The organism is Sinorhizobium sp. 8-89 (assembly GCF_030124325.1).
Taxonomy (GTDB): Bacteria; Pseudomonadota; Alphaproteobacteria; order Rhizobiales; family Rhizobiaceae; genus Sinorhizobium.
In genome coordinates this window covers 328,765-436,517 of record NZ_JASKLR010000002.1, presented here as the reverse complement: position 1 = coordinate 436,517, position 107,753 = coordinate 328,765, and the positions used below count along the sequence as shown (strand labels likewise).

At 62.2% G+C, this 107,753-nt stretch carries 115 protein-coding genes and 2 pseudogenes (1 of these 117 running past the window's edge); 78 read left to right on the top strand and 39 right to left on the bottom strand.

Going from position 1 to position 107,753, the window contains the following annotated elements:
* The 5 genes from QN219_RS06600 to QN219_RS06580 form a co-directional block, all read left to right on the top strand.
* A partial coding sequence (locus tag QN219_RS06600) for a DMT family transporter (RefSeq protein WP_283998782.1) occupies positions 1-284 on the top strand: 284 nt, incomplete at its 5' end.
* Positions 285-454: 170 nt separating this feature from the next.
* On the top strand, positions 455-1,450 hold the full coding sequence (locus QN219_RS06595) for an NAD-dependent epimerase/dehydratase family protein (protein ID WP_283998781.1): 996 nt from the start codon (positions 455-457) through the stop codon (positions 1,448-1,450).
* Between the two features lie 168 nt (positions 1,451-1,618).
* Positions 1,619-2,149 carry a DUF1801 domain-containing protein gene (locus tag QN219_RS06590; RefSeq protein ID WP_283998780.1) on the top strand — a complete coding sequence of 177 codons (531 nt, stop codon included), beginning with the start codon at positions 1,619-1,621 and terminating at the stop codon, positions 2,147-2,149.
* Between the two features lie 252 nt (positions 2,150-2,401).
* The gene (locus tag QN219_RS06585) at positions 2,402-2,851 is read left to right on the top strand and encodes a DUF1801 domain-containing protein (RefSeq protein WP_283998779.1); all 450 of its coding nucleotides are present in this window, start codon (positions 2,402-2,404) and stop codon (positions 2,849-2,851) included.
* 366 nt (positions 2,852-3,217) lie between these two features.
* Positions 3,218-3,604, top strand: coding sequence for a cytochrome P460 family protein (locus QN219_RS06580; protein WP_309486552.1), 387 nt, complete (start codon positions 3,218-3,220; stop codon positions 3,602-3,604).
* A 289-nt stretch (positions 3,605-3,893) separates the two neighbouring features.
* Here QN219_RS06580 and QN219_RS06575 read toward each other — a convergent pair whose 3' ends face one another.
* Positions 3,894-4,388, bottom strand: a complete 495-nt coding sequence (locus QN219_RS06575; protein WP_283998778.1) for a transcriptional regulator, SarA/Rot family — start codon at positions 4,386-4,388, stop codon at positions 3,894-3,896.
* A 142-nt stretch (positions 4,389-4,530) separates the two neighbouring features.
* Here QN219_RS06575 and QN219_RS06570 point away from each other — a divergent pair, with 142 nt between their 5' ends.
* A complete protein-coding gene (locus tag QN219_RS06570) occupies positions 4,531-4,926 on the top strand; it encodes an Ohr family peroxiredoxin (protein WP_283998777.1) in 396 nt (131 codons plus the stop codon).
* A 233-nt stretch (positions 4,927-5,159) separates the two neighbouring features.
* On the opposite strand, the gene QN219_RS06565 is transcribed toward QN219_RS06570, so the two are convergent.
* The 6 genes and pseudogenes from QN219_RS06565 to QN219_RS33940 form a co-directional block, all read right to left on the bottom strand.
* On the bottom strand, positions 5,160-5,486 hold the full coding sequence (locus QN219_RS06565; protein WP_283998776.1) for a hypothetical protein: 327 nt from the start codon (positions 5,484-5,486) through the stop codon (positions 5,160-5,162).
* 62 nt (positions 5,487-5,548) lie between these two features.
* On the bottom strand, positions 5,549-6,427 hold the full coding sequence (locus QN219_RS06560) for an alpha/beta hydrolase (protein ID WP_283998775.1): 879 nt from the start codon (positions 6,425-6,427) through the stop codon (positions 5,549-5,551).
* A 241-nt stretch (positions 6,428-6,668) separates the two neighbouring features.
* Entirely contained in the window at positions 6,669-7,925 is a 1,257-nt protein-coding gene (locus QN219_RS06555; protein WP_309486559.1) for an NAD(P)/FAD-dependent oxidoreductase, read from the bottom strand.
* A gap of 187 nt (positions 7,926-8,112) precedes the next feature.
* Positions 8,113-8,292, bottom strand: coding sequence for a hypothetical protein (locus tag QN219_RS06550; RefSeq protein WP_283998774.1), 180 nt, complete (start codon positions 8,290-8,292; stop codon positions 8,113-8,115).
* 572 nt (positions 8,293-8,864) lie between these two features.
* Entirely contained in the window at positions 8,865-9,641 is a 777-nt protein-coding gene (locus tag QN219_RS06545) for a M10 family metallopeptidase C-terminal domain-containing protein (protein WP_283998773.1), read from the bottom strand.
* Between the two features lie 33 nt (positions 9,642-9,674).
* A pseudogene (locus QN219_RS33940) lies at positions 9,675-9,785 on the bottom strand (hypothetical protein); the annotation flags it as partial.
* A gap of 181 nt (positions 9,786-9,966) precedes the next feature.
* On the opposite strand from QN219_RS33940, the gene QN219_RS06535 reads away from it, so the two are divergent.
* Positions 9,967-10,227 (top strand): hypothetical protein, encoded by a 261-nt coding sequence (locus QN219_RS06535; RefSeq protein WP_283998772.1) that lies wholly within the window; start codon positions 9,967-9,969, stop codon positions 10,225-10,227.
* Between the two features lie 338 nt (positions 10,228-10,565).
* Here QN219_RS06535 and QN219_RS06530 read toward each other — a convergent pair whose 3' ends face one another.
* Complete coding sequence (locus QN219_RS06530; RefSeq protein WP_283998771.1) at positions 10,566-10,760, bottom strand: hypothetical protein; 195 nt, start codon at positions 10,758-10,760, stop codon at positions 10,566-10,568.
* 1,055 nt (positions 10,761-11,815) lie between these two features.
* Positions 11,816-12,235 carry a hypothetical protein gene (locus QN219_RS06525; protein WP_283998770.1) on the bottom strand — a complete coding sequence of 140 codons (420 nt, stop codon included), beginning with the start codon at positions 12,233-12,235 and terminating at the stop codon, positions 11,816-11,818.
* Positions 12,236-12,410: 175 nt separating this feature from the next.
* Between QN219_RS06525 and QN219_RS06520 the strand changes: the two genes are divergently transcribed.
* Complete coding sequence (locus QN219_RS06520) at positions 12,411-12,818, top strand: hypothetical protein (RefSeq protein WP_283998769.1); 408 nt, start codon at positions 12,411-12,413, stop codon at positions 12,816-12,818.
* A gap of 103 nt (positions 12,819-12,921) precedes the next feature.
* On the opposite strand, the gene QN219_RS06515 is transcribed toward QN219_RS06520, so the two are convergent.
* Positions 12,922-13,326, bottom strand: coding sequence for a hypothetical protein (locus QN219_RS06515; RefSeq protein WP_283998768.1), 405 nt, complete (start codon positions 13,324-13,326; stop codon positions 12,922-12,924).
* A 318-nt stretch (positions 13,327-13,644) separates the two neighbouring features.
* On the opposite strand from QN219_RS06515, the gene QN219_RS06510 reads away from it, so the two are divergent.
* Positions 13,645-13,800, top strand: coding sequence for a DUF3309 family protein (locus tag QN219_RS06510; RefSeq protein ID WP_283998767.1), 156 nt, complete (start codon positions 13,645-13,647; stop codon positions 13,798-13,800).
* Positions 13,801-13,836: 36 nt separating this feature from the next.
* Here the strand turns inward: QN219_RS06510 and QN219_RS06505 are convergent, their stop codons facing one another.
* On the bottom strand, positions 13,837-14,178 hold the full coding sequence (locus tag QN219_RS06505; RefSeq protein ID WP_283998766.1) for a GFA family protein: 342 nt from the start codon (positions 14,176-14,178) through the stop codon (positions 13,837-13,839).
* A gap of 274 nt (positions 14,179-14,452) precedes the next feature.
* Positions 14,453-14,599 carry a hypothetical protein gene (locus QN219_RS06500; RefSeq protein WP_283998765.1) on the bottom strand — a complete coding sequence of 49 codons (147 nt, stop codon included), beginning with the start codon at positions 14,597-14,599 and terminating at the stop codon, positions 14,453-14,455.
* 639 nt (positions 14,600-15,238) lie between these two features.
* Between QN219_RS06500 and QN219_RS06495 the strand changes: the two genes are divergently transcribed.
* A complete protein-coding gene (locus QN219_RS06495; RefSeq protein WP_283998927.1) occupies positions 15,239-16,597 on the top strand; it encodes a terminase large subunit domain-containing protein in 1,359 nt (452 codons plus the stop codon).
* 414 nt (positions 16,598-17,011) lie between these two features.
* On the opposite strand, the gene QN219_RS06490 is transcribed toward QN219_RS06495, so the two are convergent.
* From QN219_RS06490 to QN219_RS06480, 3 genes are all read right to left on the bottom strand, one after another.
* Positions 17,012-17,191: a hypothetical protein gene (locus QN219_RS06490; protein ID WP_283998764.1), complete on the bottom strand. Its 180-nt coding sequence runs from the start codon at positions 17,189-17,191 to the stop codon at positions 17,012-17,014.
* 255 nt (positions 17,192-17,446) lie between these two features.
* A complete protein-coding gene (locus QN219_RS06485; protein ID WP_283998763.1) occupies positions 17,447-17,596 on the bottom strand; it encodes a hypothetical protein in 150 nt (49 codons plus the stop codon).
* Positions 17,597-17,806: 210 nt separating this feature from the next.
* Positions 17,807-18,040: a hypothetical protein gene (locus tag QN219_RS06480; protein ID WP_283998762.1), complete on the bottom strand. Its 234-nt coding sequence runs from the start codon at positions 18,038-18,040 to the stop codon at positions 17,807-17,809.
* A gap of 341 nt (positions 18,041-18,381) precedes the next feature.
* On the opposite strand from QN219_RS06480, the gene QN219_RS06475 reads away from it, so the two are divergent.
* The 27 genes from QN219_RS06475 to QN219_RS06345 all read left to right on the top strand — a co-directional run bounded on the left by QN219_RS06475 (position 18,382) and on the right by QN219_RS06345 (position 43,592).
* The gene (locus QN219_RS06475; RefSeq protein WP_283998761.1) at positions 18,382-20,436 is read left to right on the top strand and encodes a phage portal protein; all 2,055 of its coding nucleotides are present in this window, start codon (positions 18,382-18,384) and stop codon (positions 20,434-20,436) included.
* Complete coding sequence (locus tag QN219_RS06470) at positions 20,433-21,017, top strand: hypothetical protein (RefSeq protein ID WP_283998760.1); 585 nt, start codon at positions 20,433-20,435, stop codon at positions 21,015-21,017. The genes QN219_RS06475 and QN219_RS06470 overlap by 4 nt, the downstream gene beginning before the upstream one ends.
* 75 nt (positions 21,018-21,092) lie before the next feature.
* The gene (locus QN219_RS06465; protein ID WP_283998759.1) at positions 21,093-21,434 is read left to right on the top strand and encodes a hypothetical protein; all 342 of its coding nucleotides are present in this window, start codon (positions 21,093-21,095) and stop codon (positions 21,432-21,434) included.
* A gap of 491 nt (positions 21,435-21,925) precedes the next feature.
* A complete protein-coding gene (locus tag QN219_RS06460) occupies positions 21,926-23,080 on the top strand; it encodes an amidohydrolase (RefSeq protein WP_283998758.1) in 1,155 nt (384 codons plus the stop codon).
* A 41-nt stretch (positions 23,081-23,121) separates the two neighbouring features.
* On the top strand, positions 23,122-23,394 hold the full coding sequence (locus QN219_RS06455; protein ID WP_283998757.1) for a hypothetical protein: 273 nt from the start codon (positions 23,122-23,124) through the stop codon (positions 23,392-23,394).
* Positions 23,395-23,548: 154 nt separating this feature from the next.
* Positions 23,549-24,118, top strand: a complete 570-nt coding sequence (locus tag QN219_RS06450) for a hypothetical protein (RefSeq protein ID WP_283998756.1) — start codon at positions 23,549-23,551, stop codon at positions 24,116-24,118.
* A 585-nt stretch (positions 24,119-24,703) separates the two neighbouring features.
* Positions 24,704-24,940, top strand: a complete 237-nt coding sequence (locus QN219_RS06445; protein ID WP_283998755.1) for a hypothetical protein — start codon at positions 24,704-24,706, stop codon at positions 24,938-24,940.
* Between the two features lie 195 nt (positions 24,941-25,135).
* Positions 25,136-26,086 (top strand): hypothetical protein, encoded by a 951-nt coding sequence (locus QN219_RS06440; RefSeq protein ID WP_283998754.1) that lies wholly within the window; start codon positions 25,136-25,138, stop codon positions 26,084-26,086.
* A gap of 224 nt (positions 26,087-26,310) precedes the next feature.
* Positions 26,311-27,306, top strand: a complete 996-nt coding sequence (locus QN219_RS06435; RefSeq protein WP_283998753.1) for a DUF5309 domain-containing protein — start codon at positions 26,311-26,313, stop codon at positions 27,304-27,306.
* A 1,007-nt stretch (positions 27,307-28,313) separates the two neighbouring features.
* On the top strand, positions 28,314-29,048 hold the full coding sequence (locus QN219_RS06430) for a hypothetical protein (RefSeq protein ID WP_283998752.1): 735 nt from the start codon (positions 28,314-28,316) through the stop codon (positions 29,046-29,048).
* A gap of 46 nt (positions 29,049-29,094) precedes the next feature.
* Positions 29,095-30,558, top strand: a complete 1,464-nt coding sequence (locus QN219_RS06425) for a hypothetical protein (protein ID WP_283998751.1) — start codon at positions 29,095-29,097, stop codon at positions 30,556-30,558.
* A gap of 375 nt (positions 30,559-30,933) precedes the next feature.
* A complete protein-coding gene (locus tag QN219_RS06420) occupies positions 30,934-31,731 on the top strand; it encodes a phage tail tip lysozyme (protein WP_283998750.1) in 798 nt (265 codons plus the stop codon).
* A gap of 66 nt (positions 31,732-31,797) precedes the next feature.
* The gene (locus QN219_RS06415; RefSeq protein ID WP_283998749.1) at positions 31,798-31,965 is read left to right on the top strand and encodes a hypothetical protein; all 168 of its coding nucleotides are present in this window, start codon (positions 31,798-31,800) and stop codon (positions 31,963-31,965) included.
* 2 nt (positions 31,966-31,967) lie between these two features.
* Entirely contained in the window at positions 31,968-32,291 is a 324-nt protein-coding gene (locus QN219_RS06410) for a hypothetical protein (protein WP_283998748.1), read from the top strand.
* Entirely contained in the window at positions 32,288-32,881 is a 594-nt protein-coding gene (locus QN219_RS06405; RefSeq protein ID WP_283998747.1) for a hypothetical protein, read from the top strand. The genes QN219_RS06410 and QN219_RS06405 overlap by 4 nt, the downstream gene beginning before the upstream one ends.
* Entirely contained in the window at positions 32,878-33,480 is a 603-nt protein-coding gene (locus QN219_RS06400) for a hypothetical protein (RefSeq protein ID WP_283998746.1), read from the top strand. Before QN219_RS06405 ends, QN219_RS06400 begins: the two co-directional genes overlap by 4 nt.
* Positions 33,481-33,494: 14 nt before the next feature.
* Complete coding sequence (locus tag QN219_RS06395) at positions 33,495-35,105, top strand: hypothetical protein (RefSeq protein ID WP_283998926.1); 1,611 nt, start codon at positions 33,495-33,497, stop codon at positions 35,103-35,105.
* A complete protein-coding gene (locus tag QN219_RS06390; protein WP_283998745.1) occupies positions 35,102-35,548 on the top strand; it encodes a GNAT family N-acetyltransferase in 447 nt (148 codons plus the stop codon). The genes QN219_RS06395 and QN219_RS06390 overlap by 4 nt, the downstream gene beginning before the upstream one ends.
* Before the next feature lie 7 nt (positions 35,549-35,555).
* Positions 35,556-36,905, top strand: a complete 1,350-nt coding sequence (locus QN219_RS06385) for a tail fiber domain-containing protein (protein ID WP_283998744.1) — start codon at positions 35,556-35,558, stop codon at positions 36,903-36,905.
* A 157-nt stretch (positions 36,906-37,062) separates the two neighbouring features.
* Positions 37,063-37,899: a hypothetical protein gene (locus QN219_RS06380; protein WP_283998743.1), complete on the top strand. Its 837-nt coding sequence runs from the start codon at positions 37,063-37,065 to the stop codon at positions 37,897-37,899.
* A 1,148-nt stretch (positions 37,900-39,047) separates the two neighbouring features.
* The gene (locus tag QN219_RS06375) at positions 39,048-40,154 is read left to right on the top strand and encodes a hypothetical protein (protein ID WP_283998742.1); all 1,107 of its coding nucleotides are present in this window, start codon (positions 39,048-39,050) and stop codon (positions 40,152-40,154) included.
* On the top strand, positions 40,155-40,646 hold the full coding sequence (locus tag QN219_RS06370; RefSeq protein ID WP_283998741.1) for a hypothetical protein: 492 nt from the start codon (positions 40,155-40,157) through the stop codon (positions 40,644-40,646).
* Between the two features lie 67 nt (positions 40,647-40,713).
* Positions 40,714-41,472 carry a TylF/MycF/NovP-related O-methyltransferase gene (locus QN219_RS06365; protein WP_283998740.1) on the top strand — a complete coding sequence of 253 codons (759 nt, stop codon included), beginning with the start codon at positions 40,714-40,716 and terminating at the stop codon, positions 41,470-41,472.
* A gap of 73 nt (positions 41,473-41,545) precedes the next feature.
* Entirely contained in the window at positions 41,546-42,382 is an 837-nt protein-coding gene (locus tag QN219_RS06360; RefSeq protein WP_283998739.1) for a hypothetical protein, read from the top strand.
* Between the two features lie 120 nt (positions 42,383-42,502).
* Entirely contained in the window at positions 42,503-42,754 is a 252-nt protein-coding gene (locus QN219_RS06355) for a hypothetical protein (RefSeq protein ID WP_283998738.1), read from the top strand.
* Entirely contained in the window at positions 42,747-43,085 is a 339-nt protein-coding gene (locus QN219_RS06350) for a DUF1515 family protein (RefSeq protein ID WP_283998737.1), read from the top strand. The genes QN219_RS06355 and QN219_RS06350 overlap by 8 nt, the downstream gene beginning before the upstream one ends.
* Positions 43,086-43,343: 258 nt before the next feature.
* Entirely contained in the window at positions 43,344-43,592 is a 249-nt protein-coding gene (locus tag QN219_RS06345) for a hypothetical protein (protein WP_283998736.1), read from the top strand.
* A 206-nt stretch (positions 43,593-43,798) separates the two neighbouring features.
* Here QN219_RS06345 and QN219_RS06340 read toward each other — a convergent pair whose 3' ends face one another.
* The 4 genes from QN219_RS06340 to QN219_RS06325 form a co-directional block, all read right to left on the bottom strand.
* Positions 43,799-44,110 (bottom strand): hypothetical protein, encoded by a 312-nt coding sequence (locus QN219_RS06340; protein WP_283998735.1) that lies wholly within the window; start codon positions 44,108-44,110, stop codon positions 43,799-43,801.
* Positions 44,111-44,539: 429 nt separating this feature from the next.
* Positions 44,540-44,893: a VOC family protein gene (locus tag QN219_RS06335; protein ID WP_283998734.1), complete on the bottom strand. Its 354-nt coding sequence runs from the start codon at positions 44,891-44,893 to the stop codon at positions 44,540-44,542.
* Between the two features lie 27 nt (positions 44,894-44,920).
* Positions 44,921-45,325, bottom strand: coding sequence for an SRPBCC family protein (locus tag QN219_RS06330; protein ID WP_283998733.1), 405 nt, complete (start codon positions 45,323-45,325; stop codon positions 44,921-44,923).
* Positions 45,326-45,443: 118 nt separating this feature from the next.
* Positions 45,444-46,286, bottom strand: a complete 843-nt coding sequence (locus QN219_RS06325) for a helix-turn-helix domain-containing protein (protein WP_283998732.1) — start codon at positions 46,284-46,286, stop codon at positions 45,444-45,446.
* A gap of 213 nt (positions 46,287-46,499) precedes the next feature.
* On the opposite strand from QN219_RS06325, the gene ccoG reads away from it, so the two are divergent.
* The 6 genes from ccoG (at position 46,500) to QN219_RS06295 (ending at position 53,022) form a co-directional block, all read left to right on the top strand.
* Entirely contained in the window at positions 46,500-48,074 is a 1,575-nt protein-coding gene (gene ccoG / locus QN219_RS06320; protein WP_283998731.1) for a cytochrome c oxidase accessory protein CcoG, read from the top strand.
* Positions 48,071-48,565: a FixH family protein gene (locus QN219_RS06315; protein WP_283998730.1), complete on the top strand. Its 495-nt coding sequence runs from the start codon at positions 48,071-48,073 to the stop codon at positions 48,563-48,565. Before ccoG ends, QN219_RS06315 begins: the two co-directional genes overlap by 4 nt.
* Complete coding sequence (locus QN219_RS06310) at positions 48,562-50,847, top strand: cation-translocating P-type ATPase (protein WP_283998729.1); 2,286 nt, start codon at positions 48,562-48,564, stop codon at positions 50,845-50,847. Before QN219_RS06315 ends, QN219_RS06310 begins: the two co-directional genes overlap by 4 nt.
* Positions 50,844-51,002, top strand: a complete 159-nt coding sequence (ccoS, locus tag QN219_RS06305; RefSeq protein WP_283998728.1) for a cbb3-type cytochrome oxidase assembly protein CcoS — start codon at positions 50,844-50,846, stop codon at positions 51,000-51,002. Before QN219_RS06310 ends, ccoS begins: the two co-directional genes overlap by 4 nt.
* Before the next feature lie 178 nt (positions 51,003-51,180).
* On the top strand, positions 51,181-52,611 hold the full coding sequence (gene gndA / locus QN219_RS06300) for an NADP-dependent phosphogluconate dehydrogenase (protein ID WP_283998727.1): 1,431 nt from the start codon (positions 51,181-51,183) through the stop codon (positions 52,609-52,611).
* Positions 52,612-52,752: 141 nt separating this feature from the next.
* Positions 52,753-53,022: a hypothetical protein gene (locus QN219_RS06295; protein ID WP_283998726.1), complete on the top strand. Its 270-nt coding sequence runs from the start codon at positions 52,753-52,755 to the stop codon at positions 53,020-53,022.
* A 165-nt stretch (positions 53,023-53,187) separates the two neighbouring features.
* Here the strand turns inward: QN219_RS06295 and QN219_RS06290 are convergent, their stop codons facing one another.
* Both QN219_RS06290 and QN219_RS06285 read right to left on the bottom strand, forming a co-directional pair.
* Positions 53,188-53,493: an antibiotic biosynthesis monooxygenase gene (locus QN219_RS06290; protein WP_283998725.1), complete on the bottom strand. Its 306-nt coding sequence runs from the start codon at positions 53,491-53,493 to the stop codon at positions 53,188-53,190.
* Positions 53,494-53,705: 212 nt separating this feature from the next.
* Positions 53,706-54,767, bottom strand: coding sequence for a LacI family transcriptional regulator (locus QN219_RS06285; RefSeq protein WP_283998724.1), 1,062 nt, complete (start codon positions 54,765-54,767; stop codon positions 53,706-53,708).
* Positions 54,768-55,291: 524 nt separating this feature from the next.
* Between QN219_RS06285 and QN219_RS06280 the strand changes: the two genes are divergently transcribed.
* The 10 genes from QN219_RS06280 (at position 55,292) to QN219_RS06235 (ending at position 67,625) form a co-directional block, all read left to right on the top strand.
* A complete protein-coding gene (locus QN219_RS06280) occupies positions 55,292-56,527 on the top strand; it encodes an ABC transporter substrate-binding protein (RefSeq protein ID WP_283998723.1) in 1,236 nt (411 codons plus the stop codon).
* A 282-nt stretch (positions 56,528-56,809) separates the two neighbouring features.
* Positions 56,810-57,718: a sugar ABC transporter permease gene (locus QN219_RS06275; RefSeq protein ID WP_283998722.1), complete on the top strand. Its 909-nt coding sequence runs from the start codon at positions 56,810-56,812 to the stop codon at positions 57,716-57,718.
* Between the two features lie 52 nt (positions 57,719-57,770).
* Positions 57,771-58,655: a carbohydrate ABC transporter permease gene (locus QN219_RS06270; RefSeq protein WP_283998925.1), complete on the top strand. Its 885-nt coding sequence runs from the start codon at positions 57,771-57,773 to the stop codon at positions 58,653-58,655.
* 6 nt (positions 58,656-58,661) lie between these two features.
* The gene (locus QN219_RS06265) at positions 58,662-59,747 is read left to right on the top strand and encodes an ABC transporter ATP-binding protein (protein ID WP_283998721.1); all 1,086 of its coding nucleotides are present in this window, start codon (positions 58,662-58,664) and stop codon (positions 59,745-59,747) included.
* A gap of 97 nt (positions 59,748-59,844) precedes the next feature.
* On the top strand, positions 59,845-62,319 hold the full coding sequence (locus tag QN219_RS06260) for a glycoside hydrolase family 2 protein (protein ID WP_283998720.1): 2,475 nt from the start codon (positions 59,845-59,847) through the stop codon (positions 62,317-62,319).
* A 5-nt stretch (positions 62,320-62,324) separates the two neighbouring features.
* Positions 62,325-63,023: a D-lyxose/D-mannose family sugar isomerase gene (locus QN219_RS06255; protein WP_283998719.1), complete on the top strand. Its 699-nt coding sequence runs from the start codon at positions 62,325-62,327 to the stop codon at positions 63,021-63,023.
* A gap of 57 nt (positions 63,024-63,080) precedes the next feature.
* The gene (locus QN219_RS06250; RefSeq protein ID WP_283998718.1) at positions 63,081-63,842 is read left to right on the top strand and encodes a sugar phosphate isomerase/epimerase; all 762 of its coding nucleotides are present in this window, start codon (positions 63,081-63,083) and stop codon (positions 63,840-63,842) included.
* A 14-nt stretch (positions 63,843-63,856) separates the two neighbouring features.
* A complete protein-coding gene (locus QN219_RS06245) occupies positions 63,857-64,993 on the top strand; it encodes a Gfo/Idh/MocA family oxidoreductase (protein WP_283998717.1) in 1,137 nt (378 codons plus the stop codon).
* Between the two features lie 212 nt (positions 64,994-65,205).
* Entirely contained in the window at positions 65,206-66,234 is a 1,029-nt protein-coding gene (gene mgrA, locus QN219_RS06240) for an L-glyceraldehyde 3-phosphate reductase (protein ID WP_283998716.1), read from the top strand.
* A gap of 284 nt (positions 66,235-66,518) precedes the next feature.
* Complete coding sequence (locus QN219_RS06235; RefSeq protein ID WP_283998715.1) at positions 66,519-67,625, top strand: TRAP transporter substrate-binding protein; 1,107 nt, start codon at positions 66,519-66,521, stop codon at positions 67,623-67,625.
* Between the two features lie 141 nt (positions 67,626-67,766).
* Here QN219_RS06235 and QN219_RS06230 read toward each other — a convergent pair whose 3' ends face one another.
* Positions 67,767-69,581: a TRAP transporter large permease subunit gene (locus QN219_RS06230; protein ID WP_283998714.1), complete on the bottom strand. Its 1,815-nt coding sequence runs from the start codon at positions 69,579-69,581 to the stop codon at positions 67,767-67,769.
* Entirely contained in the window at positions 69,578-70,153 is a 576-nt protein-coding gene (locus QN219_RS06225; RefSeq protein ID WP_283998713.1) for a TRAP transporter small permease subunit, read from the bottom strand. Before QN219_RS06225 ends, QN219_RS06230 begins: the two co-directional genes overlap by 4 nt.
* Before the next feature lie 359 nt (positions 70,154-70,512).
* On the opposite strand from QN219_RS06225, the gene QN219_RS06220 reads away from it, so the two are divergent.
* Both QN219_RS06220 and QN219_RS06215 read left to right on the top strand, forming a co-directional pair.
* On the top strand, positions 70,513-72,135 hold the full coding sequence (locus tag QN219_RS06220) for a glycoside hydrolase family 43 protein (protein WP_283998712.1): 1,623 nt from the start codon (positions 70,513-70,515) through the stop codon (positions 72,133-72,135).
* A gap of 130 nt (positions 72,136-72,265) precedes the next feature.
* Positions 72,266-72,634: an RcnB family protein gene (locus tag QN219_RS06215; RefSeq protein WP_283998711.1), complete on the top strand. Its 369-nt coding sequence runs from the start codon at positions 72,266-72,268 to the stop codon at positions 72,632-72,634.
* Positions 72,635-72,696: 62 nt separating this feature from the next.
* Here the strand turns inward: QN219_RS06215 and znuA are convergent, their stop codons facing one another.
* Positions 72,697-73,701 carry a zinc ABC transporter substrate-binding protein ZnuA gene (gene znuA / locus QN219_RS06210; RefSeq protein WP_283998710.1) on the bottom strand — a complete coding sequence of 335 codons (1,005 nt, stop codon included), beginning with the start codon at positions 73,699-73,701 and terminating at the stop codon, positions 72,697-72,699.
* A gap of 150 nt (positions 73,702-73,851) precedes the next feature.
* On the opposite strand from znuA, the gene QN219_RS06205 reads away from it, so the two are divergent.
* The 3 genes from QN219_RS06205 to QN219_RS06195 are packed head-to-tail and all read left to right on the top strand — an operon-like array spanning position 73,852 to position 75,975.
* Entirely contained in the window at positions 73,852-74,760 is a 909-nt protein-coding gene (locus QN219_RS06205; RefSeq protein WP_283998709.1) for a metal ABC transporter ATP-binding protein, read from the top strand.
* Positions 74,753-75,580 carry a zinc ABC transporter permease subunit ZnuB gene (gene znuB / locus QN219_RS06200; protein WP_283998708.1) on the top strand — a complete coding sequence of 276 codons (828 nt, stop codon included), beginning with the start codon at positions 74,753-74,755 and terminating at the stop codon, positions 75,578-75,580. Before QN219_RS06205 ends, znuB begins: the two co-directional genes overlap by 8 nt.
* Positions 75,580-75,975: a Fur family transcriptional regulator gene (locus QN219_RS06195; protein ID WP_283998707.1), complete on the top strand. Its 396-nt coding sequence runs from the start codon at positions 75,580-75,582 to the stop codon at positions 75,973-75,975. The genes znuB and QN219_RS06195 overlap by 1 nt, the downstream gene beginning before the upstream one ends.
* Before the next feature lie 36 nt (positions 75,976-76,011).
* Here QN219_RS06195 and QN219_RS06190 read toward each other — a convergent pair whose 3' ends face one another.
* From QN219_RS06190 to QN219_RS06175, 4 genes are all read right to left on the bottom strand, one after another.
* The gene (locus QN219_RS06190; protein WP_283998706.1) at positions 76,012-76,542 is read right to left on the bottom strand and encodes a gamma carbonic anhydrase family protein; all 531 of its coding nucleotides are present in this window, start codon (positions 76,540-76,542) and stop codon (positions 76,012-76,014) included.
* Positions 76,543-76,669: 127 nt separating this feature from the next.
* Positions 76,670-77,356 carry a fumarylacetoacetate hydrolase family protein gene (locus QN219_RS06185; RefSeq protein ID WP_283998705.1) on the bottom strand — a complete coding sequence of 229 codons (687 nt, stop codon included), beginning with the start codon at positions 77,354-77,356 and terminating at the stop codon, positions 76,670-76,672.
* A gap of 269 nt (positions 77,357-77,625) precedes the next feature.
* Complete coding sequence (locus QN219_RS06180; protein WP_173513137.1) at positions 77,626-77,832, bottom strand: hypothetical protein; 207 nt, start codon at positions 77,830-77,832, stop codon at positions 77,626-77,628.
* A gap of 309 nt (positions 77,833-78,141) precedes the next feature.
* Positions 78,142-78,381 (bottom strand): DUF982 domain-containing protein, encoded by a 240-nt coding sequence (locus tag QN219_RS06175; RefSeq protein WP_283998704.1) that lies wholly within the window; start codon positions 78,379-78,381, stop codon positions 78,142-78,144.
* 388 nt (positions 78,382-78,769) lie between these two features.
* On the opposite strand from QN219_RS06175, the gene QN219_RS06170 reads away from it, so the two are divergent.
* A complete protein-coding gene (locus tag QN219_RS06170; protein ID WP_283998703.1) occupies positions 78,770-79,201 on the top strand; it encodes a DUF4174 domain-containing protein in 432 nt (143 codons plus the stop codon).
* A gap of 22 nt (positions 79,202-79,223) precedes the next feature.
* Here QN219_RS06170 and QN219_RS06165 read toward each other — a convergent pair whose 3' ends face one another.
* Positions 79,224-79,652, bottom strand: a complete 429-nt coding sequence (locus QN219_RS06165) for a hypothetical protein (protein ID WP_283998702.1) — start codon at positions 79,650-79,652, stop codon at positions 79,224-79,226.
* A gap of 156 nt (positions 79,653-79,808) precedes the next feature.
* On the opposite strand from QN219_RS06165, the gene dusA reads away from it, so the two are divergent.
* Positions 79,809-80,948, top strand: coding sequence for a tRNA dihydrouridine(20/20a) synthase DusA (dusA, locus tag QN219_RS06160; RefSeq protein ID WP_283998701.1), 1,140 nt, complete (start codon positions 79,809-79,811; stop codon positions 80,946-80,948).
* A gap of 557 nt (positions 80,949-81,505) precedes the next feature.
* Here dusA and QN219_RS06155 read toward each other — a convergent pair.
* Positions 81,506-81,718: a cold-shock protein gene (locus QN219_RS06155; protein WP_173513142.1), complete on the bottom strand. Its 213-nt coding sequence runs from the start codon at positions 81,716-81,718 to the stop codon at positions 81,506-81,508.
* Between the two features lie 514 nt (positions 81,719-82,232).
* On the opposite strand from QN219_RS06155, the gene QN219_RS06150 reads away from it, so the two are divergent.
* The 3 genes and pseudogenes from QN219_RS06150 to QN219_RS06140 all read left to right on the top strand — a co-directional run.
* A complete protein-coding gene (locus QN219_RS06150) occupies positions 82,233-82,814 on the top strand; it encodes a J domain-containing protein (protein ID WP_405052088.1) in 582 nt (193 codons plus the stop codon).
* A gap of 280 nt (positions 82,815-83,094) precedes the next feature.
* Positions 83,095-83,589, top strand: coding sequence for a hypothetical protein (locus QN219_RS34135; RefSeq protein WP_405052087.1), 495 nt, complete (start codon positions 83,095-83,097; stop codon positions 83,587-83,589).
* A gap of 581 nt (positions 83,590-84,170) precedes the next feature.
* Positions 84,171-84,415 (top strand): annotated as a pseudogene (locus QN219_RS06140) (molecular chaperone DnaJ); the annotation flags it as partial.
* A gap of 57 nt (positions 84,416-84,472) precedes the next feature.
* Here QN219_RS06140 and uvrB read toward each other — a convergent pair.
* Positions 84,473-87,505, bottom strand: a complete 3,033-nt coding sequence (gene uvrB, locus QN219_RS06135; protein ID WP_283998699.1) for an excinuclease ABC subunit UvrB — start codon at positions 87,503-87,505, stop codon at positions 84,473-84,475.
* A gap of 167 nt (positions 87,506-87,672) precedes the next feature.
* Here uvrB and QN219_RS06130 point away from each other — a divergent pair, with 167 nt between their 5' ends.
* The gene (locus QN219_RS06130) at positions 87,673-88,671 is read left to right on the top strand and encodes a hypothetical protein (RefSeq protein ID WP_283998698.1); all 999 of its coding nucleotides are present in this window, start codon (positions 87,673-87,675) and stop codon (positions 88,669-88,671) included.
* Between the two features lie 77 nt (positions 88,672-88,748).
* Positions 88,749-89,102 carry a DMT family protein gene (locus QN219_RS06125; protein WP_283998697.1) on the top strand — a complete coding sequence of 118 codons (354 nt, stop codon included), beginning with the start codon at positions 88,749-88,751 and terminating at the stop codon, positions 89,100-89,102.
* A gap of 36 nt (positions 89,103-89,138) precedes the next feature.
* Here the strand turns inward: QN219_RS06125 and QN219_RS06120 are convergent, their stop codons facing one another.
* On the bottom strand, positions 89,139-89,729 hold the full coding sequence (locus QN219_RS06120) for a hypothetical protein (protein ID WP_283998696.1): 591 nt from the start codon (positions 89,727-89,729) through the stop codon (positions 89,139-89,141).
* An 8-nt stretch (positions 89,730-89,737) separates the two neighbouring features.
* The gene (locus tag QN219_RS06115) at positions 89,738-90,124 is read right to left on the bottom strand and encodes an acyl-CoA thioesterase (protein WP_283998695.1); all 387 of its coding nucleotides are present in this window, start codon (positions 90,122-90,124) and stop codon (positions 89,738-89,740) included.
* Positions 90,125-90,334: 210 nt separating this feature from the next.
* Between QN219_RS06115 and QN219_RS06110 the strand changes: the two genes are divergently transcribed.
* From QN219_RS06110 to QN219_RS06075, 8 genes are all read left to right on the top strand, one after another.
* Positions 90,335-92,146: a methyl-accepting chemotaxis protein gene (locus QN219_RS06110; RefSeq protein ID WP_283998694.1), complete on the top strand. Its 1,812-nt coding sequence runs from the start codon at positions 90,335-90,337 to the stop codon at positions 92,144-92,146.
* Between the two features lie 315 nt (positions 92,147-92,461).
* Positions 92,462-92,959, top strand: coding sequence for a Kazal-type serine protease inhibitor domain-containing protein (locus tag QN219_RS06105; RefSeq protein ID WP_289624075.1), 498 nt, complete (start codon positions 92,462-92,464; stop codon positions 92,957-92,959).
* 260 nt (positions 92,960-93,219) lie between these two features.
* A complete protein-coding gene (locus QN219_RS06100; RefSeq protein WP_283998692.1) occupies positions 93,220-94,461 on the top strand; it encodes an extensin family protein in 1,242 nt (413 codons plus the stop codon).
* Positions 94,462-94,710: 249 nt separating this feature from the next.
* Positions 94,711-95,532 carry a sulfite exporter TauE/SafE family protein gene (locus QN219_RS06095; protein WP_283998691.1) on the top strand — a complete coding sequence of 274 codons (822 nt, stop codon included), beginning with the start codon at positions 94,711-94,713 and terminating at the stop codon, positions 95,530-95,532.
* 133 nt (positions 95,533-95,665) lie between these two features.
* Positions 95,666-96,556, top strand: a complete 891-nt coding sequence (locus QN219_RS06090; RefSeq protein WP_283998690.1) for an MBL fold metallo-hydrolase — start codon at positions 95,666-95,668, stop codon at positions 96,554-96,556.
* 13 nt (positions 96,557-96,569) lie between these two features.
* Positions 96,570-96,902, top strand: coding sequence for a sulfite-sensing transcriptional repressor BigR (bigR, locus tag QN219_RS06085; protein WP_283998689.1), 333 nt, complete (start codon positions 96,570-96,572; stop codon positions 96,900-96,902).
* 328 nt (positions 96,903-97,230) lie between these two features.
* Positions 97,231-98,157: an ABC transporter ATP-binding protein gene (locus tag QN219_RS06080; RefSeq protein WP_283998688.1), complete on the top strand. Its 927-nt coding sequence runs from the start codon at positions 97,231-97,233 to the stop codon at positions 98,155-98,157.
* Positions 98,154-98,915 (top strand): ABC transporter permease, encoded by a 762-nt coding sequence (locus tag QN219_RS06075; protein WP_269283244.1) that lies wholly within the window; start codon positions 98,154-98,156, stop codon positions 98,913-98,915. The genes QN219_RS06080 and QN219_RS06075 overlap by 4 nt, the downstream gene beginning before the upstream one ends.
* 8 nt (positions 98,916-98,923) lie before the next feature.
* Here QN219_RS06075 and QN219_RS06070 read toward each other — a convergent pair whose 3' ends face one another.
* From QN219_RS06070 to QN219_RS06060, 3 genes are all read right to left on the bottom strand, one after another.
* A complete protein-coding gene (locus QN219_RS06070; RefSeq protein ID WP_283998687.1) occupies positions 98,924-99,625 on the bottom strand; it encodes a TIGR02281 family clan AA aspartic protease in 702 nt (233 codons plus the stop codon).
* Entirely contained in the window at positions 99,622-99,843 is a 222-nt protein-coding gene (locus QN219_RS06065) for a DUF1289 domain-containing protein (RefSeq protein WP_283998686.1), read from the bottom strand. The genes QN219_RS06070 and QN219_RS06065 overlap by 4 nt, the downstream gene beginning before the upstream one ends.
* A 173-nt stretch (positions 99,844-100,016) precedes the next feature.
* Positions 100,017-100,805 carry an adenosylcobinamide-GDP ribazoletransferase gene (locus QN219_RS06060; RefSeq protein ID WP_283998685.1) on the bottom strand — a complete coding sequence of 263 codons (789 nt, stop codon included), beginning with the start codon at positions 100,803-100,805 and terminating at the stop codon, positions 100,017-100,019.
* Between the two features lie 244 nt (positions 100,806-101,049).
* On the opposite strand from QN219_RS06060, the gene cobT reads away from it, so the two are divergent.
* Together cobT and QN219_RS06050 are read left to right on the top strand one after the other, a co-directional pair.
* Positions 101,050-102,066 (top strand): nicotinate-nucleotide--dimethylbenzimidazole phosphoribosyltransferase, encoded by a 1,017-nt coding sequence (gene cobT / locus QN219_RS06055; RefSeq protein ID WP_283998684.1) that lies wholly within the window; start codon positions 101,050-101,052, stop codon positions 102,064-102,066.
* A 275-nt stretch (positions 102,067-102,341) separates the two neighbouring features.
* The gene (locus QN219_RS06050; protein ID WP_283998683.1) at positions 102,342-102,755 is read left to right on the top strand and encodes a diacylglycerol kinase; all 414 of its coding nucleotides are present in this window, start codon (positions 102,342-102,344) and stop codon (positions 102,753-102,755) included.
* 24 nt (positions 102,756-102,779) lie between these two features.
* On the opposite strand, the gene QN219_RS06045 is transcribed toward QN219_RS06050, so the two are convergent.
* A complete protein-coding gene (locus tag QN219_RS06045) occupies positions 102,780-104,315 on the bottom strand; it encodes a HAMP domain-containing sensor histidine kinase (RefSeq protein WP_283998682.1) in 1,536 nt (511 codons plus the stop codon).
* A gap of 154 nt (positions 104,316-104,469) precedes the next feature.
* Between QN219_RS06045 and QN219_RS06040 the strand changes: the two genes are divergently transcribed.
* The 3 genes from QN219_RS06040 to QN219_RS06030 all read left to right on the top strand — a co-directional run bounded on the left by QN219_RS06040 (position 104,470) and on the right by QN219_RS06030 (position 106,373).
* A complete protein-coding gene (locus tag QN219_RS06040; RefSeq protein ID WP_283998681.1) occupies positions 104,470-105,192 on the top strand; it encodes a thermonuclease family protein in 723 nt (240 codons plus the stop codon).
* On the top strand, positions 105,182-105,820 hold the full coding sequence (locus tag QN219_RS06035; RefSeq protein ID WP_283998680.1) for a uracil-DNA glycosylase family protein: 639 nt from the start codon (positions 105,182-105,184) through the stop codon (positions 105,818-105,820). Before QN219_RS06040 ends, QN219_RS06035 begins: the two co-directional genes overlap by 11 nt.
* A 64-nt stretch (positions 105,821-105,884) precedes the next feature.
* Complete coding sequence (locus QN219_RS06030) at positions 105,885-106,373, top strand: Lrp/AsnC family transcriptional regulator (RefSeq protein ID WP_153441023.1); 489 nt, start codon at positions 105,885-105,887, stop codon at positions 106,371-106,373.
* Positions 106,374-106,383: 10 nt separating this feature from the next.
* Here QN219_RS06030 and QN219_RS06025 read toward each other — a convergent pair whose 3' ends face one another.
* Both QN219_RS06025 and QN219_RS06020 read right to left on the bottom strand, forming a co-directional pair.
* The gene (locus QN219_RS06025) at positions 106,384-107,082 is read right to left on the bottom strand and encodes a DNA alkylation repair protein (RefSeq protein WP_283998679.1); all 699 of its coding nucleotides are present in this window, start codon (positions 107,080-107,082) and stop codon (positions 106,384-106,386) included.
* Positions 107,079-107,753, bottom strand: the 3' portion of a protein-coding gene (locus QN219_RS06020; RefSeq protein WP_283998678.1) for an NAD(P)-dependent oxidoreductase. The gene runs 195 nt beyond the window's last position; the window shows 675 of its 870 coding nt (coding positions 196-870); its start codon lies beyond the right edge, outside the window; the stop codon is at positions 107,079-107,081. The genes QN219_RS06025 and QN219_RS06020 overlap by 4 nt, the downstream gene beginning before the upstream one ends.

Below are 107,753 nucleotides of genomic sequence, written 5' to 3'. Positions count from 1 at the left end.
AGGGAGGCGTTCTCCCGGTGCTAGACACGGGCTTTATCGGCGGCATTCTCTGGCTCGTCTTCGTGGCGACGTTCGGGGCGTGGAGCCTCTACTACATCGCGCTTCGCAAATCCTCTCCGGCGCGCGTTACGGCGATCCTCTATCTGAGCCCGCCGGTGACGATGATCTGGGCCTGGGTGATGTTCGGCGAACCATTGTCCTTTGCGATGGCAGCGGGGCTGGTCGTTTCACTGCTCGGCATCATCATCGTCGCGAGATCGCGGAAGCCGGACGATGCGGTTTAGCCGCACGGCTCTTGCAGTACGGCGCTTGGCGCGGCGTGGCAACAAAGAGGTTGGCGCGGCGTGTTCGGCGGCTCTGTGCGTCCGATCGGACGTGCGGACTCCGGTATCTTGAACTGCTGCATACATCCGAACGCATTGACAGCCACGACCTGGGCGGAACACTCTGGGACATGGCTTCTGCTTTCATCATCGGCGGTACCGGTCAGATAGGCATCGCGGTCGCCAGACGGCTGGCGGAGGAGGGCTGGGCGGTGCGGCTCGGTTCGCGCACGCCGCCTCCAGTTGACGGCCCATGGCAGCACGTTCCCTTCGACCGCAGCGACCCTGACGCGCTGAAGACCGCGATCGGCGAGGGTGCGGATCTGCTGATGGACTGCATAGCGTTCGACGAAGCGGATGCGGACGGACTCCTCTCTGCGCAGGCGTCCGTCGGTCATATCATTGCGGTGTCCAGCGCGAGCGTCTATCGCGACGAGCAAGGCCGCACCCTGGATGAAGCCGGTGAGCGCGGCTTCCCGCGTCTTCCTGTTCCAATCCGCGAGGATCAGCCGACGGTTGACCCGGGCCCCGGCACCTATTCCACCAGGAAGGCAGCAATGGAGAGGCGGCTCCTCGATCGCGCGCAATGCCGCGCCACCATCCTTCGTCCTGCGGCGATCCACGGGCCCTACAGCAAGCACGCGCGGGAGTGGTGGTTTGTGCGCCGGCTGCTCGATGGCCGGCAGCGCATTCCGTTGGCCTATGGAGGGCGAAGCCGGTTTCAAACGACCTCGGTTGCCGCAATCGCCGAGGCGGTGGTGTGGACGGTTGCAGAAGACAGGCCGTCGATCCTCAACGTCGCCGACGCCAACGCGCCGACGGCTGCTGAAATCGGCGGCGCCATCATGGCCGCGATGGAGCGCAGTGCCGAGATCGTCGGGCTTTCCGACGAGCCCTATCCGCCATCCGCCGGAATGAGCCCGTGGTCGGTCGCAGGTCCGTTCGTCTGCTCGAGCCTCGCGCCGAACGCCGGTACCTATGCGCAGACCGTGCGCGATGCGGTCATCTGGCTTATCGAGGCGACACGCGGGCGAGATTGGCGAAGCATCCTCCCGCAGCTCGCTGCCTATCCCTGGGACCTGTTCGACTATGAAGGCGAGGACCGCGTTCTGAGTGCGGCGCGATGACCGGCGCGGGCGTTTCAGGCGGCTTCCGCTCGGCCAATTGAGTCTACACTTTTAAGATCAGGTATTCCTGATCATCGATTTAAGGATAAAACATGCAGCAATTCAAAGTGCTACAGCATCCTTTGCGCGCTTCACAAGACGCGCGGCGCTTCAGGTGGAGTGAACGCAATGGCTGATAAGTCATCCGTCAAATCAACCAAGGCCGCAAAGAAGGCCGCCGCCACGCCGGCGGCTGCGAAGGCGGCCAAGACCACGGGAGCCAAGACCACGGCAGCCAAGGACGCCGCGATGGGCGCGAAGCCGACGCTTCTCTCAGGCGGCAATCCTCAGATTGCCAAGGCCGATGGCGATGCGCCCGTGCAGGCCTATATCGCGGCGATGCCGGGCTGGAAAAGCGGCGTCGGGCGCCGCCTCGACGCGCTCATCGTGCGAACGGTCCCCGGCGTGCTGAAGGCGGTCAAATGGAACTCGCCGTTTTACGGCGTCGAGGGCCAGGGATGGTTCCTGAGCTTTCATTGCTTCACGAAGTACATCAAGGTGACCTTCTTCCGCGGTGCGTCGCTCAGTCCCGTTCCGCCCGTCGAGTCCAAGGACAAGAACGTGCGCTACTTCCACATCCACGAGGATGAAGAGATCGACGAGGAGCTGGTGGCGCGCTGGATCCGGCAGGCATCGGAGCTGCCCGGATGGGTGCCGTAGCGCAAGCGGCCCAGGCTTGCCGCGTGGATGACCGGAAACGAGATGCTCTGGTGCCAGATTCCGGCGAGGGCCGCATGCTCTGCCCCGAAACCGGCTCCGATCCAAGGATAGATGCAGTATCGATGCCGGGCCGTTCACCGTTTCCTTGAAACAGTGAAATGGTCTAACTCTTTGCAACTGCGCAATTCCGGACGGAAAACCGCTACACACTTTTTCTGGAATTGCTCTGAAGCGACGGGGAGCGACAACAAGATGAAGAAAGCGACACCCATGGAGAATGGAAAGAGCGGCCTGACTGAAGGAGACGCTTCTCCCTCCGAGTTGATAGACGCGAGAATCGAGGAGCTGAGTGATTGGCGGGGCGAGACGCTCGCGCGGATCAGGATGCTGATCAGAGAGGCCGATCCCGAAGTGGTCGAGGAGTGGAAGTGGAGAGGGGTTCCGGTTTGGTCGCATGCCGGAATAATCTGCACCGGCGAGACCTACAAGGCCGTGGTGAAGATGACGTTCGCCAAGGGCGCCTCGCTGGAGGACCCGTCGGGCCTCTTCAACTCCAGCCTCGAAGGCAACACCAGGCGAGCCATCGATTTCCATGAGGGCGAGCAGATCGACGAAGAGGCCTTGAAGGCGCTCATTCGCGCCGCCGTGGCGCTGAACACGTCGGTGCAGGCTGCGCGCTCCAAGAGACCGAAAAGCGCCTGAGGAGCGATAACCCGACCCTTCGAGGTGCCTCCCTCACGTTTCCTCCTGGTCCGCCTTGCGATCAGCCAGTGAGCATGATGACGGTGTGTTCGACCGCTGATTCTCCGCAGCAAACAAAGGCGTTACACGCATTCGTTTCAGTTTGACGCCTCCAGTGGCCGGGAGCATTCTTCTCGGGACGGAGCGCGTCGCCGGGGCGACGACACGATCTGCCGCTTCAGTTCTGACATCCCGCAGGAGGAGATTACCGAACGCTTTCGAATCCGAAGCTCGCGGATCGATCATGCCGCTTGCTCTGCGCTAAGTTCGGTTTGGGGTACCCGAGGCAAAGTCCGGTTGCGACCGCAAACGACGCGTTCGACCCCCGTGGCAGTGGGGGTGACACTCCTGTTTGTGGCGTTTTCGCGTGCGAGGCTGCCGAAACAGCATCCGGAGGCTCCCTTTGCCGTGAAGGCGCCGGACACGCTTTCGAGCATCGGCTGCATGGTGAAGGACAGCGTGAGATTCCCGGACACCGGCGGATGGGGATACGCCCAGTTTGACTATGACCCCGCGTCCGACACGCTCAAGCCCAATACATCCGTGCAGGCTAACGATGCCAAGTGCGGGTACGCCTGCCACGAGCTGCGAAGGCGAAGGACTACGTTTTCACCGAGTATGGAAAGAGGTGAGCGGGCCGAGGACGACGCGAGACGGCTACTGCATGTTTCGCTAACCAGCCGATTTAAAGTGCCTACAGCGCTGCACGTCTGACCGGCCGCGCGGCGCTGCCGCGCGCCCTGCCGCCGGCATTCCTGTGCTTGTCACGGGAAGGACCGAAAATTGGTACAAACTTTTTCCCGGAACTAATTCGTTTTAGCTAATAGACATTGCAATTTTGATTATGCAAATTGATTCGGCTACAACTTTGTAGCGCCAGACCATTACCCAATCCTTTTCAGTAGCAATTTAGAGCAGAGCCCCTGATAGAAGACTGGGGGCTCTGCTTGCTCGCGCGCGGGTGAGAACTGCCGAAGAGCTTATTGTCCGTCGAAAGGAGCAGTCACGGCTTTTCCGGGTCGCCCTGCGTGGCGCGCAGGAGATTGTCGCGCAGCCTCGCGACGTTCCTCTGCACGTCCTCAAGCTCGTCTCCGAGCCCGGTGGCGTCGATCAGCGATGCGGCGGCATCGGTTTCAAGAAGCTGGCGGCCGGCTGGTGTCAGGGTCACGCGCACCTGCCGTTCGTCGTCGGGATCGCGGCGGCGCCGGATGTAGCCGATCGACTCGAGCTTCTTCAGGATCGGCGTCAGCGTGTTGGATTCCAGGAACAGCTTTTCGCCAAGCTCCCGGACGGTCTGGTCATCTTCCTCGGAGAGCGCCTGCAGGGCGATGTACTGGGTGTAGGTCAGGCCGAGCCCATCCAGGATCGGCTTGTACGCGCGACCAAAGGCGAGGTTCGCCGAATAGATCGCGAAGCACAGGAAATTCGAAAGCTTCGGGCCTTTGCCGCCGCCCTGGGGGGATTGCGGCGGGGCGCTCGTCTTCTTGAAAGTGGGCATGTTCACGGTCCTTGTTGTTCGCCCCATATATATATCGGATCCGATTAAATTGGAAGCGCTTGACATCGGATTCCGTTTCGCTTATTTAGCTCGCATCCGAATGAATCGGATCCGATCAAAACTGAACAGAAAGGATTTCGCCATGACCGAGAAGCTTCTTTTCACAGGTAAGACCCACAACACCGGCGGCCGTAACGGCGGCACCCGCAGCAGCGACGGCAAGCTCGACCTCAGGCTGTCGCAACCGCATCCGGCTGCAGAAAACCTCTTTGGCGCCGCCTGGTCGGCCTGTTACATCGGGGCGCTGGAGGTCGCTGCCTCCCAGAGAAACATCAAGCTTCCAGCGGGTGCCGCGGTCGATGCCGAGATCGATCTCAACGTCGACGACGGCTCCTATTTCCTGCGGGCGCGCCTCAATGTCAGCGTGCCGGGCATCGAGCGCGAGCTTGCGCATGAGCTGATCGAGGCGGCGCACGGGATCTGCCCTTACTCCAAGGCGACCCGCGGCAACATCGACGTCGCCACCAGCCTGGTCTGACGGGGCAGGGCCGCCGGAGTTCAACGCGTTCCAGCGCCGTGCGCCTGAAAGGACGCACGGTGCTGCAACCGGCGCTGTCCGGCACGCGATGCGTGACACAACGCTGTTCGACCCTGACGCCTCCCGCCCCGGGGAAGAGACGTGGGAGCTGGTGGCCGGCCTCAGCGACGACGAGCGGCACCTGCTTTTCCCTCGGGTGGGGGCATTCTACTCTCCTTGGATGGGCGGACGGGTCAGCGAAGACTCTGTTCGTCGACGAGAATTTTATGGATCTCGATGCGCTCGGGCAGCGCAATGAGGAATTCGGGGTCGCGGTCGAGGTGGTGGACCTCGGTCGGCGCGCCCTTGGTGAACGAGGTCATGGCCTCCATGTCGGCCCAATAGGAGATCGTGGTGAACCAGATCTCCTCGTCGCGATCCTCGCGGAAGAGCTGAACGCCAAGCGCGGTCTTCTCGAGCGGCGGGATGCCCTCGGCGCGGATGTAACGCTCATATTCGTCGGCGACGTCCGGGCGGGTCCGGCCGCGCCAGATGCGGGCGATGGTCGGCTTGGTCGGCATGGCATTCTCCTTCGTGCAGGCAGGGGCCATACCGCCCGGCGCCGGCCGGGACGGCGCGGCAGTCAGGCGTGGTGACGGGTGAGAAAGTCGCGAACGAGCGGCAGCGCCGCGTCGAAATGGGTTTCCAGGAGCCAGTGGCCGGCCCCCTGAATCAGGTGCAGTTCGGCATCCGGCAGGTCGCGGAGATAGGCCCGGGCGGATTCGGCGGGCATGTAGCCGTCCTCCGGCCCCCAGACGATCAGCGTCGGCGGACGATGATCGCGAAGATACGCCTGATAGCGCGGGAACCAGCCAAGGTTCGCCTCCAGCTTCTCCATCAACCCGACCGCCACCTGCCGGCGCACGGCGCTGTCCATCAGGGGCCAGTGCAGCTTCCACAGGTCGGGCGGGACTCGTGCGGCTACCTCGTCGGACGCCTCGCCGACGAACTCGGCGCGGAAGCCTTCCTCGCTCACCGCCTCCTCGAGCGGGCGGTGCTTCTCATCGCTCTTGTCCGCCCACCAGGCCTTGATGGTCTTGTACTTCGGGCCAAGCACATCCTCGTAGATGTCGCCGTTCTGGATAATGAGTGCGGCGATGCGCTCGGGATGGGTGATCGCGTGACGCAGGCCGATCTGCGAGCCGTAATCGTGGAGCCACAGCGCATAGCGATCGAGGCCAAGATGGTTGGCAACCGCCGTCAGCACGCTTTCGTAGGCGTCGAAGTCGTAGCCGAACGAGCCCGGGTCGGGCGTATCGCTGTAACCGAAGCCGGGCCAATCGTATGCGACGGTCCGCCAACGATCGGCGAGCGCCGGCATGAGGCGGCGGAACTGGTAGGACGAGCAGGGATAGCCGTGCGGCAGGAGCAGCACCGGCGCGTCGGCCGGGCCGGCCTCGCGTAGGAACAGGCGGTGTTGGCCGATTGTCTCATGGCGGTGTTCGACGAAGCAGTTCTGCATCAGGCTTCTCCGCTGGGTGCACCGGCCAAACGCATCTAGCCGGTCCCGGTTCCGAGCGGTTCGCTGGGCATACGGAGGAAATCGTTATCAGGTTCCAGGAGCCGAGCGTCGCGAAGCCACCCACCCCGCCGTTGCAAGGGTGCCATGTCGCACTGAAGCTTTGCCGCCATTTATCCGGAATTCAGTAGCAAATGCCACCAGTCGCGAGCACTCTGTTACGACCGCTTCGCGCCAAAAGCGATCACGAATGCCCTACGATGTGTTCGACAAGGCGAGGTGCTTCCTCGACGATCGACAATATTATGCCTGACTTGCGCGTGGAGGCGAAATCCAACCCGGCGAAGTAGAGGCCCGGCAGGGCGGCCACGCCATCGTCGTGAACAGGCTGCCCCACACTGTCGAGCGCACCGGAAAGTCTTATCCAACTGAAATCTCCCTTGAAGCCTGTGCACCACACCACGGTCGTTATGCCGGACCCCGAGAGATCAAGAGAACCGGTCGTCAGGTTCGGCTGACGCATCGCGACCGTCTCCGCCGGGTCGGGCGTCGAAACGGGTGCATCGATTCCAGCACGGCTGATATATTCGTCGATATGGCGTTTGATGTTGTCCGAGGCTTCATCTGCAAAGCGAACATTCGCTTCGAGATCGTCGGCGAACGAGAGGCGGACGCCATTCTCGACGCCAGTCAGTCGCCCAAGAAGCACGACACCTTGGGCGCTGAGCGATTGAAGGCTTATCGTGTGCATCGGCCCAACCACACCACGAGGCGGGATGCGTCCCGCAAGTCGAATGACCTCCTCTCGTCGCACGTCGAGAAACCCACATTCGAGGAGCCAGACCATGATGTCGCGGCCACGGTAGCGCCGTGGGAACCGTCCGACACGGCTGGTGGCAAGGAAGACTGTCCGGCCCGCTTCTGCCAACTCCTCCGCAATCTGGGCACCCGATTGGCCACTTCCGACCACCAGCACCGCGCCATCGGGGAGATCCGCAGCGCTGCGGTAACCGGAAGCGTCAATCTGGTTGAGGACGGTTGGTAACGCAGCGGCCCAAACTGGGCGCACCGGACAATTCAGGCTGCCGCTTGCGACTATCACGTTCCTCGCCAAAAGCGTTCCGCGTGAGGTGGTTAGCCGATACGCACCATTCTCGCGCGTGAGTTCGTTCACCGCAGTATCCGGTTCGATCGGAAGCGCGTTACGCCTGGCGAAATCCTCAAGGAGAGCGACGAACTGGTCGCGCGTCAGGGCACCAAACGGATCCGGACCGTCATAGCGGTCGCCCGGCATGACGGTCTGCACGTTGGGGGTATTCATCCGAAAAGAATCCCATCGCTGCGTCCGCCAAATCTCTCCTACGCGTCCTCGCTCCAATACGCTATGACGCAGGCCTCGTCGCGCCAGCCAATAGCTGACACCCAGGCCGGCCCAGCCGGCCCCGATCACGACCGCATCAAGAACATTAACGTTACCAGTGATTTGCTGTGGTGATCTCATAATCGACATCCCAGCAATCGCGCCATCCCCGTGCAGGATTAAGCCTCGTTCACGGCAATTAGTCCAGCGTGGCGGATCTTCGTCCAACTGGCAGAGTGGACTACAGTTCGGCAGCCCCAGTTACCGCATGAAATTGCGCTACGGGATGCGGGCGGAAAAACCGCTACGCGCTCATCCCGCTTGGGGATCAGCCGCGCCTCTCGAGGAGTTTCTTCGCCGCATGGGCGGCGGCCTGCGCCTGGAGCGGGGAGGCAAATTGACCCTCGGCCGGATAGGTCACGCCGCGATAGGTGAGCACGAAGGCCCAGCGGCCGTTTGCTCGCTTCTCGACCTTGATCGTGGCGTCGGGCGTGTTGTCGGAGTTCAAAGCAGTTTCCTCGAAAATTCTCGTCGCGTCGGGCAGGGCCCATTCGCGCGTAACTTGCCCATTCGCGGGCGAAAGGCAAGACGGGAAGGGCGGCATGGCGCCTTCATCAATGCTCCAGCAGTACCCACGCGCCGGGGGCGGTTTTTCTTCGCCCGATTTTCCATTTCTTAAGAAGAACCCATCAAGTTACTGCATGATTTCTGAGGTCGCGGACGATTTAAGGAATCGCACAGTGATTCAAAGCTTTAGAGCCACCTCTGCGCCTCGGGAGAGACGCGCGGGGCTGTAAGGCGACTTGAGTGTTCGGAGCACATGATGGGCTACGATTGGACCGGCGAAAAAACCCGCCGCATGAAAATGTTGCGCGCCTGCGCCTATGCGGTGCTCTGCGGCGCCGTTGCCGCCTTTATCGTTACGGCGGTTGTCCGATGACCGGGGATCGACCGATGCGGTGCGGGGCGCCTTTCGGATGCAGCAGGCAATGAAAAACCCCGCCGGAGCGGGGTTCTGTCTGGCTCGATGACGCAACTCCGGACGGAAAACCTACCACTTTCGGGAGTTACCGCCTCAGCTCACAGGATGAAGTAATCCTTCGTCAGCGTGACGGCGTCGTCGAGATGGATCTTGAGGTCGGCAACCTTGTCGCCGTTCACGTCGGCATAGATGTAGGTGTCGGATGAGAGTTTCTCGTAACGTAGCTCTCCCGCGACACCCTTGAAGGCCGCTGTGCCGACGAAGCTGAACGTCTGATTGCCCGTCAATTTGCTGCTGGCGTCGATGGCCGAAAGATCGATCCTGTCCTGCTCGCTCGTGAGAAAGTCGTAGATCGAATCATAGGACGTTCCGGCGGATTCGGTCGTGGCCTTGAAGACGAACCGGTCGGCGCCGGTGCCGCCGTAAAGCAGGTCGCGACCGGCGCCGCCGTAAAGCAGGTCGTTGCCGGCATAGCCCGCCAGCAGGTCGTTGCCGGCGCCGCCGGTCAGGCCGTTGGCGATGGCATTGCCGTAGAGCTTGTCCGCATAGCTCGTGCCGATGAGGCTTTCCACCTCGGAATAGATGTCGCCCCTGGCGTCATTGGTGTTTGCCGCAGCGCTCGTAAGATTGGCGACCACGCCGGCCGTGGCGCCTGCATAGGAGACGGTGTCGGTGCCGCCGCGGCCATAGAGCCTGTCCGCACCGGCGCCGCCGACCAGCGTGTCGTTGCCGAGCCCGCCGTCAAGCGTGTTGGCGCCGGCATTGCCGGTGAGCACGTCGTTGTAGCTCGACCCGGTGAGGTTCTCGATCGAGGAGTAGGCGTCGCCCCTGGCATCGTTGGTGTTTGCCGCAGCAGCGGCGAGATTCGCGACCACGCCGAGCGAGGCGCCGGCGTAGGAGGCAGTGTCCGTGCCGGTGCCGCCGATCAGCGTGTCGTTGCCGTCGTCGCCGACGAGCGTGTCATACCCGGAAGCGCGGTGCCCGGAGGCGCTGTGAGACGCCGGCTTACAGGCAGTCAGATCTCCGCCGTAGCGAGTGCATTCAGCTACTTTCTGGAACTTTTTCCTAGTACCGCCAGTTAACCCACTCTACGTCGTCATCGGACGCGTAAGGGATGCTGTAACGCTTTGAATTGCTGCATGCTTTTATCCTTAACCAGGGAAACATGCAGTAGCTCGTCGAAAGAATGCGAGCGTTGGCATGGATTTGCAAAAGGCAGGGATGGCCAGGCTGCTCTTGGCAGCCCCTGAATTGCGCGACAGCCCTTGGATGATGCAGGACCTCGTGTTCCTGCATCTATGCGAGGTATTTGAGCATGCGTGCCTGCGGCGCGATGCCCTGCGATGCTCTCCCGAGAAAGACGATGAGACCTTGCTCCGGTTCGAGGAGGAGTGCAGGGCGCTACAGGCTGCGGCAGTCGCTTACATCCGCGAGCAGCGGAAATTTTCCGGCATTGTCTGAACGGCGACGTCGATCAGGGGAGCAGCGTCGCGATCATTAACGCGGCGACGAGAGCGAATGCGGCAACCACTGCGATCCACTCGATCATCCGGGCACGCCCGACAGGAATCATTGCCAGTCCTCCGTACTTTTGGGCGCATGCGCTGTTGCAGGCTGCAAGGAAACGTTCGGCGAGCAAAAATGTTCATGTCACCGCTGTTCGACGCCGGCAACGCGGCGATGAAATCTTCCACGCTCCGCTGCGACAGACGCCGCCACAACACGATCGGCCGGAAGCGCCAGCGTGCTTTCCGGCCGATTGCGATGCGGATTCAATTCAAGGACTGGCTGCGCGGCGGCTATTCCACCGAGCGCGCGGGGCCGAAGCGTTCCATGACGAACGAGGCCTGGACGGCAGGGCCCTGGACGCGGTCTGTCTTTTCGAGTTTTACCGTCGACATCTCGGCTGGCGGCGTGCGCTGCCAGGAAGTGGCGAGAAACAGGCCGGCGCCGGCAACAAATCCTAAAGCAACATAGATCCAGTGATTACGCATGACTGAAACTCCTTCTGTCGGAAGGCAAATGCGTGGAGGGCTTGTCTGGTTCCCCCGGTATCGGTCCGGGAGCCATGGGGTTATCAAAGTCTAAAAATATGTGCCGCACCGTCATTTCTTGGCATTACAAGTATAAATATCTATCGGCCTGCCGGTTTTTCTAGCCTCGCTCACGCGTTTTTTACCGGCAGGTCAGGCAATGGGTTCCATGGGCACGCGCATCGGCTCGCTATCGGCCTCAAAGGCGCGATCGCTCTTTCCGTCGCTCTGCTTGCGGAGATTTCCACCAGTATAATCATGCCCAAGCCCCTTGAGCATCGACCCGTTTTCGATTGAAGCAGAGCGCTTTGTCTTATGCAAGAAAATTATAATATACGTTCGTACAACAACGGCTTGAGCCGGATTTGCGTGCTCGCGGCGTGAGGCAATTCCAGCGCGGCCAAGGCCAGGGGCGGTGCCGGCTGCGGGGTCCGGGCGGGCAGGGCATGAGCGGCGCCGGGCAAAATTGCTGTCGCTAAATGGGCGATCGCACGCTTTGTCCTTTGCCGGCCCTTGCAAGGGCGAAGTGAATCGGATTATTCCGTAAATCAAGGATAGGAATTTTGTCCTGATGCAACGGCTGCTTCGGCAGCCGTTTTCTATTCCGGCGGCTGATTGTCGGATGAGCTTGTCGAACCATCGTCAAACAACGGATTACGGCAGCCGCCGCGCGTCTCACGATGCGGCGCGGCGCCGTATGCGGCCGGTGATGCGCCTTACTGCAACAGCGACCTTGAGGCGTCCGAGAGGATGCGCGGCGCTGCGGCCTTGGCAGCATCACCGGCCGCCCCCGCAGCCGCCCGGCCGATCGCAAGGCGCAAGACGCTTGAACGACGTTGACGCAGAGGCGCAACGCGACGGCCGGGCGGGTGCGATGAGCGGAAGAGAGTCTGCGAGGCACCGTATAAAAGCGAAGCTCAACTGAAGGTGAAGAGGGATGGCCTTGGGATAATCTAAACCGCATGCGTCCCCATCTCTTTGCGAGAGGCATTTTCCAAATGGGTCGAATGATCCGGCTACCGCAAATCCTCCAGTGCGATGAAGAGCGTGCCGAATTCCACGCGGCCTTTGTCCGCAAGCGTGTCGGGGAGCCGAAAATAGAGCTTCTCGGCGTGCGGCGATCCTCCGCCGACGAAAACCTCTTCCGACCTGTCGGCGAAAACGCAGCAGGCGGCGGGGTCGTCAGCCGCGGCGCGCACACTCAAGCGGTAGCTTTCGCCCGACAGGAAGAAGCGGATGCGGATATCGTGCTCGCCGACTTTGAGTGTGCAGGGGTCGCCACTGCCGCACCAGCCTGTCGCGTGTACGAAACTCGTGTCGTATTTCTGAATCCACGCCTTGACGAGGTAGCGCGGATCGCCGGTCTGCCCCTCTGCCAAGGCCGGGGAGCCGCATAGGGCGGCGGCTAGAGTGGCCGTGGCAAGACCCTTCAGCATGTTGCTGCTCCGTGACATTGCTGCGCGCCGCGCCCGGTATCCAGGGTGTTGCGGATGGTCGCGATTCAATCTGAGTCGCGATTCTGGCGCAATTGTGGGTAGCGAAGCGGAATTGTTGCACGTTCGACCGCGGGAACTCCCTGGGATAGAGACGGATGCAAAAGAGGCGGTGCAGATGATCGACGACGATTTCTCGAGCATGCCTTCGGGCGAAGCAATCAACGACGTTGTCGACGAGCCTAACGTCGGTCCGGCGGGTGTCGCGAAAGGCTCGCGGACCCGGCTCGGCGGGGCCTTCCTCGAGGCGGTGCAGGCGGATTTCGAAACGCATGGCGTAGACGTGATCGCGCGGCTGCGCGAGGAGAAGCCGGAATCCTATCTGAAGCTCCTGGCCTCGATCCTGCCCAAGGATCTTTCGGCGAATGCCAATGCGCTGGACGAACTGACGGATGAAGAGCTTGTGCAGCGCATCCGGATGCTCGATGCGACGATCCGGCCGCTGATCGAAGCGCCGGCGAAGGGCAGGGCGGCGGGAAAACCCGCACGGACGCGGCGCCCCGGATCGGAGTCGGCCCGGGGTTGAATCCTGCGGCAACTCAAAGTGCTGCAGAGAGGTTTAATGTCCGGCGGACGTGTGTCGCTGCAGATGGGCAAGGATGAGGTGGAGCCACCTCATCCCGATTGCATCAGCGCACCGGTGAGGCGCCGACGGGAATCTTGGCCTCGCTGCTCGAGAAGATGATGACCGCAAACATCAGGACGCCGGCGAAGGCGATGAGCGAGGAGATGGCGACGATCGGCTCCATCGCGGCGTTTCCGGAAAGCATCAGGTAAAGCGACGGGATCAGCACGGCGACGCCGAAGGTGTAGACTACGTACTGGATCATCGCCAGGCGCTTCTCGGCCTTGCGCGGATTAAGTGCGTGATAGACGCCGAAGAGCGCCATGGTGACCCAACCGAGCAGGTTGGCGTGGGCGTGGGCGCCGGTTGGCGCGTGATTACCCGAAATCGACATGTGAAGGCCGATCGAGATGCCGGCAATCAGGAAAATGATGGCGGTTTTGAAAAAAAGATTTGCAATACGTGGCATTGGTTCTCCCCCCTCTTTTTGCCGAAGGAACTTTAGCACGTTCTCAAGGGACTGAGAACGAACCGATAAAAGGCTCTTTGGCGCGCCGGCGCTGTTACCGATGTTACATCCGAAATAATGTCGCGCGGCGAGGCGGGCGAGCGGGAGTTACTCGACTGCCGGGTGTACGGTTCGCCGGAACTTATTGCTGCGGTAGGCATTCGTTAGGAATGACAACCATCCGCTGCGGCGGCGCGTCCGCGCCAATAATCGCCGCGGCACGTTGCATTGCTGCAGGAATTCGTCCGCGGGTCGAATCATGCAGCGGAGGACCGCGACATGCTTGGAACCGTACTTCTTGTTATTCTGATCCTGCTTTTGATCGGCGCCATCCCCGCATGGCCGTATTCGACCGGCTGGGGCTATGGCCCCTCCGGTATTCTCGGCGTTCTGGTGATCGTGCTGATCGTCCTCCTGTTGATGGGCAGGATCTGAGCGGGGGAGAACAGGCCAAGGCGCAAGGCGTGCCGGCTACCAGCTTGCGCCGTCGATCAGCCGGTGGGGGATTTCCTCCCAGACCGAACGGTCGAACATCCGCATGTTGACGCCCATGCGGGAGCCGTCGCGCCCGCGCGGCGACCAATGGGTCGTGCAGCCGCAGCGGCCGCAATGGTGCATGGTCAGGCTCGCGTCGCCCTGGACATAGCCAACGAGCGTTTTGTGCTCGTCGCTGACCGTGACGTCATTCACAGGATAATAGCCCCAAAGCGCGCCGAGTCGGCTGCAGAGCGAACAGTTGCAATCGCCGAGCGTCTCGGGGCGGCTGGGAACGGTAAGGCGCACCGACCTGCAATGGCAATGACCTTCGATCATGGGAATGCCTCCTTCCGTGACCCGGCTCGCCCAAGCATTGGCCAGTGCCAGCGGAAGCGCAAGGGGCTTCGAAGATTTGGCGAAGCGAGACCGGACATGGAACCGAGGCCGGAGCCCGGACGTTTTCAGGGCAAGTACGAAGGCCCAGCGCGGCTACAGCGCCGCGTGCCCTGGCAGGCGCGCAAAGGTCGCTGAAAACATGTGAATTGCTGCATGCAGCAGGCCGCGCCAGCGCCCCGTCCAGCCGGGCCTTCCCGGACGGGGTCTGTTCACATCATCGCGGGATCGACGAGGTGATTTCGCCGGAGACGGCGGGGAGAGCGCCTGTGCGGTATTGGGACAGCGCGAAATGGAGAACGCCGGCGACGACCAGCGAGAAGGTGAGAGCGGCTACCGAAGCGCCAAGACCTGTTTTGACCATGCCATACCCCCTCAAGAGCCTCGTTATCGGCCCGTTGTCTTTCAGATCGTGACATGGAGTTATTCTTGTGGCGCCGATCGCGCTGTTCCCGAGTAGTGCGAAACATGGTTAACGGGTGGTTTAACATCAATTCGGCCGGCGCATGAAATGCGCGGCGCGCGAGCGCAGCGCCGTCCTTTGCGCGTCCGACGCGCGGCGTCCTAGGACCCGTGGCTTACTTTGTGGTGACGCCGTGGTCGGGAGCGCCTGCGCTCGACCAGCAGGAGCAGGGTTCGCCGGCCGGACCGGTGCCGTAGTAGCACTGCGTCTGGCGGGTCGTGCATTGCCGCGGGGAACTATCCACGACGGCGGCGGCCACCTTGGAGCGGCGCGTGGGCGCGGGGGCGTCGGCGATCTCGGTGCACGAGGACGCCAGCGCCGAGAGGCAGAGCGTAATCAATAAGGTACGGCTGATTCTCATTCCGATGGAATTTCCACGCCTGATCGCTAAAGGCAAGAGCCAATAATGGAACAATGCGCGAACCGGTGGGGAAAAACGTGCCAGACCGATCCTGCGACCTCCTGACCGCAACGCCCGAAGCCTTCTCGCGCCCCGAGCCCTCCGATCTGCACGCGCTGCTGAAGGAGCAGGCGGTGCTGATGGCGGAGCTCGACCGGCGGCGGCGCACCAATATTCTCGCTGGCTACCGGCCCTACGCCAGGCAGCGCGATTTCCATGCGGCGGGTGCGGTCATTCGCGAACGCCTGTTCATGGCCGGAAACCAGCTCGGCAAGACGCTGGCCGGCGCGGCGGAAGCGGCGATGCACCTGACGGGGCGCTACCCGGACTGGTGGGTGGGCCGGCGGTTCGACAAGCCGATCGTGATGCTGGCGGGCTCGGAATCCTACGAGCTGACGCGCGACGGCGTGCAGCGCTTGCTCGTCGGCCCGCCGCTCAACGAGGAGGACTGGGGCACCGGCTTCATCCCGAAGGCGGCGATCCAGGCGACCACGCGGCGTTCCGGCGCCTCCGGCGCGCTCGACAGCGTGACGGTGCGCCATGTCACGGGAAGCACCTCGACGCTGCTCTTCAAGGCTTATGAGCAGGGGCGCGGCAAATGGCAGGCGAACACGGTCGACTATGTCTGGTTCGACGAGGAGCCGCCGGAGGATGTCTATTTCGAGGGGATCACGCGCACCAATGCGACGCGCGGGTCGGTCGCCGTCACCTTCACGCCGCTCAAGGGCTTGAGCAGCGTGGTGGCGCGGTATCTCATGGAAAAGTCGCCGGATCGCGAGGTCATCACCATGACGATCGAGGATGCCGAGCACTATACGGCGGAGGAGCGGCAGCGCATCATCGACAGCTATCCGGCGCATGAGCGCGAGGCGCGCACGAAAGGCGTGCCGGCGCTCGGTTCGGGGCGCGTCTTTCCGGTGGCGGAGGAGGCGATCCGCATCGATCCCTTCGAGATCCCGAAGCACTGGGTGCAGATCGGCGGCCTCGACTTCGGCTGGGACCACCCCTTCGCGGCCACGGCCTGCGCCTGGGACCGGGACGCCGACGTCTTCTATGTGACCAGAACCTATCGCGAGCGCGAGGCGACGCCGATCATCCATGCGGCGGCGCTGAAACCCTGGGGGCCGTGGCTGCCCTTTGCCTGGCCGCATGACGGCTTGCAGCATGACAAGGGCAGCGGCGAACAGCTTGCGGCGCAATATCGCGGGCAGGGGCTGGCGCTGCTTCCCGACCGGGCGACCTTCGACGACGGCACCAACGGCGTGGAGGCGGGGCTTTCCGACATGCTGCAGCGGATGCAGACCGGGCGGTGGAAGGTGTTTTCCACCGCGACCGACTGGTTCGAGGAATTCCGCCTTTATCACCGCAAGGACGGCCGGATTGTCAAGGAACGCGACGACCTCATCTCCGCCTCGCGCTACGCGCTGATGATGAAGCGGTTCGCGAGGGTGAAGGCCGATGCGGCTGCGTGGAAGTTCACGGATCGGAAGGTGGTTTGACGGGCGTGGTGTCGAGGGAGCGGCTGACGAGGACTTAGCCAGCAGGTAGTAGAAATCCACGCTTCGTTCGCGAAGCGTTCCTCTGGCGTTCATAATTATTTGAGCCGAGGTTTGTGTAAGCGGCGGGCAACGGATTAACTCATTGAAACACGCAATTCCGGACGGAAAGCCGTTACATACTTTCCTGGAATTGCTTCTAGTTGCTCGGAATAACTGTCGGCGTGGTGCTGGGCGGCGGTGGCGCTTCAGGTTTGAACGCGAGGATACTCACCACGAGAGCGACGAGGATGAGTATGAGCGCCAGAAACGCGATGCCTGCTTTGTCCATTTCCCATCATGGGGAGCCGAATGTGAGCAAATCTAGGCATTACCGGCTCGCGCGACGCAAAAGCCTTTTTTTCCGGATCCAGCCTGTCATTGCGCCTGGGTCTGGGCAGCCGGCAAGTAAACCTTGGCGGCGGCGTGCTCCTCGCTGGTCAATGATCCTGCGAGTAAAAGATAGCCTGATATGGCCAGCGCAGAGAGTAGCAGAATGCTCACGGGCAGGCCCGTCGAAGCGTGATATTCCGGTCCTCGGTAGTCTTTTCCAGCCATGATAACGAACTCCACTCTTGCACATACGAGAACGTGCCATCTGCGCGGCTGGTTCCGGCACGATGGTTGGTTGTGGATAACAAAGGTCGAGGCTTTGTAACGTACTGGCATTATATCATGCCGGTCAGCCTACGGCCGGAGATTACGGGTGACATGCAGTCATCTGCCGCCGCAAGTTCACTATCTGTTCGTAGCTATTCTTGGCAACGCTACGAAACCAGGAAACATGCCGTGGGGTGGTCGCCTCTACCGACATCACTGCGTCAAGCGATCGGACTGGTTGATTTGATCTGCCGTCGGCGGCGTTTTGTAGCCGGTAAAGATGGTAGGCTCCGGTCGGAAAGCCCAAACCACCATGATGCTTATCGTGACGAGGATCACAGAGAAAACGAGACGATAGGACATGGCGCTTACCTCCTGGAATGGAGCGCTCTGAATGCAGGTTTCAGCATTCGTCGCCGTTGTCAGGTCAGGCATCTCTGGCAAGGAAACGCGCGAGCGGCTTCTTAAGTCCTCGCGGGCCGTGCGGCCAGGAATGGTCGCCGCATGGCAACACGAGTGGGGAGCGTAGCATGTTCCTTGCTTGCCGTCCCTGACCGTGGTTGCGCGGCAGCGTCAAATTATCAATTGGACGATATGGGAGAAGGGCGTCATCGCCCACTTGCCGCTATCGTCCTTCGCCGTCTTGTAGATGATGAAGTCCCGGCCGACGGTGAACGTTCCGTGCATGGTGATCTCATTGCCGGTCGAGAGAATTGCTCGAAGTTCGTTCGTGTGGCGTTGCTCGATTTGGGCACTGATCAGATCGGCGAGGACCTGATCCAGAGTATCCGGTTTCGTATCGGTCATTGGAAACCCCAGAGCGTGTTGCGACAGGCAGGCTGTGATGGCGCCATAAATCGAGGCGGTAGGCAAGGGCTACGCGGTCTCTCGCGCGGAGTAAAGCAGCCGGTAGCTTGCGGGGGCATGGACCATGTCATTGTTTCGTTGAAGCAGCGGATCCTGACTCCGCAGTAATCCGCCATGCTTCAGTTCTTAGGCATGGCCAGGGCCGTGGGCATGGGTTTAGCCGGCGATCCGATCAAAAAACGCGACGACCTCCTCCACGCCTCGCGCGCCGAGACGAAGCGCCTCACGCGGGCGCACCATCACAATACAAATTGAAATCCCACCGCCCGAAAGGTTCTCCGATGGCTGCAATGACCGATGAACGCCTGGCCGCACTGGTCGGCCAACTGGTGAAGGACTGCGAAGACTATCGCGACACGCTTGCGGTCGATCGCATCAAGGCGATGGAATATTACGACGGCACGATGAGGGATGTGCCGGCGGATGCCAACCGCTCGAAAGTGGTTTCGCGTGATTGCCGCGCGGCGATCAAGAAGGTGCTGCCGTCGCTGATCCGCACCATTCTCGGCAACGACAAGGTGGTGGAATACGCGCCCGTCAACGAGGGCGACGAGGCGGCGGCGAGCCAGGCGACCGACTACATCAACTACATTGTCTTTCCCGAAAGCGACGGCTACGACGCCGTGCAGGACGCGGCGCACGACGCCTTGAAGCTCCGCAACGGCGTCATCCGCTGGTGGTACGAGAACAAGGTGTCGGTCGCGGTCTCCACCCATACGGGGCTCGACGAGGCGGCCTTGGTGCAGCTCGTCGGCGACGACGCGGTGGAGGTGCTGGAGCAGTCGCAGACGATCGAGAAGATCCAGACACTTGAGGGTGTGATCGAGCAGCCGAGCTACAGCCTGAAGATCCGCCGCAAGCTGGAGCGCGGCTCGCCGCGGCTGGCGGCGGTGCCGCTGGAAGAATTCCTGATCCATCCGGATGCGGTATCGATCGAGGAGAGCCCGATCACCGGCATTGCCACGCGCATGCGCCGCTCGGATCTCATCGCGATGGGGCATGACCGCGAGGTTATCGAGAACCTGCCGGCCTCGACCGGCGACGGCGGCCGCGACGACGAGGAATTCGCCCGGAGGCGGGATTCCTTCGCGGCGCATGATGCGGTGCCGAAGGCGCTGGAGGAGGTGGATTATTACGAGCTCTACGTGAAGCTGGACGCGGACGACGACGGCATTGCGGAACTGCGACGGCTCGTCTTTGCCGGCGGCACCGGCGCGGAGAACCTGCTTTCGAACGACGAATGGGACGAGGTGCCGTTTGCAGATTTGATCGTCGAGCGGCGCCCGCACCAGCGTGAGGGCGGCTCGGTCACCGACGACATGGCGGAAATCCAGCGGGTGAAGACCGTGCTGATGCGCCAGACGCTCGACAATCTCTACTGGCAGAACAACCAGCAGCCGATCGTCCAGGAAGGGGCGATTGCCAATCCGGAAGCCGTGCTCAACCCGAAATTCGGTCAGCCGATCCGCGTCAGCCAGGGCATCGATGCCCGTGCGGCGCTCGGCTACACCATGGTGCCCTTCGTCGCGAAAGAGTCCTTCGCGATGCTCTCCTATCTCGACCAGGAGGCGACGGACCGCACCGGCATTTCCGATGCGTCGAGCGGGCTTGCGCCGGACGCGCTTCAGAACATGACGGCGCGGGCAACGGCGCTGATAGAGCAGGCAGGGATCGGCCAGACGGAGCTGATGGTACGCACCTTTGCGCAAGGTTTGCGGCGCGTGTTCAAGGGGCTCTTACGGCTCGTCATCAAGCATCAGGACCGGCCGCGAACCGTGCGGCTGCGTGGGCAGTGGGTGAGCTTCGACCCGCGCCACTGGAACGCTGAGATGGACGCGACGGTCAATACCGGGCTCGGCGCCGGCACGCGCGAGCGCGACATGATGATGATCCAGATGATCCAGCAGCTTCAGGAGAAGCTCTTGATGACGCTGGGCCCGGACAATCCTTACGTCTCACCGGACAACCTCTACAACGGCATCGCCAAATCGGTGGAGGCGGCGGGACTGAAATCGCCGGATCTCTACTTCACCAAGCCTTCACCGGAGGAGATCCAGCGGCGGATGCAGGCGAGCGCCGGCCAGCCGAACCCGGAGATGCAGAAGCTACAAATGCGAGCACAGGCCGATGCCGAGAGGGCGCGGCTTTCGGCGGAAAACGAGCGGCGGAAGCTGGAGATCGAGCGCGAACTGAAGCTTGCCGAGATCCAGCAGAAGGGGGTCCTGAAACGCTACCAGATCGACGCCGAACTGAACCTGAAACGACAGCAGAATGCTGCGGAGATAGTTGGCGGCGAGCCGCTGGCGGCGGCGCACATTGGAGGGATGCCGGGATGATGAAGAAGACCAAGGGACTGGCTTACCATCCGGGCGGGGCGATATCATCCTGGTCGCCGGGGCGGGCGGCGGCAACGCCGCTTGAGCTCAGGGATTTTCGTGAAGAGCAGGTGCCTTCCGCGGTATGGACGACCTATCATCCAACGTGGCGCGACACCGCGACAGACTGGGCCCTTGGCTTCTTTGGCGAAAAGCCATCACTCGCCACCCGAACACGTGTCGAGCGGCTCATGGGCAATGCCACTCCTGCTACCAGCGACTTCGTCTCTCCTGTCGATTTCACGCCGGCGGGCGCGGTCTTCAGCGCCGAGGAGGCTTACCGGAACTACAAACTCGGCAACTATAGCGGCGCAGCATGGGATGCTGTGGGAGCCGTTCCCGGCGGTGCGGTTTCAGCGCTCGGCAAGGGCGCCAAAACACTTAAAAGAGCCGTTCAGCGAACGGGCGACATCTCGGCAGGGCGGCGCGGCCTCTCCGACTTTCCGTTTGATGGTTCGGCACAGGTTTTTGCCTTAGAATCAACAGGATACGCGCAGAAACAGTCAGGCCGGTTGCTTGCAAGCCGAACGGCAAATCTTTAGGATCCGCAGGATAAGCCGCTTCGGCCGTTTGAGGCGGATTATCCGAATGGAGCCTCTGCGGATGAAACAGGTAGATTGTTGTTCGATATCGAGGGACGGCCACTTAGAGCGCGATTTATCGCAGGGCGAAACATGGTGGGACATGGCGAAAAAGCCCTCTCGACAACGGAACTTAACGCCATCACAGCGGCAACAACTGGCAGCAGTGCTACGGCAGTTGCGCCGAGAATACTACGAGGCGATGCAGGAACGAGCTTCAACAGATACACCGGCGAGCCAACCGAAATATTGATTGCAAATGATCTTTCGGAGGCGCAAGCGGGCAAGATTCCCGGTCATGAAGTTGGTCATGTCATTGACCAGCTTGCAGGTGAAATTCCGGCCGAGGGTCTGCTTCGTCCGCCTGTCGCGGCGTGATTATTATCCACTTTGAGTAGGCGGCTGTCGTACCGACCGCAACCTCCGCTTTGGAGCTGCGCGGCTTCGGCCAGGAGCGGGCAGTTTCTCGCCGAACGTAGCGAGGCCGCGCCCGCGCAAACGCGACAACGGCACGCAGGTGGTCGCGACGTACGTGGTTTCCAACACGAACGCGACGGGTCTGCCTTTACTCAGTGACAATACCCATGGCGGCCTTTGCATCATTCTCGATAACGGTGATCCAGAAGGACGGTTTCTCTATGACCCGGCCGCGAGCTCTATGAACCGGAAGATGGGAAGCGGGCGGGTGCTCACTGGTCTGGGGGTGTCGCCAGAGGACTACTTGCGGTATCAAACACGCGATCGCAATGTTTACGCTGTGTAACTTCGGCGAGGAGGCGAGGGCGGAGTGGCTGTAGCCCATGCAGCTGTGGCGGCATTTCGGCGGAGGCCTTCGTCATTGGCGGTGGGTGCATTCGAGGAGTTGAAGCATGTTTCTGAGCGACGGCGAGATGGATAAGATCACGGCGTTCCGGCGCTTGCTGCATCGCCGGCCCGAGCTTTCGGGCCAGGAAGCGGAGACGGCGAGGGTCGTCGAACTGGCGCTGAAGGAAACCGGCGCAGACGAGATCGTCATCGGGCTTGGCGGGCATGGCGTGGCGGCGATCTACCGCGGGTCCGGCGAGGGGCCGACGGTGATGATCCGCGCCGAACTCGACGGGCTGCCGATCGAGGAGGTTTCCGACCTGCCGCACCGCTCGGAGGTTATCGGCAAGGGGCACCTCTGCGGGCATGACGGGCATATGGCGATCCTGATGGCGTTGGCGAAGGGGCTCGACCGCTTGCGGCCGGCGCGCGGACGGGCGATCCTCTTGTTCCAGCCGGCCGAGGAAAACGGGGCAGGAGCGGCGGCGGTGCTCGCCGACCCGAAGTTTTCTGCGCTGAGACCCGACTTCGTGTTCTCGCTGCACAATTTTCCCGGCCTGCCGCTTGGCCATGTGGCGCTCAACGAGGGGCCGGTCAACTGCGCCTCGCGCGGCATGAAGATCGCGCTTTCCGGCAGGACGGCGCACGCCTCGTCGCCCGAAGACGGGATCGCACCGACCTTTGCGCTCGCAAGACTCCTCAGTGGCTTGACCGGGCTTGGTGCTGGCGGGGCGCTCGGCGAGAATTTCACGCTGGTGACCGTGACACATGCCAAGCTTGGCGAGGAGGCCTTCGGCATCAGCCCCGGCTACGCCGAGATCTGGGCGACGCTGCGCACGCTGACGGACGAGAGGATGGCGGCGCTGGTGTCGGCCGCTGAGGTTCTCGTCCGCAAGGAGGCCGAGGCGGCGAAGCTCAAGGCGGCGATCGGTTACGAGGACGTATTCCACCAGTGCAGCAATGCGGCGCCGGCGGTCGGCGAACTCAGGCGGGCGCTCGACGAGGAAGGCGTCAGCCATGATCGGGGCGCGGGCGCGCTGCCGATGAAGGCATCGGAGGATTTCGGCCTCTTCGGCCGCGTGGCGCCCTCGGCGATGTTTTTCCTCGGCGCCGGCGAAAACCATCCGCGGCTGCACAATCCGGATTATGATTTTCCCGACGCTCTGATCGGCATCGGCGCCCGCGTCTTCATGCGGGCGATCCGCAATCTGTTGGGTTGACTGCGGGCGGCAAGATCGTCGGCGCCGCGAAAGGGGATGCAATGAGACATGCCGTCCGTAAGTTCGCCCTTTCATTTGCGTTTGCCGTTGCCAGTGCCGCGGCCGCGCTTTCGGCCGAGATCGGGACGACGACAGGAACGACGCAAACGCAGGACGACAGCCTGAAGGATTTCATGGCGGCCAATCCGGATTGCCTGGAGTTCAACGACCAATGTTCTTTCTGTGCGGTGGTGAACGGCGCGGCCGAATGCTCGACGCCGCAGATCGCCTGCGTGAAGCAAAAGGTCCAGTGCAGCAAGCGGGCGGGCAAATAGGCGGATGATGGTGCCGGCGTCGGCTGCCGTCTTGACCGCCGTCCAAACCGGGCGTGAATATAGCGGTGCATTTCATCGGAAAAATGGACCGACGGTTCAGCTACCCCTTGGGTTCCTTGGAGACGGCTCATCTCATCCGCTCGGTCACCGAGGTATGGCAATGGCAGGGAAGACGGAAATCGATGGCGGACGGCGCGGGCGCTTCTGGAGGATGACGCCCTGGGCAATCGCAGTGCTCCTGTTGCTGCTGCCTTTGTTGGCAATGCAGTTCACCGATGAAGTGACCTGGGATGTGACCGATTTCACTGTCTTCGGCACGATGCTGTTCGGTGCTTGCGCGGCCTGGGAGTTGGCGGCGAAAATGACGAGCAACAGGGAGTACCGGGCTGCCGTCGGCATAGCGCTCGCGGCAGCATTCCTTCTCATATGGATAAACCTTGCCGTCGGCATCATCGGAACCGAGGATAACCCTGCCAATCTGATGTATGGCGGAGTGCTTGCCGTCGGGCTCATCGGCGCCGTCGTCGCGCGTTTTCAGCCACGTGGGATGGTGCGCGCGTTGATCGCGATGGCGCTCACTCAGGCTTCGGTCGCCGTCATCGCGCTGATCGGCGGATTAGGCTCCACGGGAGCGAGCATCGTTCTGGCCGGGTTCTTCGCCGCGCTGTGGCTCCTGTCGGCCTTGCTGTTTGGCAAAGCGGCGCGGGCACAAACTTCCGCCTAGGTTCGCACGGGAGAGGGCCGCATTTGGGATAAGCTGTTTCCCGGCAGCGTTTCCCTGCGCGACGCCCAACGCAAATGGAATGATCGAATGTAGGCCATGCGGCCGACACTGTGTTGCCGAGATTAGGCCCCGCGCGTGAAGCTCAGATAGGCGACAAGGCAAAGCAGCCAGAAGACCGCTCCCGCAAACATGCTCATCGTGGAATTGAGAAGGAAGCGACCGGGTGGAAGACGCTTCAGGCCTAGCCAGCTGAAACCAGTGTCTGCCGAATAGATCTTCTCGACGTCGACTCTGCCGAAACTGACCAGCGGCACGATGATGCGCGCTGTCCGATGCAGGATAAAATCGCAGCTGAGAAGGTCGAGAATGTTAAGGATGGAACTGATGATAACGTCGAATGCGAGGCCGGATTTTTTTCATGTTCCAAACACACTTCTTTCCATTTCTCGGAACTCGCGACGAGGGTGGACTTGATGTGTTGCGGCTGCAGGGCTTCGCCTCACGTGATGATGCGCTGCCTTAGTGGCGATTTTTTCACGCAACGGCCCGGATGGCCGTTTAGTACTCCAAGGGAGACAAGGTGACATGAAACCAGAGGAAAGGACGGCCGCGGCGCGCGCGCTCATAGACAATCCGCTGTTCGACCGATTGATGGACGAACTGGAAGCGGCGGCGATCAACGGCTGCATCAATGCGAAGAGTACAGACCATGAGACGCGCGCGGCCTTTGCGGCGGAGGGGCGGGCGATCCGGAATTTCCGCGGCAAGCTCAGGTTCCTGGCGGAGCAGGCCGGCGCCGAAGGAACGAGCGCGCCGGCCTGACGCGGGCGCCCGAGACGAGCCTTCCTTCGCCGGGCGGTTTCGTTGTCGGTTTGATTGAGGAAGCCGATGTATCTGTTTGAATCATATGAAGATTTTTGCTAAGTCACGTCTGCCGTTTCGCCGAAAGTCTCTCTCTTTGCCGCATCTTCCTGGGCGAATCCCACTTCGCCTGAAAATGCTTTGAAAGGTCATTCCATGATGAACGATAGTGCCAACCTGCCTTTCGGCGGGAGCAAAACCGTTGACGGCTCGCTCGAGCCCGCAAGTTTCGACGACCTCGATTTCCGGGAGCTGCACGAGGCCAATCCGGACGACGAGGGTGAAGAGGCGTGGGGCGCAACGACCACGGAATACGCCGATGAGGATGACGATCCTGACACCCAGGGCGACGAGCCGGACCTCGATGACGAGGAGCCGGCCAACGAAGCCGAGGATCTGATCGTGACGCTCAAGGGCGGCGAGCAGGTTCCGCTCGAGGAACTGAAGCTCGGCTACATGCGCGACCGCGACTACCGCCACAAGACCCAGGACCTCGCCAACGGGCGCCGGGCGCTGGAAACGATGAGCAGCCGCGTCGCGGCCACCGCCAACGCCGTTGCCGAACTCATCGCCGGCCAGATCCCGGACGAGCCGCCGGAGGACCTGAGGCTCTACGATCCGCAAGCCTATCAGCGGCAATGGGCGCTGCACCAGGCGGGGCTGGAACAGCTCTCCCAGGTGATGGCGCTTGGCGATGAGCCGGCAAGCGTCACGGCCGAACTTCAGGCCGCGGCGAACGAGGAGAGGCTGGAGGCGGAAAACGCCAGGCTTCTCGAAGCCTTCCCGGAGACGGGACACGACGAGGGGCGGCAGGCCTTCTTCGCCGATGCCTTCGAGACGGCGCGCGAGCTCGGATTCTCCGACGAGGAGGTGCGCGAGGCTGTCGACCATCGGCTTTTCAAGCTGGCGCACTACGCGCGGCTTGGCCTCATCGCCGAACGCTCGCGGACGAAGGCCTTGCAGAAGGTGGCCGCGGCACCCGCCGCGGCGCCGCGCATAAAGGCGAGAAACCAGGCGCAGCGCCACCAGCGCCAAAGCCGCGAGGCGATGCGGCGGCTGGCAAGGAGCGGCTCGATCCGCGACGCCATGGCGGTCGATTTCGAGTAGCGCCGCCCGCGGGTGTTTTGCACACCCCTCATCCGGCCTGCCGGCCACCTTCTCCCCGCTTGCGTGGCGAAGGAGATGCGTGGCGGTGCCCCGCCCAAATTCTCCCCGCGTGCAGGGAGAGGGGGCAAGTCGGACCGAATCCGATCATTTCAACAACATCGAGGTCTTCCCGCGTGAACTCCGCGCGCGGGCGGCCGATCTCATTTTCACAGAAGGACCAGAAAATGGCAGTTCTCACCAATACCTTCCAGACCACCCAGGCCGTCGGCAACCGCGAGGAGCTTTCCGACGTCGTGTCGCGCATCACGCCGGAAGATACGCCGATCTACTCGCTGATCGAAAAGGGCAAGTGCACCACCTATCACCCGGAATGGGAGACGGACGAACTGGCCGCGCCGGGCGCCAACATTCGCGAGGAAGGCGAGGAATACGCCTTCGGCGCGATCACCCCGCCGACGCGGCTTGGCAACTACACCCAGATCATGCGCAAGGACTGGATCATCTCCGCCACGCAGGAGGTGACGGCGGAGGCCGGCAATGTGCAGAAGCGCAAGTACCAGAAGCTGAAGAAGGGCGTCGAGATCCGCAAGGACCTGGAATTCGCGATCGCCGATACCAATGCGTCCGTCAGCGGCGCCACCCGCGAGTTCGGCTCGCTCAGCACCTGGCTCACCTCCAACGTCTCGCGCGGCGCCGGCGGCGCCAATGGCGGGTTCAATGCAGCCACCGGCCTGACGGTGGCGCCGACCGACGGCACGCAGCGCTCGTTCACCAAGGCGATCCTCGATACGGTGATGCAGCAGGGCTACCAGAACGGCGCGAACTTCCGCCATGTCTCGGTTTCGCCCTATGTCAAATCCGTCTTCGTCACCTTCATGTCGGACAGCAATGTCGCGCCGTTCCGCTACGCGGTATCGCAGGGCGGCGAGCGCAACACCATCGTCGCGACGGCGGACTATTATGAGGGCCCGTTCGGCACGGTGATGATCCATCCGAACCGGGTGCAGGCGGTGAGCGCCGGGCTCGCCCGCAACGCCTTCTTCATCGACACCGACATGCTCTCCTTCCTGTGGCTGCGCCAGATCCAGGAGGACCGCGACGTCGCCAAGACCGGCGACGCCGACAAGGGCGTCATCATCGGCGAGGGCGCGCTGAAGGTGCATAACGAAAAGGGCCTTGGGGTTGCGGCCGATCTCTTCGGGTTGAGCGAGACGAACTGAGGACGGGGTCAGGCGAGGGGCGGGCTTCGGCTCGCCCTTTGTCAGCAATGCGGCAGAGCCGGGCCGGGCAGCCGAGGGCTTCGCGACCGCAACACTAACCTTCCGAGGAGAACTTCATTGCCTAATCCTCTCGATAAGCTTCGGGAAAAATTCCGACATCACTGATTCCGTAAATCTTGCTAAACATGAGAAGGACATAGAAACCTTCAACAACAGGAAATATCCTGAGCTCGGACATTACACGCCGCAGAGCTTGCGCTCGGTTCGAGGCATCAGGAATGCAAATGCCCATGCCTATGTCAGCGTGATGATCGAGCGTGAGAATTTCCCGGGTGTGGCTCGGGTTCTCGGGACGGGCCGCGAATGGGAATCCTGGCGTTCCGATCGGCGTAAAGGCGTGGACAACACAAAGGATCATCTTCGGGACGAATGGAACAATGATATCGGCCGACAAATAGGAAGATACGCCAAGGACCATGACCTAGATGAAGCAGAGGTTCTGGAGTTAGTCGATTATGCGCGGAGGAACGGCGAACTTACTCGGTCGATCAGCGACATAACACCGAATCCGCGTCTCCGGAACTATGCGGACGCGACCGAGCGCCCGGCGTGGTCGGGGCCGCCCCCTCGTGGCTTGCCTCCCTTGGAGGCTCTTCATGAAAAACGCGACTTGCAGCGGATGCAGGCAAATTCCGACGATTGGCAATCAAAGGCCACGTTGAAGGCGGAAGGCTTCTGGAGCCGGCTCTTTCCTGGGCGCGGAAGCCTGAAGCAGATGATTTCCACGTGGGGGGACTAAAAGTCCGCCGTGTGACGGATCCGCATGACGAGCTCTTGGGGTGGTGCTTTCACGCGTCTCGTTGCCGCCATGCCGCTCCACGACATACACCAGGACCCCGGTTGCGAATATTTTCTTCTCCTCATGTTGCGCGTGTTCACGAAACGTTCTAGGAGAAGGAATAGTTGTGGCTTGATTGTCACTCTGCACGCAGAAGTATGGAGAAGGCATGCGAGACTGGCTTCTGGGCATCTTTTATCTTTTTCTTGCCGCCCTTGGTTTGCTGGTCGCACTTGACGCACTGGTTCTCGCCACGATCGATCCTTACTCGTACGAGGACATGAGCCGGGGCGGCATCTGTGAAAGAAGCGGAGACGTAGCGCCGGAGTGCGCCATGCCGCCGGAGGATCCAAACAAGGTCCTGGATGCTTTGCTTGCCTGCGACATGGGCTTCTTCAAGATACTCCAGGAAGAGAAGGCGGCTTTCCGACGTGCGGAAATTCAGCCTGTCCCACACAATCTCTTTGACCCCGAAGAGCCGCGCGTAACCTTCGTCAGGTTCCGCGAGCCGGTTGAGGCTTACGGACTCCACCTTACCGGTTATCTGCAGCAGACGGATGCAACCGGCGCAAGCTGGGGTTTTCACGCGACAGAGGAACCAGCCGAGGTCGCAAGGGCAATCGAAGCGCGCCGGCCGGGGAAGGAAAAATTCAGCGAGTACGGCGACTCTCGGCGCCGGATCGAAAACTCGCCGGGCCGAACGGTCGTGATCAGCCCGCCCGGCGGCAGGCCTCTACCGGGAACGAGCCTTTATTGCCAGCGCGCCGGAGAGACCGGCGCGGTGGAAGAGTTGCCAGACGGCTTCGATCTGTTCCTGTCCCAAGGCTTGGCAACGAATTTCCTTCGAAGGCTGGAGGCGTTCGTTGCTTCAGCGGGGAAGACGCTCTCCGATCTCGCGCGGTAAGCGGCGACGATGGCATCGGGGCGAAGTGGCTCCCCCGATTGAGACGTTGGAATTGCCGAAGATAACAAATGTGCAGGGCGGCGCCACCGCCGACACGATGGGCGCCATGAGTGCCATGCCGGCGCCTCGCTCCTTGTCCGGCTATGAATACTTCCGCGCGACTCTTGCGTGTGTTCTCTTTTTGTTCTACAAAGAAACGGGCTGCGCGATGGACTGTGAAGCCGCTGATGGCAAAGAGGGGCCGGGCGGATGCGCGTTCTTGGGGCCATCCGATCTAGAAGACGGCATCGGCACACTGGCGATAGCGGCCGCGCAAATGATGTCTCACGCGTTTCCTGCCGGTCAGGGCACGGGCGATAACGAGCGCGGAAACAAGTGGTTGAATTCTTTTGCGTCGAGAGGAGCAATCTTGTTCAGGAGTTTCATCGCGGCTCTGGTCGCTTTCATCGCACTCAATTTCGCCGCACCGGCACTTGCCGCGCCGGACCGGCTGCTTGATGCGCTGCTTTCGTGCAAACCGGAGTTTTTCTCGGTACTGAAGGAGGAAAGGGCGGCGCTGGGGCCGGTAAGGATCGATTTCGATGAAGGCGAGAGCAACTCGCCGCACCGTCCGCGGGAAAACGATTACGAGCAAATGGCGATTTTCGCCAAGCCGATCGCGATCGCTGGTTTTCCGATCATCGGATATTCCCAGAGGTACTCTGTTCGCGAAGGCGAGGCGCCGACCTCGTATCATTTGCAGCTTCGAGTTGCCGCGCCCCTCGACAAAGTTGTCCAAGCGCTCGAGTCACGGCTGGGGATCCCGTTCGAGGAGATGCGATCGTATTTCGGCTGGAGCGGCAAAGAGGCGATAAAAGGCGGTCGCCTGTCACCGGACTTTGTAGTTTCAGAAATGGATACTCCCGAGGGGCAGTCCAATTTGGAGTGCTATTTTGCAGATGAAATGGGAGGTTTCCCGCTCCCTGACATCACGGAACTGTTTGGAGCACCCGAACTGCGGCCGCTGCCGCTTGCCGACGCCGACCGGCTGATGAAGGCGCTGCTTTCCTGCACGCCGGAATTCTTCAATTTTTTAAAGGCCGAACAAGAGGCCTTCGGAGCGGTGCAAATCAGCCGCATATCTCGATGGGGCAAGAGGAACGAGCCGATTGAAACGCGGGTAACGTTTGAATCGATCGTGCACGCGTGGGGGCTCGATCTCACCGCCTATGTCCAAAGGGTTGATCGATCGGGGGGCAAGGAAAAAATTTCGTGGGGATTTGAAACGGCAGAGTGGGCGGCCCGACTTTGGCACGCCATCGGGCGGCGCACCGGAAGCGGATATGTGGACGGAAAGGGATGGATGCTGGATCTGCCGACAGAGGAAACAGGCTACGCGCCTTCACAGTACTTCTTTATCGGCGATGTAGCTTCCCAGGAGAGAGGATTCTTGTTCTGTTCAGTCAACTCGGATGATTTTACAGCGGCGCTGCCTGAGCCCTCCGATTTGTTCCTGACGGAGGCAAGGTAAATCAGTGAATTCTGAAGCGCATCGCATTCAATACGAGCCATGCGACGCGCTTTGAGTCTTTGCTTGCATGCAGGTCGTTGTCCCGAAATTGCGGCGCACGTTCGGCGACATGCATTTGATGGTGCGAAGCCGCAATCGCAGCCGAGAGTTTTCCTGGAACCCGGATTTTCTCCGATCAGCCAACGGATCCCTTCGAAAGTTGTGGAGGCGCAGCCTGCGACGTCTCAGGTCCTGAGACGTCCGGACCGGCCGTCGGCGCCTGCTCGGGATTCATCGTTTCAATCTAATTGCTAAGGTGAACGAATGACCAAGCGAAAGCTAATGAATGCCGAAAGAAGCCTGAACTGGATGGGCTTCCCAGTGCAGAGCTATTCGATGCGCGACGCGATGGAGGTTTTTGAAGATCGTCCGACCGTTGACCAGAGGCGAATGACCGAAATTGACGATCCGGGGAATGGTGGCCTGCGCCCCTTCGCGCCGGATCATAGCCGGCTCATCGAGCCCATGCCGAGGGCGCCGATGGACTACCGGGGGGCGCTGACAGAAACGACCAAATTCGGCAGGCCTGCGGCGCAACTGCCGGCCGATCATTTCCAGAAGTTGAAGGCGACCGACGTATTGTCGGACAATATCGCCGCCCGTCTGAAGCGAGATCTTCAGCAAAAGCTGAAGATGAGCGAGGAGCAGGTTGCCGCCATCGTCGGAAATTCCGACCACGAGAGCGGCGGCTTCGGGCGAACCTTTGGCAATCTTTGGCAAAACGGACGCGTGGATGAAAACGCATTCGGCTATGCGCAGTGGGACGGTCAACGGAAGAAAGACTTCTTCGAATGGGCGAAGGAGCGAGGCTTGGATCCACACTCCTACGAAGCCAACTATGGCTTCCTGGAGCACGAATTCAAGAAAGGTGACGAATTCGACAATGGTGAAGAGCGCACGGCACTCACCGACTTTTATGCGACCCGGAATGTTGATGAGGCAACTGAACTGCTGGCCCGAGGGTATTTGCGTCCCAACGACAGGAAGCTGCAACTGCGGAAACGGCAGGCGGCAGCGAAAAGCGCAATGAAGCTCCCGGACTACCAGAACGACATCCCTTACGACTATCCACCGTGGCGAACGCCGGTCCCGGCGGCCCGCCCGGACTCTGATGGCAAGCCCTGGCGATATTGAGCGTGCATATCGAAACATCGTTAGCAAGGCGGTTCTTCGGAGCCGCCTTTTTCATTGGAGAAGACAATGTCCGAAACAAAGAAGCCGGTGCCTGTCCGGCTGACCTATGACGTCTGGCTCAACGACGGAGAGCGGACGCCGGCTGGAACCGTCGTATCCGTGAGCCTCGGGGAGGCCAAGGCGCTGATCGCCAACGGCAAGGCCGAGCGGGCCGATCCGCTGCCGGGAGAGTGACCATGGTGATCCGCGACGGTCAATGGAAGCTCTTCGATTATGATTTTCAGACTGGCCGCTCCGTCTGGGTGATGGAGGACGGCAACAAGACCCATTGGCGGACGGACTATCCGGCCGAAAACCTCGTCCGCCAGAACGAATTCACCCGCCATGCCACCGCCGGCAACGCTTTCGGCGAATGGACCAAGGTCGCCTCGATCCCGCTCAACCTGGCGCATTCCGAAAACCTGGTCAGGGCGCATTCCGAAGGGGACGACCGCTATGTGAAGCGGTGGCTCAACGACGGCGACAACCGCGCCTGGCGCAGCTTCGAGGGACATCTATGACCATATCCGACTATGCGTCGCTCCTCGTCGACGCTGGCGACTATTCCGGCCGCGACGACATTGCCCATCTATTTCCGCGCTTCCTCGTGATGGCCGAGCTCAAGCTCGACCGCGTGATGCGCGTTGCCGACATGGAGAAGACGGCGACGGTGCCGCTGACCGAGGGCGAGGGCGGCCTGCCGGCGGATTTCCTGGAGGCGCGGCAGGTGCTTGCCGGCGACGGCCGGGCCTTGCGGGCGCTGCCGTTGCAGGAGCTTGGCAGTCACGAAACAGGCGATCCGCGGCTCGGTTATGCGAGCATCGGCAACGCCATCAAGGTGCGGCCGAAGGGAGCCGAGGACATTCACCTGACCTATTATGCGAAAATCCCCCCGCTGACGGCCGAAGCACCAAGCAACTGGCTGATCGAAAAGGCGCCGGACGTGTACCTTTACGCGCTCGTCGAGGAAGTCGCCATCTGGGAGCGCGATGCCGCCAAGGCGGGGGCGGCCGAGGCACTGAAGCGCCAGGCGATGGCCGGGCTTGGGCTTGCCGACGAGCGCTTACGCTGGGGCAATGCCGAAATCGTCATCGGAGGGCTGACGCCATGACGCTTCTGACCGTAATCAACGAAGTTTCGGACATCGTCTCGCTCGACCGCTTCGACAGCGTCTACGGGACGAACGATCCGAACGCGCAGACGATGGTGGCGCTGGCCGAGGAGGCGGGCGCCGAGATCGCCCGGCGCGCCGACTGGAAGCGGATGCTGAAAACGCATGCCGTCTCCGCTTCGCCGGAACTCCTGCCTGCAGACTACCAGCGGCTGGCACCCGGAGGGCCGGTGCGGGCGGCGGACGGCCGCTTCTTCCGGCGGGTCACCAACGGAGCGCAATGGGCCGTCATCGCCGGCGTCGCTTCCGTCGAACCTTATTGCCACCTTAGCGGCAAGACGATGCTCTTCTCGCCGGCCGCTTCCGCCGCCGGCGCGACGATCGACTATTTCTCGAAGAACTGGGTGCTCGGCGATCCTTACGAGGAGCGCGATACGTTCCGGGCGGACGACGATACGACACTCTTTCCCGAGCGGCTGCTGAAGAAAGGGCTGATCTGGCGCTGGAAGCGGCAGAAGGGCCTCTCCTTCGAGGATAACCTTGCCGAATTCGAGGCGGATCTCCTGCATGAGATCAATGCGGACAGGGGGACATCATGACGGAAGTTCGCATGATGAGAGTCCGCCCCGGGCGCCTGCCGCAGACCAACCGCGGGCAGGCGAGCATCGGCCGGCCGCAGACCTCGCAATCGGTGATCTTTCCGGCGCCGAAACAGGGTCTCGTCACCACCGCCGACATGGCGTCGCAGACACCGGGCTCGGCGACCGTGCTTACGAATTTCCTGCCAACGCTTGCCGGCTGCAAGATCCGCGGCGGCTCACGCAAGGTCGGGCTTGCGGCCGACGGCGGCGCGATCCGCAGCGCCTTCAAATACAAGTTCGGCAGCAACGAAAAATTGTTCATGGCGACCGCGAGCGCGATCTACAACATGACGGCACCGGCCGCCCCGCCGGCAACGACGGCAGCGGCCGTGAGCGGGCTTTCCGGCGGCGACTGGTGCGCCTTCCAGCACACGACCGCCGGCGGCTCGTTTCTCGTCTGCCTGAACGGCGCCGACACGCGCCGCATCTATGATGGCACCACCTGGACGACGACGCCGACGATCACGTTTCCGGACGCGACGACCATGGCTCAGCTCAACTACGGCTGGCTGTTCAAGAACCGCGAATTCTTCCTGAAGAACGCGACGCTCGACGCCTACTACCTGCCGGTGAACGCCATTGGCGGCGCGGCGGCCGTGTTTCCGCTCGGCGGGGTGATGAAGAAGGGCGGATCGCTCATCACAGGCTTTTCCTGGTCGCTCGAAAGCGGCGACGGGCTCTCCGATCTCTGCGTCTTCGTTTCGACCGAAGGGGAGATCGCGGTCTATGCCGGCTCCGACCCGTCGAGCGCCAGCGATTTCGCGCTGAAGGGCGTCTACCAGATCGGCAAGCCGCTCGGGAAGAACGCCTGGCTTCGCGTCGGCGGCGATGTGCTGATCGCGACCTCGGACGGGCTGACGCCGATGTCGCAGGTGTTTCAGCGCGACCGGCAGGCGCTGAGCCAGGTTTCGGTCTCGCGACCGATCGAGGACGACTGGCGGCAGGCGGCGAATGCCACCGGGTCCGGCTGGACGCTGAAACCCTGGGCCGAGCAGAACCTGGTCTTCGTTGCCTTTCCGGACAACAGCGTGGTCAGCGACAGGACATTCGTCTTGAATGTCTTGAGCGGGCGCTGGGCGACGATCAGCAACTGGCGGGCCAATTGCTTCGAGACGCTGCAGGGGGGGCTCTTCTTCGGCTCGCGCGAAGGCTATTCATGGCAGGGCGACACCGGCGGCACCGACGACGGGCTCACCTTTGCCGCCACCTATCTCTCGCAGTTCACGCCGGCCGGACAATTCGGCCAGCGGACGGCGGCGACGATGGCACACATGTATTTCCGCGCCAAGAGCCGGCCCAAGATACAGCTCTTCGCCCGCGCCGATTTCGACCGCACCGCGCCGCCCTTCGACCGGGTGACGGAAGGCGACATGGCCTCGCCGGAATGGGACGTCGGCCTTTGGGACGTGGCGCGCTGGGACGGCGTGTCGGAGATGCTTCGCCACGACTTTCGCCAGAACGTGTGCGCGAGCGGCGACATGCTGGCGGTAGGCTGCGTCATTACCTCCGGCGGCGCGGTGAAACTCGACATCGAGGTGGACCTCGCCACGCTGCAGGTCTCGGCCGGGGAGGCGAGCGCGTGAACATCATCTGGGGCGGGGCAGGCGACCCTGCGAACAACGACGCGATCGCCGGCTTCGTCGCCGCTCATATCGACGGCTGCGGACGCGGCTTTGCCGACTTCACCACGCTCGGCGTGACGGATGAGGGCTGGCTCGTCGCCGGCGTCGTCTACCACAACTATTCGCCCGAAGCGGGCGTCATCGAGCTTTCGGCCGCCGCCACCAGCAAACGCTGGCTGACGCGGCCCGTGCTGAAGGCCATGTTCGGTTATCCCTTCGACGAGATCGGCTGCCAGATGGCGGTGCTGCGCGTCTCGGAGGAGAACGCCGGCATGGTCGGAATCGCCCGGCGCTTCGGGTTCACGAGCCACTGCATTCCCCGCCTTCGCGGGCGGGAGGAGGCGGAAATCATCTTCACCCTGACAGACAACGACTGGCGGGCGCATCCCGTCAATCAACGATAGGTGCTCTATGGGAAAATCGAAAGCGCCCACTCCCCCGGATCCGAAGGCGACGGCGGCGGCGCAGACCGCGACCAATGTCGGCACGGCGGTTGCCAACGGCTACATGGGCAATGTCAACCAGGTGACGCCGGACGGCAGCCTCACCTACAGCTATACGACGCAGAAATGGACCGATCCCCTGAGCGGGAACGTCTACGATCTGCCCGTGGCGACGGCGACGCAGAAGCTCTCGGAGATGCAGCAGAAGATCAAGGATCAGAACGATGCGGCGAACCTCAATCTCGCAACGCTCGCCACGTCGCAATCCAGCCGGCTGAACGACCTGCTCGGCAAGCCGATGGACATTTCGAAGGCCCCGGCCGGCGGCGACCCTTCGAAGCTCCAACTCCCGCAATACCAGCAGTTTTCGGGCGGGCCGGAGCTAACAACCTCGGTCGCCAATGCCGGCAACATTAACCGCAGCTACGAGACGGATTTCGACACGTCGAAATACGAGAATGCGCTGATGGCGCGACTCAACCCGCAGTTGGAGCGTGACCGGGCGGCGCTGGAAACACGGCTTGCGAACCAGGGCCTGCAGCCGGGGTCGGAGGCCTATAACCGGGCGATCGACGAGGCGAACCGGACGTCCAACGACGCCCGCATCGCGGCCGTGCTGAACGCCGGCCAGGAACAGACGCGGCTTGCCAACCTCGCCAATCAGAAGGCGAGCTTCGAGAATTCAGCTCAGGCGCAGGCCTACGGCCAGGCGTTGCAGACCGCCGACTTCGGCAACAACGCCAGGCAGCAGATGCACCAGAACAGCCAGTCTGCGGCGGCGGCCAACAATGCGCTCAAGGACCAGAGCTTCAACGCCGAACAGGCACGAATCAACGCGCAGAACACCGCGCGCTCCAACTATCTCAACGAGCAATATGCGCAGCGCAACCAGCCGATCAACGAGATCTCGGCGCTCTTGTCCGGCGCGCAGGTGACGAACCCGAACTTCGTGCCGACGCAGGGGCAGTCGATCCAGCCGGTCGACTATGCCGGGCTGGTGCAACAGAACTACCAGAACCAGATGGCGTCCTACAACGCCCGGCAGCAGGCGGGCGGCAACCTGCTCGATTCCCTCCTGAGCTTCCTTCCGAAGTCTGACCGCCGCGCCAAGAAGAACATCGAGAAGGTCGGCAGGCTCAAGGGGCACAACCTTTACGAGTTCCGCTACAACGGCGAGCCTGCCTCCGGGCAGAAGCATATCGGCGTGCTGGCGCAGGAGGTGGAAAAGAGCCGGCCAGATGCGGTGCTGCGCGGGCCGGACGGCATGCGCCGGGTGGATTATGGCCGGCTTTTTTCGGCGGGGAAGAGGCGGAAGTAGGGCGACCGCTCCGGAGACCCGAAACATTTCGCTTCAGAAATCAAGACATCGAAAGCGCCAGCCAGCCACTCTGGCCATGGCGACGACACTCCGTGAGCAGCCCGTCGACAGCCACCGTCGATGCGTGGCTGGCTGCCGCCAAAGAAGGGAAATGCAAGTGAACTACAGAACTTTGACCAATGGGCTGACATTGGCGGATGCACTGCGGCTATCCGAGAAGCAGGCGGCGGAGGAAGAAAAGAGGCGCGCGGCGCAGCGCCAGAACCCTCTGGTCGTAGAGCGCATCAAGCAGATGGAGAGAGAAAGAGAAGAGATGATGCGCATGCGCGAGGCTGTTCTCAGGAGGGCCGAGGCGAGAGGAGGGTTTAAGGGGATCGTCGCGCGTCCAGCTTACGCCTTTGGAACGGGATTCGTGGAGGGCCTTGGCCCAGCAGGAGAGCTGGCCACCTGGACGGGCGAACAGGCTGCCGCCTACGCGGACGCACTGGCGAACGCCACGGATGCCGCAGCCAACTACCAGGAAATAAAGGCATTCAGACAGGAAGCCCAGCGGGATCACCCCCACGCTACGACAGCCGGAGGACTCTCCGGAGCCTTCGTCAAGGAGCGCTTTATTCCGCCGGCGGCGGGCATCGCCCTGGACGTCGGAGCGGGCGGTGTGATGGGGGGCATCGAAAATGGCTGGACGCCGGAAAACGTGCGTCGGGGCGCGGAACAAGCGGCTGCAGAGGCGCTTGCTACCCACTACGTGGCGAAGCCGTTCGGAAAAGCCGCCAAGGCGCTGGGATTCGCAAAGGATAGCAAGAACCTCGACGCCGCGATCAGTGTCGGGAGCGGTGTATTGGTAGACGGCGGTAGCGCCGCTGGCCGAGCGATCTGGGAAAAGGCTGGGCGCGGCGGGCCAAGGAACTACCAAAACCTCAACCCGATGGGCGACTTCACCGGTGACTATCTCGGCGACGACCGTCCTTCACCCTCCCGGTTCCGCCGTTGACGGGCAGGTGAGTCCCGGGATCTCGTTCCCGCGCCTTTTCTGCACGTGTGCCGCGATGCGAAAGCAAGTACCCGTTGCAACTAGTCGAACGTTGCCTATCCTCGCGACACGGGGCGTCATCAGCGAGAAAGCGAGTCGAGGAGAGTTCGCCGTCCCGTGCGTCGCGTCGGAACCGGCACCCCCGTCCAGGAGTCGAGCACATCTATGTCTTCGGTTGTTGTTGGTATCGTAATTTTTGTCCTTTTGTTGTCGGCTCATTATGGTTTGCAGTACTTTGGCTTAAGGTTGTCCAAGGGGTCGGACTGCCCTGCTTTGGTTCCTTATTGGTGGCCTATCGGCAGCGTTCGTTCGCTGGCTTTCCGCATAAGCAGACGCGCAGTACAGCAGTCGCGCAACGGGTTGGCTGATGCCTTTTTTGCCTTCTTCTCTGTGCTGAGCAACGGCCGAAGTCGGCGGCGCGGAAGAGTCTTTCGTGGGCCGGCTGCATTCCTGTGACAAGCACAGGAACGAGAATGGGAGGGAGAAGCCCTGCCATACCGCAACCGACGAGGCAAGCAGTGGGGTGCTTTCGTGTGCTGTGTAACGGCCATGTACAGTGGGGGACGGGATGTCGAAAACTTTTTACGTGCTCATATATCTCATAATAGTCTCTTATTCGGTCCTCCACGTATATACGCTCCCCAACGTCATTGGTTATGAGGCAGTCATATATATTGTTCCGAAGGCAGATGTGCGTGTAAATAACCACTTCTTGTCGACGGAGAAGGGCTTTTTACATAGAGTCTGGTGCTGAGACTAGCTTTTGCGTCTTGAATGAAACAGAAAACTACTGCGGTTATATAGCCGGACTGGGGGACTACTTCTACGTAGATAGTGATGCGAACTTCCAGGACGTTACATTTCTTCTTTCACGGTTCGTGCTGCGTCCCTTGCTTTACCACATCTTTGCCGGCGTATATGTCGACAAGTCTAAGTTGTGGACGGCGGATTGACGGGGGGGTCGCAGGAAAATGTACTGCATACGTCCTTCGCAGTGACCTGAGACAGGCGCTCTGCGCAACTCGCGAGGCGGAGCCGTCGACACCCTGCACGCGATCCGTTCGAAACCGAACCATCTTCAAGCGGCCTCCCATCGGGAGGCTTTTTTCATGGAGGCTATCTTGCCAAGAACAGGCGGAGTCTATTCCCCACCGGCCGGCACCAAGGGTGTGCCGAACACGACGATCCAGAGCGTGCCTTACAACGCGCTGATCGACGACCTCACGGCGGACGCCAATGCCGCGCGGCCGATCACCGCGGGCGGAACCGGCGCCACGAGCGCCAGCGCTGCCCGCACGGCGCTTGGCGCGCAGGCCGCGAGCGCGGCGCTGAGCTCGATCGCCGGGCTTGCGACCGGCGCCGACAAGACGATCTACACGACCGCGGCGGACGCCTATGCCACGACGGCGCTGACGCCGTTCGGCCGCTCGCTGATCGACGACGCCGACGCGGCGACGGCGCGCTCGACGCTCGGCCTCGTTATCGGCACGAATGTCCAGGCGTTCGACGCCGGGCTGCAATCGATCGCCGGGCTGACGACGGCCGCCGACCGTATGATCTACACGACGGCGGCTGACACCTATGCCATCACCCCGCTCACGGCCTTTGCTCGCACGCTCCTCGACGACGCCGACGCGGCGACGGCGCGCTCGACGCTCGGCGTTGTGATCGGGACAAACGTGCAGGCCTACGACACCGGCCTCGCGGCCATCGCTGCGCTTCCTGTCACGAACGGCAACTTCATCGTCGGCAACGGAACCACATGGGTCGCCGAAAGCGGCGCAACGGCCCGCGCCTCGATGGCGGCGGCATCAACCGCGACGACCGTGACGGCCGGCAACGGACTGATCGGCGGCGGCGACCTCTCGGTAAGCCGCACGCTTACATTGGGCACGCCGTCAAGCATCACCAACGACACGACGAATAGCGTGACAAGCACCAGCCACACCCACGCGCTGGGGTTCACGGCGGCGGAGGTTTATACGGGGACATCGGCGGGGGAAACCAATTTTCCGTTGGGGCATGTGCTGTGTGTTAGTTCGAGCGCTTACACGGCGCGCAACGCAAGCGCAGGCATTCATCTCTTTTCCCCCAACAGCTTCTCTTACGTTACCACTGGTTACGTCAATGCCGGCGCGCAGCTTTCCGGAACTTGGCGGTGTCGCGGTGTTTCCGACGGCGGTTCGGAAATCAATCTCTTCCAAAGGGTCGCCTAAATGACTGTCACATCTTCCAATATATCTCTCAATTCGGTCGGAGTCGTCACGGCTACAGCTGAGGAGGGAGTCTTTGTGGTATGTTGTAACATCACGGACGCTGAAGGCCAAACCTACGACACAGACTATTGTAGCCGTCCGGACGACCCTTACGGCTTGAGTCCGGCGGTCCGCGCGTGGCTCGCGGCGAATCCGTCATTCCCAATCCAGCCCTTTGTCCCCCCGACGATGGACCAAATCCGCGCCGGTATGCCTCCGCTGACAGCGCGTCAACTCCGGCTCGGCCTTGTCAACAGCGGCCTCGCGCTTGCGCAAGTAGATGCGGTAATTGAGGCGATGCCTGATGGCCCCGAGAAGGAGACTGCAAGGATTGAGTGGGAATACGCGACGACCTTCGTTCGCGGCCACGCGTTCATTACCGCGATAAGCGGCGCACTCGGTCTTTCCGAAATGGAGATCGATAAAATGTGGTCGACAGCTATCGATTTTTGACCTGCTTGCGGCGCTCAACTCCTGCCTGTATAGCAGCGCAAGCAGCATCACACACAGGATCAATTGTATGAGGTTTCGTGAATTAAGGAAGCGTGCGCGATACATAGCGCACGGAGATAAATCGCTTCCAGGTCTGGAGATGGATGGCTTTCGCGTCCTGAACAAGAATACGGCCTTCCTCGACGATCCGAAATTCAATGCCGCATGGAGATTTGCCGAGCAGGGTAACAAAGAGGCTTGGGCGAAACTTGGCTATGTTCCTGATGTCCGGTGGCGGGCGCATGTTTGTTGCTGGGCCGCTCGGAATGCGTCAAAATTAGAGGGTGACTTCGTTGAGTTCGGTGTAAATGCCGGCCTCTTTTCGATGACAGTTTGCGACTATTTGGACTTCGATAAGCTGGACAAAATGTTTTACCTCTTTGACACTTATGAAGGGATTCCTACAGAAGGACTGTCGTTGAGTGAAAAGGCAATCGCTATTAAGCGAAACAACAAATTTTATATCGACGTCTACAACATCGCGAAGCGGAATTTCTCGCGATTCCCGAATACCTCTCTGGTTAAGGGCGCACTGCCGGAAACACTTGATGCGACAGCTATAGAGAAGATTTCCTACCTCTCGGTGGATCTAAATAGCGCGCGATACGAAAAAGAATGCATCGAACGTGTATGGGATAGGATCGTCCCAGGTGGTCATATCGTATTGGACGATTACGCGTTTAAGGACCTCGAAGAGCAATATGACATGTGGAACGAGTTCACTGCTAAACGCGCGCATATGGTTCTTACGTTGCCGACCGGTCAGGGTTTGATTATCAAACATTAGCTACCCTGAACGAATTGCCTACCACGACCCCGCCATCGAGCGGGGTTTTCTTTTTCCAACAACAAGGTGAATCATGCACAAAACCGTGCCTCCCGGCGCGGCGATTCTGCTTGACTTTATTCGGGAGACCGAGGTCGGGCGGAAAGACCGCGCGTCTTATGACGTGATCTATGCCAACAGGCAGAAGAGGCTGAAGCAGCCGCTGACGACCATGACCTTCGGCGAGGTCGTGGACGCGCAAAGGTCGTGGTCGAAGGGCCATGGGTCGAGCGCCGCCGGCGCCTATCAGTTCATGCGGGCGACACTGATCGGCCTGGCGAGGGAAATGCCCTCCATCGAGGGTACGGACATCTTCGGGCCCGATCTGCAGGACTGGCTCGGCTATCATCTGCTGAAGCGTCGCGGTTACCGGGAGTTCGTGGCCGGCGAACTGTCGTTGGTCGAATTCGGCAGGCGGCTCGCGCAGGAATGGGCGTCGCTTCCGGTGCTGGCCGACACCAGGGGCAGTCAGCACGAGGTGAGGCGCGGCCAGTCCTACTACGCCGGCGATGGTCTCAACAAGGCGCTGGTGAAGCCGGAGACGGTCGAAGCCGTGCTGCGCAATGTGCTCACCGCGGCGCGGCGCCCAGCGATGCTGGAAGACGAAGAAGGTGCCGCACCGGTCATGCCGGGCGAACCCGTGCCGGCCCCGATGCGCCCGGCGTCGAAGCGCAAGGCGGTGGCGAGATCCGGGCGCTTCTGGACGTGGCTGCTGACGGCCGGCGGCAGCATCGTCACGGGCTTGAAGGAGTTGAACCTCGTCACGCTCGACTGGCGGGTGCAGTTCGTCATCCTGGCGGTGATCGTCGGCTTTGCCGCCTATGCTATCTCCTCCATGCCCGTCGTGCGCGAGGCGCTGGGCCTCGAATGACGATGTTCTGGGGAAAGATCCTTGGCGGCGGGCTCGTCCTCGCCGTCATCTCCTGGGCCGTTCTCGAAATCCGCAAGGACGGGGCGCAAGCGGCGAGAGATGCAATCGAAAGGCAAAACAATGAAGCAGCGGATCGCGCTGACGCGAAGCGTCGCGCTTATGACGCCTGCCTTGGTTCTGGCGGGGTGTGGGATTTCCGGACCGGCCGATGTGACGGGCCTGAGGCGCGTCATCGGCACTGATCTCGTCGGTGCCCGCGGCGCAACGCCGGCCGATCAGCGCCGCATAGACCGCACGGTCGTCAGCCTTTGCGCGGTGGGCCTATGGACAAGCGCCGAATGCGGCAGACATGGAGAGCGCGGAGATGATTGACGGGAGCGTTCACCAGCAGCTCGGGACGCTGATCGCCGAAGTGAAGAACCTGCGCGAGGATTTTCGGCGATCGGAGGACAGGTCCGACACGAGCCGCGCTTCGATGAACCACCGCATGGATGCGCTGTTTGCGCGGGTGGGGACACTCGAAGGGGCGCTGTCGATCGCCAACGAAGACATTGCCGACATGAAGCCGGTGACCGAGGACGTGCGGAAATGGAAGCTGATGGGAATGGGCGCGCTCGGCGTCATCGGCATCGGCGGCGCAGCACTCGGGGTGACCTTTGCGGACGCGGCAAAACGGGTGCTGATGCTGTTGCGCGGCGGGTGAAATCGCTCGTGGCGACGCGTTTCCGGCACTGCATCCATCGACCTGTCCGCCGGCGGGACGCGGGGTCGGGTCGTGTGGAAATGTGGGGGAGCAGCACTCCAGGTTGCGGTGACTTGCGGCCAAACGTAGGGAACAGCCGCCTGCACGGGGCCAACATGGTTGTGGATATCAGACCCGGAAGGCGTTGCTTCCCTGAAATTCCCGGGTGCGATTAACGCGATTGCGGTTACCTTTCTGCGCGAGGGGAGGACCAGGGGAATGGTGACTATCGCCGACATCAATCTGACGTGGGTGAAGAAGCGGGCGGACGCTTATTGCGCCAAGCTTGGTGAACATGAACTGGGCATCGTGTTGAAGCGCCACGCGCGCGGAGACTGGGCCTGGACGATCTGGCACTTCAACGGATCCGGCAGTGGCGATTTCCATCACGCCAGGACGCTCGATGCGGCCCAGGCCGAAGTGCTGGCGGGTGTGAAGGACTGGTTCCGACAGGCCGGCTTTTCCTAAATCAAGCAGGAAACGTCCTCCGGTCGGGTGCGACCCGCTGCCTTCACAAAGCGGTGGCTGCGAACCGCTCATATCGAAGATCCCGCTGCGAAGCTCCGCATGGATGCAGCGGCTTTGTGGCGGGCACGGATATGGGAGGCCTATGTGCATCGCGCCGCCGCCCTGCCGGGGCGGCCGCTTCAGGGAAAAGCGCCCGGCGTGCGAGATCAGTCGAAGTTGAAGAAATCGTAGCGGTAACGCCGGCTGACGAGGCGCAGCGAGCGGTCGGGCTCAATCACGTAGGTCTCATAGACGGTGCGCCCCGCGCGATCGTTGAACTGGTGCGGCACGATGCTGCCGATCGGCGCCTTGGTAAGCCTTGTCCGCGGCTGGCCGCCATAGGTAATGCTGCCGGGTATCGGCTCAAGATAGGGCGAATAGCCGAATGTGGTGGCCGTGGCCGTGCAGCCGCTCAAGCTCGAAGCGAGCAGGATGGCGGACAGCAAGGTGGGCAACAGCGCAGGCAGGAGGATCTTCATGGCTCTTCCTCGTCGCTCGATATAGCCTGCAAGGTGCCGGCGGCGTCGCAGGCTGTCAATCACGCCTCGTCCTTTGCGCGTCCGACTGGACGCGCGGTGCTGTAGAGGGGCAAGAGGCCCCGTGTCTTACAAGGACGCGGGGCCTCTTGCTGTCGAATTCACGCGGAGGTTGGACTCGCTATTGCTGCCGGTTCGGTTCATCATCACGGGGGAACCCTCGCCGGCGAGGGGCGTTCTGGTAAAGCGCCTCGGTATGCGCCTGAACGCGGTGCGAGAAGCGCATAGCTTAGTGATACTCGAGAGGAGAAATCGAGATGTCACCAGAGTGGCCAATGTTCATTCTACAGTGCATCGTCGTCTTCGGCCTCGTCAGCGCGCTGTTCATTCGGTTCGGCGAGTAGCGAGCGCCACTCGCCCCATCCGCGGTACCTATTGGGCCGACCAGACCGCTAGCTCGTATCCGTCCGGGTCGGCGAAGTGGAAACGGCGGCCGCCGGGGAAGGAGTAGATCGGCTTGACGATCTTGCCGCCGGCCGCCTCGACCCGCCGCGCGGCGTCCTCCAGGTCGTCGGCATAGAGGATGACGAGCGGCCCGCCGCTTCTGACGGGCCCAAGCGTCGTGAAGCCGCCGGTCAGACGGCCGTCGGCGAATTCGCAATATTCCGGCCCGTAATCGGTGAATGTCCAGCCGAAAGCGCGGCCATAAAAAGTCTTGCTCGCCTCGATGTTCGCCACGTTGAACTCGATATAGTCGATCCGGTGATCGTTGCCCTTGTTGCTCATGTGCGCCCGGTTCCTCCTGTTCGTTGCTTATCGCTCGGATTCCATGATGGACTTGAGCGTCACGAGATCCTTTTCAACGGCTGCCGCATCGGCGGCGAATTGCTCGTCGTTCATGTCCGGTTGCCGCAGCAGGGTGAACATGACCTCCGCGCCGTCGCCGTTCGGCACCACACGCAAAGCGTTGTGGACTTTGAGGCCGTTCTCCAGCGTCACCACGTGATCGACGACGCCGAAATCATTGTCCGGCGCAAAGCGTACGCGGGCGTTGCCAAGCGGACCGGGCGCGATCCATTCGTCGCCGTCGCGAGTGAGGCCCGTGGAAAGCCCGGCGGCCCAAAGCGGCATTTTCTCGTGATCGGCCATGAACGCATAGACGTCGCGCCAGTCGCGCGCGATCGATATGTGGATGATCCGGGCCGCCATGGTTGCCATGCATTCACTCCCTTTGGCGCTATCGCTAACACGTCCCGCGACTGCCGTCTTGAACGAAACGGCCAACGCCCGCGATCAGCCCCGAGGTTGTACCTGTCGTTGCCTTGGGGGATTCGGATTACCGTTCCCAACAAGCGTGTTGCGGCTGTTGGCTGAAGTTCCGCATCATGTTTGCAAGCTGTTTCTGAATATCGCTGGGCGTCAATGACGTCAGTTCCTTCGCCTCGCGGCCGAGATGAGCCTGATCGGCGTAGCCGGCGTCGAGCGCGAGGTTTGCCAATGTACTCTGCGGCCGGATACGGCACGTGGCCAGGAAGCGCTGCAGCCGGAGAATGCGGTCGAGCGTCTTGGCGCCGTAGCCGAAATGCTCGTGACAGCGTCGACGCAGCGTCCGTTCGCTGGTTCCGGTCTCTCGCGCCAGCGCGCGGATCGGCTCGATGGAGTCCGATCGATCGTTTTCGAGAAGCGAGGCACAGGCAGCGATCTCTGCCGATGGAGGCGTCACCGTGTGCAGGCGATTTTGCAACACCACCGAGAGAACCGCAATTCTGGCCGCTGCACCTGTCGCCTCCGTCATCCGCGCTTCCATGATGCGAGCCGGTCGGCCCCAGAAGTGATCGAGCGGAACAGTCTTGCCCGTGATCTCGTCGAGCGGCGTGTGCAGCCAGGAGGAGGCCGAGCCGATGCGGAAGCGCGCGCCGACGATTGTTTCACCGGCAAGCCTAGGGAAGGCGGCCACCCTGTCCGGCCCGACGACAGCAAGGCCGCCGGAAATCCAGATGATGTCGACGCAGCCATCCGGCACCACCGCGACACGTGCGGACCCGTCGTCGGGCAGGTGGTGCGTCCAGAAGCACTTCACGTGGTCCGCCAGCGCGCCGACCGCCGCTCGCTCGCGATAGATTCCACAGCTCTGGGCCAAGCTGGGGCATTCGGACGGGAGTTGCACGTTTGCTTTCATCCAGGACACTCCGTGATGGCGAACCTCGATCGCCGCCAATCTATAATGGAAATCGGGCAGAAAGCGTGCCGACAAAATAGCCTGGATGCGTGGATTTGGACGTTTCGACGCAGCCGCGGCATTGAGGATCAAACTTGACGCAGATCAAGGATTGGGGCGGTCAAATCCGGCAAGACAGGCTCGAATAACAAGCCATTTTCGGATTCCCCATAAATGCGTCCTCAACCTGTCACCAAAGCTGAATCCGTCGAACGGCTCGAAGCCGAACCGGTCAATGCCGCGCATGTGCGCAAACCGCTCTACGAGAAGCGCCGGAAGATCTTTCCGAAGCGCGCCGAGGGCCGCTTCCGCCGGTTCAAGTGGTTGGTGATGCTGGTCACGCTCGGCATCTATTACCTGACGCCGTGGATCCGCTGGGATCGTGGGGAGCACGCGCCGGACCAGGCCGTGCTTGTCGATCTCGCTGCGCGCCGCTTCTATTTCTTCTTCATCGAGATCTGGCCGCAGGAATTCTTCTTCGTTGCCGGTCTGCTCGTCATGGCAGGCTTCGGCCTGTTCCTCGTCACCTCCGCGGTCGGGCGCGCCTGGTGCGGCTACACCTGTCCGCAGACGGTCTGGGTCGATCTCTTCCTCGTGGTAGAGCGCTTCATCGAGGGTGACCGCAACGCGCGCATGCGCCTCGATGCGGGGCCGTGGACGCTCGACAAGATCGGCAAGCGCATCGCCAAGCACACGATATGGCTCCTGATCGGAATCGCGACCGGCGGCGCCTGGATCTTCTATTTCTCCGACGCCCCGTCGCTGCTCGAGAGCTTCGTCATGCTCGAAGCGCCGCCCGTTGCCTACATGACAGTCGCGATCCTGACGGCGACGACCTATGTCTTCGGCGGTCTCATGCGTGAGCAGGTCTGCACCTATATGTGCCCGTGGCCGCGCATTCAGGCGGCGATGCTGGACGAGAATTCGCTCGTCGTCACCTACAACGACTGGCGCGGCGAACCGCGCTCGCGCCATGCCAAGAAGGCGGCGGCGGCGGGCGAGGTGGTCGGCGATTGCGTAGATTGCAACGCCTGCGTCGCCGTCTGTCCGATGGGCATCGACATTCGCGACGGCCAGCAGCTCGAATGCATCACCTGCGCGCTGTGCATCGATGCCTGCGACGGCGTGATGGACAAGCTCGGGCGCGAACGCGGCCTGATCGCCTATGCGACGCTCAGCGACTATGCGTCAAACATGGCGCTCGCGACGAACAACGGCGCGACGGCGATCGACCCGACCCGCGTGCGCGATGCGGACGGCGCCTTCGTCGACAAGGTGCGTCAATTCAACTGGCGCATCGTCTTTCGGCCGCGCGTTCTTCTCTATTTCGGCGTCTGGGCGCTGGTCGGCATCGGTCTGCTCTATGCGCTGGTGTCGCGCGACCGGCTGGAGCTGAACGTGCTGCACGACCGCAATCCGCAATTCGTGGTCGAGTCCGACGGCTCGGTACGCAACGGCTACATGGTCAAGCTTCTCAATATGATACCGGAGCAGCGGACGATCATGCTGACGCTCGACGGCATGCCGTCGGCAACGATGCGGATCGCCGGACAGGCGACCGGCGACGGTCGTCGTTTCGCGGTCGGCGTCGATCCGGACAAGGTCACGGCGCTCAAGGTTTTCGTCACCTTGCCGAAGGAAAATCTCGCCGAGGCGGACGAGGGATTCGCACTGACGGCCGAAGATCCTTCCAGTCATGAACGCGATGTCTATGAGGCCAACTTCAACCGTCCCGGAGAAGCAAGATGACAAAGGAACAGAGCGCCCCGCGGGGATTTACCGGCTGGCACATGCTGGGCGTGATGGGGCTTTTCTTCGGCACCATCATTTCGGTCAATCTGGTCATGGCCTGGAACGCCAGCCGCAGCTGGAGCGGCCTTGTCGTCGAGAACACCTATATCGCCAGTCAGCAGTTCAACGGCAAGGTGGCGAAGACACGGGCGTTCGCGGCAAGCGGCGTCGAAGGGGCGCTCGTCGCCGAACCGGGTTCCATCCGCTATGCCTTGACCCGTAACGGCGAGGCGGAACTGACGGCGGACAGGGTCGTCGCGGTATTCAAGCGTCCGGTCGAAGAACATGAGGACGTGCGCGTCGAACTCGACAGCGTTGGTCCCGGCGCTTTCGTCGCCGCGCGCGCGTTGAAGCCGGGCCAGTGGATCGCTGACGTGACGGCGATGGCGGGCGAGGAAATCGTCTATCGCCAGGCCATTCGCTTCTTGGTGCCGGGAGAGCGCAAATGAGCTGCTGTGCCACGGGCGTCGAAGGCGCACTCGACATCGAACGGTCCGGGCAGGGGCTGCCTGCATCCGAGGAACTATGGCTTGCGAGCCGCGCGCTTGGAGACGGACTACGCCAGACCGATCTCAGCGTGCCCGGCGTCCACTGCGGTGCCTGCATCACGACAATCGAGGGCGCGCTTCGCACGAGGCCGGAGGTCGTGCGCGCGCGTGTCAATCTTTCGTCGCGCCGCGTTTCGATCGTCTGGAAGGAAGAGGTTGCCGGCAAGCGCAGCGACCCGCGCGCGCTCGCCCGCGCCATCCGGGACTGCGGCTATGAAACGCATCTTTTCGCCGCGACCGAAGAGGAAGGCGACGTCCTCATCAAGCAGCTGATCCGCGCCGTTGCCGTTTCCGGTTTCGCGGCGACCAACATCATGCTGCTGTCCGTTTCCGTCTGGTCGGGCGCGGATGCCGCGACCCGTGACCTGTTTCACTGGATCTCGGCGATGATCGCCGCACCGGCGATGATCTATTCGGGCCGCTTCTTCTACCAGTCGGCCTGGAATGCGCTTCGACATGGCCGCACCAATATGGATGTGCCGATCGCGCTCGCCGTGACGCTCTCCTACGGCATGTCGCTCTACGAGACGATCGGCCATGGCGCGCACGCTTGGTTCGACGCTTCTGTGACCCTGCTTTTCTTCCTGCTGATCGGCCGCACGCTCGATCATATGATGCGTGGTCGGGCGCGCTCGGCGATCAGCGGTCTTGCCCGGCTGTCGCCGCGGGGTGCAACGGTCGTCAACCCGGACGGTTCGCGTGACTATCGCCCTGTCGACGAGATCAGGCCCGGCGAGCGCCTGCTCATTGCAGCCGGCGAGCGCATTCCGGCCGATGGTCGCGTGCTTAAGGGCGCGAGCGATCTCGACCGCTCCGTCGTCAACGGCGAAAGCGCACCGGTCGCGGTGAGTGCCGGCGATGCCGTGCAGGCGGGCACGCTCAACCTCACCGGCCCGCTGACGCTCGAGGCGACCGCGGCGGCGCGCGACTCGTTCCTGGCGGAAATCATGGGGCTGATGGAGGCTGCCGAAGGGGGCAGGGCGCGCTATCGCCGCATCGCCGACCGCGCCGCGCGCTATTATTCGCCGGCGGTGCACATGCTGGCGCTTCTCTCCTTCATCGGCTGGATGCTGGTCGAAGGCGATGTCCGCCATGCCATGCTGATTGCGGTCGCGGTTCTGATCATCACATGCCCCTGCGCACTCGGCCTCGCGGTGCCGGTTGTTCAGGTCGTTGCCGCCGGGCGGCTCTTCCAGGGCGGCGTCATGGTCAAGGACGGATCCGCGATGGAGCGCCTTGCCGAGATCGATGCGGTGCTGCTGGACAAGACCGGCACGCTCACCATGGGCGAGCCGCGGCTCGTCAATGCGGGCGAAGTCGATCAGGCTGCGCTCGCGACAGCCGCGGCGCTCGCTCTCCATTCACGTCATCCGATCGCAACGGCGCTCCATGAGGCGACTGGCGCCGTGACGCCGCTTGCGGGCGAGATCCGCGAAATACCGGGCGCCGGCATCGAGGCAGAGACCAGCGAGGGCGTCTACCGCCTCGGCAGCCGCGCCTTTGCCTGCGGCGAGGCAGGCGCGGCAGGCGGACAGTCGGAAGCGATCCTGTCGCTCGACAGCCGTGAACTCTCCTGCTTCCGCTTCGAGGACCGCTTGCGTCCCGCCGCGTGCGAAAGCGTCGAGACGCTTGCTCGGCTCGGGCTTACGACCGGCATCCTTTCCGGCGACCGCGAGCCGGTCGTCGTCGCCATTGCCCGCAGGCTCGGCATCGCGAGCTGGCGGGCGGAGCTTTCGCCACGCGGCAAGGTCGAGGCCTGTGCCGCTACCGCCGAAGGCGGCCGCAGGGTGCTGATGGTCGGCGACGGCATCAACGACGCGCCGGCACTGAGAGCGGCGCATGTTTCGATGGCGCCGGCGACCGCGGCGGATGTCGGCCGCCAGGCTGCGGATTTCGTCTTCATGCATCAAAGCCTTGCCGCCGTTCCCTTTGCCATCGAGACGTCGCGGCGCGCCGGCCGGCTGATCCGGCAGAATTTCGCGCTGGCGATCGGCTATAACGTCATCGCGGTGCCGGTCGCAGTTCTTGGCTATGCGACGCCGCTTGTTGCCGCCATCGCCATGTCGACCTCGTCGTTGATCGTCGTGTGCAATGCGTTGCGGTTGAAGGGGCTCGGAACCGCTTCAGTCCCGGTGTTGCCAGCGCGCACGGCCGTCCTGGGGTCGGCAAGGAGCGTACCGTGAACACGCTGATCTATCTCATTCCGATCGCGCTCTTCCTTGGCGGCTTAGGTCTTGTGGCCTTTCTCTGGGCGCTGAAGAGCGGGCAATACGAAGACCTGGAAGGGGCCTCCTGGCGTGTCCTCGATGATGGCGACGGCAAGCCTGAAAAGCAGTGATTTTACCAGGAGTGGCTTGTCGTAAATCGATTTGAGTGCCAAAAGAACCTCCGCCGCCGCATGTCCCATTCGCCCAATCCGCTCGCGGCGCGGGCCGAGCATGCGCAAATCAATATCGAGGGGCTATCCGCGCGTTGTTCAGACCACGGCGGCTCTTCTTTCCAACGGAGGCAATCACGTGTCACAGGCGGAAATCGGGCTTATCGGCCTTGGGGTCATGGGGTCGAACCTCGCGCTCAACATCGCTGAAAAGGGCAACAAGATCGCGGTCTTCAACCGCACGGTCGAGGCGACGCGCAAGTTCTATGCCGAAGCGGGCGAACTCAAAGGGCAGATTGTTCCTTGCGAGACGATCGAGGAGTTCGTTGCAGCGATCCGTCCGCCGCGGCCGATCATCATCATGATCAGGGCCGGCGAAGCCGTCGATCAGCAGATGGAGATCCTGAAGCCCTATCTCTCCAAGGGCGACATCATGATCGATGCCGGCAACGCCAATTTCCGCGACACAATGCGCCGCTTCGACGCCTTGAAGGACTCGGAGCTCACTTTCATCGGCATGGGCGTTTCCGGTGGCGAGGAGGGCGCGCGCCATGGTCCGTCGATCATGGTCGGTGGCACTGAGGAATCCTACCGCCGCGTCGAGAAGGTGCTGACCTCGATCGCCGCGAAATACGAGAACGACCCTTGCGTCGCCTGGCTCGGTGAAAACGGCGCCGGCCACTTCGTCAAGACGATCCACAACGGCATCGAATATGCCGACATGCAGATGATCGCCGAAATCTACGGCATCCTGCGCGACGGGCTGAAGATGAGCGCCGCCGAGATCGGCGAAGTGTTCGGCACCTGGAACAAGGGCCGCCTCAACTCCTACCTGATCGAGATCACCGAAAAGGTGCTCAAAGCCGCCGACCCGCTGACCGGCAAGCCGATCGTCGACATGATCCTCGACAAGGCGGGCCAGAAGGGCACTGGCAAATGGTCAGTCATCGAGGCGCAGAACCTGGGCATTCCGGCAACCGGCATCGAAGCCGCTGTTGCCGCCCGCAGCATCTCCTCGATGAAGGAGGAGCGTGAAGCGGCCGAGAAGATCCTCGGCCTGCCGCCGGTCGGCGAGTTCACGGTTGCCGACAGAGAGGCTTTCATCGAGGATCTTGAGAACGCGCTGCTTGCCGCCAAGATCGGCGCATATGCGCAAGGATTCGCGGTGATGTCGGCCGCTTCGAAGGAGTTTGGCTGGAACCTGCCGATGCCGACGATCGCGAAGATCTGGCGCGCCGGCTGCATCATCCGCTCGCAGTTCCTCGACGAGATCACCACGGCCTTCACCAAGGCGCCGGACGTCGCCAATCTGATCGTAACGCCCGCCTTCGCGGCGATGGTCAAGGAAACCGACGGGGCGCTCCGCCGCGTCGTTTCCGCCGCCGTGCTCGGCGGCCTGCCGGTGCCGGCGCTCGCCTCTGCGCTCGGCTATTTCGACAGCTATCGCCGCGGCCGCGGCACGGCAAACGTCATCCAGGCGCAGCGCGACTTCTTCGGCGCCCATGGCTTCGACCGCGTCGACGGCGCGGACAGCCATCATGGCCCGTGGGGCAGCGGACTGAACGCATAGCCGGATTGGCTTTCGCGGCCAAAGGGGGCGGCCTTGTCCGCCCCTCTTTCGACGCGGGCGATGCAGTCCGGAGCTTTCGAAACGACGCAATTCCGCACGGAATTGCTCTAATCCCATTCAGAAAACCATCGATAAACCAGCATGAAATTGAGAGTGATCGAAGGCGGCAAGGCCAATGAAGCCATGTCCGCCGATAGAGAGGCAAGCATTCGCGTCGAGGCGGAGCGGCGCATAAAGGCAACGGGCTACGAGCAATGGCGGGTTCGCAGCCTGGCGACCGGCGCGCCGATCCCGAGGTCGATCCAGTATTTGAAGATGCAGATCGAATTCGTCGCCGAGAAGCTCGAAGAGCTCAATCCGGTTCCCGGTGATTTCACCGACGACAAATACTGGCCGGCCACCAGCGCGTGAGGAGAGCGCCTGTCGCGAAGCCCAGACGCTCGGCAGGCGAGCGCGGCACATGGTATCAGCCGCGTCGACGGCGCGGACAGTTTGATCTGATCGGTTCGATCCATGCCGGCCAAGCGCAAAGCTGGCAGCTACAAGCCGATTTAGGAACGCCCTCGCCGCAGGGCGTCACCTGGCTGGCGTGCTCTCGTAGATCGCCTCGCCCGAAACGGCGTCGGTGACATCTATGCTTTCCCCCAGCGCCTCGAGGGAGTGGCGGAACTTGTCGAGGTTGCTGACCATTTTTGGCCGCGCCGCGACGATGTGTTCGTAACTTTCCCACTCGCCGATCGAGCAGTAGGAACGGTCGCCGGTCTTGATGAGCGCCATTTTCCGTAGGCCCTCGAAATCGCGACGAAGTTTACAGAACCAATCCTCGAACTCGTCTTCCAGCCCCGGTTTCGTTCGGAATCGAACCACGTTGTATGCTGTCATAACACCCTCCCGGTTCGCATCTTTCAGAAGCAAGCATACCATTAATGGTGGAGGTTGTTCCATCACTCAATTTATCCGAGACAGGCTCGTCGGGAGTTCGCCAGTCGCGATATTGCCGTTGTATGGTCGCCGGCCATGCAACACCTGCCCCTTCCGCACAACAATGCGGCGCGCCATCCGGGGGTGCGGGGACCGTCTCCGGGCCGTGGCGGCTAAGACTTCCGCGACGTCGACATGGGGCGCTGGAATTCCGGCTGGCTGAGGCTTTGCAGCGTTTCAGGCGGCTTGCCTTCGATGCGGCCGATCACGGCCCTGGCGAGTTCGCGGCCGGCAACCCGGATATCCTCGTACATGGTCATGACCTCCGGGCGCAGCCAGCGCAGGAAGTCGCTCGGCACCTTGGAGACCATGTCGACGTCCTCACCGAGCTTTTTCCCTGCCGCCTCGACCCCGGCGATCAGGGCGATCGCGCCGGAGCCGCTGCCGGAAACGATGCCGTCCGGTGCGTCGACCGAGCGCATCAGTTGCTCGAAGGCGTCGCGGATGGCGAGAAGGCTGTGGTCGATGTTGACATGGTGGAAGCTCACGGCTTCCGCACCGAAATCCTTGAGGGCGCGTTCGAAGCCGGTGCGCATGTGGGAATGGAAAGTCAGATTCGGCGGCGGCTCCAGGAGCACCAGTCGGCGCCTGCCGCGCTCGGTGAGCCGGCGCACGGCCTCATAGGCGAAACGCTCGTTGTCGAAGTCGTGGAAAGGGTGAACGATCCCCATTTCCGTGCGGCCGTGGGTGGCAAAGGGCAGGTGCCGCTCGGTCATCAGCGTTACACGCGGGTCGTGCGGTTCGGTCCGCGAGATGATCACCCCGTCGGCGGCACCGGTGTCAAGGATGTAACGGATCGGTCCGAGCGGATCCTTCGTGGAACTGTAAGGGGTGACGACCAGATGATACTGCGTGCCGGCGAGGATTTCGGTGATGCCGACGACCATGGGACTGGTAATGCCCATGATCTCTTCCTCGAGCGTCAGCACCAGGCTGATGACATTGGTCTTGCCGGTTCTGAGGCGCACGCCGGCGCGATTCGGCTGATAGCCGATCTGCTTGGCGACGAGGCGCACCCTTTCCTTGGTTTCGGCGCCGATATCGGGCGCGTCCTTCAATGCGCGGGAAACGGTGGTTATTCCGAGCCCGGTCATGAACGCGATCGTCTTCAGCGTCGGCCTGGCGCCGTCCGGCGGTGGCGTTGCCGCTGGCTTGTTCTTCGTCTTGCCGTCCATTCCGTCACCAGCCCCGTTCTCCTGAGACCCATTGCGCGTACCATCGCCATCCGGACGTAGTCGCCCGGATCCTCGGCATCGATGCGACCACGCCTGTCCGCCCCGCTTTCCCGCCTTATATACGAAATGTAACGGGTGGCCATATTCGTCCGCGGCGTGTCGCGGGTTTAAAATCTGTAACGATACAGTTGCAATGTCGAGCTTTTTCGTTGCTGCGGTGCGAAGAACATAACCATATGGTTGAATCCCGCGTTCGCGACGCGATATGTTGCGTTTGCGAATCTCGTGCAAGACGCCCAACGGCATGACATTGTGCAAAGACATAGAAAATCAATTGGTTGACGCCTGCTCTTGATGACGTATACGCCTGCCTCTTGAACCGATATCGTCCTGCGCAAGCGCACCCATGATGCACGCATAAGACGTATTGGAAATTAAATCTGGAATTATCCGTTGTGGGTGTTGCGTCGGAAAATTGTTTGAACTAAGTTTTTACGGCAACGTTACAGTGAGGGAGGAGACTCATGAAATTGCGTTCTCTGGCTGCCGCTTTGGCCGCAACCGTCGTCTTGCCATTCGGCGCAGCCAACGCCGTCGATCTCGAGGTTACACACTGGTGGACTTCCGGTGGTGAGGCCGCGGCGGTCGCCGAACTGGCGAAGGCCTTCGATGCGACCGGTAACAAATGGGTCGATGGCGCGATCGCCGGGTCCGGCGGTACCGCCCGCCCGATCATGATAAGCCGCATCACCGGGGGCGACCCGATGGCTGCAACCCAGTTCAATCATGGCCGCCAGGCGGAAGAACTGGTGCAGTCCGGCCTGATGCGTGATCTGACCGATGTCGCTACGCGCGAGAACTGGAAGGAAATCGTCAAGCCGGCAAGCCTGCTCGAGTCCTGCACGATCGAGGGCAAGATCTATTGCGCGCCCGTCAACATCCACTCCTGGCAGTGGCTGTGGCTTTCGAATGCAGCCTTCAAGCAGGCCGGCGTGCCCGTGCCGAAGAACTGGGATGAATTCGTCGCAGCGGCGCCGGCGCTTGAAAAGGCCGGTATCGTTCCGCTCGCCGTCGGCGGTCAGCCGTGGCAGGCCGCGGGCGCCTTCGACGTGCTGATGGTGGCGATCGCAGGCAAAGACACGTTCGAGAAGGTCTTCGCCCAGAAGGACGAGGAAGTGGCAGCCGGTCCTGATATCGCCAAGGTCTTCAAGGCCGCCGACGATGCACGCGGCATGGCCAAGGGCAGCAACGTTCAGGACTGGAACCAGGCAACGAACCTGGTCATCACCGGCAAGGCCGGCGGCCAGATCATGGGTGACTGGGCGCAGGGCGAATTCCAGCTTGCAGGCCAGAAGGCCGGGGTGGACTACACCTGCCTTCCGGGGCTCGGCGTCAACGAGGTGATCTCGACCGGTGGCGACGCGTTCTACTTCCCGCTGTTGGAGGATGAGGAAAAGTCGAAGGCGCAGGAGCAACTGGCGTCGACTTTGCTGAAGCCGGAGACGCAGGTTGCCTTCAACCTGAAGAAGGGCTCGCTGCCGGTGCGTGGCGACGTGGATCTCGCGGCCGCCAACGATTGCATGAAGAAGGGGCTCGACATCCTTGCCAAGGGCAATGTCATCAAGGGCACCGATCAGCTTCTGTCGGCCGACAGCCAGAAGCAGAAGGAAGACCTCTTCTCCGAGTTCTTCGCCAACCCGTCGATGACCCCGGAGGATGCGCAGAAGCGCTTCGCCGAAATCATCGCGGCGGCAGACTGATAGCCGTCGATTGAAGGCCCCGCACATTGGCGGGGCCACCCTTTTGCCGTTCGGCTCGACGAGTTCGCCCCGGGCACGCGTGTCGGTGTCTGGTTGGCGTCGGCGCGCAGGAGCATCCTGCTTTCGAGCCGAATTTTGGAACGCGGATAAGATGGTCCGGAACCGAAGTGTTCGGACCGTTGGTTGTGGGTTCGGCTGAGCGCGCACCCGGAAGGGGTCGACGCGGCGGTGAGGCGGGTGGCGCCGTCCATCGAAAAACATTGCAGTTGCGGAGGAGCAAACATGACAGGCCAAACACGCGGCTCGGCTCGCCCGAATCAGTGGTTGCGAAACCTGAATGCGAAGATCGCCTCTATTCCGATGATCCTGACAGCCGTGGTCATCTTCCTCGGCGGCACAGCCTGGACGGTCCTTTATTCCTTTACGAACTCCAAGCTGCTGCCACGCCTTTCCTTCGTCGGTCTCGACCAATATGAGCGGCTATGGGCGGCGCCACGCTGGCTCGTCTCGATCGAAAATCTCGCCATCTACGGCCTCTTGTCGCTGATCTTCAGTCTCGTCATCGGCTTTGTGCTCGCGGCACTGATGGATCAGAAGATCCGTTTCGAGAATACGTTTCGAACGATCATGCTCTATCCCTTCGCCCTGTCGTTCATCGTCACGGGCCTGGTCTGGCAGTGGCTGCTTAATCCGCAATACGGAATACAGTCGATCGTGCGGTCGCTTGGCTGGACGAGCTTCAACTTCGACCCTCTCTACAATTCCGACATCGTCATCTACGGCATCCTGATCGCGGCACTCTGGCAGGGCACCGGCCTCGTCATGTGCCTGATGCTCGCCGGCCTGCGCGGCATCGACGAGGATATCTGGAAGGCTGCACGGGTCGACGGCATCCCGATGTGGAAGACCTATGTGCTGGTCATCATCCCGATGATGCGCGGCGTCTTCATCACGACGCTTGTCATCATCGCGAGCGGCATCGTCAAGGTTTACGACCTCGTCGTGGCGCAGACGAGCGGCGGTCCCGGTATCGCCTCGGAAGTGCCGGCCAAATACGTCTACGATTACATGTTCCAGGCCCAGAACCTGGGGCAGGGGTTTGCCGCCTCCACCATGATGCTCGTGACCGTCGCCATCATCATCGTGCCTTGGGCGTATCTGGAATTCGGAGGAGGTCGCAAGCGTGCTTAATCTCGTCGCCAACAACAGCACGGTTACCGAACACGAAGCGGTTCCCGACAGGATCACGTCCGGTCCGCGCGGCGCCAAGCCGCGCCGGACGCTCTCTCGCCGCAACATCGTCGTATACGGCACGTTGATCGTGGTCGCTCTCTATTATCTGCTGCCGCTCTACGTGATGATCATGACGTCGCTCAAGGGCATGCCGGAAATCCGCGTCGGCAATATCTTCGCGCCACCGGTCGAAATCACCTTCGAGCCCTGGGTAAAAGCCTGGGCGCAGGCCTGCACCGGCCTTAATTGTGACGGGCTTTCACGTGGCTTCTGGAATTCCGTGCGCATCACCGTGCCCTCGACGATCATCTCCATCGCAGTCGCGTCGATCAACGGCTACGCGCTTGCGAACTGGCGCTTCAAAGGGGCCGATCTGTTCTTTACCATCCTGATCGTCGGCGCCTTCATTCCCTATCAGGTGATGATCTACCCGATCGTGATCGTGCTCAGAGAAATGGGTGTCTACGGCACGCTGACCGGTCTCATCATCGTGCATACGATCTTCGGCATGCCGATCCTGACGCTCTTGTTCCGCAACTACTTCGCCGGCTTGCCGGAGGAACTGTTCAAGGCGGCACGCGTCGACGGCGCCGGGTTCTGGACGATCTATTTCAAGATCATGCTGCCGATGTCGCTGCCGATCTTCGTCGTTGCGATGATCCTTCAGGTGACCGGCATCTGGAACGACTTCCTGTTCGGCGTGGTTTTCACCCGGCCGGAGTACTACCCGATGACCGTGCAGCTCAACAACATCGTCAATTCGGTGCAGGGCGTGAAGGAATACAACGTCAACATGGCGGCGACGCTGCTGACCGGCCTTGTGCCGCTGACGATCTACTTCATCTCCGGCCGGCTGTTCGTGCGCGGCATCGCCGCCGGCGCAGTGAAAGGATAAGCAAGCATGACCAGTGTTTCAGTCAGGGACCTGTCGCTGAACTTCGGCGCCATCACCGTTCTCGACAGGCTCAATCTCGACATCAATCATGGCGAGTTCCTTGTCCTGCTCGGCTCGTCCGGATGCGGCAAGTCCACGCTTTTGAACTGCATCGCCGGCCTGCTTGATGTCTCCGAAGGGCAGATCTTCATCAAGGACCGCAATGTCACCTGGGAGGAGCCGAAGGACCGGGGCATCGGCATGGTGTTCCAGTCCTACGCGCTCTACCCGCAGATGTCTGTCGAGAAGAACCTTTCCTTCGGCCTCCGGGTCGCCAAGGTGCCGCAGGCCGAGATCGACAAGCGTGTGGCGCGGGCTGCGGAAATCCTGCAGATCCAGCCGCTTCTGAAGCGCAAGCCCGCGGAGCTTTCCGGTGGCCAGCGGCAGCGCGTGGCGATCGGACGCGCGCTTGTGCGCGATGTCGATGTCTTCCTCTTCGATGAGCCCCTGTCGAACCTCGACGCCAAGCTGCGCTCGGAACTGCGCGTCGAGATCAAGCGGCTGCACCAGTCGCTGAAGAACACGATGATCTACGTCACCCACGACCAGATCGAGGCGCTGACGCTCGCCGACCGCATCGCCGTCATGAAGAGCGGCGTCATCCAGCAGCTTGCCGACCCGATGACCATCTACAACGCGCCGGAAAACCTTTTCGTCGCCGGCTTCATCGGTTCGCCGTCGATGAACTTCTTCCGTGGCGAGGTTGCGGCCAAGGACGGCCGTAGCGTCGTGCAGGTCGACGGCGTCGCTTTCGACGTCACCGCCTATCCCGCGCGCGCAAAGTTGCAACCGGGCCAGAAGGTCGTGCTTGGTTTTCGGCCGGAGCACGTCAAGGTCGACGAGACCGGGGCGGGAGATGCAGCACATCAGGCGGTCGTCGACATCGAAGAGCCAATGGGCGCCGACAACCTTTTGTGGCTGACTTTTGCGGGTCAATCGATGTCCGTGCGCATCGCCGGCCAGCGGCGTTACAAACCGGGCAGCGCCGTGCGTCTTTCCTTCGACATGGGTGTCGCGTCGATTTTCGACGCCGCCAGCGAAAATCGCCTTTAAGACCTGATATCGAGCCCGGCCACGTTAGTCGTCCGGGTTCGCAATCAACGAGAGCTACGCCGGCCTTCACCGCCGGCCCGTGAATGGATCGAAGGAAATGCCCGCCGAAACCTTGAACCGCGACGCCATCCGCATCGACTTGTCCGGCGACTGGCTGCTCGCCTCGACCGATAACAGCCACGCGCTCACCATTGCGCTTCCCGGCGACGTGCACAGCGCCCTTGAACAGGCCGGCATCATCCCGGATCCCTATGCCGGCCGGAACGAGGCGGATGTGCAGTGGGTCGCGCAGAAGGACTGGGTTCTGGAGCGCACGGTCGTGATCGACGCGGAGGATCTCGACGGCTGCTGGTATCTCGATTTCGAGAGCATCGACACGATCGCCACGGTCTTCGTCAACGATCGCCTGGTGCTCCAGGCGGAAAACTGCTTCCGCCGCTATCGTCCGGACGTGTCAAGCGCACTCGTCGTCGGCGAAAACCGTATCCGCATCGTGCTGCAATCCTCTATTGCCGAGGGCGCGCGCCGGCAGGCGGCGCAGCCTTTCTACGTTCCGTATCATGAGGGCAACTCGCCGATCGCCAATGGCAACCTGTTGCGCAAGCCGCAGTGCCATTTCGGTTGGGACTGGAATATCGCCATCGCGCCGCTCGGCATCTACGGCTTGCTGGCGCTTCGCCGGTTGGAGACAGCGCGCATCGAGCATGTCACGACGCGCCAGCTCTGGCTCGCGGATGGTTCGGTCGACCTGCAGGTGACCGTAACGCTCTTTGCCGGTGAGCCGGGCATCGTGCCCGTTCATTTCGAGCTCGACGGCCTGCGGGAGCGCCTGGATTGCGCGGTCGCCGCCGGCGAAACCCGCATCACGCACGTCTTCACCGTCGCAGAACCCAGATTGTGGTGGCCGGCGGGCAGCGGCGAACAGGCGCTTTCGGTGCTTAACGTCGAACTGCCGGACGAGAGCGTGACGCGCCAGATCGGTTTCCGCACGATCGAGCTCGTCACCGACAAGGATGAGGCAGGCAGCCGCTTTGCCTTCCGCATCAACGGCCGCGAGATCTTCTGCCGCGGGGCGAATTGGATCCCGGCGGACGCGCTGATGTCGCGAGTGACGCCGCGAGCGGTCGCGGATCTCCTGCAATCGGCTGTCGACGCGAACATGAACATGATCCGCGTCTGGGGCGGCGGCTTCTACGAGCCCGACTGGTTCTACGATCTCTGCGACAGGCTGGGACTGCTCGTCTGGCAGGACTTCATGTTCGCCTGCAACCTCTATCCTTCGACGCCGGATTTTCTCGACAATGTCGCGGCCGAGGTGGACTACCAGGTCAAGCGGCTGTCGTCCCATCCATCGATCGCGCTCTGGTGCGGCGACAACGAACTCGTCGGGGCGCTGACCTGGTTCGAGGAAAGCCGCAAGGACCGCGACCGTTATCTCGTCTCCTACGATCGGCTGAACCGCACGGTCGAGACGGCGATGAAAGCGGCGTGCCCGGAAGCGATCTGGTGGCCGTCGAGCCCGTCGGTCGGCTATCTCAATTTCGGCGATGCCTGGCATGCGGATGGCGCCGGCGATATGCACTACTGGTCGGTCTGGCACGAGAACAAGTCCTTCGACAACTACCGCGCCGTGCGCCCGCGTTTCTGCTCGGAATTCGGCTTCCAGTCCTGCACCTCGATGCCGATCGTCCGGCAATTCGCCGAGGCCCGAGATCTCAACATCGCTTCGCCGGTGATGGAGGCGCATCAGAAGAATGCCGGCGGCAACGAGCGGATCGCCGGCACGATGTTCCGCTATTTCCGCTTCCCGAGGGATTTTCCGAGTTTCGTCTATCTGAGCCAGATCCAGCAGGGGCTCGCGATCCGGACGGCCGTCGACTATTGGCGTTCGCTGAAACCGCACTGCATGGGCACGCTCTACTGGCAGCTCAACGATACCTGGCCGGTCGCCTCCTGGTCGAGCCTCGACTATGGCGGCAACTGGAAGGCCATGCATTACATGGCGCGCCGCTTCTTCCAGCCGGTCGCCGTCGCCGCCATTCCTTCTGCGGACGGCAAGGAGATCATCTTCTCGATGGTGAACGACACCGCCGAGGCGGTGACGATCGAACTAGAGACCTTCCTCGTTTCGCTCGACGGTGAGCGTCGCCCTCTGGTCGCCGCAGCCGGCGCCTGTTCGCCGGACCATGCCACCACGCTCGTCGCCGTCGCGAGCGGCGAGATCCCGCAGGGGGCGCTCCTCTTCTGGTCGTTCGAAGCCTCCAACGGCATGCGCGGCGAGGGCCATCATGTCCAGGGCACCTACAAGGCGCTCGATCTGTCGCCGTCCGGCCTGACGGTGGAGACCGTGCCGCTGCCGGACGGTGCTTTCGACGTGATCATCGCGGCGAGCGGTCTCGCGCTGCACGTGATGGTCGAGGCGGATATCGAGGGGCGCTATTCGGACAATGCCTTCGACCTGACAGCCGGCGAGACGAAGTCGATCCGCTTCACACCGAAGACGCTGCTCCCCGCAGGCGTCGTGCCGAGCTTCAGCGCCTACGATCTTGAATCCTGCCAGGGCAAAGGGTGATCCGGATGAAACGCAGCCACGTCAACGGAATCATCCGTGAAAGTGACGCCTTCATGCGCAACCACGGCTTCGTGCTGCCGCCCTTTGCCTATTGGTCGCCGGAGGAATTGAAGGCGCGGGTCGCATCCGATAGTCCCGCGATCTTCGAGGCGCGGCTCGGCTGGGACATTACCGATTACGGCAAGGGCCGTTTCGATGAACTCGGCCTCGTCCTCTTCACCCTGAGGAACGGTGCGGCGGCTAATCTCGGCACGGGCAAGGGTATGGTCTATGCCGAGAAGCTGATGATCACGCGTGCCGGGCAGGTCAACCCGCTGCACCGGCACGCGGTGAAGACGGAAGACATCATCAATCGCGGCGGCGGCACGCTGGTGCTGCAGATGTACAATTCGCTGCCCGACGGCTCGGTCGACGAGGAAAGGGACGTTGAAGTCGCGTGTGACGCGCGCCTCCGCCGCCAGAAGGCCGGCGACCTCCTGAAGCTCGAACCCGGCGAGAGCGTGACCTTGCTGCCCGGAAACTGGCACGCTTTCTGGGCGGAGGGAGGCGACGTGCTGATGGGCGAAGTCTCCACCGTCAACGACGATCTTACCGACAATTACTTCCGCGAGCCTGTCGGCCGCTTCTCCGCGATCGACGAGGACGAACATCCGCTCCACTTGCTCGTTTCAGATTACGACACCTGGCTGAAGGCAAGCGTTTGAAATGCCCGAAGTCGCTTTCAAGTACCCGTTCCTGCGCATTCAATGAGGAGAGTTTTGATGAAAGACGTCAGTTTCCAACTCTACAGCGCCCGCAATTTCCCGCCGCTCGCCGATGTGCTCGCGGCTGTCGGCGAAGCCGGGTATACCCAGGTCGAGGGGTATGGCGCACTTTACGCGTCGCTCACCGACGAGGAAGTCGCGGACTTCAAGCGCGGTCTCGAACGCAGCGGCGTCACCATGCCGACGGCGCATTTCGGCATCGACATGCTGGAGCAGGAGCCGGCGCGGGTGCTGCGGATCGCCAATGCGCTCGGCATCAGGGCAATCTACTGCCCGTATCTGATGCCGGACCAGCGCCCGAGCGATGCGGCCGGCTGGCATGCCTTCGGCGCGCGGCTGCAAGCGGCCGGCAAGCCCTTCCGCGATGCCGGGCTCGACTTCGGCTGGCACAATCATGATTTCGAATTCCATGCGCTTGGCGACGGTTCGGTGCCGCTCGACCACATCTTTGCCGGCGGTCAGGATCTCTCCTGGGAAGCCGATATCGCCTGGATCGTGCGCGGCGGAGCTGACCCCTTCGCCTGGATCGCGAAATACGGCAGCCGCATCACGGCGGTCCATGTCAAGGACATCGCGGCGAAGGGCGAGAAGACCGACGAGGACGGCTGGGCCGATGTCGGCCACGGCACGATCGATTGGAAGGGACTGGTCAAGGCGCTTTCGGCAACATCGGTCAAGTATTTCATTGCAGAACATGACAATCCCAGCGACTTCCGGCGCTTTGCGCAACGTTCGCTGGCTTCCATCCAATCCTATTGAGTGACGGAAAAATCATGAAGACGAAGGAACTTGGCGTCGGCATCATCGGATGCGGCAACATCTCCACCACCTATTTCAAGCTCGCACCGCTCTTCAAGGGCATCAGGATCGTCGCCTGCGCCGACATCAACCCGGCAGCGGCGGAGGCACGCGGCGCCGAATATGACGTGACAGCCCAGAGCATCGAGGCGCTGCTGGCCAATCCGGAAGTGGATATCATCGTCAATCTGACGATCCCGGACGCGCATTTTCCGGTTTCAAAGGCCATCCTCGAAGCCGGAAAACATGTCTATTCCGAAAAGCCTCTGGTCCTGTCGCTCGAGCAAGGCGAGGAACTCAGGGCGATCGCAAAGGCGAAAGGACTGACGGTCGGCTGCGCACCGGATACGTTTCTCGGCGGGGCGCACCAGCTTGCCCGCGACTATATCGACGCCGGCAAGATCGGTCGGATCACCTCGGGAACCTGCCACGTCATGAGCCCCGGCATGGAGATGTGGCATCCGAACCCGGATTTCTTTTTCCTGCCGGGCGGCGGACCGGTGCTCGATCTCGGGCCTTATTACATCGCCAACCTCATCAACCTGATCGGTCCGGTGAAACGTGTCGCCGCGCTTTCCTCGATGGCGAGCGAGACGCGCACCATCACCAGCGCGCCGCGCAACGGCGAGATCATCCCGGTCAAGACGCCGACCAACATCCATGCGCTGCTCGAATTCCAGAACGGCGCGACGATCACGCTTTCGGCAAGCTGGGATGTCTGGTCGCACCGCCACGCCCACATGGAACTCTACGGCACCGAAGGATCGCTGTTCGTGCCGGATCCAAACTTCTTCGGCGGCACGGTCGAGGCAAGCGGGCGCGACAAGAACATCCAGCCTCTCGAAATGTGGGACCACCCCTTCGCGGTCAACAACTGGGATCACCCGCAAGGGCCGATTTCCAACTACCGCACGGCCGGTCTCGCCGACATGGCGAACGCCATCCTCAACGGCCGCGATGCACGCTGCTCGCTCGACCGTGCACTTCACGGCGTCGATGTGATGGTGTCGATCCTGAAGTCCGGCGAGGAGGGGCGGTTCGTCACGCTTTCGACCACCTGCATGCAGCCGGCGTCACTCGGTATCGAAGAGGCACGCGCACTCCTGCGCTGAGCGTGAGTAAGCTTCCCTCCCGGCAACCCTCCCCACAAGGGGAGGGAAGACCCTGCCGCACCCGTGTTCCGAGCGATCGAGCGCGGGTGCGCCGTATTGTCGTATTGGAAGTAGACCGCGAGCGCGAGGCATACGCGATCAAGCTCCGCCCCTTGTGGGGAGGGGTTGGGGAGGGGTATCAAGCCCCCATCCGAAACGAAGGAAGATCACACATGGCCTGGCAACCGGCGGAAAACCGATACGAGAAGATGAAATACAACCGCTGCGGCAGGAGCGGACTGAAGCTGCCGGCAATCTCCCTCGGACTGTGGCACAATTTCGGTGGCGACACGCCGCATGACCGCAAAGTGGACATGTGCCGCACCGCCTTCGATCTCGGGATTACCCATTTCGATCTCGCCAACAACTACGGTCCGCCACCCGGATCGGCCGAAACCGCCTTCGGCGAAATCATGCGCACCGACTTCGCCGGTCTGCGCGACGAACTGATCATCTCCTCCAAGGCCGGCTATGACATGTGGCCGGGGCCGTATGGCGAGTGGGGCAGCCGCAAATATCTGATCGCTTCCTGCGATCAGAGCCTGAAGCGGATGGGCCTCGACTATGTCGACATCTTCTATTCCCACCGCTTCGATCCGGAAACGCCGCTCGAGGAGACCTGCGGCGCGCTCGACCATATCGTCCGCTCGGGCCGGGCGCTCTATGTCGGTATCTCCTCCTATAATTCGCAGCGCACCCGCGAGGCGGCGGCGATCCTCAAGGATCTCGGCACGCCATGCCTGATCCACCAGCCGAGCTATTCCATGCTCAACCGCTGGGTCGAGGACGACGGGCTCGTCGATACGCTTGAAGATCTCGGTATCGGTTCGATCGTCTTCTCGCCGCTTGCCCAGGGCATGCTGACGACGAAGTATCTGAACGGCATCCCGGACGACAGCCGCGCGGCGCAGAACCACTTCCTCAAGAAGGACTTCATTCGCCCGGCCATCATCGACAATATCCGCAAGCTGAACGGGATCGCCGAACGCCGCGGCCAGACGCTGGCGCAGATGGCGCTTGCATGGGTGCTGCGCGGCGGCCGCATCACATCTGCTCTGATCGGCGCCAGCCGTTCCGCGCAGATCGTCGATTGCGTAAGGGCGCTCGAGAACGACACCTTCACGGCGGAAGAACTGGCCGGAATCGATCTCTATGCCCGCGAGGCCGATATCAATCTCTGGGCTTCGTCGGCCGAGCGCTGATCCAGCGAATGCGTTGATTTGCCTGGATTTTAGGCAACTTAAAACGGTCTCCGGCGTCTTAGACAAAAGTCGAAGATGGCGCCGGAAAACCGCTGCTGGACATGGATTAGTGAATATGTATGGTGCAGTGGTGCCGGTTCCGCTTGCCCGACTTTTTCGTGTGCGCGGCCGGCAAAACGAGGAGAAGTGAGCTCTCGACGCGCTGGAGCGGGCCGAGGACGAGTTCGGCGGGGAGATGTCGCGAGAGCGGTCGCAACCGTCATGGCGGGAAATAGGGAGGAATTATGGATCGCCGTTCATTCATCAAACACGCGAGCATCGGCGGCCTGGGTGCGGCTGCCGCTACGGCGCTCGCATCGCCGGCCATCGCGCAGGCAAACCCGAAGATCAACTGGCGTCTTGCCTCGTCGTTCCCGAAATCGCTCGACACGATCTACGGCGGCGGTGAGGTGCTGTCGAAATACGTTTCCGAGGCGACAGACGGCAATTTCCAGATTCAGGTTTTCGCCGCCGGCGAAATCGTTCCCGGTCTGCAGGCCGCTGACGCCGCTGCTGCAGGAACCGTCGAGGCCTGCCACACGGTTGCCTATTATTATTGGGGCAAGGACCCGACCTGGGCGCTCGGCGCTGCAGTGCCCTTCGCGCTCAACGCGCGCGGCATGAACGCCTGGCACTATCATGGCGGCGGTATCGACATCTTCAACGAGTTCCTTGCGACCCAGGGCCTCGTCGGCTTCCCGGGCGGGAACACCGGCGTGCAGATGGGTGGCTGGTTCCGCAAGGAGATCAAGACCGTTGCGGACATGCAGGGCCTGAAGATGCGCATCGGCGGCTTCGCCGGCAAGGTCGTCGAAAAGCTCGGCGTAGTGCCGCAGCAGATCGCCGGCGGCGATATCTATCCGGCCCTCGAAAAGGGTACGATCGACGCCGCGGAGTGGGTCGGTCCGTATGACGACGAAAAGCTCGGCTTCTACAAGGTTGCGCCGTACTACTACTATCCCGGTTGGTGGGAAGGCGGCCCGACGGTGCATGCCATGTTCAACAAGGCGGCTTTCGACGGCCTGCCGAAGAACTATCAGTCGCTGCTGCGCACCGCCTGCCAGGCGACCGACGCGAACATGCTGCAGAAGTACGATTATCTGAACCCGTCGGCCATCAAGCGTCTTGTGGCTGCCGGCGCGAAGCTCAGCCCGTTCAGCGCGGAAATTCTGTCCGCCTGTTTCGACAAGGCGAACGAAGTCTATGCGGAGATGGAAGCTTCCAACCCGACCTTCAAGAAGATCTGGGACTCGATCAAGGCCTTCCGCGCCGAGTACTTTCTCAACGCGCAGATTGCCGAGTACAACTACGACACCTTCATGATGATCCAGCAGCGGAACGGCAAGATCTGAGCCGCTCCGATCATTGCAGAAACGAAAACCCCGGAGCTTGGCCCCGGGGTTTTTCTTTGTGCCGACAATGGATGAAACTGGATCGCCGATCCGAGATTGCTAAGAGCGACCCCATGTGGAACCGCTCTATGCTTTGATCGCCTAGTTGAACGAAGGCGGCGCGCTGAGATCCGGCGCCGGCTTGTTCTGCTGGGCAGGTGCGCCGTTTTGCTGAGCTGGCGCGTTGTTCGGCTGGGCCGGTTGCTGACCGCCGTCGAGCGGGCTGCCGCCCGGCAGCTGCAGGCCGCCTGGAAGGCCGAGACCGCCGCCGTTGTCGGGCAGCGTGAGTCCGCCGCCACCCGCTCCGAAGCCGGGAACCTCGATCTTGATGGTGGACGGATCGACGTCCGCGCCGGTTCCCTTGTAGTGCATGACCATCTGCGGGAACATGATCGTTAGCGCCACCATGAGGATCTGGATGCCGACGAAAGGCACCGCACCCCAGTAGATCTGGCCCGTGGTGACCGGTTGCGTCATCTTGCCGGTCACCTTGTCGAGGTAGGGCACCCTGGCCGCGACCGAGCGCAGGTAGAAGAGCGCGAAGCCGAACGGCGGGTGCATGAAGCTCGTCTGCATGTTGATGCCGAGCAGCACGCCGAACCAGATCAGATCGATTCCGAGCTTGTCGGCTGCTGGTGCGAGCAGCGGCACGATGATGAAGGCGAGCTCGAAGAAATCTAGGAAGAACGCCAGGAAGAAGACCAGCAGGTTGACCGCAATCAGGAAGCCGGTCTCGCCGCCCGGCATCGCAGTCAACAGATGTTCCACCCAGATATGCCCGTTGACGCCGTAGAAGGTCAGCGAGAAGACGCGCGCGCCGATCAGGATGAACAGCACGAAGGCGGAAAGGCGCGTCGTGGCGGCCAGCGCCCCGCGCACGACATCGAGGCTTAGCCGGCTCTTCGCAGCCGCCATGATCAGGGCGCCGACCGCGCCCATGGCTCCGCCTTCCGTCGGCGTCGCGATGCCGAGGAAGATCGTGCCGAGCACGAGGAAGATCAGCGCCAGCGGCGGGATCAGGACGATGATGACCTGCTGGGCCAGCCGCGACAGTGCATTGATCTTGAGCGTCCGGTCGATGAGAGCGACGATGTAGATGACCACGACGCCGACCGTCGCCCCGAGGATGTCCGCGTTCTCGCCCTGCGTTGGGGAAAGATAGACGTGGGCGGCGTAGGCGATGCCCGCTGCCACAACGAGGGCCACGATGAGCGATGCAACGCCTGAGCCTAGCGTGCGGGCCTCCAGCGGCAGCGCCGGCATCGAGTCGCGCTTCAGGAATGACATCAGCAGAACATAGCCCATATACAGGCCCGTCAGTACGAGACCCGGGATGAGGGCGCCGGCATACATGTCGCCGACAGAGCGGCCGAGCTGGTCGGCAAGGACGATCAACACCAGCGACGGCGGGATGATCTGGGCGAGCGTGCCGGAGGCGGCGATGACGCCCGAGGCGACGCGCCGGTCATAGCCGTAGCGCAGCATGATCGGCAGCGAGATCAGCCCCATGGCGATGACCGAGGCCGCAACCACGCCGGTGGTTGCCGCAAGCAGAGCGCCGACGAAGATCACCGCATAGGCAAGACCGCCGCGGACGGGGCCGAAGAGCTGGCCGATCGTGTCGAGCAGGTCCTCGGCCATGCCCGACTTTTCAAGCACGATGCCCATGAAGGTAAAGAAGGGGATGGCGAGCAACGTGTCGTTGGACATCACCCCCCAGAACCGTTCCGGCAGCGCGTTGAGCAACGGCCAGGAAAGGTTTATCGAATCCGAAAGCGGCGCAAGCTCCACGCCGATGATGAAGAACAGGAGGCCGTTCGCGGCGAGCGAGAAAGCGACGGGATAACCCAGCATCAGGAACACGATCAGCGATACGAACATGATCGGTGCCAGGTTTTCAGCGATGAACTCAATCACGAGCGCACCTCCGGACCTACAGCTTCGTCAAGTGGCGCATGCGTCGGCACATAGGGGGTGGGATCGTCCATGTTTCCCGTCATGATCGCGATCTTCTTGATGATTTCAGAAACACCCTGCAGGGCGAGCAGCACAAAGCCGATGAGCAGGATGGCCTTTGCCGGCCAGATGATCAGTCCGCCGGCGCTGGATGAGCCTTCGCCCGACACATAGGACATGCGGACATAGGGCACGAGATAATAGAGCATGAGCAGCACGAACGGCATCAGGAAGAACACGTGACCGAAGAGATCGATCCAGTGCTGCACGCGACGCGAGAAGCTGCCGTAGACGACATCGATGCGGATGTGTTCGTTCTGGCTCAGCGTATAGGCGGCGGCGAACATGAAGGCTGCGCCGAAGAGGTACCATTGCGCCTCGAGCCAGGCATTCGATGACATGTTGAAGACTTTTCGGATGACGGCATTGCCGGCGCTGACGAGCACGGCAACCAGAATGAGCCAGCCGACCGCCTTGCCGATATTCTCGGTGACGATGTCAATCAATCGGCTGAAGCCGAGTAAGGGTTTCATCAAGATCCTCCCCGCAGTGGCTGTTTTTATCTTTTGCCAAGCACAGCCACAGTGCCGATTTCAAGCCTCCTTTCAAGTCTGATGCCTGTTTTTCCAGGGGCGGGGCGGGGTCTCAGACGAAAGTCGAATATGAGCCGGCGGAAAATGCCTAAGACTTAGGCACAAGAGCGTGGAGATCGCCGTTTGCTCCACACGAGCGCTCCACAGAAGGGACACCGATTTCGCCGACGTTGAGGCGATTCGGGAGCGGTATAATTCGTCCTGGGCCTTCCTGCACAGGAACCAGCGTGACGGCTCTTGAAACGGTTCGGAGTTTCGGGCTGGATGCGCTCGCCGAGAATCTGGGGAGGATGCAAGACATGGCCGCGATTATCCGCAACCCGATCCTGCCGGGTTTCAACCCGGACCCGTCGATCTGCCGCGTCGGCGACGATTATTACATCGCAACCTCGACCTTCGAATGGTTCCCGGGCGTGCAGATCCATCATTCGCGCGATCTCGTGAACTGGCGGCTCGTGCGCCGGCCGCTGGAGCGCGCAAGCCAGCTCGACATGCGCGGCAATCCCGACAGCTGCGGCATCTGGGCGCCGTGCCTTTCCTATTCCGATGGGCTGTTCTGGCTGGTCTATACCGACGTCAAACGCTTCGACGGCAATTTCAAGGACGCGCACAACTACATCGTCACGGCCGAAGCCGTGGAGGCGACCTGGTCCGATCCGGTGTACGTCAACTCCTCCGGCTTCGACCCCTCGCTCTTTCATGACGATGACGGCCGCAAGTGGTTCCTCAACATGCAGTGGAACCACCGCACGGAGAGCTTCGGCGGCGCGCCAAAGAGCCCGGCCTTTGATGGCATCCTGCTGCAGGAATGGGACGAGCGCACGCGTCGCCTCGTCGGTCCGGTCAAGAACATCTTCGCCGGGAGCTCGCTCGGCCTGGTCGAGGGGCCGCATCTCTTCAAACGCAACGGCTGGTACTATCTGACGACAGCAGAAGGCGGGACGGGCTATGACCATGCGGTGACGATGGCGCGTTCGCGCAGCATCGACGGGCCCTACGAGATGCATCCGAATACCCATCTCATTACCTCGAAGGACCATCCGGAGGCCCTGCTGCAGCGAGCCGGTCACGGCCAATATGTCGAAACGCCGGATGGTCAGGCCTATCACACCCATCTCTGCGGCCGGCCGCTGCCGCCGCAACGGCGCTGCACCCTCGGCCGCGAGACGGCGCTGCAGAAATGCGTCTGGCGCGAGGATGGCTGGCTTTACCTCGAAAACGGCGGCACGGTTCCGGACGTCACCGTGCCAGCGCCGGGGCAGACGAGTGTCGTCGCCCGGCAGACCGTGGTCGATACGGATTTCGACCAGGCCGAGCTCCCCTCCGAGTTCCAGTGGTTGCGCACGCCTGTGACCGACCGGATCTTCTCGCTGACGCGGCGGGAAGGCCACCTCCGGCTCTTCGGGCGGGAAAGCATCGGCAGTTGGTTCGAGCAGGCGCTGGTGGCGCGGCGGCAGGAGCATCATTCGTTCCGGACCGAGACAATGGTCGAGTTCGCGCCGCAGACCTATCAGCAGGTGGCCGGCCTGACGCATTACTACAACAGGCACAAGTTCCATGCATTGGGTGTCACCTGGCACGAGAAGCTCGGACGGGTCGTTACGATTCTTTCCTGCCCCGGCGATTTTCCGCACGGCCGCCTGCAGTTCCCGGCCGGCAGTGGCGTCGCGGTTCCGGATGGCCCGATCCACCTCGCGATGGAAGTGCGGGACAACGATCTTCAGTTCCTCTGGCGGGCGACCGATCGGGACACATGGCAGGCGATCGGTCCCATACTCGATGCCGGCGTTGTTTCAGACGAAGGCGGTCGCGGGGAGCACGGCTCCTTCACCGGCGCCTTCGCCGGCATGTTCGCCTTCGACACCTCGGGAAGCGCCCTGTCGGCGGATTTCGATCGGTTTCGTTACGAGGCACTTGCCTGAGCGAATTCAATTTATAAGAAAACAATCATAAACGCTGATTATCATTACATAATTGTAATGCGGCGTTTCATATTCGGTTCAGAAATGGAGTTCTAGTTTCGAGGGGCAGACAACAAAAGGAAGCCCCCTCATGAAACGTCTCATCATTGCTCTGGTCGCCAGTTCCTTCCTCGCAAGCCCCATGGCTCTCGCCCAGCCGTCCGGATCCTTCGAGGTTGCACAGGCGCATGACCGTTATCGGTCCAAGTCTGTCGACCGCCACGTACACAAGCGCGTCGAGAAGACCGTCGAAAAGCGGGTGATCATCAAGAAGCATCGCTGGGCGCGCGGCCATCGGCTGAGCCCTGCCGAGCGCCGCCACATGGCTTATGTCCGCGACTACCGCCGTTATAAGCTGCGCACACCGCCGCGCGGCCAACAATGGGTGCGCGTCGACAATAACTTCCTGCTGATCAGCCTTGCAACCGGGGTGATCGTCGGTCTTGCCGGCGCTCACTGAGACGGGAATGAAGAGAAAGGCGGGCTTTGGCAGCCCGCCTTCGCCGCCTTGGGAGGACGACTTCAGCTCGCCGAAGCGAGGCAGGATTTCATCGAAGCGCCGATATTCTCCATCATCTGGAAATAGAGATCCGGCCCGGCATCGAGCGTTGCCGCCTCAGGGTCGAGTGTTCCGGATTTCGCCGGTGTGCCCTCGATGACGACATTGATCAGCTTCGGCTCGAACTGGGGTTCGGCAAAGACGCAGGTCGCGCCCAGTTCCTTGATCTTGGCACGGATCTCCGAAAGCCGTTCGGCGCCGGGCAGCACTTCGGGACTGACGGTAATGGAGCCGGCGACCCGGACCTTGTAGCGATGTTCGAAATACTGGTAGGCATCGTGGAAGACGACGAAGGGCTTGTCCTGGACCGGCGCGACCGTCTCCGCGAGATGCTTGTCCAGCGCATCCAGCCTTTGGTTGAGCTTGGCCAGATTGGCCGCGTAGGCGGCGGCATTTTCCGGGTCTACTTCGGCGAGTGCCTTTTCGATCTCGGCGGCCATGGCCTTGGCGTTCATCGGATCGAGCCACATATGCATGTCGAATTCGCCTTCCGCATGGTCGTGCTCGTGGGCGGCTACCTGTTCGCCGGCATGCTCTTCGTGTCCTGCGTGGGCCGCTTCCTCGGCGCCGTGATCTTCGCCTTCATGGCCCTCGTCGTCATGCGCCTCGAACGCGCCGCCCTCGCGGAATTTCAGCTTCTCGAGGCCGGGCGCCTCACCGAGCTCCACCACCTTGGCGTTGCTGCCGAGCGCTTCGAGCGGTTTGTCCAGGAAGGCTTCGAGTCCGTGGCCGACCCAGAACACCACTTTTGCCGCCTGCAGTGCAGCGGCATTCGACGGCTTCATGTTGTAGGTATGCGGCGAGGCTCCGCCTTCGACGATCAATGACGGTTCGCCGACACCCTCCATGATCGATGCGACCAGCGAGTGGACAGGCTTGATGGAAGCCACCACATTGGGTCCGTCCGCCCAGGCGGGCGAGAAAAGGAAGACGGTGGATGCAAAGAGCAGGACAGGCGTCGATCTCATCGGGGTCTCCGGGCTTCACAGGTTCAAGGTGTTAGGCAGCCTTTGCGCATTGGATGTTGCGCAGCATTGCCATGTAATGTTATTACATCAATTGCGTTATGCTATAACGTGTGCGATAGCCAGTGGCAACCATCAATCCGGAATTTTTCGATGCTGAATTTCCGATCGCCAGAAACGAGGCCGCTCGTCAGCCTCAGTAACACCGGGGTCCGCCGGAACGGGCGATGGCTCGTTCGCGGCGTCGAGTTTTCGATCAGCCGCGGCGAGATCGTCACCCTCATCGGGCCGAACGGGTCTGGAAAATCGACGACGGCGAAGACGGCGATCGGCGTCATGAAGCCGGACGAGGGATACGTCGAGCGCATCGGTGGGCTCAAGGTCGGATATGTGCCGCAGAAGCTTGCCATCGACTGGACCTTGCCCTTGACAGTCGAGCGGCTCATGACGCTGACGGGTCCCTTGAAGGGACGCGAAATAGAAGAGGCGCTCGCCGCAACCGGCATGCTCCATATGGCGAAGGCCGAGGTGCAGCATCTTTCGGGGGGCGAGTTCCAGCGCGCGCTGCTTGCCCGCGCAATCGCCCGCAAACCTGACCTGCTTGTTCTCGACGAGCCGGTGCAGGGCGTCGATTTCTCCGGCGAGATCGCGCTTTACGAACTCATCAAGCAGATCCGCAATCGCACCGGCTGCGGGATCCTGCTGATCTCGCACGATCTTCATATCGTCATGGCGGAGACCGATACGGTCGTCTGCCTCAATGGTCATGTCTGCTGCCGCGGCACGCCGCAGGCGGTGAGCCAGAGCCCCGAATATCTGAAGCTCTTTGGCCGGCGGGCAGCGGGCACGCTCGCGGTCTACAGCCACCATCACGACCATACGCACCTGCCGGACGGGCGCGTGCTGCATGCGGACGGCAGCATCACCGAAAGCTGCTTCCCGGGCGACGGCCATCATCACCATGAGGAAGGCGAAGACGTGCACGACCACGATCCGGACTGCGGCTGCGGCCATCACGCGCGGCTCCACGGCTACGAACAGCCGGAGAAGCGCGATGCTTGACGATTTCTTCATCCGCGCGCTCGTCGCCGGAATCGGCATCGCCATCGTCGCCGGGCCGCTCGGCTGCTTCGTCATCTGGCGGCGCATGGCCTATTTCGGCGATACCATGGCCCATTCGGCGCTGCTCGGCGTGGCGCTGTCGCTGCTCCTCGAACTCAACCTCATGGTCAGCGTCTTTATCGTCGCCTCCGTCGTCTCGCTGCTGCTCTTGTTCCTGCAGAAGCGCGGCGCGCTGTCGACGGATGCGCTGCTCGGCATCCTCTCGCATTCGGCGCTGTCGATCGGCCTCGTCATCGTCGCCTTCATGACCTGGGTGCGGATCGATCTGATCGGCTTTCTCTTCGGTGACATCCTTGCCGTTTCCGAGGCCGACATCGACATCATCTGGGGCGGCGGCATTCTGGTCGTCTTCGCGCTCGTCTATCTCTGGCGGCCGCTGCTTGCCTCGACCGTCAATCCGGAACTGGCGGAAGCCGAAGGCCTGCGGCCCGACAGGGCGCGGCTTTTCTTCATGTTGCTGATGGCGCTGGTGATCGCCATTGCGATGAAGATCGTCGGCATTCTGCTGATCACGTCGCTTCTGATCATCCCGGCGGCGACCGCACGGCGCTTTGCCGGCTCGCCGGAGATCATGGCCGTTCTTGCCTCGCTGATCGGCGCGCTCGCCGTTGCCGGCGGGCTTTTCGGCTCGCTCCACTTCGACACCCCGTCGGGACCATCTATTGTGGTTGCGGCGCTTGCGCTGTTCGTGCTGAGTCTCCTGCCGGTCGGCAGAAGGCTCGAAAGCGCTTCACATTTTTCGAACGGAGGGCACCAGTGATGGCCACGCCGCAATTGACGAAAAACCAATCGCTGGTGATGGGAGCGCTGGCCCATTCGGAAGGCCCGATGAGCGCCTATACCATTCTCGACAAGCTGCGCGACCAGGGATTTCGCGCGCCTCTGCAGGTCTATCGCGCGCTCGACAAGCTGCTCGAATACGGTCTCGTCCACCGGCTGGAAAGCCTGAACGCCTTCGTTGCCTGCACCTGCCCTGATGACCACGAACATGATCGCGGCGTCACCGCCTTCACCATCTGCGAGGGCTGCGGCCAGGTGACGGAGTTTCACGACGAAGCGATCGAAGAGCGCCTTTCGACCCTCGTGCGGGGGCAGAACTTCAAGACCGAGAAGACGACGATCGAGATCCGCGGGCACTGCAGCAGCTGCGCCTGACCGGCAGAATAGTGCTGCGGCGTCCTTTGACGACGCTCAGTCCAGCCGCGTCAGTTGGGCGGCATAGCGCTGCGAGTTCTTCACGTAATGTTCGGCGGAACGCTTCAGCCGCTCGACCGCGGCGTCATCCAGCGTGCGGATCACCTTGGCCGGCGAACCGACGATCAGCGAATTGTCCGGAAATTCCTTGCCTTCGGTGACGAGCGCATTGGCGCCGACGAGGCAGTTCCTGCCGATTTTCGCGCCGTTCAACACGGTCGCGCCCATGCCGATCAGCGAGTTGTCGCCGATCGAGCAGCCGTGGATGATTGCCCGATGACCGATGGTGCAGCCTTCGCCGATCGTCGTCGGGAAACCGGGGTCGACATGGACGATCACGGCCTCCTGGATGTTCGTGCGCGCACCGATGCGGATCGGCTCGTTGTCGCCGCGCAGCGTCGCGCCGAACCAGATGCCGACATCCTCGCCGATTTCCACCTGTCCGATGACGTTGGCGTCGGGGGCGACCCAGTAGCTGCCTTCCGCCGGCTTTTGCGGCCGCAGCGGTCCGAGTGCGAAGAACGGCATGCGTGTTTCCTTCCTGGCTACTGCATGTTTCCTCATATCCTAGCCGATTCAAGGATAAAACATGCGGTAATTCAAAGTGCTACAGCGCCCTTTTGCGCGGCTGATAAGACGCGAGGCGCTGCAGGCGTTAGACCACGGTGACCGAGAGCGCGGCGATGCCATCGACGCCGCAGGTGACGATGTCGCCGCGCCGAACCGGCCCGACGCCTGCGGGTGTTCCGGTCATGATCACGTCGCCCGGCGCAAGCGTAAAGGTCCCGGAAAGCTCGGCGATGATCTCGGGTACCTTCCAGATCATCTGGTCGAGATCGCCCTGCTGACGCAGTTCGCCGTTGACCTTCAGCCAGATATTGCCATTGACCGGATGGCCGATCGCTTCCGCCGGCACGATCTCCGAGACCGGTGCGGAATGCTCGAAGGCCTTGGCGGCCGCCCACGGCTTGCCGGCCTTCTTCGCCTCCGCCTGCAGGTCGCGGCGCGTGAAATCGATGCCGACGGCGTATCCATAGACGTGGTTGACCGCTTCCTCGACGGGAATGTCGGCGCCGCCGCTGCGCAAGGCGACGATCAGTTCCACCTCGTGGTGCACGTCGGAGGAGCGCGGCGGGTAGGGGAAGTTCGCGCCCGGCGGCAACAGGTTGTCCGGATTCTTCTGGAAGAAGAATGGCGGTTCGCGGTCGGGATCATGTCCCATCTCGATCGCGTGGGCGGCATAATTGCGGCCGACGCAATAGACACGTCGGACCGGAAAGCCCACGAGGCTGCCGGAGATCGGCAGCAGCACGGGCGGCGAGGGCGGTATGACAGTTTCCATGAATCCCCTTCTACCGCGATTGATCCGGCAATGAAAATCGATCCTACTGCATGCCTCCTTGAATCGACTTCGGTTCAAGGACAAAGACATGCAGCATTTCAAAGTGCTACAGCGACTTACGCGTCTTAATCAGACGCGCAAAACGCCGCAACGCCCTCGCGTGTCGATTGGACGCGCGGCGCTGCGGCGAATCTGGAGCTGAACGTTAGCAGCCGGAACGGCTGCCGCAAAAGGCAAAGTATACCGAGGGCTTGATGCGGTGGCTGCGATCAGGCGCAGCGCACATAGTCTCTAAGCTGGTCGCGGGTCAGAAACCGGCCGTCCGAGCGCGAATTGAGTTCCGGGTGGCTGTATTCGAGGCTGGGTACTTCGGGAAGTTCAAGGGCCTGGCGGACGGTCATGATGCCGATATCCTTGCGGCCGCTTTCGCGCTTCATGCTCACTTCGACTATGCGATAGAGATGGCTTTCGCTCATGGTGGCTCTCCCGTTTTATTTTTTCCCTTTTGGTGTGGACTAAAGCTCTCCGAAATGGGTTTTTGTGAGGCACCTCAGAATATAGCGGCAAGAAATGAAGGCTTCGCGACAGAAATCGGGCAGTTTCGCGAAGATTTCTGTGTCATTTCGAGATGCATGGGAACGAAAAAGTAGTACATTTCCGCCGGCGCTCGCTTCGGTCGGAAACTAATCTATGCGCAGACAGGCCGGGGCCCGGTTACCACGGAAACAAACAACAACGTCTTGCCGATTCGCGCGATATCGCACGTAACGCCGCGCGTCGATGCCTCAATGAGGCTCCAGATGCGCCTCCTTGGCGGCCGAAATAAAGAGCTTGCGCGCTTCTTCGACGGTACGGCGGCCCGCGATCGCAGCGCGACAGGCGCTGCGGGCGGCGACGTAGTAAGGTCCACGGTGGGGCCATTGGTCCGCCAGGCACCTGAGCGCGTCGGACGGTCCCTTGACCGTGCGCACGTCATTACCGGTCAATCCAAGTTCAATCGGATGGCTCCACAACACTTGATGCATGCTTCTCCTCCTTGAGATCATGGACAACAACGTCGTCAGCCAGGTCCAGGTTCCGCGCTCCTCGGACGCGCACCTTAAGCCAGGCCCTTCAATGTAGCGCAGGAATTACGGTTTGTCCGCTAATTTGCGGGCGTGTGTTTCCTTGGCCGCGCGACGTCGCCGCGGGGCGCGGGGCTGGTGGAATTCCCGGCCGACGGGAGTTCCTGCCGGCTGAGGAACCATCGGCCTTCACATGGGTTTTGCTTCGGCAAGCTCGGAGGGGAGCGCCTTGATGATTGCCCCGGACTTTGAGGAGCCGGAGCGGACTGCCCCCAATGAGTTATCCGTGGTGGATCGCGCGCCATGTTGACAGGGCGCGAGGATCTTCTGTCGCATTAGGAAAGCAAAGATGTGGACGAAATCACTTGTTGCCGAAATTCTCGGCGAACCGTCGCTGTCGCAGACCGCCGGCAGCAGTCTGGCACAATTCGAATGGAGGAACCGCGTCATCGTCATCTTCTCCGACCTGACGAACGAGAAGGCGGCGCGGCAGGAGAAGCTGCTTCTTGCCAAGCACCGCGAACTTGCACGCCATGATGTTGTGGTCCTGCGCGTGCGGGACGGCTGCGTCGTACCCCTCTACGGAGCGGGCGGCGACCTCGACGCACGCCAGATCCGCGAAGATCTGGACGTGAACGAGGTTCGCGACTTCACGGTTGTGGTCGTGGGAAGAGATGGATCGGTGAGACTTCACGCAAACGAGCCGAAGAAACCGGATGAGCTTTTCGCTTTGTTCGAGGGAGGCAACGCGGCGCCGAACCGCCATGCGCCCGAGGGTTGATGCGGAACGCAGCCGCGGGAGGTCAATGCAACGTCCTTGAAGCCGCTGTCGAGACGCCTTGCTTCATTTCGGCGTCCAAGCGCATGGCCATCACATAGTCCTCGGTCAATTCCATCAGGGCCAGCGCGATCTCCTGCCACGTCCAGCCTTCGCTTTCGGCCAAGGCGATCAGCAGGTGGAAATCGTCATCCAGCGCGCGTTGGCATTCAAGATCGCGGTCGGGATGATCGTGGCCGATGTTTTGTGCAAGCGCTTTAGGCATTGTTCCTCCTTGCTCCGAAAAGGAACTCCGGGAGCATCCGGGTGGTTCCATCGTGGCGAGCCCTTTTCCTGGAGAATACGTGACGGATGGCGGAATGGTTGCAGCAGCCGGCGCGCGGTTGGAAGAGCCAGCGGCCCGTCGCGCGAACACCGGGAAGGTGCCGAACGGAGTGTCGCTTACCGGCGGCATTCAGCGACGGCTGCAGTCTCGCTTTACCTGGATTTGCGCGGTATAAGACCGCACCCTAATTCTGCACTGCCGCTTCGATATGGCTCCGGCCGCGACAGATCCGTCCTGGCGCCTGGGCATCGTGCGAACCGATAAGACGTGAGAGACTTGCCGTCAATGGCTGACAATCCGGGAAATGCCCGATACTTCAAGGCGCCCATCTTCGCCGTGGCGCCGATGATCGATTGGACAGATCGTCACTACCGCTTCTTCGCGCGGCAGCTGTCGCGCCATGCGCTGCTCTATACGGAGATGATCGTCGCCGACGCGATCCTGCGGGGCGACCGCGAAAAGCTGCTCGGCCATGACGCCTCGGAGAACCCGGTCGCCTTGCAACTCGGCGGCAATGATCCCGCGAAGATGGCGGAGGCCGCGCGGATAGGCGAAGGCTTCGGCTACGATGAGATCAACATGAATGTCGGCTGCCCGTCCGACCGGGTGCAGTCGGGCACCTTCGGCGCCTGCCTGATGCAGGAGCCGGCGCTCGTCGCCGAATGCGTCGCGGCGATGAAGGCGGCGGTCAGTATTCCCGTCACAGTCAAATGCCGCATCGGCGTCGACGACCAGGACCCGGAACTGGCGCTGCGCGAACTCGTCGCACGCGCGAAGGATGCCGGCACGGATGCCGTCTGGGTGCATGCGCGCAAGGCCTGGCTGCAAGGCCTGAGCGCCAGGGAAAACCGCGAGATCCCACCGCTCGACTACGGCCTCGTGCATCGGCTGAAAGCGGAACACCCGAATCTTTTCATAGGCCTCAACGGCGGTCTTCAGACACTGGATCAGGCGCTCTCGCATCTGGATCGCCGCCTGTTGCCGCCCGGTGCGGCCATCGCCCCAGCCCTCGAAGTCGAAGCTGGACAAGCGCTGGACGGAGTCATGCTCGGCCGCGCCGCCTATCACGACAGCGGCCTCCTGACCGCTGCCGACGGTTATTTCGCCCATCCTCTGACAGGTGCCGCGCCGGACCCGATCGAGCCGAACACCTTCTCCGATCGCCACCATCGCCTGTCGCTCGATTTCTGGGCCGGCATGCGCGACGCGATGGCGGACTACGCCGCCACCCATATTGGCAGCGGCGGGCGGCTGATCCACGTCACCCGGCACATGGTCGGCCTTTTCCAGGGCTGGCCCGGCGCCCGGCGCTACCGCCAGATCCTTTCCGCCGAAGCCACACGCAAGGGCGCCGGTCCGGAGGTGATCCACGCCGCCTTCGACGCCGTGTTCGAGGCTGCGACCGCGAGGCAGGCGGCGGAGTAGGGTACGGGCCGGTCTTTCTGGCCCAACGTCCCGCTCCTCATTTCTGTGCTCGTCGCAGGAAACCAGTGCGCCCAACTGCGCGAAATGCCTAGGCTGGAGCCATCAGTACCCCCTCTGCCCTGCCGGGCATCTCCCCCACAAGGGGGGAGATCGGCCCGAAGCACAGCCCTGCCCGACGGGAAACCGAACCCCATGAACGCCGAATTCAACGATGCACAGTACTCAATTGGTTGAGCGGGACATCGCCGCTTGCCGATCTCCCTCCTTGTGGGGGAGATGCCCGGCAGGGCAGAGGGGGGTGGCGCCCAGACCAACTCGCAGATGTGCCCCCCGCGATCGTCTCTACGATCCAGTGGATCGCTTTTCGCCATGAGCACACGAATCCAGACCTTTTTGGTCGAGCGAATCATTCAACAACGCGGACGCCGTGGCTGGATTCTTGTGACACAGGAAATGAGGGCAGGATCGCGTGATGCACTCTTCGTAAGCGCCACCCAACAAAAAAACGGCGCCTCTTGCGAAGCGCCGTTCTTCAAATTCCGTCGGAAACGTCCGGCTTAGAGAGCCTGGAGGTTGACGGCCTTCGGGCCCTTGCCCATGCGATCCGGCTCGGTGTCGAAGGCAACCTGCTGGCCGTCCTTCAGGGTTGCGAGGCCGGCGGCCTGAACGGCGGAGATGTGGACGAATACGTCCTTAGCGCCGCCGTCCGGCGTGATGAAACCAAAGCCCTTGTCCTGGTTGAAGAATTTTACGATGCCCTTGGTGGCCATGGAAGAAGTCCTTTTCCTTCAGTCTGTCTTTTTTGCCGCAACCCAGCGCTTCAATAACACGTATCGGCTGCTGCAGGTAGTGTCCGCGCCCCCGGAGGGATGCGAACGGGTCGTCTTCAGTGCTATCGGCACTGAAAGGCGTCGAGTGGTCACGATATCGGGGAAAAGACGTCTACGATGCCGCTTGCGGCAGTCCCGGCGAATGGCCGGGCTCAAACGAAAGTCCAGTCTCCGGGATTGAAAACGCCCGAACGGTTTAGAAGTGGCAGTATTCGCGAAAAAAGGCAAGCGGAGAGTTTCTGGATGCCGCAACATCGGCCGCAACGCCTTGCCTCCGGCCGGTTGCGTGGTTTCCCTCGAACGCGCGTCGATCAGGAAATGTCGTGGATTGCCTCTTTCTAACCACATTTTCGTCCCGACGCTCGGCTGCAACCGCCGTGGGCTTGCTGCGGCCGCAGCGAACCGGTAGGTCTGAACCGGAAGGAATATCGCAGTTAATGAACGGGTGCCCCGCGTGATCGATCCCTATGTCCTCCTCGGAATTGAGCGCGACGCCGACGAGCGGGCGATCCGGACTGCCTATCGAAAGGCGGTGAAGACCGCGCATCCCGACCGCGGGGGCGATGCCGAGCAGTTCGGCAAGCTGCAGGCGGCCTATGATCTGCTCAAGGATCCGGTGCGGCGCAAGGTCTATGACGACACCGGCTACGATCCGCAGCTCGCCGACCCCAAGGACCTCAAGGGCCTGATGATGCTCGAAACGCTGGTCAACGATTTCATCCTCGACGAGCGCGAGCCCGGCAGCTTCGATCCCGTCGCGGCGATGCGGCGCAAACTCTCCGACGATATCGTCAAGAACCGCTTCCACATCCTCGAACTCGAGCGCCACCGCTCGCGTGTGCGCAAGCATGTCGACCGCCTCGGCCGGCGGCCGGAGACCGACGTGCTCGGCTCGATGCTCCGCGCCCGCAGCCAGTCGATCGCCGAGGCGATCAAGAACGCCGAGGCGCAGATCGAGGCGATCGAGCAGGCGTATCAGATGCTGGAGGGGTATTCGTATGAGCTGGAGGCGATCGAGGTGAAGGCGGCGGAGTAGGGGCAGGGTCGTTTCGATGTAAACGCGATAAACTCGTCCGCCTGGCCGCAGGAGCATGGCTCCGACGGGCCGCTCCGTCCTGTGTCTCGCGCGGTCGTTGCGTCGTTCGCCATGGCCCGCCGCTTCAAGGCGGCCTTTCTTTGATGGAAATGCGATGCGCGCTGGAGGGTATGTTTCAAGACGGACAGCCGGGTGATTAGCGGACCAAGCCCGGCGTCAACGTCGAGACCCGCTCCCTCCGCTGCATTTTGGGAACAGTGATGAGCAATTCGCGCCAGCCGTGATCGGCCGGCGCGACTTGCCCGTTCATCTGGCGTGGGCGTCGATCTCCCTAATCCTGATCGTCGGCGTCGCCGTCACCGCCGCCATCGCCGGGATCACGGTCACCGTTGTCCGGATCATCGTCGCCGTCGCCGGGGTCAGCGTCGCCGTCGCCGGGGTCATCGCCGCCGTTGTCGGGATCATCGTCGCCGTTGTCGGGATCATCGTCGCCGTTGCCGGGATCTTCGCCGCCGTTGTCGGGATCATCGTCGTCGTCGCCGGGACCATCGCCGCCGCCGCCGGGATCGCCACCACCGCCGCCGGGATTACCGCCACCGCCGCCGGGATTGCCACCGCCGCCGCCGGGATTGCCACCGCCGCCGCCCGGATTGCCACCGCCGCCGCCGGGGCCACCACCACCGCCGCCTGGGCTGCCGCCACCGCCGCCACCATCGCTACCGAAGCCTTCGGTGGAGGTCGTGGAGAAGGGGTTCCCAATAGCCGCCGTAGATAGCGGCGGACATTGGTTGATTTGGTCGGTTGTCAGGATATCGGCTCTGTTCCGAGCCACGCAGCAGGCCTCGTAGTTCGCCTCTGTCAGGGGGCTGCACTGTTCAGCCGTGAGTATCGGGCCCTCAAGGGCCTGGGCGCGTGCGGGAACCGCTGCCGGTGTTAAAAAACCGACCGACATCAGGGCCAGGCCGGTGCTCTTTAAAAGTACATCTCGGGTTTTCATGTTTCTCTCCCTAATTTAGTGAGCACTTAAATTCGCAACTCGCGGGAATGTTCCCTAAAAAATCAGGGGTTTTTGGAATCCCATGCTGCGCGGCAGTACCGGAGGTTTTCAGAGGGCTGTGAGAAGATCGCGAGCGCGCATGATCGTGCGTTTCTCACCCATGAACCGCGATGTGCTCGTCGAATCGAGATCGGCCGTGTTGCAGGCACAACACCGGGCCTTCGGTGCGGAACTGTGCCGGGGCAAGTGTTTCTGGAAGTAAGTTACGGATGTTCTCCCTCTTTCAGCGGGAGGTGCCCTGATAGGGTAGAGGAGGCGCTCGGCAGCGCAGGGTTTACGCCGGCCGCCGGCTATAATCGCGGCTCGCCGACCCCAAAAATCTCAGGGGCCTGATGATGCTCGAAACGCTGGTCAACGACTTCATCCTCGACGAGCGCGACCCCGGCACCTTCGATCCCGTCGCGGCGAAAACTCTCCGGACGATGTCGTCAAGAACCGCTTCCACATCCTCGAGCTCGAACGCCACCGCTGACGCGTCCGCAAACACCTCGACCGCTTCGGCCAGCGGCCGGAGACCGACGTGCTCAGATTTATACTCATTGCTTGAGCATTTGGACGAATTTCGCACTGTGCAGTAGAGCGCTGTAACCAACAAGCAATCTCACCGTCCCGGCCGCCCCGTCTTGCCTTTCGTCCGGCCCTTGCGTCGCTTCTCCTCCGCCGGATCCTCGTAAGACCCAGCACCCGGCTTCGCCCGCACTAGCGGCTTCTCCGGAACCTTCCCGGCCACCGGCTTTTCCGTCCGGCCGACGGTCATCTCGTCGAGCGTGTTCTTGCGGAACAGCGATTGCTCGCGAGCCGATTTGCCGGCAGGCACGGCCACGTCGCGGCCCATTTCGTCGAGGTCGGGCTTGCGGAAGAGCGGGCGTTCGGTGTCGGTACCCGGGCCCATGTTGTCGAGCGAAGGCTTGGCGAAGTAGCTCCCCGGCTTATCCCCCTCTGTCCTGCCGGACATCTCCCCCGCAGGGGGGGAGATTGGGCTGGGGGCAACCTTGCTGCCTCGCTTCCCAGCTTCTGCACTCCGCGCCTCTTCTCTTCGTTTCCCTGTCGCGCCTTCGGCGCTCCTCGCCTCTTCGCGCGCCATCGGATCGTCCAGCGCGGCAAGTTCCGCCGCCTTGAGGCGCTTGATCTCGTCGCGGAGGCGCGCGGCGGTTTCGAAGTCGAGGTCGGCGGCGGCGTCGCGCATCTGTTTTTCCAGCGCGTTGAGATGCGCCTGCAGATTGTTGCCGACGAGGTGGCCGCCGTCGGCGAAGCCCTTGCCGGAGATGCCGGAGATGTCGGCGCGGACGTGGTCGCGTTCGTAGACCGAATCGAGGATGTCGGAGATCTTCGCCTTCACCGATTCCGGCGTGATGCCGTGTTCGAGGTTGTAGGCCATCTGCTTTTCGCGGCGGCGGGCGGTTTCCTCCATCGCACGGCTCATGGAGCCGGTGATGGTGTCGGCATAGAGGATGACCTTGCCGTCGACGTTACGGGCGGCGCGGCCGATCGTCTGGATGAGCGAGGTTTCCGAGCGCAGGAAACCTTCCTTGTCGGCGTCGAGAATGGCGACGAAGCCGCATTCGGGGATGTCCAAGCCCTCGCGCAGGAGGTTGATGCCGACCAGCACGTCGAAGGCGCCGAGGCGGAGGTCGCGGATGATCTCGATGCGCTCCAAGGTGTCGATGTCGGAGTGCATGTAGCGCACCCGCACGCCCTGTTCATGCAGGTACTCGGTGAGGTCCTCGGCCATGCGCTTGGTGAGCACGGTAACGAGGGTGCGATAGCCGGCGGCGGCCGTCTCGCGGATTTCTCCGAGCACGTCGTCGACCTGCGTCTTGGCCGAGCGCACTTCGACCGGCGGGTCGATGAGGCCGGTCGGGCGGATCACCTGTTCGGCGAAGACGCCGCCGGACTGTTCCATCTCCCAGCCGCCGGGGGTGGCCGAAACCGCGATCGTGTCGGGGCGCATCGCGTCCCATTCCTCGAAGCGCAGCGGCCGGTTGTCCATGCAGGAGGGCAGGCGAAAGCCGTATTCGGCCAGCGTCGCCTTGCGACGGAAGTCGCCGCGATACATGCCGCCGATCTGCGGAATGGTGACGTGGCTTTCGTCGATGAAGATCAGCGCGTTGTCCGGAATATATTCGAACAGCGTCGGCGGCGGCTCGCCCGGCTTGCGGCCGGTCAGGTAGCGCGAATAGTTCTCGATGCCCTGGCAGGAGCCGGTGGCTTCGAGCATTTCGAGGTCGTAGCGGGTGCGCTGCTCCAGCCGCTGCGCCTCGAGCAGCCGGCCGGCGCGTTCCAACTCGGCGAGGCGGAAGATCAGTTCGTCCTTGATCGCCTTGATGGCGGCATTCAGCGTCGGGCGCGGCGTCACATAGTGCGAGTTGGCGTAGATTTTTACCGATTTCAGGTCGCCGGTCTTCTGGCCGGTCAGCGGATCGAACTCGGTGATCGAGTCGATCTCGTCGCCGAACATGGAGATGCGCCAGGCGGCATCCTCCAGGTGGGCGGGGAAGATCTCGATGGTGTCGCCGCGCACGCGGAAGGAGCCGCGCTGGAAATCCATGTCGCGACGCTTGTATTGCTGCGCCACGAGGTCGGCCAGCAATTGCCGCTGGTCGAGCCGGTCGCCGACACTCATCTGGAAGGTCATCGCCGTATAGGTCTCGACCGAGCCGATACCGTAGATGCAGGAGACCGAGGCGACGATCACGACGTCGTCGCGCTCGAGCAGCGAGCGCGTCGCCGAGTGGCGCATGCGGTCGATCTGCTCGTTGATCGAGGATTCCTTCTCGATATAGGTGTCCGAGCGCGGGACATAGGCTTCCGGCTGGTAGTAGTCGTAGTAGGAGACGAAATACTCGACCGCGTTGTCCGGGAAGAAGTTCTTGAACTCCGAATAGAGCTGGGCCGCGAGCGTCTTGTTCGGCGCGAGAATGACGGCCGGCCGCTGTGTGGCCTCGATCACCTTGGCCATGGTGAAGGTCTTGCCCGAGCCGGTGACACCGAGCAGCACCTGGTTGCGCTCGCCTGTCGCAAGCCCGTCCACGAGATCGGCAATCGCCGTCGGCTGGTCGCCGGAGGGCTGGTACTCGGTCACCATCTTCAGCGAAATGCCGCCTTCCGATTTTTCCGGCCGGGGCGGGCGGTGCGGCGTCCAGAGCTTGCCGTCCTTGAACAGCGGATTGCCGCTCTCGATCAGCCTGGAGAGCGCCTCGACGGTGGCAGTGACGCCGGAGCCTGCGTTCAGTTTGTCGGCATCCTCCAGTGCGACATCGAGGCCAGCGACCGGATTAAGCCCGGCGGCGGCGCGCGTCTTCGGGTCGGTCGAGCCGCCCATGGAAGTGCCGCGGGCGGTCTTTCCGCCGACGATCTCCGCCTTGCCCTTGCCGCCGCGTGCTGCGTCGGCCGGCTTTTCCTTGGCTGCCTTCTTGGATGCAGCGATCTCTACCTTCTTGCGATGCTTGCCCGCCTTGGAGGCGACCTCGCGCTGGCTCTCGAAGGCGCTGGCCTCCGCCTCCGCCTCGAGCTGCTTCACCCAGTCGGAAACATTGCCGGACAGCGGCGTGCCGGAAAGCGGCGCCTGCGGGGCTTCTTCGAAACCGCTGGGTGCCGACGGCTTCTTTCGGGGATCTTTCGGGGAATTTGCCATGGCCGGAATATGGACAGAGTCAGGTCGAAAGAAAAGGGGGAATGAGTACAAAAGGGAAACGAAGCTGGTGTTTTTCCGGTGGCTTTAGTGGCCGACGCATGCACGCGGCGATTGCGCCGCCACATGGGCTGTGCAAGATCGTTCGGGATCGGTTTCCGGAGGCAAGGGTGGAAGCGACGCAACAAAACACGGCCAGAACTGCTTTCGACGAAATCGCCCTGGCGCCGAGCGGCGAAATCCTGGCGAATGTCCGCGCAGCGGTGGAAGAATACAATGCCGCGAGGGTGCTGTACCAGGAGAAAGCGCGCCGGCGGAAATGGGGGATGCTCGGTCTCTACGCGGTGGCCTGCGCGACGACGTTCTTTTCTCTCGATGAGCAGATCACGACGCAATACTTTGATTTGATCTGCGTAACGGCGGTGATCGGGGGATTTGGCGTTTTGGGTTGGGCGCAGCATCCGGTGAGAAGGGCAAGGCAGGCCTTGCGCGATCGAATTCTGCCGCAGATCTTCGGGTTTGTGGGCGCCGTCGAGTATAGCCACGGTGTAAGGCCGCCGTTTTCACATGCCTTCGACAGGCTGAAGCTCGCGCTTTACGACAGCGATGATTACGGCGACATGATCACCGGCGTCTACGAGGGTACGAATTTTGCCGTTGCCGAGTTGAACCTCCGCCACGGCAAGACGCCCGTTTTCCGTGGTGTCCTGCTGCACGTGCGTTTGCGCAAGACCTTTCCCGGCCGGCTGATCGGAATCGAGCGTCCAAGCCTGCCGGAGCGTTTCGTTCGGATCTTTACGCTTGATCATTGGACCGTTGTTCCGACCGGCAGCCCCGAGCGCGACGGCGCGCATGAGTTTCGCTCCGACAACCCGGCGGCGGCCGAAGCGGTGCTGCGCGGGTCCCTGCTGAAGGCGCTGCAGTACCTTTCCGAGACGTGGCCGGCCGGTACCGTCCGCCTGGGCCTCGCGAACAATGATTGCTTCCTGCTTATTCCGACGAAACACGACTTCTTCGAATTGCCTGACATCGGAGAGGAGATCGACTGTGAGCAGCATCCACTGCGAATGATCCGCGAACTTCTCGTACTGCTCGCGACTGCGAAACTCGCAGGCCAGATTGGTTGGGAGGGGCTTTTACCCGGGGAGACCCTGGAAAGCGCGGATTGAGCACGGTGAGCCGCTTGCGGTGGCGATCTCGATCGGCTCATCCTCGGGCAAATGATTCGCGCTCTCCCGAGGTCTTCATGCCCTTCGCCATCAATCCCGCCTATGTCTGGCCGGTGCTGCTTCTGCTTCTCTCCAACGTCTTCATGACCTTTGCCTGGTATGGTCACCTGAAGTTCACGTCCTCACCGCTCTACATCGTCATCGTCGCAAGCTGGGGCATCGCCTTCTTCGAATACTGGTTGGCCGTGCCGGCCAATCGCATCGGCCATTCGGTCTATTCGGCGGCGCAGCTGAAGACGATGCAGGAGGTGATCACCCTCACCATCTTCGTCATCTTCTCGATCTTCTGGCTGAAGGAATCGATCGGTTGGAATCATGTCATCGGCTTCGCGCTGATCGCCGCCGGCGCCTCGTTCATTTTCAAGGGGTGAGGGCGGTTCGCAATTTGCCGCTCATCCTCGGCGCGATCAGCTAAGCAGGTCGAAGGCGCGATAGATCCAGGTCAGTTGGTAGAGCAGGCCACCGACGAGGAAGATCGCGTGAAAACGCCTGTTCGGCGTCCAGGCGGCGGCGACGCACAAGATGATATAGGTGGCGTTGCGCAGCGGATATTCGAAGCCGTAGCTTTGGAAGTGGGCTTTGCCCTTGAGAGCCGTATCGAGGAGGTCGACCGCGAAGGCGAGCGCGAGGAAGCCGAAGAACCACGCCCGCCGCGACAGGAAATATTCCTCGTAGCCGGCATACTCGTCCAGCGAGGTCGGAAAGAGCAGCACGCAGAGAAAGAAGTAGATGCAGGCGTAGAGGACGACAAAGAGATAGACGCTGAAATCGATCACTGCGAGCGAGTGCAGATAGTATTCCCACCACCAGAAATGCAGCAGGAATACGAACATGAACAGCGCCCAGCCAAGATGGATCCAGTAGACCTTGGTCTTGCCGGGGTGCTGGACGAAAAGTGCCACGCCGCTCAGGAGTCGGGCCAGGCTGAGGCTGATGATCATGCCCATGACGACGCGAATATGGGAGAAGATCGCCGGATCCGGCGCGGGCGCGTCCATCCGGCTGCCTATTCTTCAGGTACCGGCGTCGGCTTGCCGGCGGAATCGAGCGCCACCATCACGAAGATCGCGTCCGTGACCTTCTCCATGACATGGGAGAGGTAACGCTGTGCCCAGGCCTCTACCTTCAAGGTCATCGACGTGCGTCCGACCTTGACGATGTCGGTATAGATGCACAGCGTGTCGCCGATCTTCACGGGCATGGCGAAGGCCATTTCCTTGACCGCCGCCGTTACCACGCGGCCCCTGGCGCGTTCGGCGGCGCGGATGCCGCAGGAGAGGTCCATCTGGGCCATGACCCAGCCGCCGAAGATATCGCCGGCGGCGTTGGCGTCGGCCGGCATGGCGAGTGTGCGCAAGGTAAGCTCGCCGTTCGGCTTCATCGCTTCGGTCATCCGCCTGTCTCCTGTTGTCGAACAAGATCTACCGCATGGCCGGCGGGCAAGGAAAGAGCACTCACCGACAATTCCGCGAGGACGCGCGCGCTCGGGAGGCCTCCAACGGTTTTCAAGTCGTTAATTGAGCACCGCGAAAATTAGTGATCCTTTGTTAGGGGCTTTGCAAAGACATGCTCTTATCCTGCAGTCTCAAAGTGGAGGCTGGGGATGAGAAAATTTCGGATTTCGGCGCGTCTCTACGCGCTGGTTGGGTTCGCGCTGCTGACAATGGCGGCGGCATTGACGTTTAGTCTGGTTCAGGCGCAGGACAAGCTGGTCGCGGAGCGCAAGGCAATGCTTTCCGCAATGAACGAGAACGCCGTCACGGTGTTCGACGCCTATTACAAGCAGGAGCAGGCCGGAACGCTTTCGCGCGAAGAGGCGCAGAAGCGAGCCCTCGAAGCCGTCAAGGCGATGCGCTATCAGGGCAGCGGCTATTTCTGGGTCAATGACATGCATCCGACCATGGTCATGCATCCGATCAAACCGGAGCTTGACGGGGCGGACCTGACGGCCAACAAGGACCCGAACGGCAAGTATCTCTTCGTCGAGTTCGTGAAGACGGTAAAGGCCCACGGCAAGGGTTTCGTCGACTACTACTGGCCGAAGCCGGGTGCCGAGGAGCCGGTGCTGAAATATTCCCATGTCGCCGGCTTCGAGCCCTGGGGCTGGGTGGTCGGCACGGGCGTCTATGCCGACGATCTCGCCGCGATGTTCCGCGAGCGCGCCTGGCAGATGGCCGGCATTCTCGCTGCAGCGGCATTGGCGATCCTGATGGCGGCGCTGGCGATCGTGCGCAGCGTCGTGCGCCCGGTCGAGAAGCTGAAAGTCTCGATGCAGGCGATTGCCGACGAGGATTTGTCCTCCGATGTGCCGGAAACCGATCGCGGCGACGAAATCGGCCAGATGGCGAAGGTTCTGGTCGTACTTCGCGATTCGGTCAGGGAGCGGCTCGAATTGCGCTCGCGAGAGGAGGAGCAGCAGCACAGGCTGAATGCGGAACGGAGCAGCAACGAGGAACGCCAGCGTGCCACCGCCGAGGCGCAGGCGGATGCGATGGACACGATCGGCGCGGCGCTGGAGCGGCTGGCGAGCGGCGACCTGACTGCCGAAGTCGAGCAGATAGCTCCGGAATACGCCAAGCTGCAGAAAGACTTCAACACCGCTGTCGCGGCGCTTCGCGATGTCATCGGTGCCATCTCGCAGTCGACCGAGGTCGTCCACGGCAGCGCTGGGGATATTTCCGAGGCGGCCAACAACCTGTCCCGCCGCACCGAGCAGCAGGCGGCTGCCCTCGAAGAGACAGCGGCAGCGCTCGACGAGATCACCTCTACCGTGCGCCATGCTTCCGACCGCGCCCACGAGGCGCGCGACATGGTCAACGAGACGAAGGCGAGCGCGGCGAAATCCGGCGGCATCGTTCGCAATGCGATCGACGCCATGGGGCGGATCGAAGCATCCTCCAGCCGGATCAGCCAGATCATCGGCGTGATCGACGAAATCGCCTTCCAGACAAACCTGCTTGCGCTCAATGCCGGAGTCGAGGCGGCGCGGGCGGGCGAGGCGGGCCGCGGCTTCGCCGTTGTCGCCCAGGAAGTGCGCGAGCTTGCCCAGCGCTCGGCCGGGGCCGCCAAGGAGATCAAGGATTTGATCGGCGCCTCGGTCAAGGAAGTGGGCGCCGGAGTGGAACTGGTGCGCTCGACCGGCGATGCTCTGAAGGAGATCGAAACCCTGGTCAATCGCGTAAACGAGCAGGTCGCATCGATCGCGACGGCCTCGCGGGAGCAGGCGACGGGCCTTCAGGAGGTGAACACCGCCGTCAACAGCATGGACCAGATGACGCAGCAGAATGCCGCGATGGTCGAGGAAACTACCGCCGCAAGCCAGACGCTGGCGCAGGAGAGCCGCGAGCTGAAGGTGCTGCTCGAGAAGTTCTGCCTGCAGGAGAATCGTCGTGCGGCCTACGGCAGGGCGGCCTAACTGAGAAGAAGACTTTCTGCAAAGACTAGCCCGCGTTCAAACGGACGCGGGCTTTTTCATGCGATCACCATCCTATCGACGGTTGTATGTGAGGGCGCGGAACTCGCGGGACTTGACGTATCGTCATTGGCGGCGTCAGATGGCGTGAGGGAGGGGACTGGCCGTGGCAGGCCGGTCGCTTGGGGCCAAAGCAATGCCAGGAAAAGCGTAACGGTTCCCCAGGGGAATCGTGTTGTTGCCGAGCGTTAGATCTGGAGGAGTATACCTGTGTCGCTTCTCAAGCTTTTCATCCCGAGGTCGTGCTCTGTCATCCTTATGGGGATCGGCTTTCTATCAGCCTGTACGGTCGTCGTTGACGAACCGCGCCCCGGCCCGAGGCCCATCCGCCCAGGGCCAATCTGCACAATGGAATTCGACCCGGTATGTGGTGAACGCGGCAATCGCCTGAGGACCTTCCCAAATGCGTGCCAGGCGCGGGCCGACGGCTTCCGGGTGATCCATCGCGGTCAATGCCGTCCCGCTAGTCGCCCTCCGGTGCAGCAGGCCTGCACACGTGAATTTGCGCCGGTTTGCGGTCAGCGCGGTCCGCGAAGGCAGACCTTCCCGAATGCCTGCACGGCACGTGCGGAAGGATTCAGGATAATCGCGTCGGGTGAATGCCGCGGTGGTGGTCTTGCTACTGCGCCACAGGCCTGCACGATGGAGTTTGCCCCCGTCTGCGGCGTGCGTGGCGGACGCATGCGCACCTTCCCAAATGCTTGCGAGGCCGGCGTTGGCGGGTTCAGTATCATCCATCGCGGAGAATGCCGCTGACTGCCCGTCCGGTGTCGATCTGGCATTTTATGGCCCGCGTTCAAATGGATGCGGGCCATTTTATATCAACTCGCGGCATTGACCGCCGGATCTGATATGGCGCCGGAAAGGCTTCATTTACCCTGTTTGCATAAAGTCCGACCGAGATCCGATTTTTTCAGCCGTGCGCCCGTTTGACGACACAGGCGGCAGCGACGGTTTAGGGACGGCGGCGCATCGACAAGGCTTCGGTTTTGTCGTGGATGAAGGCGACAGTGAGTATGGCGTATGTTTCTCTTCTCCATCGACCGTTGACCGCGCTGGCGCTGTCCGCTTCCCTGGTCGCCTGCACCACCGACGTGCTCGCGCCGTCGGCCAGGGTCGACAGCGGCGCCCGTGTCAGCGCCATAGAGCCCATGCGTGCCGACAACCGCCCGCGACAGGAGATGGCCGCCGCATATCCGTCAGGCGAACCGGTCGCGGCCTCCAGCGGGAATGTCGTTCCCGCCAATCCCAGCGCACAGGCGAACCGCGACCTGCCGATGATCGACAGCGAACCGGTGCCCACAGCGGAGACGCAGACGGCAAGCGCCGCGCCAATGACGATACCCCCCGCAGGCGTCAATATGGACGCGATGCTCGGAGTTGAGCCCGTCGTCGGGCTTGCCGAAGAGCAGAGCAACGAGATTGCCGAGGGCAACGCCAGCCAGCCGGTGGTCGCCGGCATCGGCGAGGACAACCTGCACCAACTCGGCGGATCCGCGGGGCGACCGCCCGCATCCGAGCCGAACCTCGGCTACGACCCCGACCTGCCGCCGCTGGCGCCGGAGCAGATCTCGGCGGAGGAGGCGAAAAGGCCGCGTTACATCGAGCGGCGACGGACTGTTCAGCCCACGCAGGAACCGCAGCAGGTCGCGTTCCTGCCGCGTGTGCGCAATCCGATGTCCGAGCCGGAATTCACCGGCGAGATGCCTCGCTCGGAAATTGCCTGTCGCCAGCGCCTGAAGAAGCTCGGCGTCGTCTTCCGCGATGTTCCGCGCATCAGCAACGGGCCGTCCTGCGGCATCGATTATCCGATCGAGTTGAGTGGCCTTTCCGGCGGTATCGGCGTGAAGCCGGCGGTGAAGCTCAACTGCCACGTGACCGAAGCCTTCGCCAAATGGGTCAAATACGAACTCGCACCGTCTTCGCGCTACCGCTACTGGTCCGGCGTCAAGACGATCAAGCCGCTCGGCGGCTACTCCTGCCGTACGATGAACTCGCGTCGCGGCAATCCGATGTCCGAACATGCGCGCGGCAATGCCATCGATGTCGGTAAGTTCGTTCTGAAGAACGGCAAGGAGATCGACGTCCGCAGGAAGGGCTTCTTCGCCTTCCGCGAACGTGGCCTCCTCAAGGCCGTGCGTTCCGACAGTTGCAAATATTTCAACACCGTGCTTGGCCCCGGCAGCGACCCGTTCCACAAGGACCATTTCCACTTCGACCTGAGGACGCGCAAATCCGGCTATCGGCATTGCGACTAAAAGGCCGCGCGTTCAAGCGAGCGCACAAGGCCAGCTCTATCGACGATTGCAGGCGAAAAAAAGAGGCCGGCGGGGAAGCCGGCCAAACCCGGAGAATAGGGGGAGACTCCGGAGTGCAAATCACGGGGAGCGAGGGGCTCCGCGCAGGGTGAAAGTGATTGAAAAGCATCACCGTTTCATGACAGTGATGGACAAGCAGCCCTGATCCGGATTCCTCGTTGCCGGATTCCAGCAAAATCGAGTTTCTTCATGCCGCCTGTCTCGGAATTGGTGATGTTTGCACTGGCGCTGGCGGCGGCCGGCGTCGTTGCCGGCGTGCTCGCCGGCCTCTTCGGCATCGGTGGCGGGGCGATCCTCGTGCCGGTCTTCTACCAGGTTTTCGGCCTGCTCGGCATCGATGACGCGGTCAGGATGCATCTTTCCGTCGGCACGTCGCTTGCGATCATCGTTCCGACTTCGGTCCGGTCGTTTTTGTCGCACTACCGTCGCGGCGTGGTCGATATGGATCTGTTGCGCAACTGGATCGTGGCGGTACCGCTCGGCGCGATCCTGGCCTCGGTGATCGCAGCCCATGTCGGCAGCGAGACATTGCGTCTGATCTTCGCAGTGATCGCGCTCGCCCTGGCATTCCGGATGATCTTCAACCGTGCGAGCTGGCACATCGGCACGGATCTGCCGAAGAACCCGATCAAATGGCTGGTCGGAGTCGGGATCGGCATTCTTTCCGGTCTCATGGGGATCGGCGGCGGCGTGCTCAACAACACCTTCATGACGCTGTACAACCGGTCGATTCATCAGGCGGTCGCCACGTCCGCCGGCGTCGGCGTGCTGATCTCGATTCCAGGCCTGTTCGGCTATGTCTGGGCGGGGTGGGGCGAGGCGGGCCTTCCGCCGCTTTCGACCGGCTTCATCAACTGGATCGCGGTGGCGCTGATCATCCCCATAACCTTGCTCGTCGCGCCGCTCGGGGTGCGGCTTGCCCATGCCATGGGCAGACGACAGCTCGAGGCGGGATTCGGGATTTTCATGGTGCTCGTCGCCATCCGGTTCTTCTACAGCCTCTACGGCTGACCGGAACGAAACGTCACGCCTTCGATGCGTTGTGCACTTGGCCACCGTCACGCCGCCGGTGGCGGTTTGTTTGCTCAGGCCCACAATATATAATGTACTTAATCATATATTATATGACTTTATGGAGGCGATCATGCCTGCAAACCTCATTGCAAAACCGGAGGTCAAAGGCTTCTACGAGTGCCGGACGGGAAGCATCCAGTATGTTGTTTCCGATCCGGCGACGAAGCGCTGCGTGATCATCGACCCCGTGCTTGATTTCGACGAGAAATCGGGAGCGACGGCGACGGAGCAGGCGGACCTGATCCTCGACTACGTCACCGGCAACGATCTGACCGTCGATTGGATCCTGGACACCCATCCGCACGCGGACCATTTTTCCGCCGCAGCCTATTTGAAGGGAAAGACCGGCGCGCCGATCGCGATTGGCGCCGAGATCCGCCAGGTGCAATGTCTCTGGAAGAAAATCTACAACTGGCCGGAGCTGGCAGCGGACGGCTCGCAGTGGGATCATCTCTTCGCCGATAGCGAGCGCTTTTCCGTCGGTTCCATCGAAGCCTATGTCATCCATTCACCGGGACACACGCTGGCGTCCGTGACCTATGTCATCGGCGACGCGGCCTTCGTGCATGACACGATCTTCATGCCGGACAGCGGCACTGCCCGGGCCGATTTTCCGGGCGGCGATGCGCGTCAGTTGTGGCGCTCGATCAATGCGATCCTTGCCCTGCCGGACGAGACCCGCGTCTTTACCGGCCATGACTACCGGCCGGATGGCCGCGAAGCACGCTGGGAAAGCACGGTCGGCGAAGAAAAGCGCTGCAATGCGCATGTGGTCGGCCTGACGGAGGACGACTTTGTTCAACTGCGCCAAGCGCGCGACAAGTCGCTGCCGATGCCGAAGCTGATCCTGCATGCGTTGCAGGTCAATATTTGCGGCGGTCGACTACCGGAGCCGGAGTCGAACGGTGCGCGCTACCTGAAGTTTCCGCTGAATGCGCTGCTGGGCGCGACGTGGAACTAACGGGAGAATGACGATGGGTACCGTGATGAAATTGCGAAACGTGCGCCCGGACATGAGCGTGCGGGCCGGTGAGGCGGCGATGCTGCTGAAGACGCTCGCCAACCAGAACCGACTGATGATCGTCTGCACGCTTGTCGAAGGAGAACACTCGGTCGGCCAGTTGGCGGAGATGCTTGGCATCCACCAGCCGACCTTGTCGCAGCAACTGACCGTGCTGCGGGAGGCCGGCGTCGTGGCGACGCGGCGCGACGCCAAGCAGATCTTCTATCGTCTCGCCGAGGAAAAGGCCTCGCGGCTGGTGATGGCGCTTTACGAGATCTTCTGCCGCGAGAGCGGGAAGCGTTGAGTATTGGAATGCGCTTGCAGGCGGATGCCGATCCGCCCTTTCGGGGCGGCGCTGATGCGGGCGAACGCTCGCCGCGATATTCGCGGATGGCGATATGTTGCGCCCTCATTGCCGCAAACTTCCTGGCGCGATGCGGCCCCAGGTGACGTAGCGGTTCGCTGAACCACTTTGTCGAAAGTGCCGTCCGCGTCTGCGACAATCGCCGCGAATGCGATCGGTTTACGGTGTGTCGCAGGGAATTTTGCCCTGCATGGGCTGCAATTCCCCGTGAATTGGCCCATATAGAGCGGCATCCTGCCACTCCTGCACCATTCCCGGATCCCTTCGCATGGCGCCCATCGTTTCCGTTTCCAATCTCTCGAAGACCTATGCATCGGGCTTCAAGGCGCTGAGGGGCGTCGATCTCGATATCGAGCAAGGTGAAATCCTTGCATTGCTCGGGCCGAACGGCGCAGGCAAGACGACGATGATTTCGATCATCTGCGGCATCGTCAATCCAAGCGAAGGCGAAGTCACCGTCGGCGGCCACGACGTCGTGCGCGACTTCCGCCAGACGCGGGCAATGATCGGCCTTGTGCCGCAGGAACTTACCACCGACGCTTTCGAGACTGTGTGGAATACCGTCTCCTTCTCGCGCGGGCTGCACGGCAAGAAGCCGGATCCCGCCCATATCGAGAAGGTGTTGAAGGATCTGTCGCTCTGGGACAAGAAGGACAACATGTTGCGCGAGCTCTCGGGCGGCATGAAGCGGCGCGTGCTGATCGCCAAGGCGCTCTCGCATGAACCGCGGGTGCTCTTCCTGGACGAGCCAACGGCCGGCGTGGACGTCAATCTGCGCAAGAGCATGTGGGACGTCGTCAGGCGGCTTCGCGCTTCCGGGGTGACGATCATTCTGACCACGCATTACATCGAAGAAGCGGAAGAGATCGCAGACCGGATCGCTGTTATCAACGGCGGGGAAATACTGCTGGTCGAGGACAAGGCCGCGCTGATGACGAAGCTCGGCCGCAAGCAGTTGCGCGTCGATCTCGCCCAGCCGCTGGACCGCCTGCCCGATACGCTATCCTCCTACAACCTGACGCTCGAGGGCGACGGCAACTGTCTGATCTATGACTACGACACGAGCGCCGAGCGGACCGGTATCACCTCGCTGCTCGCCGCGCTTGCCGAAGCGGGTATCCGGCTCAAGGACATTTCCACGCGACAAAGTTCGCTGGAGGACATTTTCGTCGAGATCGTGGGGGCAGAGCGATGAACATCGAGGCAGTCAAGTCGATCTATTTCTTCGAGATGGCGCGTACGCGCCGCACCCTGCTGCAGAGCGTCGTGTCGCCGGTCATATCCACCTCGCTTTATTTCATCGTTTTCGGCGCGGCGATCGGCGCACGTATTCAGGAGATCGACGGCATCTCCTATGGCGCCTTCATCACCCCCGGCCTGATGATGCTGACGCTTTTGACGCAATGCATCGGCAACGGTTCCTTCGGCATCTATTTCCCGAAGTTCACCGGCACGATCTATGAAGTGTTGTCGTCGCCGATATCGATGGTGGAGATCGTGCTTGGCTATGTCGGCGCGGCGGCAACCAAGGGGCTCATGATCGGCACGATCATCCTGGCGACTGCCTCGCTCTTCGTCGATCTTTCGATCGCCCATCCCTTCGTCATGCTGTTCTTCTTCGTGCTGACGGCGGTGACGTTCAGCCTGTTCGGCTTCATCATCGGCATCTGGGCCAAGGATTTCGAACAGCTTAACCTGATCCCGATGCTGGTCGTTCCGCCGCTCGTCTTTCTCGGCGGCAGCTTCTATTCCATCGACATGCTGCCGCCGTTCTGGCGCGCGGTCAGCCATTTCAATCCGGTGCTCTATCTGATCAGCGGCTTCCGCTGGAGTTTCTTCGAGATTTCCGACGTCAATCCGGTCGCGAGCGCCGTCATCATCCTCGTCTTCCTGACGCTCTGCATGGCGGTGCTGACCTGGATCTTCCGGACCGGCTACAAACTTCGCAACTGACGGTTGGACTAGTCGCGCAGCCTGAGCTCGTCCGCGCGCATCTGGAGGAAATCGAGGGTCGAAATGAAGCTCATGCCGAGGAGGCTGCGGTCGAGTCTTCCTTCCGCCGCGACCATTGCTTGGATATTCCGGCGCTCGATCGGACCGATGGCAATGTCCGACAGGGTGACTGGAGCGGCGAGCGCCCGGCCATTCGCCGTCATGACCGTCACGGTGTAGCTGAGGTTCGCCGGATCGAGACCGATCCTTTCGGCGTCCTCGTAGGTGAGCGCGACGCTGCTCGCGCCGGTATCGACCAGCATGCTGATGTTGTGGCCGTTGATCCTGGCGTCGGCGGCGAATTGGCCGTCGAGACGGCGCTGCAGCACCACCTCCTGCTGTCCCTCGCTGTCGGTAATCACCATCGCCCGTCCGGGCATCAGGCCCGCCAGCAGCCTGTCGCCGACCAATCGCAGTTCGAAACGGTAGACATAGACGGAGACCAGCGCGAGGGCGATCAGGAACCAGATGAAGATCTGGCGCAAGCCTTCGCCCAGGCGTCCCCGGCTGCGCAGGATGCCGGCGCTCAAAAGCGTGGCGAGGGCGCCGAGCGCAACAAGGCGCCCGAAATCATCATTGTTGATGCCGAAGGTTTGGCCGCTCTCATGGTTGATGATCAGAAGCGCAAGGCCGACCGCGAGGATTGCCAGCAAGAGTATCAGACGATTCATGCGCCGCTTCGTTCCCGCGCCATGCGCGACCGGCGCGTCTCGCGCCGCGGCTTGCGCTCCACCGTGTCGAGCCGCGCGGGCAGCGCCACCATGATGCTGTGCCGTTCCGCATCGGTATAGAGCGTCCAGGCACCGATCTCTTCACGCGTGCGGCCGCAGCCGAAACAGTAGCCGGTTCTTTCGTCGATCGAACAAACGAGAATGCAGGGGGATTCCATGGTCCAGGGCTTACTCTGTTTTGTGCCGAAGTGGTTCGCTGCCAGTATCCCGTTTTCACTCGGACCTGCTGCACGTTTCCTTAAATCGATTTAAGGATAAAAACATGCAGCAATTCAAAGTGCTGTCCTTTGCGCGTCTAATCAAGACGCGGCTCTAAAACAATATTGGCGTTTCAGATCGCCAGCGCAAGGGCGCCGAGAATGGCGATCTCGGTCAACTGCTGCGTCGCGCCGATCGTATCGCCAGTATGGCCGCCGAGCTTACGGGACGCGATCTTTCCAAAAGCCTTTACGGTGAGCGCGAAGGCGGCAAGCGCGAGCAGCACCGCGATGGCGGGAACGCCGGCCGCATAGAACAGGAGTAGCGAGAAAAGAACGGCAGATCCGAGCGCTGCAGACGTCGCGCGCGGATCGGGCGTACCGGCCGATGCGGCCACTCCGTCGCGGCGCGCAGCCGGCAGGCGCGACCAGTGCCAGACCATGGCGCCGCGGGTCAGGGCGCTCACGGCGAGGAGCGCGAGCCCCGCGTCGACCGCTCCGAGCAGCGGCAGGAAGGACGCGAGCGCCGAGACGCGCAGACCGACGGAAAGGATGAGCGCCAATGCGCCATAGGTCCCGACGCGGCTGTCCTTCATGATCGCAAGCGCGCTTTCGCGGTCGCGGCCGCCGCCAAAGCCATCGGCGGTGTCGCCGAGGCCGTCCTCGTGCAAGGCTCCGGTCACGAGCGCCTGCACGGTAACGACGAGAAATGCCGTGAAGAGCGAACTCATGTGAAGCGCAATCAGAGTTGCCGCCAGAAGGGCGGCGGGCAGGGCGATCAGCATGCCGGCGAAGGGAAAGGCGCGCACCGCACGTTCGAGCCGCCCGTCATGATCGACGAAATGGCGCTGCGGCATAGGGATGCGGCTGAGGAAGGCGACCGCCCGCGCCACGTCGTCCCAGAGATCGCCGATATATGTCATTGCCCCTCCCGCGGCCCCTCTGTAGCGCCGCGCGGCGCGCAAAGGACGCTGTAGTGCTTTGAATCGCTGCATGTTCTTATCCTTTAATCGACTACGATTTAAGGAAACATGCAGCAGGCCGAATCGTCGCGCTTCGCCCGATCATGCTCCGGCGACAGCGTCTGGCGCAAATGTCGTTGCCGGACGCGGTCCCAGGCTCTATGACGTGCGCCAAACCGACGCTTCTTACCTGCAAGGATTCTCCATGAGTGCCAGCGGCCTTCCGTTCGATGATTTCCGCGAATTGTTGCGAAACCTGCCGGGCCCGGATTCGGCGGCGCTCGTGGCCGCGCGCGAGCGGGATGCGCAATTGACGAAGCCGCCGGGCGCGCTTGGACGTCTCGAGGAAATCGCTTTCTGGCTCGCCGCCTGGACCGGCCGCGCGCCGGCAGTCACCCGGCCGCTGGTCGCGATCTTCGCCGGCAATCACGGTGTGACCCGCCAGGGTGTAACGCCCTTTCCACCGTCGGTGACGGCGCAGATGGTGGAGAATTTTGCAGCCGGCGGCGCGGCGATCAACCAGATTTGCATCAGCCATGATCTTGGCCTCAAGGTGTTCGATCTCGCGCTTGACTATCCGACCGGCGACATCACGGAGGAGGCTGCCCTTTCCGAGCGCGACTGCGCGGCGACCATGGCCTTCGGCATGGAGGCGATCGCCGGTGGAACCGATCTCCTCTGCATCGGCGAGATGGGGATCGGTAACACGACGATTGCGGCTGCGATCAATCTCGGCCTCTATGGCGGCACTGCGGAGGAGTGGGTCGGACCGGGAACAGGTTCGGAAGGCGAGGTACTGAAGCGCAAGATTGCCGCAGTCGAGAAGGCTGTGGCGCTCCATCGCGACCACTTCTCCGATCCGCTCGAATTGATGCGACGTCTCGGTGGCCGCGAGATCGCCGCCATGGCCGGCGCGATTCTCGCTGCGCGCGTGCAGAAGGTTCCCGTGATCATCGACGGTTACGTCGCGACGGCGGCGGCGGCGATTCTCAAGGCTGCCAACCCGTCGGCACTCGACCATTGCCTGATCGGCCATGTTTCCGGCGAGCCTGGACATATGCGGGCGATCGAGAAGCTCGGCAAGACGCCGCTCCTGGCGCTCGGCATGCGGCTTGGCGAAGGCACGGGCGCCGCGCTTGCAGCGGGCATAGTGAAGGCGGCGGCCGCCTGCCACAGCGGCATGGCGACCTTCGCCCAGGCCGGCGTCAGCAACAAGGAGTGAGTGGTCCGCGGCCGCTCCTCGGCGGCAAGGCTGCGGCAAATCGATCCCGAATTGGTGGAACCCTGCGGCAGCCTTGTTCTTGGCGCGACCACGTGCCACCGTTGCTGTCGATTGGCCGTCAGGCCCGGAACGCTCCATCCTGGAGGGCTTGATGCGAGCGGGCCGCTCTCCTATCCAAGGGGCATGCGATCGGCGATAGGCCTTAACCTGGGCTGCCTTGCATTCGCCTCAATCGCAATGTCGTAGCTGCCGCAGTTTTGAGCTGTCGAGATAAAATGGACGTCAACAACACCACCCCCCGTAACGGCAAGCCCGGACCTGTCGGCAAGCACACCGGTATCCGGCATCTCTTTGCTGCCGCCAGCTATTCGCTGGGCGGTGCGAAGCGGCTGATCGGGGAAGCGGCGTTCCGGCACGAGCTCATCGCCTTTGCGATTGCCATGGTCGCCTTCGCCGTCGCAGACGCGACGCTGTTTCAATACGTCGCGATGGCGATTCTCTTCCTGCTGATGATGGCTTTCGAGGCGATCAACACGGCGATCGAGGAGATCGTCGATCGCGTCTCGCCGGAAATCTCGGAAATGGGCAAGAACGCCAAGGATCTCGGATCCTTCGCCTGTCTCTGCCTGATCCTGGCCAATGCGGCCTATGCCTTTTATGTGGTGTTCCTGGCCGGATTCATGAACTGAAGCAGGCGCAGAGTGCATAACCGATCAGGCGAAGCTCTTGCGGCGCCGCGCAGGGGCGGGGACATCCTCGACTGGCGGGAGGCTCTCGAGCACGCGACGTGGCGGCAGGATGGCGATCGCTTCGGTGCCTTCACGGAGCTTCGAACGCAGGATGAACTGGCCGTTGTGCTTGGCGAGGATCGCCTGAACGATCGGCAGGCCGAGGCCGGTGCCCTGTTCGGCGCTCTTGATCGCGATCGAGCCCTGACCGAAGGCGGAAAGCACGATCGGGATTTCCTCTTCCGGGATCCCCGGACCGTTGTCCTTGATCGAGAGATATTGTCCGCCGCCGGCGGTCCAGCCCACCTTGACGGTGACCTCGCCGCCCGACGGAGTAAACTTGACCGCGTTCGAAAGCAGATTGAGCGTCACCTGGCGTATTGCTTTCTCGTCGATCCACACGGCAGGCATGCCCAGCTCGAATTGCTCACCGATCGTGATGTTCTTCGACCGGGCGCGAAGCTGCACCATCCCGATGCAATCCTCCGCGATGTCGACGAGATTTACCGCCTCCTCGTTGAGGTCGTATTTGCCGGCCTCGATGCGCGAGAGGTCGAGGATCTCGTTGATGAGGTTGAGCAGGTGCTCGCCGGACCGGTGAATGTCGGACGTATATTCCTTATAGGTCGGGTTGCTGAGCGGCCCGAGCACTTCGGTCGACATGACCTCGGAAAAGCCGAGAATGGCATTCAGCGGCGTGCGCAGCTCATGCGACATCGAAGCGAGGAAACGGGATTTTGCGAGGTTGGCTTCCTCGGCGCGGCGGCGGGCTTCGTCCGACATGGATTTCGCGACTTCGAGTTCCGCGATGAGGTCGTCCTTTTCCGACTGGACGGAAAGAATATGAACGTTGGCGCGGTTCATCCGGCCGGTCATGAAGACGAGGAACACGAGCGAAAGCGAGAGGATGCCGGTGAGGCCAATGTCGACAGGGTTGCCGACCGTCACCGACGAGAAGGCGAGCGCGCCGACAACCGGCAGGAACGTGTAGAGCAGCGCGTTGCGCAACAGGAAGGTTCCCATGGCGGTTGCCGCGAGCGCAACCAGCAGGGTGGTGCCTTCGAAGAAGCCGAAGCGGATGTCGCCGCAGGAGGCGCAGTCCTGTATGGCGAAAGTCGCCCAGCAGAGCCCCATCAGCACCTGGCCGATCAGGAAGCGGCGGCGCCAGACGACGACCTTGTCGGCGCCGATATCCTCCCGCTTCGCCTTGCGGGCGAGGAATACCATAACCGCATGGGCCGACAGCGCCATCAATGCCCAGGCGAGAATGCCCAAGTCACCGGTAAGATAGACGCCGGTGGCCGCAATCAGCGCGACAAGCAAGGGCAGGGCGATCGCGCCATGCAGAACGGAGTCGATGTGGAGGAGAAGCATTTCCCGCTCGAAGCCGGACGGAGCGGACGAGCCTGTTTGCAGCCGCGCGCGCGTCGCCCGGACGGTCTTCGAAACGGCCTTGTTTCGATGACTGCGCGACTTGTCGACAATGATCTTATCTGTCGATGTGCTGACGGCGATACTCATGCTCTTGATCGAGGGATTGTGTGCAGCTTGCAGTCTAGGATGCAATCCTTAAGAAGTTGCTGCCCGGCATGAAGGAATCGAAAACCATTGTGGCGCGATTGCGTTTTTCGGGAGGCGGAATGAAGTTGGCGCTGTCGAGTTTCGAGTTGCGTGCGTGAGACCAGGGAACCGGAAGTTCCGGATCATCAACGGCACGGGAGCAAAGCCCCCTGCGCCGGGACGGCGGTTCGGATTTGGCCGGCCAGCGGGTGCCTCGCCGAGAAAGCGCGCCGATGGGCGGGGCGGAATGATCGGTGGCTGGATCTTCCTCCTTCTGCTCAGCATCGGCGCCTATGTCGCCGCGAAACTGCCGCCGCCGGAACGGACGGTGACCGGCGAGCTGCAGGGCGCAGCCTCGGCAAGCGACGGCGACAGCCTGAGGCTCGACGGGCGGCGCGTGCGGCTTGAAGGCATCGACGCGCCCGAGATCGGCCAGACCTGCCGGCGCGGTGACGTTACATGGGACTGCGGCGCCGAAGCGCGTCAGCGCCTGAGGGCACTCACCAGCGGTCTTGCGACCGTCTGCCGCCTGCAGGGGCGCGACCGCTATGGCCGCGATCTCGGCGTCTGCGAGGCGGGGCAGCGCGATCTCGGCCGCGAGATGGTTCTCTCCGGCTACGCGGTCAGCTATGGCCGGTACCGGGACGATGAAGAGGTGGCGCGAGAGGGCCGCGTCGGTCTCTGGGCCGGTGATTTCGTTCGGCCGCAGGCGTGGCGCCAGTCGCATGGTGGCGCGGAGGAGACGCCGCATGAAGCGAGCGATTGGCTGGATCTCGCTTTTCAATGGCTCGAGGAGCAGGCCCGGGAGATTTTCAGGAGGATTGTCGATGGCGGATAGCGGCGCGCGTCACCTCGAAGAACTGCGCGCAGCGATTGCCGCATGCCGCATCTGTCGCGACAGTCCGGCGCGTGGTGATGAACACCGGCTGCCGCACGACCCGCGGCCCGTGGCGGTCATTTCGGATTCGGCGCGGATATTGATCGCCGGCCAGGCACCGGGACTGCGGGTGCATGAGAGCGGTCTGCCCTTCAACGATGCTTCGGGCGATCGGCTGCGGCAGTGGCTCGCCGTCGACCGGCCGACATTCTACGACCCGAAGAAATTCGCGATCGTCCCCATGGGATTCTGCTTCCCGGGATATGACCGACACGGCAGCGATCTCCCGCCGCGGCGCGAATGTGCACCGCTCTGGCGGCAACGGGTGATGGACGCGATGCCTCAGATCGAGCTGGTGCTGGCGATCGGCCATTATGCGCAGCGGTGGCATCTCGGACCGGATTGTCCAGCGTCGATGACCGAAACGGTGCAAAACTGGCAGCGATATGTCATGCGCAACAGCGGCCCGGCCGTCTTGCCACTGCCGCACCCGAGCTGGCGCAACACCGGCTGGCTGCGGCGAAATCCCTGGTTCGAGACGGACCTGCTGCCGTTTCTGCGTGCCCGAGTCGCTCTGTTGATTGCTTGAAACAATTTTCTTTATTTTCACAAAATCCACGGTATGAAGGGAAAAATATTCGAGAGGACCTTTCATGGATCGCCTAGACCGCAAGATCCTGCGCCTTCTGCAGGAAGACTCGACTCTGGCCGTTGCCGACCTCGCCAAGAAGGTCGGACTTTCGACCACGCCTTGCTGGCGGCGTATCCAGAAAATGGAAGAGGATGGCGTGATCCGCCGCCGGGTCGCTCTGCTCGATCCGGTGAAGATCAACACCAAGGTGACGGTGTTCGTTTCGATCCGCACCAACTCGCATTCGATGGAATGGCTGCGCCGTTTCTCCGAAGTGGTCGCCGACTTTCCAGAAGTGGTCGAATTCTACCGCATGAGCGGCGACGTGGATTACCTGCTTCGCGTCGTCGTTCCCGACATTGGCGCCTACGATGCGTTCTATAAGCGACTGATCGCCAAGATCGAGATCCGTGACGTGTCCTCGGCCTTCGCCATGGAGCAGATCAAGTACACGACCGAACTGCCGCTCGATTACATGGTTATCGACCAGGCAAAGTCGAGCGAGGAATAGACCGCCCGCGTCAGGCCTGAATGCCGAGCCGCGCATGCACGCGATCGCTTTCAAGTTCGCGCACGGCGTTCTTCCCGGTCCATCTTGCCGCACGGCTGTTGTTTGCGGCGAGCTTTTCCGCCAGCGCGACCGCCGGTCCATGGCAGGCGGCGCTGCGTTTGCCGATCTGCCGCAGCGCCCAATTGACCGCCTTCTTCACGAAATTGCGTTCGTCGCCAGCATGCGCCTCGATCAGCGGCAGCCAGGCAACAAGCGCGGAATCCGGCTCCTGCTTCAGGTGAACCGCCGCGGTCGCGATCGTTGCGAAAGCGATACGGCGGACGAATTCCCGCTCGTCGGCGGCGAATTCCGGAACGAGCGTCCGCTCGAGGCGGCCGGCGACAAAGAGGTCGGCGAGGCTATCGGCAAGCTCCCAGGAGTTGCAGTCAGCCGCCCAGTCCCGCGCCTCTTGCAAGGCGAGCGCATTCGGGTCGGCCGTGAAGACCGCGAGGAGACGCGCTTCGCGGATGTCCGATTGCCAAAGCTCCTTTGCCCGGCCGTGATCGACCTTCACTTGCCGGGCGATGCGATGCAGCTCGACATTGGAGAGGCCGAGCGCGGTTTGCGTGACGATGCCGAACCGTGCCATGCCGGCCACGTTTTCCCTCGAGCCGAGCGCCCGCATGTATTCGATGATTTCGCCAGCTGTCGACGCGGGCGAAATCGTCATTTTTCGAGACGGGCCAGCAAGGACGAGGTATCCCAGCGATTGCCGCCGAGCGCCTGAATGTCGGCGTAGAACTGATCGACGAGCGCAGTCACCGGGAGCTTGGCGCCGTTGCGGCGCGCTTCGGCCAGCACGATGTCGAGATCCTTGCGCATCCAGTCGACGGCGAAGCCAAAATCGTATTTGCCGGCATTCATCGTCTTGTGGCGGTTCTCCATTTGCCAGGACCCCGCGGCACCCTTGGATATGACGTCGATGACCTTCTCGATATCGAGGCCCGCCTTCTTGCCGAAGTGGATGCCCTCGGCGAGCCCCTGCACAAGGCCGGCAATGCAGATCTGGTTGATCATTTTGGTGAGTTGGCCGGCGCCGACCGGCCCCATCAGGCCGACCATGCGGGCATAGACTGCTATCACGGGCTTGGCTTTGTCGAAGGCGTCCTCGTCGCCACCGCACATCACGGTCAGGGCGCCGTTTTCGGCGCCAGCCTGTCCGCCGGAAACCGGCGCGTCGATAAAATGCGCATTCTTCGCGCGGGCCGCCGCATAGAGCTCGCGGGCGACCTCGGCGGAAGCCGTTGTATTGTCGATGAAGACTGCGCCCGGCTTGATTGTTTCGAAGGCGCCGTCCTTGCCGGTGGTCACGGAGCGAAGATCATCGTCGTTGCCGACGCA

What these genes read in the sequence shown, in the direction of transcription:
- QN219_RS06595 (WP_283998781.1), top strand. Translation starts at nt 455, where the DNA reads ATGGCTTCTGCTTTCATCATCGGCGGTACCGGTCAGATAGGCATCGCG.
- QN219_RS06590 (WP_283998780.1), top strand. Translation starts at nt 1,619, where the DNA reads ATGGCTGATAAGTCATCCGTCAAATCAACCAAGGCCGCAAAGAAGGCC.
- QN219_RS06585 (WP_283998779.1), top strand. Translation starts at nt 2,402, where the DNA reads ATGAAGAAAGCGACACCCATGGAGAATGGAAAGAGCGGCCTGACTGAA.
- QN219_RS06575 (WP_283998778.1), bottom strand. Translation starts at nt 4,388, where the DNA reads ATGCCCACTTTCAAGAAGACGAGCGCCCCGCCGCAATCCCCCCAGGGC.
- QN219_RS06570 (WP_283998777.1), top strand. Translation starts at nt 4,531, where the DNA reads ATGACCGAGAAGCTTCTTTTCACAGGTAAGACCCACAACACCGGCGGC.
- QN219_RS06565 (WP_283998776.1), bottom strand. Translation starts at nt 5,486, where the DNA reads ATGCCGACCAAGCCGACCATCGCCCGCATCTGGCGCGGCCGGACCCGC.
- QN219_RS06560 (WP_283998775.1), bottom strand. Translation starts at nt 6,427, where the DNA reads ATGCAGAACTGCTTCGTCGAACACCGCCATGAGACAATCGGCCAACAC.
- QN219_RS06555 (WP_309486559.1), bottom strand. Translation starts at nt 7,925, where the DNA reads ATGAGATCACCACAGCAAATCACTGGTAACGTTAATGTTCTTGATGCG.
- QN219_RS06535 (WP_283998772.1), top strand. Translation starts at nt 9,967, where the DNA reads ATGGATTTGCAAAAGGCAGGGATGGCCAGGCTGCTCTTGGCAGCCCCT.
- QN219_RS06530 (WP_283998771.1), bottom strand. Translation starts at nt 10,760, where the DNA reads ATGCGTAATCACTGGATCTATGTTGCTTTAGGATTTGTTGCCGGCGCC.
- QN219_RS06525 (WP_283998770.1), bottom strand. Translation starts at nt 12,235, where the DNA reads ATGCTGAAGGGTCTTGCCACGGCCACTCTAGCCGCCGCCCTATGCGGC.
- QN219_RS06520 (WP_283998769.1), top strand. Translation starts at nt 12,411, where the DNA reads ATGATCGACGACGATTTCTCGAGCATGCCTTCGGGCGAAGCAATCAAC.
- QN219_RS06515 (WP_283998768.1), bottom strand. Translation starts at nt 13,326, where the DNA reads ATGCCACGTATTGCAAATCTTTTTTTCAAAACCGCCATCATTTTCCTG.
- QN219_RS06510 (WP_283998767.1), top strand. Translation starts at nt 13,645, where the DNA reads ATGCTTGGAACCGTACTTCTTGTTATTCTGATCCTGCTTTTGATCGGC.
- QN219_RS06505 (WP_283998766.1), bottom strand. Translation starts at nt 14,178, where the DNA reads ATGATCGAAGGTCATTGCCATTGCAGGTCGGTGCGCCTTACCGTTCCC.
- QN219_RS06500 (WP_283998765.1), bottom strand. Translation starts at nt 14,599, where the DNA reads ATGGTCAAAACAGGTCTTGGCGCTTCGGTAGCCGCTCTCACCTTCTCG.
- QN219_RS06495 (WP_283998927.1), top strand. Translation starts at nt 15,239, where the DNA reads ATGGCGGAGCTCGACCGGCGGCGGCGCACCAATATTCTCGCTGGCTAC.
- QN219_RS06490 (WP_283998764.1), bottom strand. Translation starts at nt 17,191, where the DNA reads ATGGCTGGAAAAGACTACCGAGGACCGGAATATCACGCTTCGACGGGC.
- QN219_RS06485 (WP_283998763.1), bottom strand. Translation starts at nt 17,596, where the DNA reads ATGTCCTATCGTCTCGTTTTCTCTGTGATCCTCGTCACGATAAGCATC.
- QN219_RS06480 (WP_283998762.1), bottom strand. Translation starts at nt 18,040, where the DNA reads ATGACCGATACGAAACCGGATACTCTGGATCAGGTCCTCGCCGATCTG.
- QN219_RS06475 (WP_283998761.1), top strand. Translation starts at nt 18,382, where the DNA reads ATGGCTGCAATGACCGATGAACGCCTGGCCGCACTGGTCGGCCAACTG.
- QN219_RS06470 (WP_283998760.1), top strand. Translation starts at nt 20,433, where the DNA reads ATGATGAAGAAGACCAAGGGACTGGCTTACCATCCGGGCGGGGCGATA.
- QN219_RS06460 (WP_283998758.1), top strand. Translation starts at nt 21,926, where the DNA reads ATGTTTCTGAGCGACGGCGAGATGGATAAGATCACGGCGTTCCGGCGC.
- QN219_RS06455 (WP_283998757.1), top strand. Translation starts at nt 23,122, where the DNA reads ATGAGACATGCCGTCCGTAAGTTCGCCCTTTCATTTGCGTTTGCCGTT.
- QN219_RS06450 (WP_283998756.1), top strand. Translation starts at nt 23,549, where the DNA reads ATGGCAATGGCAGGGAAGACGGAAATCGATGGCGGACGGCGCGGGCGC.
- QN219_RS06445 (WP_283998755.1), top strand. Translation starts at nt 24,704, where the DNA reads ATGAAACCAGAGGAAAGGACGGCCGCGGCGCGCGCGCTCATAGACAAT.
- QN219_RS06440 (WP_283998754.1), top strand. Translation starts at nt 25,136, where the DNA reads ATGATGAACGATAGTGCCAACCTGCCTTTCGGCGGGAGCAAAACCGTT.
- QN219_RS06435 (WP_283998753.1), top strand. Translation starts at nt 26,311, where the DNA reads ATGGCAGTTCTCACCAATACCTTCCAGACCACCCAGGCCGTCGGCAAC.
- QN219_RS06430 (WP_283998752.1), top strand. Translation starts at nt 28,314, where the DNA reads ATGCGAGACTGGCTTCTGGGCATCTTTTATCTTTTTCTTGCCGCCCTT.
- QN219_RS06420 (WP_283998750.1), top strand. Translation starts at nt 30,934, where the DNA reads ATGCGCGACGCGATGGAGGTTTTTGAAGATCGTCCGACCGTTGACCAG.
- QN219_RS06415 (WP_283998749.1), top strand. Translation starts at nt 31,798, where the DNA reads ATGTCCGAAACAAAGAAGCCGGTGCCTGTCCGGCTGACCTATGACGTC.
- QN219_RS06410 (WP_283998748.1), top strand. Translation starts at nt 31,968, where the DNA reads ATGGTGATCCGCGACGGTCAATGGAAGCTCTTCGATTATGATTTTCAG.
- QN219_RS06405 (WP_283998747.1), top strand. Translation starts at nt 32,288, where the DNA reads ATGACCATATCCGACTATGCGTCGCTCCTCGTCGACGCTGGCGACTAT.
- QN219_RS06400 (WP_283998746.1), top strand. Translation starts at nt 32,878, where the DNA reads ATGACGCTTCTGACCGTAATCAACGAAGTTTCGGACATCGTCTCGCTC.
- QN219_RS06395 (WP_283998926.1), top strand. Translation starts at nt 33,495, where the DNA reads ATGAGAGTCCGCCCCGGGCGCCTGCCGCAGACCAACCGCGGGCAGGCG.
- QN219_RS06385 (WP_283998744.1), top strand. Translation starts at nt 35,556, where the DNA reads ATGGGAAAATCGAAAGCGCCCACTCCCCCGGATCCGAAGGCGACGGCG.
- QN219_RS06375 (WP_283998742.1), top strand. Translation starts at nt 39,048, where the DNA reads ATGGAGGCTATCTTGCCAAGAACAGGCGGAGTCTATTCCCCACCGGCC.
- QN219_RS06370 (WP_283998741.1), top strand. Translation starts at nt 40,155, where the DNA reads ATGACTGTCACATCTTCCAATATATCTCTCAATTCGGTCGGAGTCGTC.
- QN219_RS06365 (WP_283998740.1), top strand. Translation starts at nt 40,714, where the DNA reads ATGAGGTTTCGTGAATTAAGGAAGCGTGCGCGATACATAGCGCACGGA.
- QN219_RS06360 (WP_283998739.1), top strand. Translation starts at nt 41,546, where the DNA reads ATGCACAAAACCGTGCCTCCCGGCGCGGCGATTCTGCTTGACTTTATT.
- QN219_RS06355 (WP_283998738.1), top strand. Translation starts at nt 42,503, where the DNA reads ATGAAGCAGCGGATCGCGCTGACGCGAAGCGTCGCGCTTATGACGCCT.
- QN219_RS06350 (WP_283998737.1), top strand. Translation starts at nt 42,747, where the DNA reads ATGATTGACGGGAGCGTTCACCAGCAGCTCGGGACGCTGATCGCCGAA.
- QN219_RS06345 (WP_283998736.1), top strand. Translation starts at nt 43,344, where the DNA reads ATGGTGACTATCGCCGACATCAATCTGACGTGGGTGAAGAAGCGGGCG.
- QN219_RS06340 (WP_283998735.1), bottom strand. Translation starts at nt 44,110, where the DNA reads ATGAAGATCCTCCTGCCTGCGCTGTTGCCCACCTTGCTGTCCGCCATC.
- QN219_RS06335 (WP_283998734.1), bottom strand. Translation starts at nt 44,893, where the DNA reads ATGAGCAACAAGGGCAACGATCACCGGATCGACTATATCGAGTTCAAC.
- QN219_RS06330 (WP_283998733.1), bottom strand. Translation starts at nt 45,325, where the DNA reads ATGGCAACCATGGCGGCCCGGATCATCCACATATCGATCGCGCGCGAC.
- QN219_RS06325 (WP_283998732.1), bottom strand. Translation starts at nt 46,286, where the DNA reads ATGAAAGCAAACGTGCAACTCCCGTCCGAATGCCCCAGCTTGGCCCAG.
- ccoG (WP_283998731.1), top strand. Translation starts at nt 46,500, where the DNA reads ATGCGTCCTCAACCTGTCACCAAAGCTGAATCCGTCGAACGGCTCGAA.
- QN219_RS06315 (WP_283998730.1), top strand. Translation starts at nt 48,071, where the DNA reads ATGACAAAGGAACAGAGCGCCCCGCGGGGATTTACCGGCTGGCACATG.
- QN219_RS06310 (WP_283998729.1), top strand. Translation starts at nt 48,562, where the DNA reads ATGAGCTGCTGTGCCACGGGCGTCGAAGGCGCACTCGACATCGAACGG.
- QN219_RS06295 (WP_283998726.1), top strand. Translation starts at nt 52,753, where the DNA reads ATGAAATTGAGAGTGATCGAAGGCGGCAAGGCCAATGAAGCCATGTCC.
- QN219_RS06290 (WP_283998725.1), bottom strand. Translation starts at nt 53,493, where the DNA reads ATGACAGCATACAACGTGGTTCGATTCCGAACGAAACCGGGGCTGGAA.
- QN219_RS06285 (WP_283998724.1), bottom strand. Translation starts at nt 54,767, where the DNA reads ATGGACGGCAAGACGAAGAACAAGCCAGCGGCAACGCCACCGCCGGAC.
- QN219_RS06280 (WP_283998723.1), top strand. Translation starts at nt 55,292, where the DNA reads ATGAAATTGCGTTCTCTGGCTGCCGCTTTGGCCGCAACCGTCGTCTTG.
- QN219_RS06275 (WP_283998722.1), top strand. Translation starts at nt 56,810, where the DNA reads ATGACAGGCCAAACACGCGGCTCGGCTCGCCCGAATCAGTGGTTGCGA.
- QN219_RS06265 (WP_283998721.1), top strand. Translation starts at nt 58,662, where the DNA reads ATGACCAGTGTTTCAGTCAGGGACCTGTCGCTGAACTTCGGCGCCATC.
- QN219_RS06260 (WP_283998720.1), top strand. Translation starts at nt 59,845, where the DNA reads ATGCCCGCCGAAACCTTGAACCGCGACGCCATCCGCATCGACTTGTCC.
- QN219_RS06255 (WP_283998719.1), top strand. Translation starts at nt 62,325, where the DNA reads ATGAAACGCAGCCACGTCAACGGAATCATCCGTGAAAGTGACGCCTTC.
- QN219_RS06250 (WP_283998718.1), top strand. Translation starts at nt 63,081, where the DNA reads ATGAAAGACGTCAGTTTCCAACTCTACAGCGCCCGCAATTTCCCGCCG.
- QN219_RS06245 (WP_283998717.1), top strand. Translation starts at nt 63,857, where the DNA reads ATGAAGACGAAGGAACTTGGCGTCGGCATCATCGGATGCGGCAACATC.
- mgrA (WP_283998716.1), top strand. Translation starts at nt 65,206, where the DNA reads ATGGCCTGGCAACCGGCGGAAAACCGATACGAGAAGATGAAATACAAC.
- QN219_RS06235 (WP_283998715.1), top strand. Translation starts at nt 66,519, where the DNA reads ATGGATCGCCGTTCATTCATCAAACACGCGAGCATCGGCGGCCTGGGT.
- QN219_RS06225 (WP_283998713.1), bottom strand. Translation starts at nt 70,153, where the DNA reads ATGAAACCCTTACTCGGCTTCAGCCGATTGATTGACATCGTCACCGAG.
- QN219_RS06220 (WP_283998712.1), top strand. Translation starts at nt 70,513, where the DNA reads ATGGCCGCGATTATCCGCAACCCGATCCTGCCGGGTTTCAACCCGGAC.
- QN219_RS06215 (WP_283998711.1), top strand. Translation starts at nt 72,266, where the DNA reads ATGAAACGTCTCATCATTGCTCTGGTCGCCAGTTCCTTCCTCGCAAGC.
- znuA (WP_283998710.1), bottom strand. Translation starts at nt 73,701, where the DNA reads ATGAGATCGACGCCTGTCCTGCTCTTTGCATCCACCGTCTTCCTTTTC.
- QN219_RS06205 (WP_283998709.1), top strand. Translation starts at nt 73,852, where the DNA reads ATGCTGAATTTCCGATCGCCAGAAACGAGGCCGCTCGTCAGCCTCAGT.
- znuB (WP_283998708.1), top strand. Translation starts at nt 74,753, where the DNA reads ATGCTTGACGATTTCTTCATCCGCGCGCTCGTCGCCGGAATCGGCATC.
- QN219_RS06195 (WP_283998707.1), top strand. Translation starts at nt 75,580, where the DNA reads ATGGCCACGCCGCAATTGACGAAAAACCAATCGCTGGTGATGGGAGCG.
- QN219_RS06190 (WP_283998706.1), bottom strand. Translation starts at nt 76,542, where the DNA reads ATGCCGTTCTTCGCACTCGGACCGCTGCGGCCGCAAAAGCCGGCGGAA.
- QN219_RS06185 (WP_283998705.1), bottom strand. Translation starts at nt 77,356, where the DNA reads ATGGAAACTGTCATACCGCCCTCGCCGCCCGTGCTGCTGCCGATCTCC.
- QN219_RS06180 (WP_173513137.1), bottom strand. Translation starts at nt 77,832, where the DNA reads ATGAGCGAAAGCCATCTCTATCGCATAGTCGAAGTGAGCATGAAGCGC.
- QN219_RS06175 (WP_283998704.1), bottom strand. Translation starts at nt 78,381, where the DNA reads ATGCATCAAGTGTTGTGGAGCCATCCGATTGAACTTGGATTGACCGGT.
- QN219_RS06170 (WP_283998703.1), top strand. Translation starts at nt 78,770, where the DNA reads ATGTGGACGAAATCACTTGTTGCCGAAATTCTCGGCGAACCGTCGCTG.
- QN219_RS06165 (WP_283998702.1), bottom strand. Translation starts at nt 79,652, where the DNA reads ATGCCGCCGGTAAGCGACACTCCGTTCGGCACCTTCCCGGTGTTCGCG.
- dusA (WP_283998701.1), top strand. Translation starts at nt 79,809, where the DNA reads ATGGCTGACAATCCGGGAAATGCCCGATACTTCAAGGCGCCCATCTTC.
- QN219_RS06155 (WP_173513142.1), bottom strand. Translation starts at nt 81,718, where the DNA reads ATGGCCACCAAGGGCATCGTAAAATTCTTCAACCAGGACAAGGGCTTT.
- uvrB (WP_283998699.1), bottom strand. Translation starts at nt 87,505, where the DNA reads ATGGCAAATTCCCCGAAAGATCCCCGAAAGAAGCCGTCGGCACCCAGC.
- QN219_RS06125 (WP_283998697.1), top strand. Translation starts at nt 88,749, where the DNA reads ATGCCCTTCGCCATCAATCCCGCCTATGTCTGGCCGGTGCTGCTTCTG.
- QN219_RS06120 (WP_283998696.1), bottom strand. Translation starts at nt 89,729, where the DNA reads ATGGACGCGCCCGCGCCGGATCCGGCGATCTTCTCCCATATTCGCGTC.
- QN219_RS06115 (WP_283998695.1), bottom strand. Translation starts at nt 90,124, where the DNA reads ATGACCGAAGCGATGAAGCCGAACGGCGAGCTTACCTTGCGCACACTC.
- QN219_RS06110 (WP_283998694.1), top strand. Translation starts at nt 90,335, where the DNA reads ATGAGAAAATTTCGGATTTCGGCGCGTCTCTACGCGCTGGTTGGGTTC.
- QN219_RS06105 (WP_289624075.1), top strand. Translation starts at nt 92,462, where the DNA reads ATGGGGATCGGCTTTCTATCAGCCTGTACGGTCGTCGTTGACGAACCG.
- QN219_RS06100 (WP_283998692.1), top strand. Translation starts at nt 93,220, where the DNA reads ATGGCGTATGTTTCTCTTCTCCATCGACCGTTGACCGCGCTGGCGCTG.
- QN219_RS06095 (WP_283998691.1), top strand. Translation starts at nt 94,711, where the DNA reads ATGCCGCCTGTCTCGGAATTGGTGATGTTTGCACTGGCGCTGGCGGCG.
- QN219_RS06090 (WP_283998690.1), top strand. Translation starts at nt 95,666, where the DNA reads ATGCCTGCAAACCTCATTGCAAAACCGGAGGTCAAAGGCTTCTACGAG.
- bigR (WP_283998689.1), top strand. Translation starts at nt 96,570, where the DNA reads ATGGGTACCGTGATGAAATTGCGAAACGTGCGCCCGGACATGAGCGTG.
- QN219_RS06080 (WP_283998688.1), top strand. Translation starts at nt 97,231, where the DNA reads ATGGCGCCCATCGTTTCCGTTTCCAATCTCTCGAAGACCTATGCATCG.
- QN219_RS06075 (WP_269283244.1), top strand. Translation starts at nt 98,154, where the DNA reads ATGAACATCGAGGCAGTCAAGTCGATCTATTTCTTCGAGATGGCGCGT.
- QN219_RS06070 (WP_283998687.1), bottom strand. Translation starts at nt 99,625, where the DNA reads ATGAATCGTCTGATACTCTTGCTGGCAATCCTCGCGGTCGGCCTTGCG.
- QN219_RS06065 (WP_283998686.1), bottom strand. Translation starts at nt 99,843, where the DNA reads ATGGAATCCCCCTGCATTCTCGTTTGTTCGATCGACGAAAGAACCGGC.
- QN219_RS06060 (WP_283998685.1), bottom strand. Translation starts at nt 100,805, where the DNA reads ATGACATATATCGGCGATCTCTGGGACGACGTGGCGCGGGCGGTCGCC.
- cobT (WP_283998684.1), top strand. Translation starts at nt 101,050, where the DNA reads ATGAGTGCCAGCGGCCTTCCGTTCGATGATTTCCGCGAATTGTTGCGA.
- QN219_RS06050 (WP_283998683.1), top strand. Translation starts at nt 102,342, where the DNA reads ATGGACGTCAACAACACCACCCCCCGTAACGGCAAGCCCGGACCTGTC.
- QN219_RS06045 (WP_283998682.1), bottom strand. Translation starts at nt 104,315, where the DNA reads ATGAGTATCGCCGTCAGCACATCGACAGATAAGATCATTGTCGACAAG.
- QN219_RS06035 (WP_283998680.1), top strand. Translation starts at nt 105,182, where the DNA reads ATGGCGGATAGCGGCGCGCGTCACCTCGAAGAACTGCGCGCAGCGATT.
- QN219_RS06030 (WP_153441023.1), top strand. Translation starts at nt 105,885, where the DNA reads ATGGATCGCCTAGACCGCAAGATCCTGCGCCTTCTGCAGGAAGACTCG.
- QN219_RS06025 (WP_283998679.1), bottom strand. Translation starts at nt 107,082, where the DNA reads ATGACGATTTCGCCCGCGTCGACAGCTGGCGAAATCATCGAATACATG.